At 63.8% G+C, this 112,324-nt stretch carries 111 protein-coding genes, 1 tRNA gene, 1 other RNA gene and 2 pseudogenes (2 of these 115 running past the window's edge); 52 read left to right on the forward strand and 63 right to left on the reverse strand.

Annotation, left to right across the window (positions count from 1 at the left end):
- Positions 1-1,128, forward strand: the 3' portion of a protein-coding gene (locus V1288_RS14010; protein WP_334357587.1) for a potassium/proton antiporter. 666 nt of this gene lie to the left of the window's left edge; 1,128 of the gene's 1,794 nt are visible here — the last part of the coding sequence; the start codon falls outside the window, past its left edge; the stop codon is at positions 1,126-1,128.
- 29 nt (positions 1,129-1,157) lie between these two features.
- On the opposite strand, the gene V1288_RS14015 is transcribed toward V1288_RS14010, so the two are convergent.
- Both V1288_RS14015 and V1288_RS14020 read right to left on the reverse strand, forming a co-directional pair.
- Entirely contained in the window at positions 1,158-1,445 is a 288-nt protein-coding gene (locus V1288_RS14015) for a DUF1330 domain-containing protein (protein WP_334357588.1), read from the reverse strand.
- Positions 1,446-1,447: 2 nt separating this feature from the next.
- Positions 1,448-1,672, reverse strand: a complete 225-nt coding sequence (locus V1288_RS14020) for a hypothetical protein (protein WP_334357589.1) — start codon at positions 1,670-1,672, stop codon at positions 1,448-1,450.
- A gap of 119 nt (positions 1,673-1,791) precedes the next feature.
- Between V1288_RS14020 and V1288_RS14025 the strand changes: the two genes are divergently transcribed.
- A complete protein-coding gene (locus V1288_RS14025) occupies positions 1,792-2,682 on the forward strand; it encodes a LysR family transcriptional regulator (protein ID WP_334357590.1) in 891 nt (296 codons plus the stop codon).
- A gap of 53 nt (positions 2,683-2,735) precedes the next feature.
- Here V1288_RS14025 and V1288_RS14030 read toward each other — a convergent pair whose 3' ends face one another.
- Together V1288_RS14030 and V1288_RS14035 are read right to left on the reverse strand one after the other, a co-directional pair.
- Positions 2,736-3,002, reverse strand: a complete 267-nt coding sequence (locus tag V1288_RS14030) for a sulfur globule protein precursor (RefSeq protein WP_334357591.1) — start codon at positions 3,000-3,002, stop codon at positions 2,736-2,738.
- A gap of 246 nt (positions 3,003-3,248) precedes the next feature.
- A complete protein-coding gene (locus tag V1288_RS14035; protein ID WP_334357592.1) occupies positions 3,249-3,476 on the reverse strand; it encodes a dodecin in 228 nt (75 codons plus the stop codon).
- Positions 3,477-4,587: 1,111 nt separating this feature from the next.
- Here V1288_RS14035 and V1288_RS14040 point away from each other — a divergent pair.
- The 3 genes from V1288_RS14040 to ilvD all read left to right on the forward strand — a co-directional run bounded on the left by V1288_RS14040 (position 4,588) and on the right by ilvD (position 8,799).
- Positions 4,588-5,517, forward strand: a complete 930-nt coding sequence (locus V1288_RS14040; RefSeq protein WP_334357593.1) for a glycine reductase — start codon at positions 4,588-4,590, stop codon at positions 5,515-5,517.
- 108 nt (positions 5,518-5,625) lie between these two features.
- On the forward strand, positions 5,626-6,819 hold the full coding sequence (locus tag V1288_RS14045; protein ID WP_334357594.1) for a CaiB/BaiF CoA transferase family protein: 1,194 nt from the start codon (positions 5,626-5,628) through the stop codon (positions 6,817-6,819).
- A 135-nt stretch (positions 6,820-6,954) separates the two neighbouring features.
- Positions 6,955-8,799 carry a dihydroxy-acid dehydratase gene (gene ilvD / locus V1288_RS14050; protein ID WP_334357595.1) on the forward strand — a complete coding sequence of 615 codons (1,845 nt, stop codon included), beginning with the start codon at positions 6,955-6,957 and terminating at the stop codon, positions 8,797-8,799.
- Between the two features lie 3 nt (positions 8,800-8,802).
- On the opposite strand, the gene modC is transcribed toward ilvD, so the two are convergent.
- The 6 genes from modC to V1288_RS14080 form a co-directional block, all read right to left on the reverse strand.
- Positions 8,803-9,462 (reverse strand): molybdenum ABC transporter ATP-binding protein, encoded by a 660-nt coding sequence (modC, locus tag V1288_RS14055; RefSeq protein WP_334357596.1) that lies wholly within the window; start codon positions 9,460-9,462, stop codon positions 8,803-8,805.
- A gap of 2 nt (positions 9,463-9,464) precedes the next feature.
- Positions 9,465-10,160, reverse strand: coding sequence for a molybdate ABC transporter permease subunit (gene modB / locus V1288_RS14060; protein ID WP_334357597.1), 696 nt, complete (start codon positions 10,158-10,160; stop codon positions 9,465-9,467).
- Entirely contained in the window at positions 10,160-10,945 is a 786-nt protein-coding gene (gene modA / locus V1288_RS14065) for a molybdate ABC transporter substrate-binding protein (RefSeq protein ID WP_334357598.1), read from the reverse strand. The genes modB and modA overlap by 1 nt, the downstream gene beginning before the upstream one ends.
- A gap of 225 nt (positions 10,946-11,170) precedes the next feature.
- Positions 11,171-11,692 (reverse strand): Spy/CpxP family protein refolding chaperone, encoded by a 522-nt coding sequence (locus tag V1288_RS14070; protein ID WP_334357599.1) that lies wholly within the window; start codon positions 11,690-11,692, stop codon positions 11,171-11,173.
- A 2-nt stretch (positions 11,693-11,694) separates the two neighbouring features.
- Positions 11,695-12,669 carry a penicillin-insensitive murein endopeptidase gene (gene mepA / locus V1288_RS14075; protein WP_334357600.1) on the reverse strand — a complete coding sequence of 325 codons (975 nt, stop codon included), beginning with the start codon at positions 12,667-12,669 and terminating at the stop codon, positions 11,695-11,697.
- 341 nt (positions 12,670-13,010) lie between these two features.
- A complete protein-coding gene (locus V1288_RS14080; RefSeq protein WP_334357601.1) occupies positions 13,011-13,814 on the reverse strand; it encodes a phytanoyl-CoA dioxygenase family protein in 804 nt (267 codons plus the stop codon).
- On the opposite strand from V1288_RS14080, the gene V1288_RS14085 reads away from it, so the two are divergent.
- Positions 13,813-14,082: a hypothetical protein gene (locus tag V1288_RS14085; RefSeq protein WP_334357602.1), complete on the forward strand. Its 270-nt coding sequence runs from the start codon at positions 13,813-13,815 to the stop codon at positions 14,080-14,082. The two genes, V1288_RS14080 and V1288_RS14085, sit on opposite strands and share 2 nt — an antisense overlap.
- Positions 14,083-14,085: 3 nt before the next feature.
- Here V1288_RS14085 and V1288_RS14090 read toward each other — a convergent pair whose 3' ends face one another.
- Positions 14,086-15,087 (reverse strand): Bug family tripartite tricarboxylate transporter substrate binding protein, encoded by a 1,002-nt coding sequence (locus tag V1288_RS14090; RefSeq protein ID WP_334357603.1) that lies wholly within the window; start codon positions 15,085-15,087, stop codon positions 14,086-14,088.
- Between the two features lie 123 nt (positions 15,088-15,210).
- On the opposite strand from V1288_RS14090, the gene V1288_RS14095 reads away from it, so the two are divergent.
- Positions 15,211-16,395, forward strand: a complete 1,185-nt coding sequence (locus V1288_RS14095) for an FAD-dependent monooxygenase (protein WP_334357604.1) — start codon at positions 15,211-15,213, stop codon at positions 16,393-16,395.
- A 317-nt stretch (positions 16,396-16,712) separates the two neighbouring features.
- Positions 16,713-18,926 carry a putative bifunctional diguanylate cyclase/phosphodiesterase gene (locus V1288_RS14100; protein ID WP_334357605.1) on the forward strand — a complete coding sequence of 738 codons (2,214 nt, stop codon included), beginning with the start codon at positions 16,713-16,715 and terminating at the stop codon, positions 18,924-18,926.
- A 55-nt stretch (positions 18,927-18,981) separates the two neighbouring features.
- Here the strand turns inward: V1288_RS14100 and V1288_RS14105 are convergent, their stop codons facing one another.
- Positions 18,982-20,154 carry an acyl-CoA dehydrogenase family protein gene (locus V1288_RS14105; protein ID WP_334357606.1) on the reverse strand — a complete coding sequence of 391 codons (1,173 nt, stop codon included), beginning with the start codon at positions 20,152-20,154 and terminating at the stop codon, positions 18,982-18,984.
- Positions 20,155-20,323: 169 nt separating this feature from the next.
- On the opposite strand from V1288_RS14105, the gene V1288_RS14110 reads away from it, so the two are divergent.
- A complete protein-coding gene (locus tag V1288_RS14110) occupies positions 20,324-21,238 on the forward strand; it encodes a lipase family protein (protein ID WP_334357607.1) in 915 nt (304 codons plus the stop codon).
- A gap of 27 nt (positions 21,239-21,265) precedes the next feature.
- On the opposite strand, the gene V1288_RS14115 is transcribed toward V1288_RS14110, so the two are convergent.
- A complete protein-coding gene (locus V1288_RS14115; RefSeq protein WP_334357608.1) occupies positions 21,266-22,501 on the reverse strand; it encodes an MFS transporter in 1,236 nt (411 codons plus the stop codon).
- A gap of 351 nt (positions 22,502-22,852) precedes the next feature.
- Positions 22,853-24,664: a translation elongation factor 4 gene (gene lepA / locus V1288_RS14120; RefSeq protein ID WP_334357609.1), complete on the reverse strand. Its 1,812-nt coding sequence runs from the start codon at positions 24,662-24,664 to the stop codon at positions 22,853-22,855.
- Between the two features lie 115 nt (positions 24,665-24,779).
- Here lepA and V1288_RS14125 point away from each other — a divergent pair, with 115 nt between their 5' ends.
- A complete protein-coding gene (locus tag V1288_RS14125) occupies positions 24,780-26,378 on the forward strand; it encodes a glycosyltransferase family 39 protein (protein ID WP_334357610.1) in 1,599 nt (532 codons plus the stop codon).
- A gap of 35 nt (positions 26,379-26,413) precedes the next feature.
- Positions 26,414-27,211 (forward strand): SDR family NAD(P)-dependent oxidoreductase, encoded by a 798-nt coding sequence (locus V1288_RS14130; RefSeq protein ID WP_334357611.1) that lies wholly within the window; start codon positions 26,414-26,416, stop codon positions 27,209-27,211.
- Between the two features lie 163 nt (positions 27,212-27,374).
- On the opposite strand, the gene V1288_RS14135 is transcribed toward V1288_RS14130, so the two are convergent.
- From V1288_RS14135 to V1288_RS14155, 5 genes are all read right to left on the reverse strand, one after another.
- Entirely contained in the window at positions 27,375-27,701 is a 327-nt protein-coding gene (locus tag V1288_RS14135; protein ID WP_334357612.1) for an HPr family phosphocarrier protein, read from the reverse strand.
- Complete coding sequence (locus V1288_RS14140; protein WP_024339151.1) at positions 27,698-28,099, reverse strand: PTS sugar transporter subunit IIA; 402 nt, start codon at positions 28,097-28,099, stop codon at positions 27,698-27,700. The genes V1288_RS14135 and V1288_RS14140 overlap by 4 nt, the downstream gene beginning before the upstream one ends.
- A gap of 132 nt (positions 28,100-28,231) precedes the next feature.
- Positions 28,232-28,753, reverse strand: a complete 522-nt coding sequence (locus V1288_RS14145; RefSeq protein ID WP_334357613.1) for an HPr kinase/phosphorylase — start codon at positions 28,751-28,753, stop codon at positions 28,232-28,234.
- Positions 28,750-30,567 (reverse strand): sensor histidine kinase, encoded by a 1,818-nt coding sequence (locus V1288_RS14150; RefSeq protein WP_334357614.1) that lies wholly within the window; start codon positions 30,565-30,567, stop codon positions 28,750-28,752. Before V1288_RS14150 ends, V1288_RS14145 begins: the two co-directional genes overlap by 4 nt.
- Positions 30,568-30,663: 96 nt before the next feature.
- Entirely contained in the window at positions 30,664-31,365 is a 702-nt protein-coding gene (locus V1288_RS14155) for a response regulator transcription factor (protein ID WP_027541437.1), read from the reverse strand.
- Between the two features lie 216 nt (positions 31,366-31,581).
- Between V1288_RS14155 and V1288_RS14160 the strand changes: the two genes are divergently transcribed.
- Positions 31,582-32,316 (forward strand): HugZ family pyridoxamine 5'-phosphate oxidase, encoded by a 735-nt coding sequence (locus tag V1288_RS14160; protein WP_334357615.1) that lies wholly within the window; start codon positions 31,582-31,584, stop codon positions 32,314-32,316.
- Between the two features lie 55 nt (positions 32,317-32,371).
- Here the strand turns inward: V1288_RS14160 and V1288_RS14165 are convergent, their stop codons facing one another.
- Positions 32,372-32,863 carry a hypothetical protein gene (locus V1288_RS14165; protein ID WP_334357616.1) on the reverse strand — a complete coding sequence of 164 codons (492 nt, stop codon included), beginning with the start codon at positions 32,861-32,863 and terminating at the stop codon, positions 32,372-32,374.
- 115 nt (positions 32,864-32,978) lie between these two features.
- Between V1288_RS14165 and V1288_RS14170 the strand changes: the two genes are divergently transcribed.
- The gene (locus tag V1288_RS14170) at positions 32,979-34,595 is read left to right on the forward strand and encodes a phosphoenolpyruvate carboxykinase (protein ID WP_334357617.1); all 1,617 of its coding nucleotides are present in this window, start codon (positions 32,979-32,981) and stop codon (positions 34,593-34,595) included.
- A 67-nt stretch (positions 34,596-34,662) separates the two neighbouring features.
- Here V1288_RS14170 and rocF read toward each other — a convergent pair whose 3' ends face one another.
- The 3 genes from rocF to V1288_RS14185 all read right to left on the reverse strand — a co-directional run bounded on the left by rocF (position 34,663) and on the right by V1288_RS14185 (position 39,288).
- The gene (gene rocF, locus V1288_RS14175; RefSeq protein ID WP_334357618.1) at positions 34,663-35,631 is read right to left on the reverse strand and encodes an arginase; all 969 of its coding nucleotides are present in this window, start codon (positions 35,629-35,631) and stop codon (positions 34,663-34,665) included.
- Positions 35,632-35,746: 115 nt separating this feature from the next.
- A complete protein-coding gene (locus V1288_RS14180; protein WP_334357619.1) occupies positions 35,747-36,565 on the reverse strand; it encodes an acyl-CoA thioesterase in 819 nt (272 codons plus the stop codon).
- A gap of 182 nt (positions 36,566-36,747) precedes the next feature.
- Positions 36,748-39,288 carry a glycogen/starch/alpha-glucan phosphorylase gene (locus tag V1288_RS14185; RefSeq protein ID WP_334361310.1) on the reverse strand — a complete coding sequence of 847 codons (2,541 nt, stop codon included), beginning with the start codon at positions 39,286-39,288 and terminating at the stop codon, positions 36,748-36,750.
- Positions 39,289-39,533: 245 nt separating this feature from the next.
- Between V1288_RS14185 and V1288_RS14190 the strand changes: the two genes are divergently transcribed.
- From V1288_RS14190 to V1288_RS14200, 3 genes are all read left to right on the forward strand, one after another.
- Positions 39,534-39,764, forward strand: a complete 231-nt coding sequence (locus V1288_RS14190; protein WP_334357620.1) for a hypothetical protein — start codon at positions 39,534-39,536, stop codon at positions 39,762-39,764.
- Between the two features lie 252 nt (positions 39,765-40,016).
- Positions 40,017-40,448 carry a hypothetical protein gene (locus V1288_RS14195; RefSeq protein ID WP_334357621.1) on the forward strand — a complete coding sequence of 144 codons (432 nt, stop codon included), beginning with the start codon at positions 40,017-40,019 and terminating at the stop codon, positions 40,446-40,448.
- 18 nt (positions 40,449-40,466) lie between these two features.
- Entirely contained in the window at positions 40,467-40,949 is a 483-nt protein-coding gene (locus tag V1288_RS14200; RefSeq protein WP_334357622.1) for a DUF5680 domain-containing protein, read from the forward strand.
- Positions 40,950-40,974: 25 nt separating this feature from the next.
- On the opposite strand, the gene V1288_RS14205 is transcribed toward V1288_RS14200, so the two are convergent.
- Positions 40,975-41,781 carry a DUF2865 domain-containing protein gene (locus V1288_RS14205; protein WP_334357623.1) on the reverse strand — a complete coding sequence of 269 codons (807 nt, stop codon included), beginning with the start codon at positions 41,779-41,781 and terminating at the stop codon, positions 40,975-40,977.
- A 138-nt stretch (positions 41,782-41,919) separates the two neighbouring features.
- On the reverse strand, positions 41,920-42,483 hold the full coding sequence (pyrE, locus tag V1288_RS14210; protein WP_334357624.1) for an orotate phosphoribosyltransferase: 564 nt from the start codon (positions 42,481-42,483) through the stop codon (positions 41,920-41,922).
- A 218-nt stretch (positions 42,484-42,701) separates the two neighbouring features.
- Between pyrE and V1288_RS14215 the strand changes: the two genes are divergently transcribed.
- Entirely contained in the window at positions 42,702-43,328 is a 627-nt protein-coding gene (locus tag V1288_RS14215) for a glutathione S-transferase family protein (protein WP_334357625.1), read from the forward strand.
- A 55-nt stretch (positions 43,329-43,383) separates the two neighbouring features.
- On the opposite strand, the gene polA is transcribed toward V1288_RS14215, so the two are convergent.
- Positions 43,384-46,434: a DNA polymerase I gene (gene polA, locus V1288_RS14220; RefSeq protein ID WP_334357626.1), complete on the reverse strand. Its 3,051-nt coding sequence runs from the start codon at positions 46,432-46,434 to the stop codon at positions 43,384-43,386.
- A 172-nt stretch (positions 46,435-46,606) separates the two neighbouring features.
- Positions 46,607-47,656, reverse strand: coding sequence for an acyltransferase family protein (locus V1288_RS14225; RefSeq protein ID WP_334357627.1), 1,050 nt, complete (start codon positions 47,654-47,656; stop codon positions 46,607-46,609).
- A 180-nt stretch (positions 47,657-47,836) separates the two neighbouring features.
- Here V1288_RS14225 and V1288_RS14230 point away from each other — a divergent pair, with 180 nt between their 5' ends.
- From V1288_RS14230 to V1288_RS14255, 6 genes are all read left to right on the forward strand, one after another.
- The gene (locus tag V1288_RS14230) at positions 47,837-49,156 is read left to right on the forward strand and encodes a UDP-glucose dehydrogenase family protein (RefSeq protein ID WP_334357628.1); all 1,320 of its coding nucleotides are present in this window, start codon (positions 47,837-47,839) and stop codon (positions 49,154-49,156) included.
- A gap of 129 nt (positions 49,157-49,285) precedes the next feature.
- Complete coding sequence (gene hrpB, locus V1288_RS14235) at positions 49,286-51,763, forward strand: ATP-dependent helicase HrpB (protein ID WP_334357629.1); 2,478 nt, start codon at positions 49,286-49,288, stop codon at positions 51,761-51,763.
- 223 nt (positions 51,764-51,986) lie between these two features.
- A complete protein-coding gene (locus V1288_RS14240; RefSeq protein ID WP_334357630.1) occupies positions 51,987-52,502 on the forward strand; it encodes a TIGR02281 family clan AA aspartic protease in 516 nt (171 codons plus the stop codon).
- 54 nt (positions 52,503-52,556) lie between these two features.
- The gene (locus V1288_RS14245; RefSeq protein WP_334357631.1) at positions 52,557-52,853 is read left to right on the forward strand and encodes a nucleotidyltransferase family protein; all 297 of its coding nucleotides are present in this window, start codon (positions 52,557-52,559) and stop codon (positions 52,851-52,853) included.
- Positions 52,843-53,190 (forward strand): HepT-like ribonuclease domain-containing protein, encoded by a 348-nt coding sequence (locus V1288_RS14250; RefSeq protein ID WP_334357632.1) that lies wholly within the window; start codon positions 52,843-52,845, stop codon positions 53,188-53,190. The genes V1288_RS14245 and V1288_RS14250 overlap by 11 nt, the downstream gene beginning before the upstream one ends.
- A gap of 139 nt (positions 53,191-53,329) precedes the next feature.
- On the forward strand, positions 53,330-54,829 hold the full coding sequence (locus V1288_RS14255) for a phosphomannomutase/phosphoglucomutase (RefSeq protein ID WP_334357633.1): 1,500 nt from the start codon (positions 53,330-53,332) through the stop codon (positions 54,827-54,829).
- A gap of 117 nt (positions 54,830-54,946) precedes the next feature.
- Here the strand turns inward: V1288_RS14255 and V1288_RS14260 are convergent, their stop codons facing one another.
- From V1288_RS14260 to V1288_RS14275, 4 genes are all read right to left on the reverse strand, one after another.
- The gene (locus V1288_RS14260; protein ID WP_334357634.1) at positions 54,947-55,447 is read right to left on the reverse strand and encodes an Lrp/AsnC family transcriptional regulator; all 501 of its coding nucleotides are present in this window, start codon (positions 55,445-55,447) and stop codon (positions 54,947-54,949) included.
- 68 nt (positions 55,448-55,515) lie between these two features.
- The gene (locus tag V1288_RS14265) at positions 55,516-56,478 is read right to left on the reverse strand and encodes a sugar kinase (protein ID WP_334357635.1); all 963 of its coding nucleotides are present in this window, start codon (positions 56,476-56,478) and stop codon (positions 55,516-55,518) included.
- Positions 56,479-56,558: 80 nt separating this feature from the next.
- Positions 56,559-57,509, reverse strand: a complete 951-nt coding sequence (nudC, locus tag V1288_RS14270; protein ID WP_334357636.1) for an NAD(+) diphosphatase — start codon at positions 57,507-57,509, stop codon at positions 56,559-56,561.
- A 4-nt stretch (positions 57,510-57,513) separates the two neighbouring features.
- A complete protein-coding gene (locus V1288_RS14275) occupies positions 57,514-57,939 on the reverse strand; it encodes an HIT domain-containing protein (protein ID WP_212422218.1) in 426 nt (141 codons plus the stop codon).
- A gap of 228 nt (positions 57,940-58,167) precedes the next feature.
- Between V1288_RS14275 and ffs the strand changes: the two genes are divergently transcribed.
- From ffs to V1288_RS14300, 5 genes are all read left to right on the forward strand, one after another.
- An RNA gene (ffs, locus tag V1288_RS14280) (signal recognition particle sRNA small type) lies at positions 58,168-58,264 on the forward strand.
- A 110-nt stretch (positions 58,265-58,374) separates the two neighbouring features.
- The gene (locus V1288_RS14285) at positions 58,375-60,210 is read left to right on the forward strand and encodes a DNA polymerase III subunit gamma/tau (RefSeq protein WP_334357637.1); all 1,836 of its coding nucleotides are present in this window, start codon (positions 58,375-58,377) and stop codon (positions 60,208-60,210) included.
- Positions 60,211-60,234: 24 nt separating this feature from the next.
- Positions 60,235-60,555: a YbaB/EbfC family nucleoid-associated protein gene (locus V1288_RS14290; protein WP_334357638.1), complete on the forward strand. Its 321-nt coding sequence runs from the start codon at positions 60,235-60,237 to the stop codon at positions 60,553-60,555.
- Between the two features lies 1 nt (position 60,556).
- Positions 60,557-61,162, forward strand: coding sequence for a recombination mediator RecR (gene recR, locus V1288_RS14295; protein ID WP_057852534.1), 606 nt, complete (start codon positions 60,557-60,559; stop codon positions 61,160-61,162).
- Between the two features lie 24 nt (positions 61,163-61,186).
- Positions 61,187-61,615 (forward strand): hypothetical protein, encoded by a 429-nt coding sequence (locus V1288_RS14300; RefSeq protein ID WP_334357639.1) that lies wholly within the window; start codon positions 61,187-61,189, stop codon positions 61,613-61,615.
- A 113-nt stretch (positions 61,616-61,728) separates the two neighbouring features.
- Here V1288_RS14300 and V1288_RS14305 read toward each other — a convergent pair whose 3' ends face one another.
- Complete coding sequence (locus V1288_RS14305) at positions 61,729-63,093, reverse strand: AmpG family muropeptide MFS transporter (protein ID WP_334357640.1); 1,365 nt, start codon at positions 63,091-63,093, stop codon at positions 61,729-61,731.
- Between the two features lie 92 nt (positions 63,094-63,185).
- Complete coding sequence (locus V1288_RS14310; RefSeq protein WP_334357641.1) at positions 63,186-64,394, reverse strand: DNA recombination protein RmuC; 1,209 nt, start codon at positions 64,392-64,394, stop codon at positions 63,186-63,188.
- 169 nt (positions 64,395-64,563) lie between these two features.
- On the opposite strand from V1288_RS14310, the gene def reads away from it, so the two are divergent.
- From def to truA, 3 genes are all read left to right on the forward strand, one after another.
- The gene (def, locus tag V1288_RS14315) at positions 64,564-65,091 is read left to right on the forward strand and encodes a peptide deformylase (RefSeq protein ID WP_334357642.1); all 528 of its coding nucleotides are present in this window, start codon (positions 64,564-64,566) and stop codon (positions 65,089-65,091) included.
- Between the two features lie 119 nt (positions 65,092-65,210).
- Entirely contained in the window at positions 65,211-66,143 is a 933-nt protein-coding gene (fmt, locus tag V1288_RS14320; protein ID WP_334357643.1) for a methionyl-tRNA formyltransferase, read from the forward strand.
- Positions 66,143-66,880: a tRNA pseudouridine(38-40) synthase TruA gene (gene truA / locus V1288_RS14325; protein ID WP_334357644.1), complete on the forward strand. Its 738-nt coding sequence runs from the start codon at positions 66,143-66,145 to the stop codon at positions 66,878-66,880. Before fmt ends, truA begins: the two co-directional genes overlap by 1 nt.
- A 156-nt stretch (positions 66,881-67,036) precedes the next feature.
- Here truA and dapE read toward each other — a convergent pair whose 3' ends face one another.
- The 11 genes from dapE to rpmH form a co-directional block, all read right to left on the reverse strand.
- Positions 67,037-68,203: a succinyl-diaminopimelate desuccinylase gene (gene dapE, locus V1288_RS14330; RefSeq protein WP_334357645.1), complete on the reverse strand. Its 1,167-nt coding sequence runs from the start codon at positions 68,201-68,203 to the stop codon at positions 67,037-67,039.
- Positions 68,196-68,813 carry a DUF805 domain-containing protein gene (locus V1288_RS14335; RefSeq protein ID WP_334357646.1) on the reverse strand — a complete coding sequence of 206 codons (618 nt, stop codon included), beginning with the start codon at positions 68,811-68,813 and terminating at the stop codon, positions 68,196-68,198. Before V1288_RS14335 ends, dapE begins: the two co-directional genes overlap by 8 nt.
- A 71-nt stretch (positions 68,814-68,884) precedes the next feature.
- The gene (gene dapD, locus V1288_RS14340) at positions 68,885-69,730 is read right to left on the reverse strand and encodes a 2,3,4,5-tetrahydropyridine-2,6-dicarboxylate N-succinyltransferase (protein ID WP_334357647.1); all 846 of its coding nucleotides are present in this window, start codon (positions 69,728-69,730) and stop codon (positions 68,885-68,887) included.
- A 203-nt stretch (positions 69,731-69,933) separates the two neighbouring features.
- A complete protein-coding gene (locus tag V1288_RS14345; protein ID WP_334357648.1) occupies positions 69,934-70,635 on the reverse strand; it encodes a pyrimidine 5'-nucleotidase in 702 nt (233 codons plus the stop codon).
- A 64-nt stretch (positions 70,636-70,699) separates the two neighbouring features.
- Positions 70,700-71,686, reverse strand: coding sequence for a DUF1036 domain-containing protein (locus V1288_RS14350; RefSeq protein WP_334357649.1), 987 nt, complete (start codon positions 71,684-71,686; stop codon positions 70,700-70,702).
- 95 nt (positions 71,687-71,781) lie between these two features.
- Positions 71,782-72,678, reverse strand: coding sequence for an acetylglutamate kinase (argB, locus tag V1288_RS14355; protein ID WP_334357650.1), 897 nt, complete (start codon positions 72,676-72,678; stop codon positions 71,782-71,784).
- Between the two features lie 177 nt (positions 72,679-72,855).
- Positions 72,856-73,227 carry a DUF423 domain-containing protein gene (locus V1288_RS14360; protein WP_334357651.1) on the reverse strand — a complete coding sequence of 124 codons (372 nt, stop codon included), beginning with the start codon at positions 73,225-73,227 and terminating at the stop codon, positions 72,856-72,858.
- Complete coding sequence (gene yihA, locus V1288_RS14365; protein WP_334357652.1) at positions 73,227-73,877, reverse strand: ribosome biogenesis GTP-binding protein YihA/YsxC; 651 nt, start codon at positions 73,875-73,877, stop codon at positions 73,227-73,229. The genes V1288_RS14360 and yihA overlap by 1 nt, the downstream gene beginning before the upstream one ends.
- Positions 73,878-74,012: 135 nt before the next feature.
- Positions 74,013-75,872, reverse strand: coding sequence for a membrane protein insertase YidC (gene yidC / locus V1288_RS14370; RefSeq protein ID WP_334357653.1), 1,860 nt, complete (start codon positions 75,870-75,872; stop codon positions 74,013-74,015).
- A 20-nt stretch (positions 75,873-75,892) separates the two neighbouring features.
- A complete protein-coding gene (gene rnpA, locus V1288_RS14375) occupies positions 75,893-76,237 on the reverse strand; it encodes a ribonuclease P protein component (protein WP_334357654.1) in 345 nt (114 codons plus the stop codon).
- Positions 76,238-76,262: 25 nt separating this feature from the next.
- Positions 76,263-76,397 carry a 50S ribosomal protein L34 gene (gene rpmH / locus V1288_RS14380; protein ID WP_008542748.1) on the reverse strand — a complete coding sequence of 45 codons (135 nt, stop codon included), beginning with the start codon at positions 76,395-76,397 and terminating at the stop codon, positions 76,263-76,265.
- A 419-nt stretch (positions 76,398-76,816) separates the two neighbouring features.
- On the opposite strand from rpmH, the gene V1288_RS14385 reads away from it, so the two are divergent.
- Together V1288_RS14385 and V1288_RS14390 are read left to right on the forward strand one after the other, a co-directional pair.
- The gene (locus V1288_RS14385) at positions 76,817-78,292 is read left to right on the forward strand and encodes a sensor histidine kinase (RefSeq protein ID WP_334357655.1); all 1,476 of its coding nucleotides are present in this window, start codon (positions 76,817-76,819) and stop codon (positions 78,290-78,292) included.
- Positions 78,293-78,479: 187 nt separating this feature from the next.
- Positions 78,480-78,556, forward strand: a tRNA-Arg gene (locus V1288_RS14390).
- Here V1288_RS14390 and V1288_RS14395 read toward each other — a convergent pair.
- The 9 genes and pseudogenes from V1288_RS14395 to V1288_RS14435 all read right to left on the reverse strand — a co-directional run bounded on the left by V1288_RS14395 (position 78,527) and on the right by V1288_RS14435 (position 86,892).
- On the reverse strand, positions 78,527-78,904 hold the full coding sequence (locus tag V1288_RS14395; protein ID WP_334357656.1) for a hypothetical protein: 378 nt from the start codon (positions 78,902-78,904) through the stop codon (positions 78,527-78,529). The two genes, V1288_RS14390 and V1288_RS14395, sit on opposite strands and share 30 nt — an antisense overlap.
- 506 nt (positions 78,905-79,410) lie before the next feature.
- Positions 79,411-79,695, reverse strand: a complete 285-nt coding sequence (locus V1288_RS14400) for a GYD domain-containing protein (protein WP_334357657.1) — start codon at positions 79,693-79,695, stop codon at positions 79,411-79,413.
- 136 nt (positions 79,696-79,831) lie between these two features.
- Entirely contained in the window at positions 79,832-80,455 is a 624-nt protein-coding gene (locus tag V1288_RS14405; protein ID WP_334357658.1) for a methyltransferase family protein, read from the reverse strand.
- A 558-nt stretch (positions 80,456-81,013) separates the two neighbouring features.
- Positions 81,014-81,253: a hypothetical protein gene (locus V1288_RS14410; protein ID WP_334357659.1), complete on the reverse strand. Its 240-nt coding sequence runs from the start codon at positions 81,251-81,253 to the stop codon at positions 81,014-81,016.
- Positions 81,254-82,020: 767 nt separating this feature from the next.
- Positions 82,021-82,314, reverse strand: a pseudogene (locus tag V1288_RS14415) (ArsR/SmtB family transcription factor); the annotation flags it as partial.
- Between the two features lie 155 nt (positions 82,315-82,469).
- Complete coding sequence (locus V1288_RS14420) at positions 82,470-83,399, reverse strand: hypothetical protein (protein WP_334357660.1); 930 nt, start codon at positions 83,397-83,399, stop codon at positions 82,470-82,472.
- A gap of 13 nt (positions 83,400-83,412) precedes the next feature.
- Entirely contained in the window at positions 83,413-84,741 is a 1,329-nt protein-coding gene (locus tag V1288_RS14425) for an HlyD family type I secretion periplasmic adaptor subunit (RefSeq protein WP_334357661.1), read from the reverse strand.
- Positions 84,738-86,471 (reverse strand): type I secretion system permease/ATPase, encoded by a 1,734-nt coding sequence (locus V1288_RS14430; RefSeq protein ID WP_334357662.1) that lies wholly within the window; start codon positions 86,469-86,471, stop codon positions 84,738-84,740. The genes V1288_RS14425 and V1288_RS14430 overlap by 4 nt, the downstream gene beginning before the upstream one ends.
- A gap of 130 nt (positions 86,472-86,601) precedes the next feature.
- A complete protein-coding gene (locus V1288_RS14435) occupies positions 86,602-86,892 on the reverse strand; it encodes a hypothetical protein (RefSeq protein ID WP_334357663.1) in 291 nt (96 codons plus the stop codon).
- Positions 86,893-87,084: 192 nt separating this feature from the next.
- On the opposite strand from V1288_RS14435, the gene V1288_RS14440 reads away from it, so the two are divergent.
- The 10 genes and pseudogenes from V1288_RS14440 to V1288_RS14485 all read left to right on the forward strand — a co-directional run bounded on the left by V1288_RS14440 (position 87,085) and on the right by V1288_RS14485 (position 98,113).
- The gene (locus V1288_RS14440; protein ID WP_334357664.1) at positions 87,085-88,329 is read left to right on the forward strand and encodes an NAD(P)/FAD-dependent oxidoreductase; all 1,245 of its coding nucleotides are present in this window, start codon (positions 87,085-87,087) and stop codon (positions 88,327-88,329) included.
- A gap of 160 nt (positions 88,330-88,489) precedes the next feature.
- Positions 88,490-88,918 carry a CBS domain-containing protein gene (locus V1288_RS14445; protein WP_334357665.1) on the forward strand — a complete coding sequence of 143 codons (429 nt, stop codon included), beginning with the start codon at positions 88,490-88,492 and terminating at the stop codon, positions 88,916-88,918.
- Positions 88,919-88,996: 78 nt separating this feature from the next.
- The gene (locus V1288_RS14450; protein ID WP_334357666.1) at positions 88,997-89,875 is read left to right on the forward strand and encodes an SDR family NAD(P)-dependent oxidoreductase; all 879 of its coding nucleotides are present in this window, start codon (positions 88,997-88,999) and stop codon (positions 89,873-89,875) included.
- A gap of 401 nt (positions 89,876-90,276) precedes the next feature.
- A pseudogene (locus V1288_RS14455) lies at positions 90,277-91,615 on the forward strand (erythromycin esterase family protein).
- A 36-nt stretch (positions 91,616-91,651) separates the two neighbouring features.
- Positions 91,652-92,395, forward strand: a complete 744-nt coding sequence (locus V1288_RS14460) for a phosphoribosyltransferase (RefSeq protein ID WP_334357667.1) — start codon at positions 91,652-91,654, stop codon at positions 92,393-92,395.
- 422 nt (positions 92,396-92,817) lie between these two features.
- On the forward strand, positions 92,818-93,735 hold the full coding sequence (locus V1288_RS14465) for an ABC transporter permease (RefSeq protein ID WP_334357668.1): 918 nt from the start codon (positions 92,818-92,820) through the stop codon (positions 93,733-93,735).
- Complete coding sequence (locus V1288_RS14470; protein WP_334357669.1) at positions 93,732-94,613, forward strand: ABC transporter permease; 882 nt, start codon at positions 93,732-93,734, stop codon at positions 94,611-94,613. The genes V1288_RS14465 and V1288_RS14470 overlap by 4 nt, the downstream gene beginning before the upstream one ends.
- Positions 94,610-95,590, forward strand: a complete 981-nt coding sequence (locus V1288_RS14475; RefSeq protein ID WP_334357670.1) for an ABC transporter ATP-binding protein — start codon at positions 94,610-94,612, stop codon at positions 95,588-95,590. The genes V1288_RS14470 and V1288_RS14475 overlap by 4 nt, the downstream gene beginning before the upstream one ends.
- Entirely contained in the window at positions 95,587-96,537 is a 951-nt protein-coding gene (locus V1288_RS14480) for an ABC transporter ATP-binding protein (RefSeq protein WP_334357671.1), read from the forward strand. Before V1288_RS14475 ends, V1288_RS14480 begins: the two co-directional genes overlap by 4 nt.
- A gap of 46 nt (positions 96,538-96,583) precedes the next feature.
- On the forward strand, positions 96,584-98,113 hold the full coding sequence (locus V1288_RS14485; RefSeq protein ID WP_334357672.1) for an ABC transporter substrate-binding protein: 1,530 nt from the start codon (positions 96,584-96,586) through the stop codon (positions 98,111-98,113).
- On the opposite strand, the gene V1288_RS14490 is transcribed toward V1288_RS14485, so the two are convergent.
- Positions 98,092-98,823 (reverse strand): winged helix-turn-helix domain-containing protein, encoded by a 732-nt coding sequence (locus V1288_RS14490; RefSeq protein WP_334357673.1) that lies wholly within the window; start codon positions 98,821-98,823, stop codon positions 98,092-98,094. The two genes, V1288_RS14485 and V1288_RS14490, sit on opposite strands and share 22 nt — an antisense overlap.
- Positions 98,824-99,081: 258 nt before the next feature.
- On the opposite strand from V1288_RS14490, the gene V1288_RS14495 reads away from it, so the two are divergent.
- Complete coding sequence (locus V1288_RS14495) at positions 99,082-99,255, forward strand: hypothetical protein (RefSeq protein WP_334357674.1); 174 nt, start codon at positions 99,082-99,084, stop codon at positions 99,253-99,255.
- A gap of 4 nt (positions 99,256-99,259) precedes the next feature.
- Here the strand turns inward: V1288_RS14495 and V1288_RS14500 are convergent, their stop codons facing one another.
- From V1288_RS14500 to V1288_RS14520, 5 genes are all read right to left on the reverse strand, one after another.
- Positions 99,260-100,735 carry an amidase gene (locus tag V1288_RS14500; RefSeq protein WP_334357675.1) on the reverse strand — a complete coding sequence of 492 codons (1,476 nt, stop codon included), beginning with the start codon at positions 100,733-100,735 and terminating at the stop codon, positions 99,260-99,262.
- 105 nt (positions 100,736-100,840) lie between these two features.
- Positions 100,841-101,119: a DUF1488 domain-containing protein gene (locus tag V1288_RS14505; protein WP_334357676.1), complete on the reverse strand. Its 279-nt coding sequence runs from the start codon at positions 101,117-101,119 to the stop codon at positions 100,841-100,843.
- A 49-nt stretch (positions 101,120-101,168) separates the two neighbouring features.
- Positions 101,169-101,351, reverse strand: a complete 183-nt coding sequence (locus tag V1288_RS14510; RefSeq protein ID WP_334357677.1) for a hypothetical protein — start codon at positions 101,349-101,351, stop codon at positions 101,169-101,171.
- Between the two features lie 81 nt (positions 101,352-101,432).
- Entirely contained in the window at positions 101,433-101,732 is a 300-nt protein-coding gene (locus tag V1288_RS14515; protein WP_334357678.1) for a hypothetical protein, read from the reverse strand.
- Positions 101,725-101,994, reverse strand: a complete 270-nt coding sequence (locus V1288_RS14520) for a hypothetical protein (protein WP_334357679.1) — start codon at positions 101,992-101,994, stop codon at positions 101,725-101,727. The genes V1288_RS14515 and V1288_RS14520 overlap by 8 nt, the downstream gene beginning before the upstream one ends.
- Positions 101,995-102,188: 194 nt before the next feature.
- Here V1288_RS14520 and V1288_RS14525 point away from each other — a divergent pair, with 194 nt between their 5' ends.
- Positions 102,189-102,995: a transglutaminase-like domain-containing protein gene (locus tag V1288_RS14525; protein WP_334357680.1), complete on the forward strand. Its 807-nt coding sequence runs from the start codon at positions 102,189-102,191 to the stop codon at positions 102,993-102,995.
- A gap of 64 nt (positions 102,996-103,059) precedes the next feature.
- Here V1288_RS14525 and V1288_RS14530 read toward each other — a convergent pair whose 3' ends face one another.
- The gene (locus V1288_RS14530; RefSeq protein ID WP_334357681.1) at positions 103,060-103,287 is read right to left on the reverse strand and encodes a hypothetical protein; all 228 of its coding nucleotides are present in this window, start codon (positions 103,285-103,287) and stop codon (positions 103,060-103,062) included.
- Between the two features lie 411 nt (positions 103,288-103,698).
- On the opposite strand from V1288_RS14530, the gene V1288_RS14535 reads away from it, so the two are divergent.
- Positions 103,699-103,833: a hypothetical protein gene (locus tag V1288_RS14535; protein WP_334357682.1), complete on the forward strand. Its 135-nt coding sequence runs from the start codon at positions 103,699-103,701 to the stop codon at positions 103,831-103,833.
- A gap of 175 nt (positions 103,834-104,008) precedes the next feature.
- On the opposite strand, the gene V1288_RS14540 is transcribed toward V1288_RS14535, so the two are convergent.
- Positions 104,009-104,980: a VOC family protein gene (locus V1288_RS14540; RefSeq protein WP_334357683.1), complete on the reverse strand. Its 972-nt coding sequence runs from the start codon at positions 104,978-104,980 to the stop codon at positions 104,009-104,011.
- 256 nt (positions 104,981-105,236) lie between these two features.
- Between V1288_RS14540 and V1288_RS14545 the strand changes: the two genes are divergently transcribed.
- Both V1288_RS14545 and V1288_RS14550 read left to right on the forward strand, forming a co-directional pair.
- Positions 105,237-105,803, forward strand: a complete 567-nt coding sequence (locus tag V1288_RS14545; RefSeq protein ID WP_334357684.1) for a thiamine pyrophosphate-binding protein — start codon at positions 105,237-105,239, stop codon at positions 105,801-105,803.
- On the forward strand, positions 105,800-106,402 hold the full coding sequence (locus tag V1288_RS14550) for a thiamine pyrophosphate-dependent enzyme (protein ID WP_334357685.1): 603 nt from the start codon (positions 105,800-105,802) through the stop codon (positions 106,400-106,402). The genes V1288_RS14545 and V1288_RS14550 overlap by 4 nt, the downstream gene beginning before the upstream one ends.
- Before the next feature lie 157 nt (positions 106,403-106,559).
- On the opposite strand, the gene V1288_RS14555 is transcribed toward V1288_RS14550, so the two are convergent.
- On the reverse strand, positions 106,560-107,483 hold the full coding sequence (locus V1288_RS14555) for a LysR family transcriptional regulator (protein WP_334357686.1): 924 nt from the start codon (positions 107,481-107,483) through the stop codon (positions 106,560-106,562).
- 59 nt (positions 107,484-107,542) lie between these two features.
- Between V1288_RS14555 and V1288_RS14560 the strand changes: the two genes are divergently transcribed.
- The 3 genes from V1288_RS14560 (at position 107,543) to V1288_RS14570 (ending at position 109,863) form a co-directional block, all read left to right on the forward strand.
- Positions 107,543-108,775 carry a rhodanese-like domain-containing protein gene (locus tag V1288_RS14560; RefSeq protein WP_334357687.1) on the forward strand — a complete coding sequence of 411 codons (1,233 nt, stop codon included), beginning with the start codon at positions 107,543-107,545 and terminating at the stop codon, positions 108,773-108,775.
- Between the two features lie 116 nt (positions 108,776-108,891).
- Positions 108,892-109,239 (forward strand): hypothetical protein, encoded by a 348-nt coding sequence (locus V1288_RS14565; RefSeq protein WP_334357688.1) that lies wholly within the window; start codon positions 108,892-108,894, stop codon positions 109,237-109,239.
- 15 nt (positions 109,240-109,254) lie between these two features.
- Positions 109,255-109,863 carry an AbiU2 domain-containing protein gene (locus V1288_RS14570; protein WP_334357689.1) on the forward strand — a complete coding sequence of 203 codons (609 nt, stop codon included), beginning with the start codon at positions 109,255-109,257 and terminating at the stop codon, positions 109,861-109,863.
- A 16-nt stretch (positions 109,864-109,879) separates the two neighbouring features.
- Here the strand turns inward: V1288_RS14570 and V1288_RS14575 are convergent, their stop codons facing one another.
- The gene (locus V1288_RS14575; RefSeq protein ID WP_334357690.1) at positions 109,880-110,599 is read right to left on the reverse strand and encodes a DNA-3-methyladenine glycosylase I; all 720 of its coding nucleotides are present in this window, start codon (positions 110,597-110,599) and stop codon (positions 109,880-109,882) included.
- 227 nt (positions 110,600-110,826) lie between these two features.
- Between V1288_RS14575 and V1288_RS14580 the strand changes: the two genes are divergently transcribed.
- Positions 110,827-112,324 carry the 5' portion of a DEAD/DEAH box helicase gene (locus V1288_RS14580; protein WP_334357691.1) on the forward strand. 374 nt of this gene lie beyond the right edge of the window, so the window shows 1,498 of its 1,872 coding nt (coding positions 1-1,498); its start codon is at positions 110,827-110,829; its stop codon lies off the right edge, out of view.

Genomic DNA, 112,324 nt, shown 5'->3' on the forward strand with positions numbered 1-112,324 from the left:
GGCCTGCATGCGCCCTTTGTCACGACCGCCGCGCTGGTGATCTTCGGCGTGTCGCAGATCTCGCACGCCTCGGGATTTCTCGCGGTCTATCTCGCCGGCATCATCGTCGGCAACCGGCCGACGCGCGCGCACAATTCGGTGGTGACGTTTCTCGACGCCGCGACCTGGCTGGCGCAGATCGTGATGTTCGTTCTGCTGGGCCTTCTGGCGTCACCGCAGCGCCTGCTGGACAGCGTGGGTCCCTCGGTGATCGTGGCGCTGGTGCTGATGCTGGTGGCGCGGCCGCTCGCGGTGCTCGTGTGCCTGGCGCCGTTCCGGTTCAACTGGCGGGAAAAGATTTTCATCGCCTGGACCGGCCTGCGCGGGGCGGTTGCGATTTTTCTCGCTTCGATCCCGATGCTGGTCGGACTGTCGAAGGCCTATCTCTATTTCGACGTCGCCTTTGTCGTGGTTGTCATCTCGCTGCTGCTGCAGGGCTGGACGCTGGCGCCGGCGGCACGGTGGCTGCACGTGGCGCTGCCGCGTGTCGACCGCGGTCCGCGGCGCGTCGAGCTGGACCTGCCGGGCCAGCTCGAGCAGCAACTGGTCGGCTATCCGGTACGGCCGAAGAGTCTCTACTTCCGCCGCGGCCTGCTCCCGTCCTGGTCGAAGCCGACGCTGGTGATCCGCGATGAGCGGATTCTCTCGCCCGTCGAGGCCGACCCGGTTGCGGCCGGCGATTACATCTATCTGCTGGCGCCGCCTGAAAAGGCCGAGGCGCTGGACCGCTTCTTCGTCGACATGGCGCCGAGCTCGGCGCCCGACCCGCATCTGCTCGGCGACTTCATGGTCTCAGGCGAGCACACGCTCGGCGAACTGGCCGAGATCTACGGCGTCACCGTCGGGGAAGAGCAGGCGAAGCTGACGCTGGCCGATTATTTCGACATTCATCTCGACCAGGCGCCCAAGGCAGGCACTGAGCTTGTGCTGGATCCCATCGTGCTGGTCGCGCGCAGCATCGGCGGCGGGCGGGTCAATGTGGTCGGCCTTCGGCTGCCCGAAGAGGAGGAGCAGGTAGTGCCCTTGACGCGCACGCAGCAGGCCAAGCGCAAGCTCGCGGAGATCTGGTCGTCGGTGGCGGGGGTCTAGTTGCCCGCTGCGCATCGCGCAGCCGACCGTCAGGCGCCTTCGACAATGATAAAATCGGCATCGGCATATTGCTGGCGGATCGCTCGCGCTTTCTGGTACTCTGCGCTCCGGTAGCAGACCATCGCCGTTTCGTAATCGGCGAACTCCACGACGACGTTGCGATCGCGCGCCTGGCCTTCCATCAGTTCGAATTGGCCGCCGCGCACGATGAATTTCGCCCCGAATTTCTCGAAGGCCGGCCGAGCCGCGGCGAGATAATCAGGGTATCGTTCGGGCTGCCGAACGCTGACGCGCACGATCCAGTAGGCTTTGGACATGATCAATCTCCGTGTTCAGGTTCAGGCGACGGCAGGCACGTCGGATGGTTCAGCCGCGCTGCCAAGGCGACGACTGCTGCGATCAACCGTGCAAACGCCGCCCGAACAGCCGCTGCCTGTGCGGCCCGCGCTTCCCGGATGAGCTTTTCTTTCATCGCGGAATAGTCGGCGGGCGACATCAGGCGGATTTCGGGGGCGCCGGCCTCGGACCGGCTCTTGACCTGCATCATCGGCTCCGTCGTTCGCGCTGCGCCGCCTTGAAACGCCGCGATGCGATGGCTTTACGACGCAAAGATAATCACATAAAATGAATTATAATGATAAATATGATCTCTATGAGAGATAGATGGACCTGTCCGATCTGAAGATATTCAGCGCCGTGGTTCGCGAAGGCAGCGTGACCAGGGCCGCGCAGCGGCTGTATCGCGTTCAATCCAATGTGACCACGCGCATCCGACAGCTCGAAGACGATATCGGCGTTGCACTCTTCATTCGCGAAGGAAAGCGCCTGCATCTGTCGCCGGCCGGACAGGTGTTGCTGGACTACGCGGATCGGCTCCTCGCGCTCGCCGAAGAGGCGCGCCATGCGGTGCAGGATCCACGGCCGCGCGGCACCTTCCGTCTGGGTGCAATGGAAAGCACCGCCGCCGTCCGCTTGCCCGGACCGCTGAACGAGTATCATCGGCTCTATCCGGACGTGGCCCTCGAACTTCGTACCGGGAATCCGCCGGCGCTTTCAACGGCGCTGCTGGCCCATGAACTCGATGCGGCGCTCGTGACCTTGCCGATTGCGGAAGCGCTGTTCGAGAAGGTGGCGGTGTTCGAGGAAGAACCCGTCATCGTTTCCGCCGCCGACACGCCGGCGATTGGCAAAGGCAAAAATCCGTACTTTCCGCGCACTATCATCGCGTTCGAGCATGGCTGCCCGCACCGCAAGCGATTGGAGGACTGGTATGCGCTTCGCGATCAAATGCCGAATCGAACGATAGAGCTGGGTTCCTATCACGCCATGCTCGGATGCGTCGTCGCCGGCATGGGCGTTGCGCTGCTGCCGAGAAGCGTGCTGACGACATTTCCGGAAAGCCGGAGGTTGAAGGTCCATCGGCTGCCGCCGGGTGAGAACCGCGCCGATACCTACCTGATCTGGCGCAAGGGAGCCGATTCGCCCAAGGTGCAGGCGCTGCGGGATTTGCTGACGAAGCAACGCGCGGGGCTGGAAAGGAAAGCGATACAGTGAGGGAAAGGCCCGAGCCGTTGGCCGGGGCCTTTCCATTCAAGTGCCGTGCGGCATCAATAGATGTCGGGAGCGCAAACGTTGACGGTGCGCGGACCGTAGGCGGTGAAGATCGTCTTGTAGCAGCTTCCGCCGACATAGAACGACGACCCAAAGTGGCGATGGCCCCAGTAACCATGTCCACCATGGCCGCCGAAATGCATGCCGCTGCCGCCATGCCCATGACCTCCGTGCCCATGACCGCCGCCGGCGGACGCAGGAGCAACCGCAGCCGCGGTCAGAGCGAAAGCCGCTACGGCAGCGAGGGAAATCTTGCGAAACATTTGTGTTCTCCATTCCAGGCGTGATTGCCTGACATGCTGATAAGACGTGTCCGATGCGGAGGAAGTTCGAGGGATTTTTATGAACCGGTGTTCAGGTGTGACTTACAGCACGTAGCAAGCGTTCGATGCCCTCACCCGAGTGATCAGGAAGCGCGATCCTGCGCAGGTCGTCGGTGCGATCTGTGCCGGCGTGCCCGCCACGGACCGCGACCCTTGAAAACTCGGCGCCTGGCGTTGTGCCAGGAATCACTCTTCCAGCGTAAATCCAACGCGCAGCGTGACCTGATAATGCCGAACGGACCCGTTTTCGATATGGCCTCTGGTTTGCACGACTTCGAACCACTTCATTTCGCGAATGGTTTTTGAGGCGCGGGTGATGGCGTTCTGCACGGCGTCCTCAATGCTTTTTTCGGAAGATCCGACGAGATCCAGGATCTTGTAAACGTGATCCTTCGTTCCAGTGGCAACTGGCATAGCTAACCTCCATTGCGGCGATGGGCTTACTTCCTTCTCCCAAGGTTTTAGTCCGATCGGGAGTGAGCTCTTGTTCTGAACGAGTTCTCGACCCCTTCAGTTCCAAGCCTTCTGGCGCGTAGGGCGGATTGGAGTGGAAGGCGTAATCCGCCGTTTGCGGCTCCAATGCCACATCCGCTGTGCTATCCTGCGACCGATGCCGAAATGATCGTAGTGAATACAATCGGCGCACAGGCTTAAAGCGGCGGATTACGCCTTGGGCTCCAATCCGCCCTACGAGTTGTGTGCTCAATTTGCCCGACCGGGCAAATCAGTGAGCGCTTCGGCCCACGGTCGCACGGTCTCGCTTCCAAAAACACCACCAAACCCGCTGCGCGCAAAATCGAATTTCGGCAGCCATTTCAACGTGATTTTGGTCGTCCAGATTGCGCAGCAAAAATATACCGCTTCTCATTCCCCCCAAATCAGCTCCATCTTCGCGCCATCCCGCCTCATCGAAGAGGGGCGTACGCGTCGTCACGATACGTGGAGTGCGGGTTGCGGTGGACGCGATGGCGTTGCGCGCGCGAGATGTTGCAGGGCGGCCTCAAGCTGGTCTTGGGGCTGTGAGCGATCGATCCGCGCAGGACGAGCGGCGTTGTTGCGTACGGCAAAAGCGTGTGGTTCTGGCACCCGTGGCTGGTGTCAAGCTGGCGGAGATTGATCGAAATCCAACCGGGTTCGATCGGTCGTCAATCCGGCAGCGACGGAGGCAAGAGGAATTCGTCTCCGGGAAGAGCGCGCCATAAGCCGTCAAACCATTGCGCAGGGAAGGCCGGATGCTCTCCGCTGGACCTGTATGCTCGTGTGCGCACTTCTTTGTGCACATTGCACACGAGACCGCGGGTGCAGCGCGCACCCGGTCTTCCCTGCGCCCTCGTTTTTTCGAGGGACACGAGCTGTCGCATCAACTCGGGGCGTGCGTCGCCTGCGAGCGTAGAGGTGCGTCTGGGCCTGTTGAGGCCGGTCCCCCGCCGGCCGCATTTCCGCTGTTGAGGAATAGGCGGACTATCATTAGCTTAGCCGAAGGTCATTCGATGACCTGACGGTGGAAACGCAAGGAGACACAACAATGTCCGGCCCCCTCGACGACCAACTCGGCTTTGTGCCCGATTACGATGCCGCGATCCCCTATATGCAGCGGACCCGCGATTATTACGCCGCGATCGGATACACGACGCCCTACCGCTGGGCGCACTATGTCGATGCGCCGTTCCAGGCGCTGAAAAAGCCGCTGGCCAAGTCGCGCGTGACCATCATCACGACAGCCGCGAAGTATGACCCTACCAAGGGCGATCAGGGTCCCGGAGCGGCCTACAACGGCAGCGCCAAGTTCTATCAGGTCTATGACGGCGACACGTCTAAGCAGCACGATTTGCGGATCTCGCATATCGGCTACGACCGCAAGCACACCACAGCGACCGACAGTGGTACCTGGTTTCCGCTGCCGCAGCTTCTGAAGGCCGCCGCCGCGGGGCGGATCGGCGAGGTCGCGCCGCGCTTCTTCGGTGCGCCGACCAATCGCAGCCACCGCGTGACCATCGATGTCGATGCGCCTGACATCCTCGCCCGTTGCCTCGCCGACAAGGTCGATGTTGCCGTGATCGTTCCGAACTGCCCGGTCTGCCACCAGACCTCGGCCCTGGTGGCGCGTCACCTCGAGGCCAACGGCATCGCGACCGTCGTGATGGGCTGCGCCAAGGACATCGTCGAGCACGCGGCCGTGCCGCGCTTCCTGTTCTCGGATTTCCCGCTCGGCAATTCCGCCGGCAAGCCCCATGATGTGGACTCGCAGGCGCTGACGCTCGAACTGGCGCTGCGGCTTCTGGAGTCCGCACCCGGTGCGCGTACCACGATGCAGTCACCGCTGCGCTGGAGCGAGGATGCCGCCTGGAAGCTCGACTACAACAACATCGCGCAGATGAGTCCGGAAGAACTGGCGCGACGCCGGGCCGAGTTCGACAAGCAGAAAGAGATCGCGCGCGGCAACCGGGCGGCGTGATTTTGTCATTGCGAGCGAAGCGAAGCAATCCATCTCGCCACGAGAAGAAAGAATGGATTGCTTCGTCGCTTTCGCTCCTCGCAATGACGCCCGCAGGAGGAAACTGATTTGACCCGACCGTTCGAAGGCGTGAAGATTCTCGACTTCACGCAGGTGCTGGCTGGCCCCTATGCGAGCTACCAGCTCGCGCTGCTTGGCGCCGACGTCATCAAGGTGGAGCGGCGCGAAGGCGAAGACATGCGGCGTACGCCGCTGAGCCGCGAATGGGCGGAGCGCGGCCTCGCGCCGGGCTGGCAGGCCATCAACGGCAACAAGCGCAGCCTGACCCTCGATCTCTCGAGGCCCGAGGCGATCAAAATCGTCAAGCAGCTCGCAGCGCAAGCCGACGTGGTGATGGAGAATTTCCGGCCCGGCGTGATGGACAAGCTCGGCATCGGCTATGCCGCGCTCTCGGAGATCAATCCGCGGCTGATCTATTGCGCCATTTCAGGTTTCGGCCAGACCGGGCCGGAGCGGCTGGGCGCCGGCTATGACGGCAAGATCCAGGCGCTGTCGGGCATCATGTCGATCACCGGCCACGCCGAGACCGGGCCGACGCGCGCGGGCTTTGCGGTCTGCGACGTGTTGTCGGGCTCGACCGCAGCCTTCGGCGTGTCGAGCGCGCTGTTCCAGCGCACCCATACCGGCAAGGGTCAGTTGGTCGACGTCTCCATGCTGGAGGCGACGCTGGCATTCCTGTCGGGGCAGGTCGCGGACTACTCGGTCGCCGGCCATCGCCAGCAGCTCTCCGGCAATCAGGCGGTGAGCCGCCGGCCCACCGCCAATCTGTTCAAGGCCGGTGACGGCTATTTGCTGCTCGCCGTGAACAGCGAGAAGCAATACCGCGCGCTGATGACCGCGCTCGGCCGCGCCGAAGCGCTGGAGGACCCGCGCTTCGCCGACTGGTTCGCCCGGCAGGAAAACGAGCCGGCACTGCGCGCCATCATTGAGGAGGCGCTATCGAAAAAGGACCCGCGCGAGTGGGAAAAGATCCTGGAAGCCGCGGGCGCGCCCTGCGCCAGCATCTGGAAGGTCGAGGAAGTCATCGACCATCCGCAGATCGCCGCGCGCGGCGCCATTCAGGAGATCGATACGCCCTATGGACGCCTGCGCTTCGCCGGCAGCGGCTTTCAGCTCGCCCATGGCGGCGGCAGGCTGGATCGGATGGCGCCCGCGCTCAGCGCCCATACCGACGAGGTGCTGGCCTCGCTCGGCTATGACGCGAACGCGATCGCGGAACTGCGCGCGCGCGAGGTCGTCTAGCGGTAGCCGGGGCAGGGGCATCTGCACCCTGTCCCGTTTTGGGTGGGCCCGCGCATGGCGACCCTGCGCCAAGGCGCTTTAATCGGCAGGGCTCACCGTCTAAAAGACGCCTTTCCCGATCCAAAAGGACAGACCATGCCCGCCTACCGTTCCCGAACCACGACCCACGGCCGCAACATGGCGGGCGCCCGCGGCCTCTGGCGTGCCACCGGCATGAAGAACGAGGACTTTGGCAAGCCGATCATTGCCGTGGTCAATTCGTTCACCCAGTTCGTGCCCGGCCACGTGCATCTGAAGGATCTCGGCCAGCTCGTCGCGCGCGAGATCGAGAAGGCGGGTGGCGTCGCGAAAGAGTTCAATACCATCGCTGTCGACGACGGCATCGCCATGGGCCATGACGGCATGCTCTACAGCCTGCCGTCGCGCGAAATCATTGCCGACAGCGTCGAATACATGGTCAACGCGCATTGCGCCGACGCCATGGTGTGCATCTCGAACTGCGACAAGATCACGCCCGGCATGCTGATGGCGGCGCTGCGGATCAACATCCCGACCGTGTTCGTCTCGGGCGGTCCGATGGAATCAGGCAAGGTCAATCTCAAGGGCAAGCTCCGCGCGGTCGACTTGATCGACGCCATGGTCGCCGCCGCCGACAGCAATGTCAGCGACGCCGATGTCGAAGTGATCGAGCGCTCGGCCTGCCCGACCTGCGGCTCGTGCTCGGGCATGTTCACCGCCAATTCCATGAATTGCCTCACCGAGGCGCTGGGCTTGGCGCTGCCGGGCAACGGCTCGGTACTGGCCACGCATGCCGACCGCAAGGGCCTGTTCGTCGAGGCCGGGCACCTGATCGTCGATCTGGCGCGGCGCTATTACGAGCAGGACGACGAAACCGCGCTGCCGCGGAAGATCGCGAACTTCAAGGCGTTCGAGAACGCGATGACGCTCGACATCGCGATGGGCGGCTCGACCAACACCGTGCTGCATCTCTTGGCGGCGGCCTATGAAGGGCAGGTGCCGTTTACGATGCAGGATATCGACCGCCTGTCGCGGCGGGTGCCGGTGCTCTGCAAGGTGGCGCCGTCGGTGGCGGACGTGCATCTGGAAGACGTCCATCGCGCCGGCGGCGTGATGGCGATCCTCGGCGAGCTCGACCGCGCCGGCCTGCTCAACCGCGGCCTGCCGATGGTTCACAGCAAGACGCTGGAGGACGCGCTTGGCCGCTGGGACATCGTGCGCACCAAGAGCGAGAGCGTCCGCAAATTCTTCACCGCGGCCCCGGGCAATGTGCCCACGCAAGTCGCCTTCAGCCAGGAGCGCCGGTTCGAAGAGCTCGATACCGACCGCGCCACCGGCTGCATCCGCGACGCCGAGCACGCGTTCTCGAAAGACGGCGGCCTCGCCGTGCTCTCGGGTAATCTCGCGCTGGACGGTTGCATCGTGAAGACCGCCGGCGTCGATGAGAGCATCCTGAAGTTCGAAGGACCGGCGCGGATTTTTGAAAGCCAGGACGCCGCGGTCGAAGGTATTTTGGGCGGCAAGATCAAGCCCGGCGACGTCGTCGTGGTCCGCTACGAGGGCCCGCGCGGCGGCCCCGGCATGCAGGAGATGCTGTACCCGACCAGCTATCTGAAATCGAAGGGGCTCGGAAAGGTCTGCGCGCTGATTACCGACGGACGCTTCTCCGGCGGCTCCTCCGGCCTGTCGATCGGCCATATCTCGCCGGAAGCCGCCGAAGGCGGCCTGATCGGCCTCGTGGAAGATGGCGATCGCATCAAGATCGACATTCCCTCGCGGTCGATCAGCCTCGTGGTCGATGAGGCTACCCTCGCCAAGCGGCGCGAAGCCATGCTGGCCCGCGGCTCGGAGGCGTGGAAGCCGGCCAAGAAGCGCAGCCGCAACGTGTCGATGGCGCTGAAGGCCTATGCGGCGCTGACGACCAGCGCCGCCCGCGGCGCGGTGCGGATCGTTCCGGAATGAGCGCTACGTCAGCACCTTGACGCCGCCGAGCGCGGTCACCCGGCCGCGCTTGAGCATGACGATCTGCGTCGCGAGCTGACGCAGCTCCGCGGCATCGTGGCTGACATAGACCATCGGTATGCCCTCGTCGCGCAGCCGCACCAGATAGGGCAGGATCTCCTCCTTGCGGCCCTCGTCGAGCGAACCCAGCGGCTCGTCCATCAGCAGCAGTCGCGGCTTTGACAACAGCGCGCGGCCCAGCGCGACGCGCTGGCGCTCGCCGCCGGAGAGTTGGCCGGGCCGGCGGTCGAGCAGGTGGCCGATGTCGAGCAGGTCGGTGATGCGCTTGTGCTGGGAAGAATCCACAGCAAGGCGGTTCATGCGCCGGCCGTAATCGAGGTTTTGCCGCACGTCGAGATGCGGAAACAGCCGCGCATCCTGAAAGACGTAGCCGACCCTGCGCCGATGCGGCGGCACATGGACGTCCGCCGTCGTGTCGTCCAACGTTTCGCCGTCGAGCGCGATGATGCCGCGGTCGGGCCGCAACAGCCCGGCGATCATGTTGATCAGCGAGGTCTTGCCAGCGCCGGATGCGCCGAACAGCCCGGTGACGCGGCCCTGGCTTTCGAACGAGGCTTCCAGCGAGAATTCGCCAAGCTGTTTGGTGACGTCGACGCGCAGCATGCTCAGTTCCCGTGCAGTCGTTTGGTGGCGCGCCGCGCAAACCATTCGGAGGCGATCAGGGCCCCCATTGCGATCACGGTGGAAACGATAACCAGCCGCCCGGCCGCGCTGTCGCCGTCGGGCGTCTGGATTAGCGAATAAATCGCAGACGAAATGGTCTGGGTCTCGCCGGGAATGTTGGAGACAAAGGTGATGGTAGCGCCGAATTCGCCGATCGCCTTGGCAAAGCCGAGCACCATGCCGGCCAGCACGCCCGGCAGCGCCAGCGGCAGAGTCACGGTGGCGAACACCTGCCATGGCGCGGCGCCGAGGGTGCTTGACGCCTGTTCCAGCCGGCGGTCGATCGCCTCGATCGATAGCCGGATCGGCCGCACCAGGAGCGGAAACGACATGATGCCGCAGGCGAGCGCTGCTCCCGTCCAGCGAAACGCGAACACGATGCCGAGGTTGTCGGCGAGCCACGCACCGACCAGACCCCGGCGGCCGAAAGTCAGCAGCAGCAGATAACCGGTGACGACTGGCGGCAGCACCAGCGGCAGATGAACCAGCGCATCGAGGATGGATTTGCCCCAGAATTCACGCCGCGCCAGCAGCCATGCCAGCGCGATGCCGAACGGCGTCGCCACCAGTGTTGCAACAATGGCCACCCGCAACGAGAGCAGGATGGCGGTCCATTCGGCCGGCGATATCTCGAACATCAGGTCGAAGGGCTGACGAGAAACTTGAAGCCGTATTTTTCGAGGATGCTCTTCGCCGCGGTCGAACGCAGGAAAGCGAGATAGTTCGACGCTTCCGGCTTTGCGGTGGTCGTCGCCGCCACGGGATAAACGATCGCCGGATGGGAATCGGCCGGGAATGCGCCGACGACCTTGACGCCGGGCTCAACCTTGGCGTCGGTGGCGTAGACGATGCCAAGCGCCGCTTCACCGCGCGCCACAAGCGTCAGGGCAGCACGGACGTTATCCGCCATGGCGAATTTCGGCTCGGCCGCCTGCCATGAACCGAGCTTCTCCAGCGCGGCCTTGGCATATTTGCCGACCGGCACCGATTTCACGTCGCCGGTTGCGATCTTGCCGTCACCGGCAAGCTTGGCGAGGTCAAAGCCGGCGCCGATGTTCACATTGTCGATCCTGGAATCCTTCGGCGCGATCAGCACGATGCTGTTGCCGAGCAGGTTGATCCGGCTCGATTCATTGATCGTCCTTTTCGACATCGCATAATCCATCCAGTCGGTGTCGGCGGAGATGAACACGTCGGCCGGCGCGCCCTGTTCGAGTTGCTTGGCGAGTCCCGAACTCGGGCCATAGCTGACGACGACCTTCACGCCCGTCTTCGCCGTATAGGCGGTGTCGATCTCGTCGAGCGCGCTCTTCATCGAGGCAGCGGCAAAGACGGTTAGGGTTTTGTCCTGCGCGGCCGCCGGCGAGTAGAGCGCTCCGGTCAGAACGAGAAGGGCAGTGAAGATACCGGTGCTGCGATACATGAGGCGCTCCATGCATGCTTGCCAGCCGCAGATAGTGGGCACAAGACAGGCGTTGGTTGGGGTCGATTGGGCGATCGTCGGAAGCGCCGTTCCGGAAATCCCATGATGACTTGCGGTCGATCGGGATATCGCCAGCCCCAACATAGTCAGGATGACGGCCGAGGTAAAGGTGGCTCGAGGTCCGACCTCACCGCGTGAGGCCGGACCGGCCTGCCTGCCGATCCGTTAGTTGTGATGATGACGCGTGTGACCGCCGCCGTAACCGCGCAATTCCGCATACTTCGTCATCTGCGCTTGCGTTAAAATACTGCCGGCTGACAGGTGATACTTCAAATGGGCTTCGCGCAGCATCCCCTGCGTCGCGGCCACGGCTGCGGTCGACGCCTTCAGGCTTTCCGGCGTGATGGTTCGGCTTGCAAATTGCCTGTCCAACTCGGCTTCCTGCTCGATCAGCTTCGAGCCCAGTGGCATAGCCTCGTCTTTCATCGCATCGAACAGGCGCTGCATGCCGGCGCGTTGGTCGGCCGTAAGGTCGAGCTTGTCGGCGAGTTCGAGGACGTGTGACGGCCCTGGATAGCCGTTCAACTCGGCGGCGAGCGCCAGGCCCATGCCACGGCCGGCGTTGAGGTCCGCGATCTGCTGATCGGACAGCGCCTTGATCGAACGCCCCTGCATCCCGGCATACGGGGTTTGTGCGTGCACGCTGGTCACGAAAGCAATCGAAGCAATCAGGGGCCAAATCTTCATCGTCATTCTCCTGCGGATTTGATTTGCGGTTGGGCCTTTGCGTCAGGTGCGTTCAATACCGCCTTGCAGGCCGGCGGCAGCTCAGCCATGGTCATCGGCGGCTTCGGCTTCGGCGGTACTTTCGGCGGCTTGGGGTGCAGCACCGCATCGCTGAACCAGTAGGCGAGATCGCTCGTGCTGCAGCCTTCACCTTCGTTTGGGTCGGGCTGGCTCTCGCATTCGCCGGCGCCGGGCGGGCATTTGATGCGGATATGGAAGTGGTAGTCGTGACCGTACATCGGCCGCACCTTGTGGAGCCAGTAGCGGTCGCCTTTGGCCTCACGGCAGAGCGCCTTCTTGATCGCGGCATTGACGAAGATGCGCTGCACGCTGGGCTCCAGCGCGGCGGCGCGGATCACCGCGAGATGAGTCGGCGTCCAGGCGTGCGGATCAATGTCGAGCCGGTCGCTGCGCACCATCATCACAGCCGACATCTCTTCACGCTCGTTGCGCGACAATCGACGGCCCGGCATCGGCGTCAGCCAGATGTCGGCGTCGAGCCCAACCTGATGGCTGGCATGTCCAGTGAACATCGGCCCGCCGCGCGGCTGTGACATGTCGCCGATCAGTATGCCGTGCCAGCCCGCATCCTTGCGCGCCTTCGCGGCAAGCCGCTTGACCAGCGCGACCAGGTCGGGATGTCCCCAGTAACGGTTGCGCGACAGCCGCATCACCTGCCAATTGTCGCCGTTGATCGGTAGTCCTTCCGCGCCCGCGATGCAGCCATGGGCATAGAAGCCGTGCACGCGCGTCGGCATCGCCGCCGGCAGCACCTTGCGGCCGAACAACTCCTTGGCGGCGAGCTTGGGATCGTTGGCGTTGGCGAGCGCCGGCAGCGGTGTTGGATGGACCGTGCCCTTGTCCTGCGCCCATGCGCTCGCGGCACTGGCGGCGGTCATCAAGGTCAGGAGTGGGATCAGAATCAGGCGAGGGTTCATCGGATCACTCAAATTCGCGCAAACCTAGCATGGAATCGGCAACGGGAGACAACCGCGGCACGCAATTGCCCCGCACCGCCGCAGCCCGCCCCGAGTTAAGATTAACCCGGATTCGCCGCGCCCGGCCGTACTTTACAAGGCGCATCGCCAAACGACATCATGCGACAATTGCAAGTAATGACATTTGTAGCAGGGCGTAATTATGAAGTTTGCGTGGGGCAAAGGGCTGGTCGCCGCGCTGGTCCAGCGCAACGGCCCGCGCAACATGCGCATCGAGATCAACTAGAGCGGGGACCCGCCTTCGTTGGTGACCCCGCTCCAGCTTCATTCCCGGGTTCCTGTTATCGGCGCGCTTGCAAGGCCTGGCGGATGGATCGCTCAACCGGCGAATAATCGCCGTTCGCTCGCTCAAGCCTGAACGGCTCAGACGGGTGCAGCGGAGGCTGCGCCATGAACCGTGGCGCGGATCCCCGGTGCATTTGCGCGGCGTGAACGAGGAAGGGATGGCACAGGTAGACTGTGCCGGCATCGCCGGTCGCCTGTAGCTCGGGCCGGCCGCTCCCCATCTCGTCCAGCCTCAAATGCGACATGCCGGCCTCGCCGGCCGGTTCGAGAAGGCGCGCCATGTCCAGATGCGAGCCCGGCCTTATTCGGGTGGGCGCGTCGGCTTCCCTCACGTCCGAGAACAGGAACAGCATCAGCAGCGCGCGTCCGCGCGACGTTACATTGACCCGCCATGCGGAGTAATCGCTGCTGTCGATGGGATCGTTTTCGCCGGGGAAGCTGAGATCGACATGCCAGCCGGCGTCGCCGGGATCGTGCGGGCTCGGAAACCGTACCGGGAAGGTGCCGAGGTCGGCTCGCGGCCACCACCGTCCCTTTCCGACGAGTTGGTCGAAGGCGGCATGAAGCAGCGGGCTGTTGACGGCTTTCCTGAAGGGTTCGTCATTGTAATAGCCGAGACGGATCACCGGCCGCGTCCATGTTGCGGGGTCGTCGGGATCGCAGGGCAGATCGCGCCACAGGATGGCGCGACCCTGCTCGGCAAGCTCGCGCGGAAAGGCGCGATCGATCCGGACGAAGCCGTCTTGAATAAATTGCTCGATCTGCGCGTTGCTGAGCACGCGCGGTTTGCTGGTCGGCATGAAATCCTCTTATCGCTGGGCAAACGGCCATGGCCTGCGCGAAGCAGGAGCGGCCGGACTGTTTCTGTCGGAGGCTTCCGCCCGCCTGAGCGGGCAACGCGGTCAGCGCGCGAGAAAGAAGACAGAAGCGATATGGGAGGTACGGATCATCATGGCACGCACGATTCTATCACGTGCACGCCAGCGTTCAACCGGCACGCGGCGGCGCTATATTGCGCTGGTCCGGCGCAGCGGCCCGCGTCGGATCGAGGTCAAAATTGAATGGTGAGTGCTACTGCAGCTCGATATTGGCCGACTTGATCACCGCGGCCCATCGGTCGACTTCCTCGCGCATGTATTTGGACGCCTTGTCGACCGGGCCGCCGAAAATTGCCGCGGATAGTTTCTTGAGCTGATCCTGCACCTCAGGCTGGCGCAATGCCTCGTTCACATCGGCATTGATCTTGCCGATGATGTTTTTCGGAGTCTTGGGCGGCGCCACGATGCCGTACCAGGCGACCGCTTCAAAACCCAGCAGCGTTTCGGCCATCGTCGGTACATCCGGCAACGCCGCCAGACGCTCGGACGAGGCCACCGCAAGCAGTTTCAGCTTACCCGCCTGAACCAGCGCCAGCGAGACGCCGAGATTGTCGAACATGACATCGACGTCGCCGGCGACGAGACCCTGCAGCGCAGGCGCCGAGCCGCGATACGGAATGTGCCGCAGCTTTACCTTTGCCATCAGTTGAAACAGCTCCGAGCTCAAATGCGAGGTCGTGCCGTTGCCCTGCGTGGCGCAGATGGTTTTGTCGGAATTGCCCTTCAGGTATTCGATCAACTCGGCCACGCTGGATGCCTTGATGTTGTTCGGATTGACGATCAGCGCATTTGGCACCTGGGCCATGACGATAATCGGCTCGAATTTCGTCGGATCGTAGCCGAGCTTGGGGTACAGATTGTGATTGATCACAAGTGGCGGCGGCGCTGACGAGAGCAGGGTGTAGCCGTCGGGCGCCGAATGGTAGACTTGTTCGGCGCCGATGTTTCCGGCCGCCCCCGTGCGGTTCTCGATGACCACCGGCTGGCTCCATTTGCGTGACAGCCAGTCGGCGACAATTCGTGGAATCGCGTCGGCCGTTCCTCCCGCAGGAAATGGAACGACGATTTTTACGGGACGGTCCGGGTAATCCCCGGCCAGCGCCGGCGTGTGGCCATGCGCGGTGAGGGCCAGAAGCAGCGTCAGCACCGCCAATTTGCGGCAGACGGGAAGCAGAGCTGGCGTAATGCCGTGCATTCCAAACTCCTCCCGCTGCCACATTCCGTCCAGCCTAAGCTGTCGGCGCCGCCACTTGGTGTTTGCAGCAAGGGAGGATAGCTTGAACGCGCAAGCTTCCGAAGCATTTTTTTGCGTGGGACGATGACGCAGCCGCAGCTCACTGTCGTGATCATTGGAGGCGGAATCGGCGGACTGTTCGCCGCGAACGCGCTGATTGCCCACGGCCTCCATGTTTCCGTCTATGAGCAGGCGTCCGCGCTCGGCGAGGTCGGAGCCGGGGTATTCCTGACGCCGAACAGCGTGCGGCAATTGCAGCGGGTGGGCCTCGGACATCAGGTGGAACGACGGGGCGCCAGGGTCGGCCACGGTTCTCACTATTTCCGTCACGACGGCGCGCCGATAGCTCCGGTCCAGGTGACGGATTCGGCCGGCTGGAACGCCACCTTCGGCATGCACCGCGCCGACCTCGTCGAGATTCTGGCGAGTGCATTGCCATCAGGCGTGGTGCGCACCGGACATCGCGGCATAGGCTTTGAGCAGGCCGGCGAGGTGGCGCGCGTGTCATTCGCCAATGGCGCAGTGGCCGAAGGCGACGTCGTCATTGCCGCCGACGGGATCCACTCCGAACTCCGGCCCTATGTCGCGCCGCCGTCGCGGCCGGTCTTTCACGGGTCCGTCGCCTATCGTGGCGTGCTGCCGCATGCGCGCATTCCGCACTGGCCGATCGATTGCTGGCAGATGTGGCTCGGCAAGGGAAAGCATTTCCTCACCTTCCCGGTGCGGGCGGGCGAACTCATCAACTATGTCGGCTTCGTTCCGGCCGATGCGGAAATGAAGGAATCCTGGTCGGCACCGGGAGATCCCGACGTGCTTCGCCGGGAGTTCGAGGGCTGGGATCCGCGCATCGGTGCCTTGTTGGGTCAGGTGAAAGAAACCTTCCGCTGGGCGCTGTATGACCGTGAGCCGCTGCCCACCTGGACGCGCGGACGCCTGACGCTGCTCGGCGATGCCGCGCACCCGATGCTTCCGCATCTCGGCCAGGGCGCCAACCAGTCGATCGAGGACGGCATGGCGCTGGCGACCATTCTGGCGCTGATGTCACGCGCCAGCGCACCTGCCGCGCTGCTTGCCTATGAGCGGCTGCGACGCGAGCGCGTGGCGGCGGTTCAGCGCGGTGCGCGCGAGAACGGCATGCGCTACGACTCGGCATATGCCGATCTCGGCGTCCGCGATGCCGAGATCTCAGCGCATGCGGCGTTCCGCAGACGGCTTTACGATCATGACGTCGTACCCGAAGCGCAAGCCGTAGCGGCAGCTCTGGGTTGAACGACAGTTGCATGACGGTCAGCTTAACCGTCCGATAACCCTGTCGATCATTGGCGTACATTCAAATGCTCGCGCGGCGTTTCGCGCATTCCTTGTGCATCCAGGGCGGGCGTCGCCTGCCTGCCGTACAGGCGTGGCGATTTTGCCCTGTGAATTTGCGATTTTCGTCAAAAGCGATACACGCAAAGCGTGCGCTCGCTTTTCCGACAGGCAGTGAACGTGCCTGTGCGTGCGCCCTTTCTGCAGCAAGGGATACCTTTTTTTCAGATACTTATCTGCAAACATCGCCCGCAGTAATGCGCGGGGTAGGCGTAGCGATGTCGACGAAGAAGCGAAGAACATCAGGGAAGCCCAAGCGGGCGGCGATCGTCCGCTTTCGCGGTCGGCCGGTAAAATCCGGACCCAGGCCTCCCGCCAAACGCCGGCGCAGCCCGCCCACTGCGGCCGGCGAGATCGCACGCAAGCGCGCCGAGGTCGACGCTGCGCTTGCGGAGGCGCGCAAATCGCATGAGCGCTTGCGGGAGGCGATCGACATCCTGCCGCAGGGCGTCGTGTTTCTCGATGCCGAAGGCCGCTACATTCTCTGGAACAAGAAATATGCCGAGATGTACAGCCGCAGCTCGGACCTGTTCAGGCCGGGCGTGCGGCTGGAGGATACGATCCGCGTCGGCGTCGCGCGCGGCGACTACCCGGAATCAATCGGCCGCGAGGAAGAATGGATCGCCGCGCGGCTCAAGAAGATGTACCAGCAGCCGGGCGCGCGGCATGAGCAGACGCTGGCCGACGGCCGCGTTATCCTGATCGATGAACGCCTGACCGAGGATGGCGGGATCATCGGCCTGCGCGTCGATATCACCGAACTGAAGCAGCGCGAGGCTTCGTTCCGGCTACTGTTCGACAGCAATCCGGTTCCGATGATCGTCTGTGCGTTGGGTGACGAACGGATTCTCGCCGTCAACGACGCTGCGATCCGGCACTACGGTTACAGCCGCGGCGAATTCGAGAAGCTGACGATCCGCAGCCTGCAGGCCTTCGACGCCGAACTGCCATGGACCGGCGACGAGCGCGCGGCGCGCACCTGGAAGCACGTCAGGGCCGACGGCACGCTGATCGATCTGGCGATCTATTCGCGCCAGCTCGTTTACGGCGATCGGCCTGCGGCCCTGCTGGCGCTGATGGACACCACCGAACGCAAGCGCGCCGAGGCGCGGCTGACGTTCATGGCCCAGCACGACGGCCTGACCGGACTGCCGAACCGCAATCTGCTGCGTCAGCAGATGGACGACATCCTGCTGCGTACACGCCGCAGCGCCGAGCAGGTGGCGGTGCTCGTGCTCGGCCTCGATCATTTCAAGGCGATCAACGATACGCTCGGCCATGGCATCGGCGACAAGCTGCTGCGCAGTATCGGCAAGCGATTGCGATCGATCCTGCGCGATGACGATGCGCTGGCCCGGCTCAACTCCGACGAATACGCAATCGTCCAGAGCGGGGTGACGCGCCCTGAGGATGCGGCGTTCCTGGCGAGGCGCCTGCTCGACGCCATCGGCGATCCCTATCTTCTGGACGGGCACTCCGTCGTGATCGGCGCCAGCATCGGCATTGCGATGTCGCCCGGCGACGGCGACGAATCCGAGAAGCTGTTGAAGAACGCCGATCTCGCATTGTCGCGCGCCAAGAATGATGCTCGCGGCACGTTCTCGTTCTTCGAGTTTGGAATGGACGCGCGCGCCCAGACCCGGCGCAAGATCGAAACCGACTTGCGCGAGGCCGTCCAGGGCGATGCGCTGCGGCCCTATTACCAGCCGCTGGTCGATCTTTCGAGCGGGCGCATCACCGGCTTCGAGGCGCTGGTGCGTTGGCCGCATCCCGAGCGCGGCATGATCTCGCCGGCGGAATTCATCCCGGTTGCGGAGGAAACCGGACTGATCAACGCCATCGGCGGCCTGATGCTGCGCCGCGCCTGCACGGATGCGGCGCAATGGCCCGACGACGTTCGCGTCGCGGTTAATCTGTCACCGCTGCAGTTCCGCCTCGGCAATCTGCTGTCGCTGGTCGTGGATACGCTGCAGCAGTCCGGCCTGCCGGCGAAGCGCCTGGAACTCGAGATCACCGAGACGCTGCTGCTGGAAAAGAGTAGCGAGGTGCTGGCGACCCTGCATGCGCTGCGCGCGCTTGGCGTGCGCATCTCGATGGACGATTTCGGTACCGGCTATTCCAGCCTGAGCTACCTGCGCAGCTTTCCATTCGACAAGATCAAGATCGACCAGTCCTTTGTGCGGGACCTCGCTGCCAATCACGACGCGCAGGCGATCGTGCGTTCGATCATCAGCCTCGGCAAGGGCTTGGGCGTCACCATCACGGCCGAAGGCGTCGAGACCGAGGCCGAAGTGAGCTGCCTGCGCAACGAGGGCTGCCACGAGGGGCAGGGTTTCCTGTTCAGCCGCGCGCGGCCCAACGCGGAGATCGTGAGCCTGTTGAAAACGCAGGGCAACTGGAGCGCGCCGGCAGGCGCGGCGCTGGTGGCTTGAGGATCGTCATCCCGGAATGACGCTTCCGAACGCCGCACGAGCTGGGACGGCCGCTTCACCGCATCGTCGGCGGCGTATCGAGATTGCCCGACAGGATCGCCTTGCCGGCATCTTCATAGTGAGCGTCGCGGCCCTGGATCTGCTGTGCGATCGCGTGCATGTCGCGAAAGCGGCGCTCGAACTTGTTGGCGTTGAACACGGCGGTCGCGCCGGCCATGTGATAGGCGGTGTCGACCACGGCCGCCGACTGGTGGATGGTCCAGGTGGTGGCGATGCGAAGCGCGATGCGATGCGCCTCCGTGGTGGCCTCGCCGCGCAACAGATCCTGCCAGACTTCGGCTGCGGTCGCGTAGAGATAGGCGCGCGCGGCGCGCAGGCTTGCCTCGGTGCGGCCGATCTGTCCCTGCACGGCATTGTTGTCGCGCATCGCCTTCAGCGCCTGCGGCGTCTTGGCGCGGGCAAGGTCGATTGCCGCATCGAGCGTGGCGCGGGCGACGCCGAGCGAGGTTGCCGCAAAGCCCATGCCGAACACCATGTTGGTGGAAAGCTTGTACAGCGGCCCGTTTTCGCGCCGGGCCTGGGGCTCGTCGCGAAGCGCGGCAAATTTCTCGGATATGAAGAGGTCGTCGACCGAATAGGAATCGGTGCCGGTGCCGCGCAGCCCGATCACGTCCCAGACGTCGTACATGGTCGCGCTGCTCACCGGAAACAGGATGGTCCGGATCTCCGGCGAACCATCCGGCTTGCGCCGCGGCGTGCCATCGGCCTCGACGACGCGGACATGGGCGCCCAGCCAGCTCGCCTGCCGCGAGCCGGAGGCAAAATCCCAGCGCGCGCTGACCTTGTAGCCGCCCGGAACTGCCTGCACTTCATGATTGATCGCGCCCCAGGCCAGGATGCCGGGCGCGACATTGAAGATCTCGTTGGCGGCATCGGGATCAAGATAGGCTGCGGTCATGGCGCAGACGCTGCACTGGCCGAGGCACCACGCGGTCGAGGCGTCTGCCTTGGCGACTTCCTCCTGCATCTGCATGAACGCTTCCAGCGAAGCCTCGATGCCGCCAAAACTCTTCGGCAGCAGTGCGCGGTAGAGCCCGTTCTCGATCAAAGCCTGTGTCACCGCTGATGTCAGCCGCCGCGTCCGCTCGATCTCGTCGGCGTCGCGCATGATCAGGGGAGCAAGCGCGCGTGCACGCTCGACGAGGTCGAGGCCGGGATGCCTGTTCATGCGCTTCCTCGCATTCGTGAATTTTCTGCAGCGCAATCGTGATGGTGGCCCATCCGCCGCCGCCGATCAAGGCGCCGCGCCGTCAATCGCGCAGGAAATAGTTGTTGCAACCATAGGTGCGCTGGGCTGCGCAATGAGTTATCCTCAGGGCACGGCAGGGGAGATGCGAATGAAGGATATCAGCCTTTTTGAGCCTGATGACCTCAAGAATATCCCGACCTTTCGGGCGGCCTATTCGGATCGCACGGCGTTACTGATGGCCAAGCTGGCTTTTCGCGCCTACAACGATTTTGACGGCAGCGAGGCGGCGTTCAAGACGTTCAAAACGGATTTGTGCGCGCTGGGATTTATCGAATGCAGCGGCCTGGTCGACACCGATGTCGGCACGGCAGGCTATATCGTCGAAGCCAGCGATATCATCGTCGTCGTATTCCGCGGAACCCAGGACGAGTTGGACTGGAGGACGAATGTGAACGCGCGGCTCGTTGCCCTGCAGGGCGGCACGCGTGTTCATACAGGTTTTTTCCAGGCGTACTGGCCTGTCCGCGACGCCATGTTTGAATTCATCAGGCGGGCCATCGCAGCGAAGCCGCGTCCGATCTATGTCACGGGGCATTCGCTCGGAGGCGCCCTTGCGCTGATGGCTACGGCAGAACTGGCCAATGACGACGATGCGACGGTGCGCGATTGTGTTGCGGCGTGCTACACTTTTGGCTGTCCGCGCGCTGGCGACGCCTCCTTCGACATGTACGTCAAGGCTCCGCTGTACCGGATCACCAACGGCGTCGACCTCGTGCCGGCGATCCCTCCGGCCATCCTTGGCTATCGTCATGTCGGCGACATCAGGTATTTCGGGAAGTCTGGCGTCGCCCCCGTGCGCCGGTCGCCGAACTGGCTGCAGAAGATCTGGCGCACGATCTGGGGTCTGGTTGCGCTGGTCAGAACCGGAAAATTCCAGAACATCGCCGACCACAGCATGACGGTCTATGTCGGAAAGCTGGACGCCTGGGCAAAGGACAATCTCAAGCAGACGCAAGACAGGCGCGCCGTGACGGCCGACCCGGCGATCGCATCGAAGGCATAGGCAGCGGCTGTCGGCTTCGCCGTGGGCCTACGCCGTCGCCCGACCCAGATCGAGCGACGGTTGTGACGGCCGTCTGGCCGACGGGAAGCTCAGCGCCACGGCGACCGCAGCCATGCCGATCGCAAAGGAGCCGACATAGAGCCAGCGATAGCCGTGGAACGTGTCGAATACCCATCCGCCGGCCAACGGCCCCAGCGCCATGCCGAGGCTGGCGAAGGCGGAGACGGCGCCGAACATGCTGCCCATGATGCGCACGCCGAAATATTCACGCACCAGCACGGCGTAGAGCGGCATCACGCCGCCATAGGCGAGGCCGAACACCACCGACAGGGCGTAGAACTCGCCGAGCTGACCGACCGCGAGAAAGGTGGCGATCGACAGGGCCTGCACGAAGAGGCCGCCGACCAGAACGTGCTTGGCGCCGAAGCGATCGGCCAGCACGCCGAGCAGCAGCCGGCCGCCGAGCCCGGAAAATCCGGCAAGGCTGTAGACCGTGACGGCGGTCAAAGGCGCGATGCCGCAGATCATGGCGTAGCTCACCAAGTGGAAGATCGGCCCGGAATGCGCCGCACAGCAGGCGAAATGCGCACCTGCCAGGACGATGAATTGCGGCGTCCGCAGCGCTTGCGCGACGGTCCATTGCCCATCAGGCGCATCGGTTCCGTTCGCGGCCGCAGGTGTTGAGGGCGCTGGCGGCTGTCGCACCAGCAGAGAGGCCGGAATCAACAGCGACAATGCGACGATGCCGATCGCCAGCATCGCCGTGCGCCAGTCATAGGTCGTGATCAGCCAGCTTGCGAACGGGGCGACCGTCAGCGGCGAAACGCCCATGCCGGCCGACACCAGCGCAACCGCTAGGCTGCGGTGGTGTTCGATCCAGGCGCTCGCTGCCGCAACCATCGGCGCGTAGAAACTGCCGGCCGAAATCCCAATCAGGACGCCGAACGATAACTGGAACTGCCACAGGCTGGTGGCCTGGCTCGCCCCGATCAGTCCGGCGCCGAGCAGCAGTGTACCCAACAGCACCACGATCCGGGTGCCAAACCGGTCGGACAGCGCGCCCCAGAAGAACGCCGCCAGCCCCATCGCGAGAAAGTCGATCGTGGCCGCCGCCGAGACGCCGCTGCGCGACCAGCCCATCGCCTCCGAAATCGGCTGCAGGAACACGGCCAGCGACAACATCGAGCCGAACGCCACGCAGGTCATCAGCCCGCCTACAGCGACCACGACCCAGCCGTAGGAAGATCCGGAGGACTTGCTCATGCGTTTCCCCGCGCGTGTGCTGTTGGTTGTATGCGCGGGATGATGGTGGCCTATTCGCCGCCAGCGCGCAATGTTGTCGAAAGCAACTCTCTCATTCCGAGATCATAGTGCTTTGCATTGGCCTTTGCGATTACGGCGGGCCGACTTGCCGATCGGAGTGGCGCGTCCAAATATGTGTCGGCGTCAATGCAGATGTGTAGGGTGGCGAAGCGACGTGTCCGCCGAAGCTCGAAGAGCGAAGGCCGAAGCGTGCCCACCATCGAGGTCACACCTGTGTGGATGGTTGGCATGGCGCTAAGCGCCGTTGCCCACCCTACAAATTCAAGCCTTGAGCGTGTCGTGAAGCGCGCGTCAGCTATCCACCTTCAGCGCCGCGATAAACGCCTCCTGCGGGATGTCGACCTTGCCGAACTGCCGCATTTTCTTCTTGCCTTCCTTCTGCTTCTCCAGAAGTTTTCGTTTGCGCGTGATGTCGCCGCCGTAGCATTTCGCGGTGACGTCCTTGCGCAGCGCGCGTACGGTCTCGCGGGCGATCACCTTGCCGCCGATCGCGGCCTGGATCGGGATCTGGAACATGTGCGGCGGAATCAGTTCCTTCATCTTCTCGACCATGGCGCGGCCGCGGCCTTCGGCGCGGGTGCGATGCACCAGCATCGACAGCGCATCCACCGGCTCGGCGTTGACGAGGATCTGCATCTTGACGAGATCGGCGATCTTGTAGTCGGTCAGGTGATAGTCGAACGAAGCGTAGCCCTTGGAGACCGACTTCAGCCGGTCGTAGAAATCGAACACGACTTCGTTGAGCGGCAGATCGTATTTCACCATCGCGCGGGAGCCGACATAGGTCAGTTCCTTCTGCGCGCCGCGCCGGTCCTGGCAGAGCTTCAAGACGCTGCCGAGATATTCATCGGGCGTGAGGATCGTCGCTTCGATCCACGGCTCCTCGATATCGGCGATCTTCACCACGTCGGGCATGTCGACGGGATTGTGGATCTCGATTTCCTGGCCGTCGGTCAGGTGCATCTTGTAGATCACGCTCGGTGCGGTCGCGATCAGGTTGAGGTCGAATTCACGCGACAGCCGTTCCTGGATGATCTCCAGGTGCAACAGGCCGAGGAAGCCGCAGCGGAAGCCGAAGCCGAGCGCTGCGGAAGTTTCCATCTCGTAGGAGAAGCTCGCGTCGTTGAGCCGCAGCTTGCCCATCGCCGCGCGCAGCGTCTCGAAATCGTTGGCGTCGACCGGGAACAGGCCGCAGAACACGACAGGGATCGCCGGCTTGAAGCCCGGCAGCATCTCGGTGACCGGCTTCTTGTCGTCGGTGATGGTGTCGCCCACGCGGGTGTCGGCGACTTCCTTGATCGCCGCGGTGATGAATCCGATCTCGCCGGGGCCGAGTTCGTCGACCTGCTCCATCTTCGGCGTGAAGAAGCCGACGCGTTCGACATCATAGGCTGCATTGGTGCCCATCATGCGGATGCGGCTACCCTTCTTCATCGTGCCATCGACCACGCGGATCAGCACGACGACGCCGAGATAGACGTCGTACCAGCTATCGACCAATAGCGCCTTCAGCGTCGCGTCCCGGTCGCCCTTCGGCGGCGGCAGGCGGGTGACGATCGCTTCCAGCACGTCGGGAACGCCCAGGCCCGTCTTGGCCGAGATCATCACGGCATCCGATGCATCGATGCCGATCACGTCCTCGATCTGCTGCCTTATCTTCTCGGGCTCGGCCGCGGGCAGGTCGACCTTGTTGAGGACCGGCACGATCTCGTGATTGTTGTCGAGTGCCTGATAGACGTTGGCGAGCGTCTGCGCTTCGACGCCCTGGCTGGCGTCGACCACCAATAGCGACCCTTCGCAGGCCGCCAGCGACCGTGAGACTTCGTAGGCGAAGTCGACATGGCCGGGCGTATCCATCAGGTTGAAGATGTAATCCTTGCCGTCCTTGGCGCGGTAGTTCAACCGCACCGTCTGCGCCTTGATGGTGATGCCGCGTTCGCGCTCGATATCCATGGAATCGAGCACCTGCTCCTTGCCCGCCATTTCGCGATCGGTGAGGCCACCCGTCATCTGGATCAGGCGGTCGGCCAGCGTCGATTTGCCATGGTCGATATGGGCGACGATGGAGAAGTTGCGGATGTTGGAAATGGGAGCGGTGGTCATGGGGCGCGGGATAGCATTCACATCCCCGTGCGGCAACCATCTTGCTGTATTTCAAGGGGGTTTCTTCACGCCAAGCTGATTCCACTCTGGCCCAAAACACGCTACGGAATTGGCCATGTCGACTGCATCCATTTTGCCCACGGCCGCGCGCGGCAAGCGTTTTCGCTCCATTCGGCGGCTGGCGGCGTGGCTGGCCTCATGCGCCGGTGATCCCAGAACCGGCCTGTTGCTGGTGACCGGCTTTGCCGCGGTCCATGCCGTGCTGTGGACGCTGATTCTGGTCAATCTGAAGACCGGGCAGGACGTTCATATGGACGTCGCGGAAGCTTACGCCTGGGGACAGAAGTTCCTGCTTGGCTATGGCAAGCACCCGCCGCTGTCCGGATGGGTCGCCGGCGTCTGGTTCATGTTCTTTCCGGTCACGGACTGGGCAACCTATGCGCTGGCGATGGCGACGCTGGCTTGCGGCCTCGTGATCTGCTGGCTGGTGGCGCTGCGCGTGGTCGATCGCCGGCGCGCGTTCTTCGTCGTGGTGATGCTCGCGCTCTATCCGATCTTCAACTTCAAGGGCTTCAAGTACAACCCGGACCTGCTGCAGCTCGTCACGCTGCCGCTCGTCGTGCTGGCCTATCTCGATGCGTTCGAGAAGCGCAGCAGCAAATCCGGGGTGTGGCTTGGGCTCGCCGGTGCGCTGGCGTTGATGACCAAATACTGGGTGCTGACCATGATCGGCGCCGTCGGCCTTGCCGCATTGATCCATCCCGCCCGCCTGCAGTTCCTCCGTTCGCCGGCGCCATGGGTCGCGATTGCCACGCTGGTGGTGGCGATGCTGCCGCATCTGATGTGGCTGAAGCAGGTCGACTTCGTCCCGCTTACCTATGCGGGCGATACGTATTCGCTCACTGACCGTGCGATGATCGACGATCTCGCGCTGGGTTATGTCTTGCATAATCTCGCATTGCTGGCCGTGCCGGTGGTGCTCGGCGCGATCGCGCTTGTCTGGCGGCCGTTCCGCCTGACGCCGTTTCCGGCCTTGGCGCGCGGCGCCAATTCCGGCGTGAACATGTCGCAGGCGCTGAATGTCTGGATCATCCAGGCGGTGGTGGCGATCGGGCCGCCGCTCGGCGCCTTGGTATTCCACGTCTACATCAAGACCGACTGGGGCATCCCGCTGTTCTTCCTGACGCCGCTCGCACTGATCGCGATCCCGGCGTTGCGGGTCCGGAAAGTCGCGCTGTTGAACCTGACGGTGACCTGGCTGGTGATCTCGCTCATCGTGCTGGCGGCATCGCCCAAGATCGTCGCCTATGAACTGAGCGAAAAGCGCACCGCAGGTGCGACCTACCGGGCGCGGTCCGAACTCGCCCGCGGACTGACGGAAGCCTGGCACACGCGGTTTTATTCGCGCTGGCCGGTGGTCGCGGCCTATATGGATACCGGCCAGCCCATGACCTTCTATAGCCCCGATCATCCGGCGCCGCTGACGCCGAACGAGCCATGGTCGTCGGGCCTGACTTCGCTCGAGGAGGCGAAGCGATCGGGCTTCATCGGCATCTGTGAACCCGGCCACTGGAAATTCGAAGAATGCGAGGCGTGGATGAAAACCCATGCCGCCGATGCCGAGCGCATGGTGATGACCACGCGGCGGTTCTTTTTAGGTATGCCCGGCCCCGCGACGGCCTGGAACATCTTCATCGTGCCGCCGGCCAAATAAAAGCGGCTAACCAAGAAAATCGAAGGGGGTAACGCATGGATCTCGACCTGACGGACAAGACGGCGCTCGTCACCGGTTCGACACGCGGCATCGGGCTCGCTACCGCCATTGGGCTAGCGCAAATGGGCGCGGCGGTGATCATCAATGGGCGCGACAAGGCGGCGGTCGGCGAGGCCGTGGCAAAAGTTCAAGCGGCCGCGCCATTGGCCGAGGTGCATGCCGCAGTGTTCGATCTCGGCCATGCGGCGGGCTGCGCCGCGCTGGTGAAGCAATTCCCTGACGTCGACATCCTCGTCAACAATCTCGGCATCTATGAGCCGAAAGGCTTCTTCGAGATCGAGGATGCCGATTGGACCAGGATGTTCGAGGTCAACGTCATGAGCGGGGTGCGGCTAACCCGACATTATTTGAAGCGGATGCTCGACAACAAGGACTGGGGTCGCGTCGTGTTCGTCTCCAGCGAATCCGGCGTCTACATCCCGAAGGAGATGGTGCACTACGGCTTCTCCAAGTCGGCGCAGCTCGTCATCGCGCGCGGCGCGGCCGAGACCACCAAGGCCACCAACGTGACGGTCAATTCGGTGATGCCCGGTCCGACCTGGGTCGAGATGGCGCCGGTTCGTCTCGCCGCGCGCGCCGAGGCGGCTGGAACCAGCGTCGACGATCTGGTCCAGCGCACCTTCACCGAACGCCGGCCGGCGTCGCTGCTGCAGCGCTACGCCCAGCCGGAAGAGGTCGCCAACCTGATCTGCTACGTCTGCTCAAAGGCCTCCAGCGCCACCAACGGCGCCGCACTCCGTGTCGACGGCGGAATTGTCACTAATCCGTTTTGATAGGTTTGGGATGGCTCTGGTTTACCTCTCGCCGCTTGCGGGGAGAGATCGGATCACTCTTGTGATCCGGGTGCTACAGGTCCATCAACTCGCACCAGCTTCGCGGCGAGAGCCCTCATCCCCAACCCTCTCTCCGCGAGAGCGGGCGAGGGGCCGATAGAACTCACACGCCTTCTTCGTTGAACTTGTCGGCGACCAGCGCGGCGATTGCATCCACCGCTTGCTGGGCCTCGGGGCCGATCGCGGAGACCACGACCGAGGTTCCTGGTCCCGCCGCCAGCATCATCAACCCCATGATAGAAGTTCCGCCGACGGTTTCACTGCCGCGCGTCACCCAGACTTCGGCATTGAAGCGTTCGACCATCTGGACGAATTTGGCCGATGCCCGCGCGTGCAGGCCGCGCTTATTGATAATGAGAAGTTCCCGCGAAATAGCGCCCGCAGGCACGTTCGGCCCGAGTTCCTTGTCGGGCGCGGCGTCGTCGCTCATTTGCCGGCGAGCACGCGGCTGGCGATGGTGACGTATTTGCGGCCGGCCTCCTGGGCCATGGCGATGGCATCGGGAAGCGAGCGCTCTTCGCGCACCTTGGCAAGCTTGACCAGCATGGGAAGATTGATGCCTGCGAGCACTTCCACCTTGGGGCGGCTCATGCAGGAAATCGCGAGGTTGGAAGGCGTGCCGCCGAACATGTCGGTGAGGATGGCGACACCATCGCCGCTGTCGACGCGATTCACCGCTTCGATGATATCGCTTCGACACAGATCGGAGTCGTCTTCGGCTCCAATCGTGATGGCTTCAATTTGTTTTTGCGGACCCATGACATGTTCGAGCGCCGCCTTGAACTCGTCGGCAAGGCGCCCATGGGTCACAAGCACTAGACCAATCATCGGAAACTCCTCGCGGGTGCTTTTTGGTGCACCGCACGAACGCGCCACTTTGACCATCCAGAGGCCCCGCGCAAGAGGGCATCTTGGCTATTGTTCCGGTATTTGGCGGTAAACAGTGAGGCCTGTGCCGGTTTAATCGGTGGCGATATTGGGGCTTATATGGTTACCAATCCCCTTCGAACAATCATCCAAAGGTTGGACAGAACCTGAACTTGCGGTTGTCGTCAGGGCGGCTGCAATCAACGGGAGGGGGTCGTAGCCGATTCCGATGGGGATTCGCGGTAATAAAATACCGTTTATGCGGATAGAGAGTGCTTCTGGCGGCGGCAGCCGCTCCGCATCGCTGGCCGCGAGATCGGCCACAAGGCCGACGATGGCCTCGCTTGCGAAGTCGCAGCGACGGATGCCGAGGCCCCGGATCTCGATCAGGCCGGCCAGTTCCGGCACCGGGCGGACCCACAATTCTCCGGCGACTGTGTCGAGATGGACACGGTCATCGCCGACCAAAACGGCCGGCGGAAGCTGTCCGGCGCGTCCGGCGAGAATCAGGTCAAAGGCCAGCCGCGACTTTCCGGCGCCTGACGGCCCACGGATCAGCACCGCGCGATCACCCACCAGCACGGCGGAGGCGTGCACGCTGGCAACCGGCGTCATGGCGCAGGCAGCCGGACCACGAAGCGCGCGCCGGCCACCGTTGCCCTGCCGTCGGCATCGGCCGGCCCATGGCGATTTTCCGCCCAGATCCGTCCGGTATGCGCTTCGATGATCTGCTTGGAGATCGACAGGCCAAGGCCCGAGTTCTGGCCAAAGCCCTGATGCGGCCGGTCGGTGTAGAACCGCTCGAAGATGCGTTCCAGTGCATCCTCGCCGATGCCCGGCCCGTCATCATCGACGACGATTTCGATTTCCGAGCGCACGCGGCGGCAGGTGACGCGCACCTTGCCACCGGGCGTGGAGAACGATTGCGCGTTGGACAACAGGTTGGAGATCACCTGCCCGAGCCGGGAATCGTGACCCGGCACCGAGAACGTATCGGTGGCGCCGCGACCCTCGAAGCGCGCCTCGACTGCGACGTCGTGGCCGAGCCGGGTTTCGTTGGCGACCGAGGTCAGCGTCGTCAGCAGCCGGCGCAGATCGACCGGCGCCATGTCCTGGCGCTGCAATTCGGCGTCGAGGCGGCTGGCGTCGGAAATATCCGAGATCAGCCGGTCGAGCCGCTTGACGTCGTGCTCGATCACCTCGAGCAGCCGCGCGCGGCTGGTATCGTTGCGCGCCAGCGGCAGCGTTTCTACCGCCGACCGCAGCGAGGTCAGCGGGTTCTTCAATTCATGGGCGACGTCGGCGGCGAACATCTCGATCGCCTCGATGCGGCTATAGAGCGCATTCGTCATGTCGCGCAGCGCGCCGGACAGATGGCCGATCTCGTCGCGGCGGCGGGTGAAATCGGGAATCTCGACGCGGGTCTGAATGCGCCGGCGGACGCGCTCGGCGCCGTCGGCCAGCCGCCGCACCGGACCCGCGATGGTGCTCGCGAGCAAGAGCGACAGCACGATCATGACCGCGGAGGCGACGCCGCCGACCTTGAGGATCGCCAGCCGCTCAGCGGTCACCATCTGGTCGATGTCGTCGCCCTGCGTCGACAGCATCAGCGCGCCATGCACGGCGCGGAACCGCTGCACGGGGACTGCGACCGAGACGATCACCTCGCCGCGGTCGTTGACCCGCACCATGCTGCTTTTCACGCCATCGAGCGCCTGGACGATTTCCTGGTAGCCCTTGCCGTTTTCCGGACCCAGCTCGCGATAGAGCGGCAGGTCGCCGCGATTGAGCCAAGTGCGGATCGAGATCGTGGCGCGCTCGACGAAGCCCGGCTTCTCCGTCGAGGGCGGCGGCAGTTCGAAGCGCAAGACGTCGCCGCGGCCGTAGAGACTCCGGCTGTCGAGGATCATGCCGCCGTCGCCGCCATAGATGCGCGCGCGGGTCTTGGTCGGCGAGATCAGCCGCCGCAGCACCGGTGCGACGCGCTCCGGATTGATCGGAAAATCCAGCCCGGAGGCTTCGTCCGGCGCGCCGTAGCTTTCGCCGGGCTTCAGATCGAGCAGACGGTCCGGGTCAATGGTGATGGTGTTGGTTTCGACAGTGGCGGAGGCGGCGATCGCGCCGGCGATGATTTCGGCCTGCACCAGAAGGCTCTGCGCGCGCGCGTCGATCAGGCCGGCGCGGAACTGCGACAGATAGAGAATACTCGCCACCAGCGCGACGAGCCCCGCCAGATTGAGCGAGACGATCCGGCGCGTGAGGCTGGAGAAGGAGAGCGCGAAGAAAAATTGCCCGGCCCGGCGCAACCAGCCGAGCGGCCGCCGCCAGCCCTTCTCGCCCGGGTTAACGTCGGCAACGCGATCCCGCTCGAGGAGCTCCAAAGCATCCTCGTGGTTCAGGCTTGGATCGGGCTGCGTTCGATCTAGCAATGGCCGAGCTGCCGGTTGTGATGCGCCGCTTTGTAATTCTACGCTACGCCGAACGGGCGGATGTGTCAGTCGGCACTTCCGCCCGGAGAACGCAGATCAGGCTTCCTTAAAGCGATAGCCGACGCCGTACAGCGTCTCGATCATCTCGAAATCGTCGTCGACCACCTTGAACTTCTTGCGCAGCCGCTTGATGTGGCTGTCGATGGTGCGGTCGTCGACATAGACCTGATCGTCATAGGCCGCGTCCATCAGCGCATTGCGGCTTTTCACCACACCGGGCCGCGTCGCCAGCGCCTGCAGGATCAGGAATTCCGTCACCGTCAGCGTCACCGGCTCGTTCTTCCAGGTGCAGGTGTGACGTTCCGGATCCATCCGCAGGAGGCCGCGGTCGAGGGCGCGCGCATCCGGCTCCTTCGGCACGGCGGTCGGATCCTTGGGCTGGCCGCGGCGGAGCACGGCCTTGACGCGCTCGACCAGCAGGCGCTGCGAGAACGGCTTGCGGATGAAGTCGTCCGCGCCCATTTTCAGGCCGAACAATTCGTCAATCTCTTCATCCTTGGAGGTCAAGAAGATCACCGGCAGGTCGGACTTCTGCCGCAGCCGGCGTAGCGTTTCCATGCCGTCCATGCGCGGCATCTTGATGTCGAGGATCGCGAGGTCCGGCGGCGAAGTGCGGAAGCCGTCGAGCGCCGAGGCACCATCCGTGTAGGTCATGATGCGATAGCCTTCGGCTTCGAGTGCGATCGACACGGAAGTGAGAATGTTGCGGTCATCATCGACCAGGGCGATTGTGGGCATGAGCCTGCTTTCGAATAAGAGAGTGGCTTAAACGGCGGGCAATCCAGCCAGACGCCGCATAAATGGGCTTTGTACACGGTCAACGAGCAATGCAAGCTGGGCTGAAGTGTGACCGAGTTCCGCAAAACGTTCCTGCGCGGATGCGCTGTCCCCCGTATAGCACCCTGTCTGGTGGAGAAAACCCCCTTTTTGCAATAAGATGACCGGGACGGAACCATGCAGCCGACCGCAGATTTTGATGCTTCCAAACTTGCCCGTTCGCTGCTCCGGCGTAGCCGACAGGGCGCGCTTGCCACCCTTATGCCTGAAAGCGGCGACCCCTTTTGCTCTTTGGTTAACGTCGCCAGCCACGCCGACGCATCGCCGATCCTACTGATTTCGAGGCTCGCGCTGCATACGAAAAATATTCTCGGCGACAGCCGCGTATCGCTGATGCTGGATGAGCGTGCCACCGGCGATCCACTGGAGGGCGCACGAATCATGCTGGCGGGCCGGGCCGAGGAGGCCACAGGGGAGACTGCGAAAATCCTGCGCCGGCGCTACCTCAACGCCCATCCATCTGCAGAAGCGTTCGTGGATTTCAAGGATTTCTCGTTCTTTCGGATCGCCCCGTCGGGCCTGCATCTGGTCGCCGGTTTTGGCCGCATCATCGACCTCAAGCCTGAGAGGTTTCTGACCGAGATCGGCGATGCCGCCGATCTGCTGGAAGCCGAACAGGGCGCTGTCGAGCATATGAACGAGGATCACCGCGCGGCAATGAATCTCTACGCGACCAAGCTGCTGGGTGCCGACACCGCCGATTGGCGCTGCACCGGCTGCGATCCCGACGGCATGGACATGCAGGCCGACACCGCGACGCTGCGGCTCGATTTCCCGGAACGCGTCACCAGCGCCGTGGCATTGCGCAAGATGCTGGTGCGGTTGGCGGGCGATGCACGGGCCAAGGGCTAACAAGGGTTACCGCCGAGGTTGGCGCAGAAGAGCGATGTCGACGCCAGCGTCAAAGTTAAAGACCTTGGCCGCGCTGGAGAATATGCGGAAGGTGCGCTGCGCCGGCGCAGGCAGTGCTGACCGATGTAGCGCAGGCAATCGTCCCACCACCAGCACCGCCGCACGCAGCCTTGCGACTGGTGCCTGCATCGATTTGCCAGCCGTGCTGAGCATTCCAAAACAACCGTCGGAGTTCGATGACAGCCTGCTCGCCGCAAGCGAAGGCCATGCTAGCGCATCTCAACGAGGCCTCCTCGCCCCCGCAATGTTTATCCCCACCCTGGGGAGCGTTTGCATTGATCGGAAAAGGCGCCGCCCGTTGAATTATTCTGAGAATTATTTTGATTGTGCGTCGCAGCAATTCTGTCCGAGCCGGCAGCGACGGATGGTCGCGCAACCACGACGTCAAACCGACGAAAAGCGCTGCAGCAAGCGATTGATACAGATCAACCGCCCTCGCTTGAATAAACCAAATCGAGCGGATCGGCTTGGCAAGCACGGCGTTCATCAGTATTAGGTCGCCGGACCGAGGCCGGAAGGCTATAATCAGGGGTCACCGCGACAGAGCGCGTCAAGCGACATGCGCGCGATTCGAGTAACGCGGGTTCGAGGAGGATTTCTTCGTGCAAGAGACGGGTCTACGCAACGGTGCCTTCGGCGCCGACAAATTCGGCTTAAAAAATCTCAAGACGGTGCATTGGAATCTCGGTGCGCCGCAACTGTATCAGTACTCGCTCTCCGCGGGTGAAGCTGTGCTGTCGGCCGATGGCGCATTGTGCGCGGATACTGGTGAGTTTACCGGGCGCAGCCCCAAGGACAAGTTCACGGTTCGCGATGCGACCACCGACAAGAACATGTGGTGGGCCGGCAACCAGTCGATCACGTCGGACCAGTTCGCCGCGCTCTATGCCGACTTCCTCAAGCACGCTGAAGGCATGACATTGTTCGCGCAGGACCTTTACGGCGGTGCGGATCCGAGCTTCCAGATCAAGACCCGCGTCTTCACCGAACTCGCCTGGCACTCGCTGTTCATCCGCACGCTGCTGATCCGTCCCGAAGCCTCAGTGCTGCGCGATTTCGTGCCCGAACTCACCATTATCGACCTGCCGAGCTTCCGCGCCGATCCCAAACGCCACGGCGTGCGGTCGGAGAACGTCGTCGCGATCGATTTCGCCCGCAAGATCGTCCTGATCGGCGGGTCTTATTATGCAGGCGAGATGAAGAAGTCGGTCTTCACCACGCTGAACTATTACCTGCCCGCCAAGGGCGTGCTGCCGATGCACTGCTCGGCCAATGTCGGGCCCAAGGGCGACGCTGCGATCTTCTTCGGCCTGTCCGGCACCGGCAAGACCACGCTCTCGGCCGATCCGAACCGCACGCTGATCGGCGACGATGAGCATGGCTGGGGCAATGACGGCGTCTTCAACTTCGAGGGTGGCTGCTACGCCAAGTGCATCAAGCTGTCGAAGGAAGCCGAGCCGCAGATCTACGCTGCGAGCAAGCGCTTCGGCGCGGTGCTTGAGAATTGCGTGCTCGACAAAGACACCCGCGAGGTCGATTTCGACGATGGCTCCAAGACCGAGAACACGCGTTCGGCCTATCCGCTCGACTTCATCCCGAACGCATCGCGCACCGGCCGTGCCGGCCAGCCGAAGAACGTCGTGATGCTGGCAGCCGACGCCTTCGGCGTCTTGCCGCCGATTGCAAAGCTGTCGCCGGCGCAGGCGATGTATCACTTCCTGTCCGGCTATACTGCCAAGGTCGCCGGCACCGAGCGCGGCCTCGGCAATGAGCCGCAGCCGGAATTCTCCACTTGCTTCGGCTCGCCATTCCTGCCGCTCGACCCTTCGGTCTACGGCAACATGCTGCGTGAACTGATCGCCAAGCACAATGTCGATTGCTGGCTGGTCAACACCGGCTGGACCGGCGGCAAGTACGGCACCGGCAGCCGGATGCCGATCAAGGTGACGCGCGCACTCCTCACCGCCGCGCTCGACGGCAGCCTGCGCAACGTCCAATTCCGCACCGACAAGTATTTCGGCTTCGCGGTGCCGACGGCGCTGCCGGGCGTGCCGAGCGAGATCCTCGATCCCGTCAACACCTGGAAGGACAAGGCCGAGTTCGACAAGACCGCCCGTAGCCTGGTCGGCATGTTCCAGAAGAACTTTGCCAAGTTCGAAGCCCAGGTCGACGCCGAAGTCCGCGCCGCCGCGCCGGATCTGAAGCTCGCGGCGGAGTAGCGGCAAACAACAGCGAATACGTTGAAAAGGGTGGCTCCATGAGCCGCCCTTTTTTGTGGATGCGCAGTCAGCCGTTACCCGGCAACACCGCGTTGCTCGGCGTGCGGCGATCGGTGATCTGCAGTCCGAACAGGCTGCCGATCAACTCGACCGCGGCGCGCGCGGTGCGGCCGCGTTCGTCGAGAAACGGGTTGAGCTCGACGATATCGACCGAGCGCACCAGATCGGAATCGTGCAGCAACTCCATGATCAGATGCGCCTCGCGATAGGTCGCACCGCCCGGCACCGTGGTGCCGACGCCGGGCGCGACGGCGGGATCAAGAAAGTCGACATCGAAGCTGACATGCAGCACGCCATTCCGCGCCCGCACGCGCTCGATGATCTTTCGAATCAATACGCCGACGCCGAACTCGTCAATGATGCGCATGTCGGCGATCGCGACGCGGCGCTCGAACACCAGCTTCTTCTCCAGCGGATCGATCGAGCGGATGCCGAACAGGTCGAGCTGATCGGGGCCGATCGAGGCGCGTGGCTCGCCGCCGAGCAGTCCGTCGAGGCCGGGTTCGCCGCACAGGAAGGCCGCCGACATACCGTGCATGTTGCCGGTCTCCGTCGTCTGCGGCGTGTTGTAGTCGGCATGGGCGTCGACCCACAGAACGAACAGCGGCCGGCCCTGCTCCTGCCAGTAGCGCGCGACGCCGTTCACCGATCCCATCGACAGCGAATGATCGCCGCCCATGAAGATCGGAACGGCGCCGGAACTCGCCAGCGAATAGGAACGCTCGCTGAGGGCGCGGATCCAGCCCTTGATCGTGTCGTAATATTTGGCGTTCGCCGGCGGCGGGCCCTCGTCGGGAGCAACGCCAGGTTTGACCATGTTGCCGTGGTCCTCGACGGCAAAGCCGAGCCGATCGAGGATGCGGCCGATGCCCGCGGTGCGCAGCGCGTCCGGTCCCATCAAGGTGCCGAGCTGCGAGGCTCCGATCTCGATGGGGACGCCGAGCAGGGCGATGCGGGGAGCGTTGGCGTCGGACATCGGCCGGAGCCTCCGAAGAATAGTGGGGTGGGCAAAGCGTAGCGTGCCCACCGAACAGGATACCGTCGGATAGATGGTGGGCACGACGCTCCGCGCCTTTGCCCACCCTACACTGTCACGCCTTGAAATAGGCGATCTGCGTCGTCGTCGCTAGCAGCCGTCCCGACGGCGACCACAATTCGCCGTTCTGATCGCCATAGCTCCTGTGGAAGATCTTGGCATCAGCTACCGCCAACACCCGCGTGATGTCCTCGGCTGCGAGCTCGTCCGAGGAGGTATGAAAGTAGGTCGTTAGCGAGACCGTGCCGAACGGGATCAGTTCCCGCCGCGCCAGAAACACCCGGCCGAAGAAGGCGTCCGACATCGACATCAGCGACAGCATGTCGATCTTGCGCGGCGCGTGATCGCCGATCCACTGCTTGGAATATGCATCGAGCGGCGGCGACGCCGGGGAGCCGTAGAAACCCGGCTCGCCCTCGACGAAGCGGAAATCATACTGGTGCGTCCACGTCATCGGCGTGTCCGGAAACGCGCGCGCCTGCTCGAATGGCGCAGCACCGGGAAAAGCCGCCTGCTGGTGCGACCAGGATGGGCGGCGCTCGGCGAACACGGCGGTTGCCAGCGTCGCGACCTCGCCGCCGCCCTGCGCCATCTCCACGCACCAATGCTGGCTCGATCGATTGGCCTTGACCAGCCGAACGTCGAGATCGAAGGCGCCCTCGGCGATCGGCGCGCAGAAATTCACGGTCAGTGACAGCGGATCGCCCGCGCGCTGCGGATGGTCGGTCAGCGCACGCAGGATGGTCGCGGCCGTGCAGCCGCCGAACGGGCCGACAAATGCCCAGTAGTCCGGGCTGGTCTTGCCCTGCCAGCAGCTATCGCCAGCGGTGACCTGGGTGGCGTCGTCGAAAAGATGCGGGGCTTTTGTGAGCATGGGACCTTCCGTCATTGCGAGCGCAAGCGAAGCAATCCAGCGGCGACAAAGCAAGTGTGGATTGCTTCGTCGCTTGCGCTCCTCGCAATGACGCCGTCGCTATCACGGCCATTTCGCCGAGTTCAATGACGCCGGAGGTAATGCGCGCTCCGTCAAGCCCAGCCATGACCACTGTTGGCGTCTTATCGCGTCGCCTCGCGCTGGGTGCCCGCTTCCGGCACCGGCGCGGCCGCGCGCACCGGCACGTGCCAGATCTCTTCGGCATATTCCCGGATAGTGCGGTCGGAGGAGAACCACGGCATCCGCGCCACGTTGAGGATCGAGGCGCGGGTCCAGGCCGGTACCACCTGCCAGCGGGCGTCGATGCCGCGCTGGGCCGCGTAGTAGGAATCGAAATCGGCCGAGACCATGTAGTGGTCGAGATAGCGCAGCGCGTGGCCCATGGCGGCAAAGCGGGCGGGATCGTCGGGCGAGAACGCGCCGCTCTCGATCGCGGTAATCGCCCGTGCCAGCCGCGGCGACCGGCTGATCACGTCAGTCGCATCCAGGCCCTGCTTGCGGCGGACCATGACGTCGCCGGCCTCCATGCCGAAGATCGCGATGTTCTCGGCGCCGACATGGTCGCGGATTTCGATATTGGCGCCGTCAAGCGTGCCGATGGTCAAAGCGCCGTTGAGCGCCAGCTTCATGTTGCCGGTGCCGGAGGCTTCCATGCCGGCGGTCGAGATCTGCTCGGAAAGATCGGCGGCCGGAATGATCACCTCGGCGAGGCTGACATTGTAGTCGGCGAGGAATACGACTTTCAGTCTTCCGGCGATATCGGGGTCGTTGTTGACGATCTCGGCGACGTCGTTGATCAGCTTGATGATCAGCTTGGCGTAGCGATAGCTCGCCGCCGCCTTGCCGGCAAAGATCTTGACCCGCGGCACCCAGTCGCGCTGCGGCTCGTCCTTGATCGCCTGATACAGCGCGACGGTCTCCACGACGTTGAGCAGTTGCCGCTTGTATTCGTGGATGCGCTTGATCTGGATATCGAACAGCGCCGACGGATCGATCTTGATGCTGAGCCGCTCGTTGATCAGGCGCGCCAGCGTCAGCTTGTTGTGATGCTTGACCTCGCGAAAACGCTGCTGGAACGCGTTGTCGCTGGCGCGGGCCTCAAGGCGCTCGAACAGGGAGAAGTCGTCGAGCACGGCCTCGCCGCAGACCTCGCGCAGCAGGCCGGTCAGCTTCGGGTTGGCGAGCATCAGCCAGCGGCGGAAGGTGATGCCGTTGGTCTTGTTGGTGATGCGGCCGGGATAGAGATGGTTGAGATCGTGGAACACGGTCTCCTTCATCAGGTCGGAGTGCATCGCCGAGACGCCGTTGATGCGGTGCGAGCCGACGAAAGCGAGTTGTCCCATCCGCACCCGCCGGCCGCTCTTCTCGTCGATCAGCGACACCGAGGCGCGGAAATCGATATCGCCGGGACAACGCTGATCGGCCATCGCCAGATGCGCGGTGTTGATGCGGTAGATGATTTCGAGATGCCGCGGCAGCAGCCGCTCGAACAGTTCGACCGGCCAGGTCTCCAGCGCTTCCGGCAGCAGCGTATGGTTGGTGTAGGACAGCGTCGCCACCGTGATCTTCCACGCCTCGTCCCAGCGGAAATTGTGCAGGTCGACCAGAATGCGCATCAGCTCGGTGACGGCGAGGCTCGGATGGGTGTCGTTGAGCTGCACCGCGACCTTGGAGGGGAGGTTGCGCAACTGCCCGTCGGAGGCGAGGTGGCGCTTGACCAGGTCCTGCAGCGAGGCCGAGACGAAGAAATATTCCTGCCGCAATCGGAGTTCACGCCCCGCGGAGCTCTCGTCATTCGGATAGAGGAATTTGCAGATCGATTCTGCGCGCGCCTCCTCGGCGACCGCGCCGAGGTAATCGCCGGTGTTGAAGACGTCGAGCCGCAGCGGGTCGGGCGAGCGCGCCGACCATAGCCGCAGCGCGTTGACGTGCTGGCCGCGCCAGCCGACGATCGGCGTGTCGTAGGCGACGGCCTGTACGGTTTCCGCCGGACGCCACGTCGCGCGGTCGCGCCCGCGGTCGTCGACATGGTCGACAAAGCCGCCGAAATGGATGTGGTAGACCACTTCAGCCCGCTGGAATTCCCAGGGGTTGCCGAAACTCAGCCATTCGTCCGGGTATTCCTGCTGCCAGCCTTGCGCGATGATCTGGCGGAACAGGCCGAAATCATAGCGGATGCCGTAGCCGATGGCGGGAATGGCCAGCGTCGCCATGCTCTCCATGAAGCACGCCGCGAGCCGCCCCAAGCCGCCATTGCCGAGCGCCGCATCCGGCTCGCATTTGCGCAGGTCGTCGAGCCCGACGCCGAGATCGCCGAGCGCCGCCTCGAACACCGGCAGCAGTCCCATATTGTTCAGCGCGTCGGTGAACAGGCGGCCAATCAGGAATTCGAGCGAGAGGTAATAGACCCGCTTGCTGCCGGCGTCATAACTCTCCTTTTCGGCCGTCAGCCAGCGGTGCACGATGCGGTCGCGCAGCGCCAGCGCCGCGGCCTTGTACCAGTCGCGCCGTGTCGCCATGCCGGCGTCCTTGCCGATCGCAAGCCGGAGCTTGGCGAGGATTGCGCCCTTGATTTCGGTCAGCGCCAGCTCGTCGATCGGCTGATCCAGCGTCGGATAGTTTGCCGGATAGTTTCCTGGGATTTGTTCCTGCAATACGTCGATTCCTGCGGTTGAGACTCACGACGAAGATACGCGCCTTGTCCGGTAATCGAAACGCCGGAGAATGCCGGAGTATGTTGTGCACTGCGCTGACTTGATTTTATGCAAGGACCGGGCCGATTTCGCGGCACCGGCGACCGGCTTTTTGTGATATAATTGGGCGCGAAAGCCGAGGCATCGCTGGGGTTTAGTAACCGAATGCCAGTGCGCGCGACGAAAACGCGTGCCGCCAGAACGGGAGGCTTGCCATGAGATTGACGATCGAGATCGCTGCCGCCGCGTTGTTTGTGATCTGCATCAGTGCGACCAGCGCAGCTTTTGCCGCCGGCAAGGCCGGCAAGAGCGCCGATGGCCTGAGCTGTTCCTTCAGCGTCGCGCAAGGCGCTTCGCCCGCGGCGCGCTGCGCTGCGATCAAGCGGCAGTGCGGCGGAAAGTTCTACGCCAATTACTGCGGCGACAAGCTGCTGTCGGCGATGTGAGGGATCGAGGTCCTGACGGTTCATGCCGTGGTGCCGTCCCAGCCTTCGCCGTCCTCGGCAAACCCGAAGTAGCAGAGATAAAGTTTTTTGCAGCAGCTTGAAGTGCAGGGCGGACGATTTTTCGTCGAGAGGAAATATTTGTCGCGCCATCAGAACAAATTAAGAACAATTTAGCAAGTGTTTGATATATCATTGTGATTCGGCGCACCGCCGATACAACATTTATGGTCTATCCGAGTTTGCGAGGACTACATGTCCACCATCGCCTTCGATCAGTTCGCTCTCACCCGCATCGCCGATTTCGCGCGCTCGCTGTCGCGCCTGCACCAGGCCTCGCACCGCCAGCTCGTCGACGACGACGCGATCGACCGCGAGTTCAATGCGGTCTGCATGTCGGTGTGGGGCTACACCACCGACGATTTCAGCGACGAGCTGTTTTCGGTCGAGGACCACGCCTTTCTTGACGCGCTGGATGAAGCGCAGGCGCGAATCTTCGCCGCCCAGGCGGGCTACGACCTCGTCGACGACCAGGGCATGCTGACCGACTGGTGGGGCTATTGCTGGATGATCCTGGCCGAGAAGCGCGGCCTGCTGACGCCGGAAAACCGTGCCGCGGCGCGTGCGGCGATCGAGGAAAAATATCTGTCGGCGCCGAACGTGATCGGCGTCATCGTCGGACGGTGAATTTCACAGGGCTGGGTCATGAAACAGACGTCGCTTGCGCGTCTTGCCGAATTTCTGGTCGAAGCCAAACGCCGGACCTATGCCGGTCTTGATGACGACGCGACGGTTGCGGCGCCGCTTCTTCCCGGCGCAAAGCAACTTGAATATCGCGCCGGCGATCTGAGCTACCGCGACATCTATTTCGGAATGAGCTTCTTCGTCGGACAGGAAACGGTGCAGGCGGGCCAACACGTGATCTGGTCGATGAGCTATGCGGGCGGCGTCTCGTCCGAAGTCACCGATCGCGAAGAAGTTCGCGCGATCTACGCCTTGCTGCGCCAGGCGCTATTGGCTGTTCGAGACGACCGCCCGTTTCGCGGCCCTTCGCAATTCGATGATGGTAGTTTTCGTTACCTCAACGCATCGCAAGGAGAACTCGCCGAATTCTACGGTGAGGAACGGATCACGCGCGCCGGCATGGAGGTATACAACTTGCGTTATCAAGGTGGCACCGTCCGGTAGCGGCATAGCCGGGCTACAAGACCGCCTAATTCACTTCGGCCCGCTTTGCCGGCTTCGGCGCTACCGTCTTCGGTATGGAGGCGGTCGGCAGTTCGACGTCGCGTTTGACCTCGGGAAGCGGCGTGCTGGCCGCGACCATCTCGGCACTGACCGGCGCCACCTTCATTTCGCCGAGCCGGGCGCGGACATCCGCCGTGAGGCCGGGATAGGCGGCGACGGGGGTGAATTCCGCCGTCTGATCGGCCCCTATGCGAACGCCGGTATAAGCCACCAGGCCGTCGGTGGTGGCGACGACATCGCCGGAGCGCAGCGAGGTATCGAGCGTGAGATCGACCGGCGCCAGCCCGGACGGGCTCCTGCCGTTGCAGGTGCAGTCGGCGCGCAGCGCCTTGCGATAGGCATAGGCGTTTTCGCTGTCGGCATAACGCTCGCCATTACCAGCGGCAGCGCTGTCGATGTGGCTGCCGTAAAACACCTTGGTGACGCTCGCCGGGCAGAACGCCTGGCAGGTCTGAACTGGCGTGGCATTGCCGCGCATGGTCAGCGGAAAATATTTGCCGTCGCAGCTTCGCACGCAGAAGGCAGGTCCGGAGCTCGCGACGCGCGGCGCGGGCGCGGGATGGGCCGGTTGATTGGTGCCGAACGGATCGGCGAAGAAGTTCGCTTGCGCGGGGGCTTGCCGCGCCTGTTTCTGGATGCCGCCGAACAGGAAATCGAACAGACCCTCGGCGGAGACGCTGCCGGGCGCGAGTACAAGCGAGCCCGCAAGCATGACGGCGGTCACAAGTGTCGCGCGGCGCCGCACGCGCGAAAAAGCCAACTCTGTACGCAACGCCAACTCCACCCAACGCAACAAACGCGCTGAAGCGCTATCAGCTTCAGTTCGGGTAACCTTAACGGCGGATGGTAAATGAGCTTTTACCAGAGGCGGGAAGGCGGAAAAGAAATGCGGTGCAGAGGATGCGCGCCCTCACCCCTTCAAAAATTCACTGGCCTTGTACAGCGAACGAAACTCCAGGCCGGCTTCCGCGAACGTTTCGGTCGCGCCTTCCTCGCGGTCGACCATGGTCAACACCAGCACGATCTCGCCGCCGGCGTCGCGCACGGCTTCAACGGCCTTCAGTGCCGAGCCGCCGGTCGTGGTGACGTCCTCGACGATGACGATGCGCTTGCCCTGCAAGGTCTCGCCCTTGGCGAGCCCCTCCACCGCGAGGCGGGCGCCGTGCTCCTTCGGCTTCTTGCGCACGAAGAAGGCCGCGATCGGGTGCCCCTTGATCCAGGAGAGCTGCGCGATCGCGCCGGCCAGTGGCACTGCGCCCATCTCCAGCCCGCCGACGAAATCGAGGTTGTCGTCCTTCAGCGCCTCATAGGTCAGCTCGGCCAGCAGCGCTGCGCCTTCGGGGTCAAGCATGGTCGGCTTGAGGTTGAAGTAGAAGTCGCTCTTGCGGCCCGAGGCCAGCGTGATCTCGCCGCGCCCGAACGAACGCTTGCGGATGATCTCGGCGAGACGGGCGCGGGAGGCGGATTTGGACAAGGCGGTTTTCCTAAGGGGCGTTTCAGGCGGGGCGCAATCTATCGGCGCTTTCCTGGACATTCCAGCGCCGATCTCGTGCCGTCAACAGGGCACGGTGTCCCGCGGGCGGCCCGGTGAACGCAGGGACGGCATTCGGAAAGGCCCGTTGTAAGGCCCTTTGGTTCCGCGCTACGGGAAGTCAAAGCTTCGGCGAAGCTGCTCTTTGGGGGAAACCGTAGATGACGATCGAACTGCACACCTGGAACACGCCGAACGGCCGCAAGATCTCGGTTGCGCTGGAGGAAATGGGACTGCCCTACAAGGTGGTTCCGGTGAACATCACTAAGGGCGAGCAGATGGCGCCCGATTTCCTCAAGATCAGCCCGAACAACAAGATTCCCGCGATCGTCGATCCCGACGGCCCCGGCGGCAAGCCGGTCGGCATCTTCGAGTCCGGCGCGATCCTGCTCTATCTCGGCGAGAAGACCGGCAAGTTCCTGCCGAAGCCGCTGGCCGAACGCATCCCGGTTTATGAATGGCTGATGTGGCAGATGGGCGGCTTCGGCCCGATGCCGGGCCAGGTGCACCATTTCATCGCGCTGGAGAACGAAACCGACCGCGCCTACGGCCTGAAGCGCTACATGGCCGAGACCCGCCGTCTCTACGGCGTGCTGGACCGCCGGCTGAAAGGCCGCGAATTCGTCGCCGACGCCCTGTCGGTCGCCGACTTCGCCATCCTCGGCTGGGCCTGGCGCCACCCGCGCCACAAGGTGGAGCTGAAGGATTTTCCCAACGTCGAGCGCTGGTACAACGCGCTGATGGCCCGCCCGGCCACCAAGCGCGGCATGGAAGCGAAGCTGGATTGATACTCTCGGTCCGGACCCACTGCTGTCGTCGCCCGGCCGGGCGATGACAGCGTGGCTAATGCGCCTCGTCCCAATTGTTCGCGGCCCGCGCATCGACTTGCAGCGGCAGCGAGAGTACCACCGCGGGGAATGGCGCGTCCTGCATGACGTGCTGCACCACCGGCAGCGTCGCCGCCACTTCCTCGTCGGGCACCTCGAAGATCAGTTCGTCATGAACTTGCAAGAGCATCTGTGCCGAGAGCTTCTTTTCCACCAGCGCGTCTTCCATGCGGATCATGGCACGGCGGATGATGTCGGCGGCGGTGCCTTGCAGACGCGCATTGATCGACGCGCGCTCGTTGAAGGAGCGGACCGAGGCGTTGGAGGCCTTGATGTCCGGGTAGTACATTTTCCGCCCGAACAGCGTCGTGACGTAGCCGTTGGTGCGGCAGAAATCCCGCGTCTCGTCCATATAGGCTCGGATGCCGGGAAAGCGCTCGAAATATTTCTTGATGTAGGCGGATGCTTCCTCGCGCGCGATGCCGAGCTGGTTCGCCAGCCCGAACGCCGAGATGCCGTAGATGATGCCGAAATTGATCGCTTTCGCCCGACGCCGTACCTCGCCCGGCATGTCTTTGATCGGCACGCCGAACATTTCGGATGCCGTCATGGCGTGAATGTCGAGCCCGTCGCGGAACGCCTGCTTCAGCACCGGGATGTCGGCGATCTCGGCCAGCAGCCGCAGTTCGATTTGCGAGTAATCCGCCGACACCAGCTTGTGACCGGGTGTCGCGATGAAGGCACGACGGATCTTGCGGCCGTCCTCGGTACGCACAGGAATGTTCTGCAGGTTCGGCTCGTTCGACGACAGTCGCCCCGTGGTGGTGGCGGCCAGCGCGTAGGTGGTGTGCACGCGGTGGGTCTGCGGATGGACATATTCCGGCAGCGCGTCGGTGTAGGTCGATTTCAGTTTCGACACCTGCCGCCATTCCAGAATCTTCTTCGGAAATTCGTGGCCCTGTTCGGCGAGCTCATCGAGGATCTGCGCCGAGGTCGACCATGCCCCGGTCTTGGTCTTGGTGCCGCCGGGTATTCCCATCTTGCCGAATAGGATATCGCCGATCTGCTTGGGGCTGCCGACATTGATCGGCTCGCCCGCGATCTCCTGCAGCTCGGCTTCGACGCGCGCCGCGGTTTGGGCGAACTCGCCCGACAGCCGCGACAGCACCTGCCGATCGATCGAAATGCCGCGCCGTTCCATCCGCGCCAGCACGCTGACCAGCGGCCGCTCAAGGGTCTCGTAGACCGTGGTCATGTGCTCTGCGGCGAGCCGCGGCTTCAGCACGCGATGCAGCCTCAAGATCACATCGGCGCTTTCGGCCGAATAGGCAGTCGCCTTGTCGATCGCGACCTGGTCGAAGGTCAGCTTGTTCTTGCCGTTGCCGATGAGCTCGCTTTCGCTGATCACGGCATGGCCGAACCAGCGTTCGGCCAGCGAGGCCAGCGCATGCGAATTGCGCCCGGCGTCGAGCGCATACGACATCAACTGCGCATCGTCGATATTGCGCAGGGTGATGTCATGTTGCGCCAGCATCACCGCGCTGAACTTGATGTCGAAGCCGATCTTGAGAATGCCTGATGATTCCAACAGCGGCTGCAGCGCAGCCAGCGCCTCGGCGGCTGTGATCTGGTCCGGCGCGAGACCGGCGTCGAACAGGCCCGCGCCGCCGCCGGACTGCTTGTGGGTGAGGGGAACGTAGCAGGCGTCATTCGGCGCCAGCGCCAGCGCGATGCCGCAAATGTCGGCCTGCATCGGATCGTCCGAACTCGCCTTGGCGTCGATCGCAAACGTGCCCGCGTCATAGGCGCGCGCGACCCAGGCCTTGAGTTCGTCGAGATTGCGGATGGTCTGGTACTTGCTGCGGTCGACAGGCAGTTTTCGCGCGGCTTCGGCGCGGGCGGCGGCAAGTGAGATCGGTGCTCCCTTGGGGCTCGCCGCCTTGTCCTGCTTGTCGGCGCCTTTGGCCGGCGCGGTGCCAGGTTTGCCTGCGGGTGGGCTGTCGAACAGCGTCGCACCTTCATAGCCTTCCGGCTTCTTGCCCGAGGGCGGAGGCGCGAAAACACTGGCGCCGCTCTTGTTGCCGGCATCCGGCTCGATATCGGCGGGATCGATCTGCGAATATTCGGCGACACGGCGGGTGAGGGTGGAGAACTCCATCGCCTTGAGGAAGGCGATCAGCTTGCGCGCGTCCGGCTCGTGCACCGCGAGGTCGTCGAGCGGCACTTCGAGGTCGACCTTGTCGTCGAGCAGCACCAGTTGCCGCGAGATCCGCGCCTTCTCGGCGTTCTCGATCAGGGCTTCGCGCCGCTTCGGCTGCTTGATCTCGCCGGCGCGGAACAGCAGTTGTTCCAGATCGCCATACTCGATGATCAATTGCGCGGCGGTCTTGACGCCGATGCCGGGCACGCCGGGCACATTGTCGGTGGAATCGCCGGCCAGCGCCTGCACCTCGACCACCTTCTCCGGCGGCACACCGAATTTCTCGATCACTTCGGGAATGCCGATGCGGCGGTCCTTCATGGTGTCGTACATCGTGACGCAATCGGTCACGAGCTGCATCAGATCCTTGTCTGACGACACAATGGTGGCGGTAGCCCCGCGCTCGCAGGCGATGCGGACATAGGTCGCGATCAGATCGTCGGCCTCGAAGCCGACCTGTTCCAGGCAGGGCAGGTCGAACGCGCGCACCGCCTCGCGGATCAGCGCGAATTGCGGGATCAGATCGTCCGGCGCCGCTGTTCGGTGCGCCTTGTAATCGGGATAGAGCTTGTTGCGGAACGTGATCTCCGATTTGTCGAACACGACCGCCAGATGTGTCGGTCGGTTATCCTCGGGCATCTCGCGCAACAGCTTCCACAGCATGTTGCAGAACCCGAGCACGGCATTGACCTGCAGCCCGTCGGATCTGCGGTTCAGGGGCGGCAGCGCGTGATAAGCGCGGAAAATGTAGCCGGAACCGTCCACCAGGAAGACGTGGTCGCCCTTGCCAGGACTTTTGGCTGGCGCCTTGGCAGGGGTTTTGGCGGGGACGGGTTTCGCTGCGGTTTTGGGGGCTGATTTCGGCATGGCCGAAATTTAGAGATTTTTGCGCGGATTGACAGCCTCGGGAGGTGGATCGACCACAGATTCTCTGTCATGGCCGGGCTTGACCCGGCCATCCACCTTCTTGTGAAGAAAGGGACGGATGCCCGGATGACGGATGCCCGGATCAAGTCCGGGCATGACGAATTGCCGTAACCTACTCCGCCGGCTGCAACACAGGTGCGGCCTTTTTCGGTGCGATCCAGAAGGCGGCGGGGCGCTCGAACAGGAAGTCGGCGCGCAACGCCAGCGCCAGCCGCCAGATCACCACTGCGCCCGCGACGCCGGCAACGGTGACAATCAGCGAGATCGCGCCGATATCGGCGATCAGGCCGGTCTTCAGCAAGAGCGTCCGGATCACCGCCATCGGCAGGAAGAAGGCGAGATAGATGACGATGGAGTGCTCGCCGCAATAACGCAGGAAGTTCAGCCACTGCATGCGCGCCAGCAGCGTGCCCATCACGATGATGGCGCCGGCGCCGGCGAACCCGAGCGCCAGCGAGATGAGCGGCCAATGGCTGAAGTCCGCGATCACCAGGCCGCCATTGACGAGCGCCCACAGCGCCAGTCCGGCCAGTGCCAGTGCGGGCTTCTCCCGCGAGCGATCCGACAACGCGAATACGTAGGAGGCAAACAGATAGCCGGAATAGAAATAGACGAAGCGCGCGCAGAATTCGTCGATCACGGTCCAGTCGGTCTTGACATGCGCCATCTCCAGCGCGGCGGCCGCAAACCAGATCGCCAGCGAAGGGACGCCGCATGACAATTTTGTGACGACGAAGAATACCGGCAGCAGATAAATGAACCACAACGTGCCGAACGGCTCGATGAAGGATTCCAGATACATAAATCCGACATGAGACCAGCCGCTCTCGGCAGCGAAGCCCGGCGCTTTGAAGCCGAACTGGATCGTCATCCACAGCAGGTAGAAATAGGCGAAATGCACGACCTTGCGGTCGAGATAGGTGCGCCAGTCGCGGTCGATCACGACAGCGAGAAAAAGGCCTGAAATCAGGAAGAAATCCGGCATCCGGAACGGCTGCGCGAACATGACGAACGCATGCATGAAACCGGTCTCGCCGGCCACCTTTTCCACACCGAGCACCGAATGCATCATCACCACCATGACGATGCAGATGCCCTTGGCATAATCCACCCAGTCGATGCGGGTGGAACGTTCGCTGACGGCTGTGCCGTTTAAAGTCATCGGTGTCCCTTTTCGGCGCGAGGCGGGCACATCTTCGGCCCGATCCGTTGCTTTCTCCTTTATCCATACAAATGACATGCCGGCTTTCTGCGCTTTTTCCGGTTTCCCCTTTGCTGAAAAATGCTCTAAGACGCCCGCGAATTCGGGATTGGCGTTAACCATCAAATACGGATTGTTTTCATGCGAATCGCCATGATTGGCACGGGCTATGTGGGACTGGTATCCGGCGCCTGCTTTGCGGATTTCGGCCACCAGGTTACCTGCGTGGACAAGGATGCCGGCAAGATCGAAGCTCTGCGCAGAGGCGAAATCCCGATTTTCGAACCCGGCCTCGATGCCCTGGTGGCGTCCAACGTCAAGGCCAGGCGGCTCGATTTCACCACCGACCTGACCGCGCCGGTCGCGGAAGCCGATGCCGTGTTCATCGCGGTCGGCACCCCGTCGCGGCGCGGCGACGGCCATGCCGACCTGACTTACGTCTACAGCGCCGCGCGCGAGATCGCCGCGGCACTATCCGGCTTCACGGTGGTGGTGACAAAATCGACCGTGCCGGTCGGCACCGGTGACGAGGTTGAGCGCTTGATTCGTGAGGCCAATCCCTCGGCCGACGTGGTGGTCGCGTCCAATCCGGAATTTTTGCGCGAGGGCGCTGCGATCCGCGACTTCAAATTTCCCGACCGCATCGTGGTCGGTACCGATGACGGGCGCGGGCGCAAGGTGCTCGGTGACGTCTACCGGCCGCTGTCGCTCAACCAGGCGCCGCTGATGTTCACGGCGCGGCGTACCGCGGAATTGATCAAATACGCGGCGAACGCGTTCCTCGCCACCAAGATCACCTTCATCAACGAAATCGCCGACCTGTCGGAAAAGGTCGGCGCCGACGTCCAGCAGGTCGCCCGCGGCATCGGACTCGACAACCGCATCGGCGCGAAATTCCTGCACGCCGGCCCGGGCTTCGGCGGCTCGTGCTTTCCGAAGGATACCCGCGCGCTGGTCAAGATCGCGCAGGACCATGATGTGCAGTTGCGGATCGTCGAGGCCGTGCTCGGCGTCAACGACATCAGGAAGCGGGCGATGGCGCGCAAGGTTTCCAATGCCGCCGGCGGCAATCTGCGTGGCAAGACCGTGGCCGTGCTCGGTCTCACCTTCAAGCCCGACACCGACGACATGCGCGAGGCGCCGTCGATCCCGCTGGTCACCGGCCTGCTCGACATGGGCGCGAAAGTGCGCGCGCACGATCCGGTCGGCATGGAGCAGGCGAAGAAGGAACTGCCCGAGATCGAATATTGCGCCGATCCTTACGAATGCGCGCGCGGCGCCGATGCGCTGGTGATTGTCACCGAGTGGGTTCAGTTCCGGGCACTCGATCTGGCCCGCCTCAGGGCCGAAATGGCGCAGCCGGTCGTGGTGGACTTGCGCAACATCTACCAGCCCGAGGATATGGCCGCGCACGGGTTTACGTATGAGAGTGTGGGGCGCGCGCCTGAACCGCAGGTGTGACGCGCCGACGTGCGATCAGGAATTCCGTCATGGCCGGGCTTGTCCCGGCCATCCACGTCTTGTTTTCTACGATGAAGAAAGACGTGGATGCCCGGGTCAGGCCCGGGCATGACGAGTTGGTGAGACACTTTGCCCCGCAGCTTCGATACGCCCCTCCCGATCGACGTGGTACTCGACGAACTCGCCGCCACGCTGACGGGTCACAACGTCGCGGTGCTGGTGGCCCCTCCCGGCGCCGGCAAGACCACGCGGGTGCCGCTGGCGCTGCTCGGCGCGCCGTGGCTGAAGGGCAAGAAGATCATCATGCTGGAGCCGCGGCGGATCGCGGCGCGGGCCAGCGCCGAGCGGATGGCGCGGACGCTGGGCGAGCGTGCCGGCGAGACCGTCGGCTATCGCGTCCGTTTCGGCTCAAAAATATCGCGCGCGACGCGGATCGAAGTCGTCACCGAGGGAATTTTCACGCGGCAGATTCTCGATGATCCGGAGTTGAACGGCGTCGCCGCCGTGCTGTTCGACGAATTTCACGAGCGCTCGCTCGACGCCGATCTGGGGCTCGCACTGGCGCGCGACGCGCAAACGGGATTGCGCGAGGATCTGCGTATTCTCGTGATGTCGGCGACGCTCGACGGCGCGCGGGTCGGCAAGCTGCTCGGCGATGCACCGGTGGTGGCGAGCGAAGGCCGCGCCTTTCCGGTCGAGACGCGTTATATCGGCCGCAAGGTGGATGCGCCCATTGAGCGGCAGATGGCGGATGCGATCGCTGTCGCGCTGCGCGCCGATCCCGGCTCGGTGCTGGCGTTCCTGCCGGGCGCCGCCGAAATCCGCCGCACGCAGAATTTTCTCAGCGAGCGGGTTCATGATGCGACCGTCGAGATCGTGCCGCTGTTCGGCGCGCTCGACGCCGCCGTGCAGGACCGCGCCATCGCGCCGGCGCCGAAGGGAAGCCGCAAGGTGGTGCTGGCGACCCCGATTGCCGAGACATCTCTGACGATAGAAGGCGTACGTATCGTTGTCGATTCCGGTCTGGCACGCGTGCCGCGCTACGAGCCAGACATTGGCCTGACCCGGCTGGAGACGGTGCGCGCCTCGCGCGCCGCGATCGATCAGCGCCGCGGCCGCGCCGGCCGCACCGAGCCCGGCGTGTGCTATCGGCTGTGGGACGAGCCGCAGACCGCTTCGCTGGCGGCCTATACTCAGCCTGAAATTCTTTCCGCCGATCTTTCCTCGCTGGTGCTCGATCTCGCGCAATGGGGCGTCCGCGACCCGGCGACGCTGGCGTTTCTCGATCCCCCACCGGCGCCCGCGCTGAAGGAAGCCAACAGCCTGCTCAACGAACTCGGCGCGCTCGATTTGGATGGCCGGATCACGGCGGAGGGCAAGAGCCTGCGTGCGCTGGCGCTGCCGCCGCGGCTGGCGCGCATGATCGTGGATTCGCATCGGCTCGGCACAGGCGAGGAGGCGGCCGAAATCGCCGCGATCCTGACCGAGCGCGGCCTCGGCGGCGACAGCGTCGATCTCGATCACCGGCTCGACCAGTTCCGTCGCGACCGTTCGCCCCGCGCCGGTAGCGCCCGCAGCCTCGCGCAGCGCTGGGCGCAGCAGGTGGCCGCGACGGAAGGGCCGGCTGGCAAGGACGCCTCGCCGTCCACCGGGATCATGCTGGCGCTGGCCTTCCCTGAACGCGTCGCGCGCAACCGCGGCAATGGCAGCTTCGTGCTCGCCAATGGACGAGGCGCTGCCGTCGATCAGACCTCGTCGCTGGCGCGCGTGCCCTATATCGCGGTCGGCGAACTGACCGGCACCGCGGCCCAGGGACGCATTTTGCTGGCGGCGCCGATCGCACAGGCCGATATCGAATCGCATTTCGTTGATCATATCGAGAATAGCGAAGAGATTTCATTCGATCGCAATGCGCTGGCGCTGCGTGCCCGCCGCAAGCGGACGCTGCATGCGATCACGCTGTCGGAAGCGCCGATGGCGCTGTCGCCCTCGGCAGAGACCGCGCGCATCTTCGCCGCGGGCCTGATTGCCGCCGGGCTCGACAAGCTGCCGTGGTCGAAATCCCTGAAGCAATGGCGCGACCGCGTCACCTTCCTGCGCAAGGCGGAAGGCGATAGCTGGCCTGATTTGTCGGACACGGCGCTCGCTGCCGACTGCGAGAACTGGCTGGCGCCGGCGCTCTACGACAAGACCTCGCTGAAGGAGCTTTCGCCCGGCGACCTCTCCGACGCGCTGATGGCGCTGTTGCCGTGGGAGTTGCGCGCTCGGCTGGAGCGCGAAGCGCCGACGCATTTCGAAGCGCCGACCGGCACCATGCTGGCGATCGACTACGAAGCCGAGCAGGGCCCGACCATTGCCGTGCGCCTGCAGGAATTGTTCGGGCTGAACACCCATCCCTCGATCGCCAGGGGCGCGGTGCCGCTGGTGCTGGAATTGCTGTCGCCGGCGCAACGCCCGGTGCAGGTGACGCGCGATTTGCCGGGCTTCTGGCGCGGCAGCTATGCGGCCGTGCGCTCCGACTTGCGCGGCCGCTACCCCCGCCACTCCTGGCCGGAAGACCCGGCTACCGCGCTGCCGACGCGGCGCGTCAAGCCGCGCGGGACGTGAAGCTTCAAAGCTGTCGTTGCCGGGCTTGACCCGGCAATCCATCCCTGCCGAACAAAGTTTTCGCGAAGATGATCGATATGCGGGTCAAGCCCGCGTATGACAACCGCGCGTTAACGCTTCACTCATCCTTTTCGTCAAAATGGCGGCCTCGGCCGCCTCTGGTAAGTCGCGGCTTGGCCCCTGGCGTGGTGTTATCGGCGGTCTGGCAATCGAGTGTGGCGTAATGCGTAACCTGATGATCCTCGCCGCCATCCTGGTCGGCGCCGGAACCTATATGGCGCAGATGGCGGACAAGATGTCGGCGGCGCCCGCCTCCGCCAGCACGTCGCCGAACAAAGCTTCCGGCCAAACGGTCGCGCAAGCCTCTGGCCGCAGCCTCGACATCCCTCGCGACGCCCGCGGCCATTTCCAGACCGACGGCCGTATCGACGGTCAGCGCGTCAATTTCATGATCGACACCGGCGCCTCGCTGGTGGCGCTGAATGAAAAGTCGGCGGCGCGGTTTGGCCTGCGTCCCTCGCGCAGCGATTACAACGCCACCGTGACTACCGCCAACGGCACCATCAAGGCCGCGCGCACGCGGCTTGCCATGATCGAACTCGGCGGCCTCATCGTGCGCGACGTCGACGCCCTGGTGCTGCCCGACGAGGCACTGTCGGAGAACCTGCTCGGCCTGTCGTTCCTGTCGAAGCTGAAGCGTTTCGAATATGCCAACGGTAGGCTGGTGCTGGAACAGTAGGGCTCCCGCCCGTTGCCTCTCCCGGTTTGCCTGGCGGCATGCTATATTTTCCAGATGAACAGTTCCGAAGCCCTGGAGACCCTGCGACGCTCCGAACACGCCCTGCGCGGGCGCGGTGTGAAGCATGCCGCCTTGTTCGGGTCAGTGGCACGCGGCGAAAATCGTTCCGACAGCGATATCGACATCATGATCGAACTCGATCCGGAGGCTCGGATTACGGTCTTCGACTACGTGGATATCAAGGAATACATCGCGCAGCTTTTTGACAGGCCCGTGGACGTTGTGAACCGCGAAGGGCTCAAACCTTATGTCCGTCCGGCGGCAATGGCCGACGCCATCTATGCCTTCTGACCCCACGAACCGTGCGCTCCGCGATATCCTCCACCACATCGATTTGGCGGAGAACTTCGTCGAAGGTCTGGATCGCGAAACATTTAAGGCGGATTTGCAGGCTTTCTATGCAGTTACTCGTTGCCTGGAGATCATATCTGAAGCTTCGCGGCGCCTACCAAATGAGCCAAAGGCGCGCCACTCCGCGATTTCTTGGAAGCAAATGGCAGACGCTGGAAATGTCTATCGTCACGATTACGAGGACGTTGCGGCCCAACTGGTTTGGGAGACCGTGCAGCAATCCCTGCCGCCGTTGAAGGTTGTGATCGAAGCAGAAATTCGGCGATCGCGCGCCTAAGTCCCGGTGGTGTCGTTTGCCTGCAACTGCCAAATTCGCCGCAATTAATCGTCACAAGCCGCCGGTCCCGCCTTCCGCTGCGCCCCAGCATTCGCTAAGGCTGCGGTGTTCCCTCGCATTTTATTGATAAGGCCTCCCCATGTTCCCGAAGCCCAAATCCATGCTCGTTCCGAATACCTATGCCTATGAATCCGGGCCGATGGTGAAGGCAACCGGCTTTCGCGAATACGACGCGCGCTGGCTGTTCGAAAAGGAAATCAACCTGATGGGCATTCAGGCGCTGGGCATGGGGCTCGGCGCACTGATCAAGGAACTCGGCGTCAAACAAGAAATCGTTACCGGTCACGATTTTCGCGGCTATTCGGCCTCGATCAAATACGCGCTGATTTCCGGCCTGATGGCGGCGGGATGCAAGGTGCATGACATCGGGCTTGCGGTGACGCCGATGGCCTATTTCGCGCAGTTCGATCTGGACGTGCCCTGCGTCGCCATGGTGACGGCGTCGCATAACGACAATGGCTGGACCGGCGTCAAGATGGGCGTTAACCGCCCGCTCACCTTCGGTCCCGACGAGATGACGCGGCTGAAGGAAATCGTGCTCAACGCCGAGTTCGACAACAAGGCTGGCGGTTCCTATCATTTTCACGAGAATTTCCCGGCGCGCTACATCGCCGATCTTACGAAGCGGCCGAAGCTCAAGCGCAAGCTGAAGGTCGTCGTCGCCTGCGGCAATGGTACGGCCGGCGCCTTTGCGCCGCCGGTGATGGAGGCGATCGGCTGCGAAGTGATTCCGCTCGACACCGAACTCGATCATACGTTCCCGAAATACAATCCGAACCCCGAAGACATGGAGATGCTGCACGCGATCCGCGACGCGGTGCTCAAGCACAAGGCCGATGTGGGCCTGGGCTTCGACGGTGACGGCGACCGCTGCGGCGTGGTCGACAACACCGGTGAGGAAATTTTCGCCGACAAGGTCGGCGTGATGCTGGCGCGCGACATGTCGGCGATCCACAAGGACGCGCAGTTCGTGGTCGACGTGAAATCCACCGGACTGTTCGTGACTGACCCGGTGCTGCAGAAGCAGGGTGCGAAGACGGCGTACTGGAAGACCGGCCATTCCTACATGAAGCGCCGCACCAACGAGATGGGCGCGCTGGCGGGCTTCGAGAAATCCGGTCACTTCTTCTTCAACAAGCCGTTCGGCCGCGGCTATGACGATGGCCTCGTCTCGGCAATTGCGATCTGCGAGATGCTCGACCGCGCGTCTGGCAAGTCGATGGCGGACCTGAAAGACGCGATTCCGAAAACCTGGTCGTCGCCGACGATGTCGCCGCATTGCGCCGACGAGGCGAAATACGGCGTCGCCGATGCCGTGGTGAAGCATTTCGAAGCGCTGCAGAAAAACGGCGACAAGGTCGCGGGCCAAAAAATCCGCGATCTCGTCACCGTCAACGGCGTGCGCGTGACCGTCGAGGACGGAAGCTGGGGCCTGGTGCGGGCCTCATCCAACAAGCCGGAACTGGTAGTGGTGGTCGAAAGCCCGGTTTCCGAACAGCGCATGCGCGACATGTTCGAGGCGATGGATTCGGTGCTGCGGACGCATCCGGAGGTCGGCGCGTACAATCAGAAGATTTGAATTCAGAGCTGTCATTGCCGGGCTTGACCCGGCAATCCATCCGCTTCGAAAAGTTCTTGTGAAGATCGATGGGCACGCGGGTCAAGCCCGCGTGTGACGAGCTTAAGTCGACCGCTCCTACGCCGCCGGCACCGGCAGCGCGGTCACCGACTTGATCTTCTCCATCGCAAAGCGCGAGGTGACGTTCTTCAGCGGCACCGCGCTGATCAGCTTCTTGTAGAACACGTCATAGCTCGCCATGTCGGCGACCACGACGCGCAGCATGTAGTCGACGTCGCCGGCCATCCGGTAAAACTCCATCACCTCGGGCATGGCGCTGACGGCGCTGGCGAAGGCTTTCAGCCAGGCCTCGGAATGGTCCGCGCTCTCAACAGACACGAACACCGAAATGCCCAGCCCGATCTTGTTCTGGTCGACCAGCGCTACCCGGCGCAGGATCACGCCGTCGGCCTCCAGCCGCTGGATCCGCTTCCAGCACGGCGTCGACGACAACCCGACCCGGTCCCCGATCTCGGCGACCGACAGGGAGGCGTCCTCCTGCAGCACGGTCAGGATCTTGCGATCGATGGCGTCTAAGCGACGGTTGGCTTCAGGTAGCTGAATGGCTAGGTCGGTCATGAGAAAAATGTTCCATACGAGAGGTTTGTTATCCTCATATATAGAAAATTCTTCTATAGCAAGCCCTGCTATTGGCCGCTCGACGCCCGGTCTGCAACCTGGCCGTGGTTCAAAAACTCTTCAACTTCAGCACGTTGCGGGGCGGCGAAGGCGCCGCCGAACCGGGTGCATTTCAGTGCCGCGGCGGCGGAGGCGAATCGAAGCGCCTGTCGCAATTCCTGCTTTTCGGTAATGGCCAGCGCGAACGCGCCATGGAACACGTCGCCGGCGCCCAAGGTGTCCACCGTGTGGACCGGGAAGGCCGGCGTTTCCTGGATCTCCCCGTTCTCGTCGAGCCAGATCGTGCCCCTCGGGCCCCGGGTTCCCGCCAGAAACGACGGGGTCAGTTTGGCAATTTTCTTCAGCGCCTGGGCGTCGTCGGTGACGTCAGCGGTTTCCTGCAGTGGTTCGCTCGAGAACACCAGGTGCGTGGAGGCATTCAACAGGCCCTCGCGCAGCGACATTGCGCGATCGACGTCGACGATGACGGGAATGCCGCGCCGGACCGCCTCGGCGCAAAGCTCCGTGCAGAATTCGGCGCAGCGGCTCTCGGTAAGAATGGCGGCGCAATCGTCCAGCAGCGTATCGAAATCAGGCAATTTCACATGCCACAATTTCGGATCGCGGAACGTTACGATCGTGCGCTCGCCGGAAGGGTCGATCATAACCGCCGATATCGGCGTCACCAGCCCCGGCATGTGAATGAGGTGTTTTGTTTCGATGCCCTCATGCGCCATCTGCTCGAAGATGAAACGACTGGATGTTTCCTTGGAATCACCCATCGGCCCACAGATCGAGGCGCGGCCGCCGAGCCTCACGATGCCAATCGCGCCATTCAACGCGTTGCCGCCGCAGATTTCGTCGAAGCCTGTCGCATTCTCCTTGGAGCCACGCCCGGGGACAGCGGGGGTATTGAAGGTAAGGTCGCGCACCGGCATGCCGATGCAGAGAATTCGCGGCGGGACTTTGGGCGCTTTGTCCTGAAAGTTCATTTGGGAATCCGTCATGTCGGTTCCGCCTTCAGCCGGAACCAGGGTCCCGAGTTAATCGCTTGGTTCATGGACGGTTCCCGCTATGCGCCCGTGTTGCTTTCCCCATGCACCCAGCGTCCGATCAGATGATGCGCGATGGCGAACGGATGCGCTGCAAATAAGCCGTCAGGATGTTCACGCCGGTGCATCAGGGCGACCTCGGCGCGATCGAACCAGCGCGCGTCCTCGAGCTCGGTGCGGTCCACCACGATATCCTCGTTGAGTGCGCGTGCGGCGCATCCGATCATCAGCGATGACGGATACGGCCATGGCTGCGTCATGTAATAGCTCACGTCGGTGCAGCGAATGCCGGATTCCTCGAAAATCTCGCGGCGGACCGCGTCTTCGATCGTCTCCGCCGCTTCGACGAAGCCGGCCAGACACGACCACATCCCCGGCAAGAACTGCTTCTGCCGGCCGAGCAGGCATTTGTCGCCTGACGCGACCAGCATGATCACGACCGGATCGGTGCGCGGAAAATGCTCGGCCTTGCAACTCGGGCACTCGCGCTTCCAGCCGCCCTCCTTCATCGTGGTACGGGTGCCGCAATTGGCGCAGAAGCCGTGACGCTGGTGCCAGGTCACCATCGATTTGGCCATGGCGATGGCGGAGAGCTGTTCCGGCGGCACCGTGCCCTGCATGGCCATGCCGCGCAGCTCGGTCACGGCGACGTCGTCGCGCGTGATCAGCTTCTCCACGGCTGTGGCCGAAATGCCCATGCCGAAAACCGGCGCGCCGTCGCGCAGGCCCAAAAAGATCGTGCCGGGATTGGCGCCGAGTTTCACGGCCTCTTCGACGCCGAGCAGCACGCGCGGCCCATCCGCCTCCTGCCTCACCAGAAGCGAGTCGCGGTAGATCACATAGGCGCCGGCGTTGCGCTGGCTCTCCAGCGCGAACAGTTTTTCGTCATTGCTGCGCAGATGCGCGGCGCGATCCAGAATATGGGTAACGAAAGCGGGCTTCCCCAGCGGATATTTGTCGAATGCGGACATCGGTTCAACCTAACCAGATCTTGCGGCGAAGCGCGTTGATGAAATTCTGTACTTCCTCGGCGTCATGCGCCAGCGGCGGCATCACGCCCCAGACCGGGCGCGGCCAGGCCGCATCGCTGGTGCGCCGCGCGATGACGTGGACGTGCAACTGCGGCACCAGATTACCCAGCGCGGCGACATTGAGCTTGTCGCATTTGGTGATCTCTTTCAGCGCGCGCGAGACCCGTGAGATTTCGGTCATCAACTGCGCCTGCGCGACCTCGTCGAGGTCGATGATTTCCACCGCACCCTCCCGGCGCGGCACCAGCAGCAGCCACGGGTAGTGCGCATCCTTGATGACCAGCACCTTGCACAGCGGCAGGTCACCGATGTCGATCGTGTCCTTTTTGAGCTGGGAATGCAGCGACCAGGCGGAGGCGTCAGAGGGCATTAGGGTTCTATGATCCTTGAAGTAGGATTGCAGAGGGCGGCCACTGCAACAACACCCGTCATGCCCGGGCTTGTCCCGGGCATCCACGTCTTTTTTGCGCTCAATTGGAAGAAGCAAGACGTGGATGGCCGGGTCAAGCCCGGCCATGACGAAACAGGGTAGTTCCGGCGCATGGCACCCACTCAACCCCGCTTGCTTTCCGGGCCTTTTGGCCCCAAATAAGGACCGGGAGATTGGCGGTGGACGAGCCACTCGCCAACCGGGTCAGGTCCGGAAGGAAGCAGCCCTAACGAGGTCCGGATCGGGTCGCTCGTCAGTCTCCTACCTGTTTTTCGAGCGAATCGCGCAAGGAAGGCGGAAAGGTCCGCGCCTTGCGCCTGATTTCGTTCCTTTCCGCAAGCCGGCCCCGAGAGACAATCAATTGCGGATCGACCGATGAGTGATGCTGGCGCTCCCCCCGACAAGTCAGACGGCGCCGGCCAGGGCGGTTTTGCTCTCGGCCAGGGCGAGGCTGCCAAGCCCTACCGGGTGCTGGCACGCAAATACCGCCCCTCCAGCTTCGACGACCTGATCGGCCAGGAGGCCATGGTCCGCACCGTTTCGAACGCGTTCGAAACGGGCCGGATTCCGCAGGCCTGGATCCTGACCGGCGTCCGCGGCGTCGGCAAAACCACCACGGCGCGGATTCTCGCCCGCGCACTGAACTACGAAAAGCCTGATGGCTCGGTGAAGGGACCGACCATCCACATGCCCGACCTCGGCGTGCACTGCCAGGCGATCATGGAAAGCCGGCACATGGACGTGCTGGAAATGGACGCCGCGTCCCATACCGGCGTCGACGACGTCCGCCAGATCAATGACAGCGTCCGCTACGCGCCGGCCAGCGCCCGCTACAAAGTCTACATCATCGACGAAGTCCACATGCTGTCGACGGCGGCCTTCAACGCCTTCCTGAAGACGCTGGAGGAGCCGCCAGAGCACGCCAAATTCGTGTTCGCCACCACCGAAATCCGCAAAGTCCCGGTCACCGTGCTGTCGCGCTGCCAGCGTTTTGATCTCCGCCGCGTCGAGGCCGATGTGTTGATGAACCATCTCAGCAACATCGCCGCAAAGGAAGGTGTTGAAGTCGAGCCCGAGGCGCTCGGCATCATCGCCCGCGCCGCGGAAGGCTCGGTGCGCGATTCGCTGTCTTTGTTCGATCAGGCGATCGCGCATGCAGCGGGCCTTGTCCGTGCCGACGCCGTCCGGCAGATGCTGGGGCTCGCCGACCGCACCCGGGTAATCGACCTGTTCGAGCACCTGGCGCGCGGCGATATCGCCAGCGCCTTTGGCGAATTCCGCAGCCAATACGACGTCGGCGCCGATCCGGTCGTGGTGCTGTCTGATCTCGCCGAATTCGTCAATTTCGTCACCCGGGTGAAATTCGTTCCCGCCACTGCTGACAATGTCGCGTTCGGCGAGACCGAGCGTGTCCGCGCCCGCGAATTCGCCGCAAAATTGTCGATGCGGGTGCTGTCGCGGATGTGGCAGATGCTGCTCAAGGGCATCGCCGAGGTGCAGACCGCGACCCGCCCGGCGGCGGCCGCCGAAATGGTGCTGGTCCGCATCGCCTATGTCGCTGATTTGCCGACGCCGGATGAGGCGATCCGGATGCTCGACCAGAACGGCGGCGGAGCGCAAATGGCCTCCGGGGGCGCGGCGCCGTCACGGGCTGCGCCCACCGCGCCGGTATCTTCAATGCCTGCCGCGTCGCCGATGCGGACGCCTGCATCGCCCCGCTCCGGCGCGGAAGCGTCCGCGCGGCCGCAAATGGCGGCGCCGTCAGCCCAAACCGAGTCCGCGGCCGTCTTGCGGATCACCACTTTTCCGCAACTGGTCGCCCTCGCCGGCGAGAAACGCGATATCCTGACCAAGACGGCGCTGGAATCCGATATGCGCCTCGTCCGGTTCGAGGACGGCCGGCTGGAAGTGGCGCTGGAGCGCAATGCGGCGCGGGGGTTGGTCAACGACCTCTCCCGCAAGCTGGAATTGTGGACCGGGCGGCGCTGGACTGTGATCGTCTCCAACGAGGCCGGCCAGCCGACGCTGCGCTCGCAGAATGAGCAGGCGAGGAACGAGCACGCGCGCGCCGCGGAGGCCGATCCGCGCGTGCAGGAGGTGCTGGCGCGATTTCCCGGCGCCAAGGTGGTCGAGGTGCGCCGGCTTGCCGCCGAGCCGCCGGAATCCAATATTAACGGTGAAGAGTTGAACGAGACGTCCGACGACGACTGATCGGACTCTCGAGAGGACGAACGAATGGCTGATTTTCTCGGCATGATGAAGCAGGCAGCAGAACTGCAATCCAAGATGCAGGCAATGCAGGAAGAGCTCGGCAATCTCGAGGTCGAGGGCATCTCCGGCGGTGGGCTGGTCGCCGTGCGCATGACTGCGAAGATGGAAGTGAAGGGCGTCAGGATCGATCCGTCGTTGATGAAGGCCGAAGAGCGTGAAGTGCTCGAGGATCTGCTGGTGACCGCGCACAACGAAGCGCGGCGCAAGGCGGAAACCGCGGCGATGGAAAAGATGCAGGCACTGACCGGCGGGCTTGGGCTGCCGCCCGGTCTTGGTCTGACCTGAAATGGCCGCCAGCGTTGCCGGCCCTGAAATCGAACGCCTGATCCAGCTCCTGGCGCGCCTGCCGGGCCTAGGGCCGCGCTCGGCGCGGCGCGCGGCGCTGCACCTGATCAAGAAGCGCGAGGCGCTGATGACGCCGCTCGCCGGCGCCCTGCAGGTCGCGATCGACAAGATTCAAGTCTGCAAGACCTGCGGCAATATCGACACGCAAAATCCCTGCACGGTGTGCACCGACCCGCGGCGCGATCCCTCGACCATCGTCGTAGTCGCCGACGTCGCCGATCTCTGGGCGCTGGAACGGGCGAATGCGACCAACGGCCGCTATCACGTGCTCGGCGCCACATTGTCGCCGCTCGACGGCGTCGGTCCGCAGGATCTGACCATCGATGCGCTGGTGGCGCGCGCGCACGAGTCACAAGTCGGCGAGATCGTTCTGGCGCTGAACGCAACGGTTGATGGCCAGACCACCGCCCATTACATCACCGATCTCCTGCAGGACGCCAACGTCAAGGTGACCCGGCTCGCGCACGGCGTGCCTGTCGGCGGCGAGCTTGATTATCTCGACGAAGGTACGCTATCGGCTGCCATGCGGCAGCGAACGCTGTTCTAACCCACATCAACGGAACTGATCGACATGACGAAACGACGATTCGGCAAACGCTCCCGCTTTGCGGTCATCATCATGGCCGCGGCTCTGGCTGCGCCTTCCGCATGGGCGCAACAGGCCGAGCCGGCGCCGAAGCCCGGCAAGCTGATCAATGCCGGCGATGTCCTGTCCGGTGAACTCAACGCCATGAAGGGCGGCAAGAAGAGCAAGCGCGCCGCGACCTACCAGATCACCAGCGAACCGCGCCGGCTGCCGCCGCCGAGCGGGCTCTGCAACCTCGAAACGGGCCCTGAGACGTTCCAGCTCGTCACCAGCAGCGACGCCCAGGCCGCGCAACTGAAGAATTTCATCGGCAAGGAAATTTCCGTGAAAGTCGACGAAGTTGCCTGCGCGCAGGACGCCGGGCAGATCAGCGAAGCCGTCGTCACCAAATGGAGCGTGGTGACCAAGCACTGAATAGCGAACCTCGTAGCGCATCGTAGCTCGGATGGAGCGCAGCGCAATCCGGGGGTGCTTTAGCCGCCATCGCACCGGCCCCGGATTGCGCTTCGCTCCATCCGGCTACAAGACTAAACCTTCACCGGCCCCAATTCGTCAAAATGCCCACGGCGCTGCAGCCAGGCCAGCAGGATCAGGCTCGGCACCGCGACCAAGACGCAGATCGCAAAAAACATCGGCCATCCCACAGCCTTCGCCACATAGCCTGCGCCGGACGACAAATACGTCCGCCCCACCGCGGCCAGCGCCGTGAGCAGCGCATATTGGGTCGCAGTGTGCAGCGGATTGCGGCACAGCGCCGAAAGATAGGCGACGAAGATCACGGTGCCGATGGCGCTGGTGAAGTTCTCCGCCGTGATCGCGAACGCCAGCGCCCATTGGTTGACGCCAACCAACGCGAGCCACGAGAACGACAGATTGGCGATCGCCTGCAGCACGCCGCCGATCCACAGGCTCGCGGCCAGCGAATAGCGTCGCGCCACGAAACCGCCCGCGAAGCCGCCGATCAGGGTGGCGGCGAGCCCCACGCCCTTGACGATGGCGGCATAATCATTGCGCGTGAAGCCGAGATCGATCACGAACGGCGCGGTCATGGTGCCGGAGAACGCGTCGGTGAATTTGAACAGCACGACGAAGGCGAGCGCCGCGAGAGCGTCCTTGCGGACGAGGAACTCCGAGAACGCCCCGACCGCGGCGCGAAGTACCCGCGCAAAGGCACTCTCCGTGCGCGTCGCGGCTTCGGCGCGCGCGGATTGCTCGGGCTCGGTCGCGACGAGGGCCGTGATCGTGCCGATCAGCACCAGCGCGGCCATCACCACATAGCCCCACATCCAGGCCGCGCTGCGCGTAATACCGGTGCCCTCGAAGCCCGTGACAATGAACAGCGCGCCCGCCGTCGAGACCAGCATTCCGATGCGATAGGCCGCGACATACGACGCCATGCCGGCGGCCTGCTCGCTCTCCGGCAGGCTCTCGACGCGAAATGCATCGACCACGATGTCCTGCGTCGACGACATGGTCGCGACCAGCAATGCCCCGAGTGCGACGAACAGCGGCGAGCGCGCAGGATCAGTCAGCGCCAGCAGCAGGATCGCGCCGATCAGAAGCATCTGCGAAAACACCAGCCAGCCGCGCCGTCGCCCAAACGCGCGCGTGAAGAGCGGCACGTGCAGTGCGTCGACCAGCGGCGCCCACAGGAACTTCAGCGTGTAGGGTGTGCCGACCATTGCGAACAGCCCGATGGTGACAAGATCGACGCCGGACTCACGCATCCAGACCAGTAGCGTCGATCCCGACAGCGCCAGCGGCAGCCCTGAGGAGAACCCGAGCAGCAGCACGATCAGCACCCGTGGCTGCAGATAGACAGCGAGGCCCTCGCGCCAGGAGGGAACGGGAGCTTTCTGAGGTGAAACCGAGACGGACTCTGGTGCGGTCATGGGGGGGTGTTAGCAGAGATTCGGCCACAAAAAAGACTGTCATCGCCCTGGCGACGACGGTTTGATATGTGGCTGTAGCCGCGCAATAACCCCTACTCCCCCGCCTGCAGCTTGCGCGGCGCGGGGAACAGCTCGGCTGTTCCCCCCTTGATCACGCGCGGGGCTTCCACCGGCGCATCCGTCTTGCTGAAATCGAGCTCCTCGATCCGCCCGGCGCGTTTTTCGATCTTGTCGGCGGAGATCAAAATCTGTCGCACATCCTCGTTGACGTCGCCAAAGTGCTTCTGCAGCTTGATCACGCGCTCGCGCAGGCGGCAGAGGTCGTCGCCGAGATTGAGCACTTCGGTGCGGATCTGGTCGGCGGCATCGCGCATCCGCGCGTCTTTCAGGATCTGCTGCATCACCTGGATCGCCAGCATCAGGAGCGAGGGCGACACCAGCACGACGCGGGCGCGATAGGCCTTCTGGATCACGTCGTCGAAACCGTCGTGGATCTCGGCATAGACCGATTCCGACGGTACGAACATCAGCGCGGTGTCCTGCGTCTCGCCGGTGATCAGGTACTTTTCCGCGATGTCGCTGACATGCTTCATCACGTCGTTGCGCAAGCGCTGGCTGGCGAATTTCCGCTCCTCGTCGCTGCGCGCATCGTGCAGCGCGGTCATCGCTTCCAGCGGAAATTTCGCGTCGATGCAGAGTGGCCGCTGGTCGGGCAGGAACACGACACAGTCCGGCCGTTTGCCAGACGAGAGCGTGTACTGGAACTCGTAGGAGCCCTGCGGCATGCCGTCCTGCACGATCGCTTCCATCCGCGCCTGGCCGAAGGCGCCGCGCGACTGCTTGTTGGCGAGCACGTCGCGCAGCGTCGTGACCTGCGACGTCAGGTCGGTGAGGTTCTTGTGCGCATTGTCGATGATGCCGAGCCGCTCGTGCAGCACGCGCAGACTGTCCATGGTGTGGCGCGTGGTCGCCTCCATCGACTGGCCGACCCGGTGCGTCACCGAATCCAGCCGCTCGTTGACCGCGCGCGCCATCTCGGCCTGGCGGCCGGCCAGCGACTGCGCCATCGCATCGACCCGCCCGGTGGACTCGCTCTGCGCCCGCAGCATCTGGCTTAAGCGCTCCTCCAACTCGTCGGCGCGGATCGCCTGGGCCATCGCCAGTTCCGCGCCGCGGCGGCCGGACCGGGTGATGACGATGACGATCGCCAGCAAGAGCACCAAAGCGAGCGCGCCGAAACCTGCCAGCGCCTCGCCAACGTGAATCGGCTGGTCGCCGACCATGAAGAGAATTTCGTTCATGGGGCTTTGTAGCCGATTCGCCGGCTTTCGCGAACGAAGAGGGAACATTTATGGTAAATGGCGGGTTAATTTTCGTGGTTAACGCCGTCTTAAAAATCATGGTTAAGGCCCGGTTAAGGAGTTCCTCCGCGCATTGACCGCGACAAGTCGGCGGCTTAAATCGCGCGCTATGGCCATCAGAGAAATCATCATCCTGCCGGACAAGCAGTTGCGGCTCGTCTCCAAACCTGTCGAGAAAGTGACGACGGAGATCCGCAAGCTTGCCGACGACATGTTCGAGACCATGTACGACGCCCCCGGTATCGGGCTGGCGGCGATCCAGGTCGCGCAGCCGCTGCGGCTGATCACCATGGACCTGGCCAAGAAGGACGAGAACGGCGAAACCAAGCCTAAGCCGCGGGTGTTCATCAACCCGGAAATCATCTCCTCGTCGGAGGAATTGTCGGTCTACGAGGAAGGCTGTCTCTCGATCCCCGAATATTACGAGGAGGTCGAGCGCCCGGCGCAGGTCCGCATCCGCTTCACCGATCTCGACGGCAAGTTGCACGAGGAAGATGCCGACGGCCTGTTCGCCACCTGCATCCAGCACGAGATCGACCACCTCAACGGCGTGCTGTTCGTCGACTATCTGTCCAAGCTGAAGCGCGACCGGGTTTTGAAGAAGTTTACCAAGGCCGCCAAGCGCGCGGCGGAGTAAGGCCGCCACCCTCTCAGCCGTCATGCCCACGTCTATCTTGCTGCAAAAGACGCGGATGGCCGGGACAAGCCCGGCCATGACGGAGTAAAATCGAACCCCCTCGGGATACTTCGAGCCTCATGCCACTCCGCTTGATCTTCATGGGCACGCCCGATTTCGCGGTGCCGACGCTGCTGGAACTCGTGGCGCACGGCCATGAGATTGTGGCCGTCTACACCCGTGCGCCAAAACCGGCCGGGCGCGGCATGAAGCTGCAGCCGACCCCGGTCGAGCAGGAGGCGGGGCGGCTGGACATTCCCGTGCTGACGCCAAGCACATTGAAGACCCCCGAAGCGCTCGAGGAGTTTCGCGCCCACCATGCCGATGCTGCCGTCGTCGTTGCCTACGGCATGATCCTGCCGCAGGCCATTCTGGACGCGCCGCCGCTCGGCTGCTTCAACCTGCACGCCTCGCTGCTGCCGCGCTGGCGTGGTGCCGCCCCGATCAACCGCGCCATCATGGCCGGCGACGCCGAGAGCGGCGTAATGGTGATGAAGATGGATGTCGGCCTCGATACCGGCGACGTCGCGATGGCCGAGCGGCTGGCGATCACGGACACCATGACGGCCGCGGATTTGCACGACGCGCTTGCACTGCTCGGCGCCGACCTGATGGTGCGCGCGATGGGTGGGCTGGAGCGCGGCGGGCTGCAGCTCAGCAAGCAAAGCGAAGACGGCGTCACCTACGCCGCCAAGATCGAAAAGACGGAGGCGCGGATCGACTGGAAGCGGCCGGCGCGGGAAGTGCTACGGCACATTCACGGCCTGTCGCCGTTTCCCGGCGCCTGGTGCGAGATCGCAACCGAGGGCGAGCCGGCGCGCATCAAGGTCCTGCGCTGCGAACCGGCAAAAGGCTCCGGCGTGCCGGGCGAGGTGCTCGACGACAGCCTGACGGTTGCCTGCGGCGACGGCGCGATCCGGATTCTGGAATTGCAGCGCGCCGGCAAGGCCCCGATGAAAGCCGCGGACTTTTTGCGCGGCACGCCGCTCAAGCCGCCGGCGCGGCTCGACTGATGCCCCGCTACAAACTCATCATCGAATATGACGGCACGCCGTTCTCCGGCTGGCAGATCCAGGACAACGCACCGACCGTGCAGGGCGCGATGGAAGCCGCAGTGAAGGCGATTTGCGGCGAGCCCGCGCGCGTGCATGGTTCGGGCCGCACCGATGCCGGCGTGCATGCGCTGGGGCAGGTGGCGCATTGCGATATCGCAAAGCCGTTCCCGCCGGGCCGCCTGCGTGACGGGCTGAACGCGCATTTGCGTCCGCACCCGATCGGCGTGCTGTCGGCGGAAATCGTCGCCGATGATTTCGAAGCGCGCTTCTCCGCCAAGAGACGCCACTACCGCTACCGCATCACCAACCATCGCGCCAACCTCGCGCTCGACATCGGCCGAAGCTGGCGGGTGCCGCGGCATCTCGACACCGACGCGATGCACATCGCCGCGCAACGGCTGCTGGGCAAGCACGATTTCACGACCTTTCGCGACACCGAATGTCAGGCGAAATCGCCGGAGAAGACCCTCGACCAACTCGACGTCATCAGGGAGGGCGATGCGGTGTCGATCCTCACTTCCGCGCGCTCGTTCCTGCACAGCCAGGTGCGCTCGATGGTCGGCTCCCTGGTGTGGGTCGGCGAAGGCCGCTGGACCGCCGACGACCTCGCCGCCGCGCTAGCCGCCCGCAACCGCGCCGCCTGCGGCCCGGTCGCGCCGCCGGACGGATTGTATCTGGTGCGGGTGGAGTATTAGGCGGCGGCTTCCCTTTACCTCGCCCCGCTTGCGGGGAGAGGTCGGATCGCTCTTGCGATCCGGGTGAGGGGGTACAGGTCCCTCGACGAATCCTGCCGGCCGAGAGAGCCCCTCACCCCGACCCTCTCCCCGCAAGAGCAGGGCGAGGGAGAAGAGCTACCCAAAATACCTATTCAACACCCCGCGATAAATCCGCGTCAGCTTCTCCAGATCGGACACCGGCGTGCGCTCGTCGATCTGGTGCATGGTCTGGCCGACCAGGCCGAATTCGATCACCGGGCAATAGCTCGAGATGAAGCGCGCGTCGGAGGTGCCGCCGCTTGTCGAAAGCTCCGGCTTGCGGCCGGTGACTTCCTCGATCGCGGCGACCGCGAGATCGGTGAAGGCGCCTGGTTTTGTGACGAACACGTTGGAGTTGGAATATTCCCACACGATGCGGGCGCGGATGCGGTTGCCGCACGCTTTCGCCAGCCGTTCCTCGACCAGCGCGCGCAGCGTCTCCTGCGTGTGGTTGTCGTTGAAGCGGATGTTGAACTTGGCGCGCGCCTGACCGGGGATCACATTGCTCGCCGTGTTGCCGACGTCGACGGAGGTGAATTCGAGGTTGGAAGCCTGGAATTGCGCGCTGCCGTGATCGAGCGGCTCGTCGGAGAGCGCCACGATCAGCCGCGAAATATCCGGCACCGGGTTGGCTGCACGGTGCGGATAGGCGACGTGGCCCTGCACGCCGTCGACATAGAGCGTGCCGGATTGCGAGCCGCGGCGGCCGATCTTGATGCAGTCGCCGAGGACCTCGACATTGCTGGGCTCACCGAGCACGCAATGATCGAATTTCTCGCCGCGCTCGGCGCACCACTTCAGAAGCTTGATGGTGCCGTTGACCGAAATGTCCTCTTCGTCGCCGGTGATCAAAAACGAAATCGAGCCACCGCCGTTTTTTTGCGGCTTGCCGCCATTGTCGGCGAGATATTGCAGCACGGCGGCGACGCTGCAGGCGATGCCGCCTTTCATGTCGACCGCGCCGCGGCCATAGAGGAAACCGTCCTTCACCTCGCCCGAGAACGCCCCGAGCGTCCAGGCCGCCTCGTCACCGGGCGGCACCACGTCGGTATGACCGGCAAAGGTGATGTGCGGCGCTTCAGTCCCAATGCGGGCGTAGAGGTTATCGATATCTGATGTGCCGGGTTCGCCGAAGGTGACGCGATGCACCTCGAAGCCGGCGTCCTTCAGCAACCGTTCGAGGACACCGAGCGCGCCGGCATCGGCAGGGGTAACAGACGGGCAGCGGACCAGGTCGCGGGTAATGGAAACGGCGTCATTCATAGCCCGGCTTAACACGCCAAACCGGCGGCGGGCCAGCCTTGTGCGGCACCATTTCGATCTCGCTCTGCTGGTCCCACGGCGGCCGCGTATCGAGTGGCGGTTTCGGCGCCAGCGGGTCAGGCCCGAACCGGTTGGTCTTTCGCGAGCCCTTCAGGCAATACATTTCGATGAAGCCCCACAGGCAGAGCACGGCCGCGACGATGGCGAGCGGCAGGTCGACGTAGGAATCGGGGAGCCGATCTGCAAACTGATTGTGGAGGCCGGGGACCGCGAAGAACGGCACCATCCACCAGCCGCTCTTATCGCGGTCATGCAGCCTCTTGAAGGCAGTCGCGAAATAGACCCACATCAGCAGCGACGTGCCGAACAGCTTGACCAAGAGCCGGGGTAGGTCGGCCAATGTCAGGGACCGATACGCGTCGGGATCCACCAGCCTGAAGAGGTCCCTGGCGCCGAAATGGAAGGATGCGGGACCGCCGAACAGGCTGTGGATCGCAACGATCACCAGCCCCACGGACATCATCAAGCCCAACACGACCAGCCCCGCGAGCCACAACTTGGCGCGGTTGATGCGGCCGTCAAAGCGGAACAGGTACCAGGTCCAGTCCATGCGCAACGCTCCGGACGGCGGCAAAGCCCGCGGTCCGGTACGTTAGTCGCGCGGGAAAGTCCCCGGTTCGATTAATCCCGCAGCAGCTCGTTGATGCTGGTCTTGGCGCGGGTGCGCTCGTCGACGCGCTTGACGATCACGGCGCAGGCGGTCGACGGGCCGGGCTGGCCGTTCTTCAAGGGCTTGCCGGGCAGCGCGCCGGGAACCACGACCGAATATTCCGGAACTTCGCCGATGAATGTCTCGCCGGTCTCGCGGTCGACGATCTTGGTGGAGGCGCCGAGGAACACGCCCATCGCCAGCACCGCGCCCTTGCGCACGATTACGCCTTCGGCGACTTCCGAGCGCGCACCGATGAAGCAGTCGTCCTCGACGATCACAGGCTCGGCCTGCAGTGGCTCCAGCACGCCGCCGATGCCGACGCCGCCGGAAATATGCACGCGCTTGCCGATCTGCGCGCAGCTTCCCACGGTGGACCAGGTGTCGATCATGGTTGCTTCATCGACATAGGCGCCGAGATTAACGAAGGACGGCATCAGCACGACGTTGCGGGCGATGAAGGCCGATCGGCGCACGATCGCGCCCGGCACGGCGCGAAAACCCGCATCACGAAAACGATTCTCGCCCCAGCCCTCGAACTTCGAGGGCACCTTGTCCCACCACGAGGCCTTGCCGGGGCCGCCGGGAATCGCGCTCATGTCGTTGAGGCGGAACGACAGCAGCACCGCCTTCTTCAGCCACTGATTGACCTTCCACTTGCCGCTGGCCTCGCGCTCGGCAACCCGCGCCTCGCCCTTGTCGAGCAGTTCGAGCGCGCTATCGACAGCCTCGCGAACCTCGCCCTTGGTCGACGTCGAAATGCCGTCGCGGGCATCGAAGGCGGAGTTGACGGCGGATTCGAGCGCGGACAGGGACATCGGGATTTCCTTAGGCTTTCGGGCGAAGTTGACGGGCTTTTTCGGGATTTGGGAGGTGAGAGTCAAGCTTCCGCTGTCGTCCCTGCGCACGCAGGGACCCATAACCACAGGTGTGGATTGTTGGACGGGATGCCTGCGGGCGTGCCCTTTTCGAGACGCCGCGGCGTATGGGTCCCGGCTTTTCGCAGGGACGACGAAGATGGTTATCCGCGGACGCTCAACTTCTGCAAAAATCCCGTCAGATCATCCGTCACGTGATCCACGTAAGCCGCATCGCGGCCTTCCAGCTCCCAGTCCTCGCGCACCACTTCCTGGGCGCCGTCGGGCACCACCAGCACCGTGGTCATGCCGAGTTGGTGCGGCACCACGAGGTTGCGGGCGAGATCCTCGAACATCGCCGACCTCAGGGGATCCACGCCGTGGACGCGCAGGAATTTGTCGTAGGTCTGCGGCGCCGGCTTCGGTTCCAGTTCGGCGGCGATGATGTCGAACACCGCCTCGAAATGTTCTGTTATGCCAAGCCGTGCCAGCACCGCGCCGGCATGGTCGGTCGAGCCGTTGGTCAGGATCAGCTTGCGGCCGGGAAGTTTTGCGATCGCCGCCCCCATCGCCGGGTTCGGCTCCAGCGGCGAATGATCGATCTTGTGTACGTAGGCCAGATAATCGTCGGCGTGCACGCCATGCTCGGTCATCATGCCGCGCATGCTGGTGCCGTAGCGGCGATAATAATCCTTCTGGATCACGCGGGCTTCTTCCGCGGAGATTTTCAAGTAAGCGCTGATGAACTCGCCGATCCGCGCGTCGACCTGCTGCCACAGATTGACGTGGTGCGGGTAGAGCGTGTTGTCAAGATCGAACACCCAGGTGTCGATGTGGCTGAAGGCGCGGGGAGAATTGGTTTTCATTTGCTGTCTCAACCCGTCGTCCCTGCGTTCGCGTTCGCAGGGACGACAATGGAACTATGACTCATCACGGCATCGCAAATCGCAGCGTCTTGCCGCCGCTTGACATATCGACCGGCGCAAAGCCGATCGGCGCAAGGCCGCGCGTGCCGCAATCGCCCTGCTCCGATACCTCGAACTTGCTCTCGCGCGTGCAGAGCTCTTTCGGGCCGCCCCAGTTCAACGGCCTGTCCCTATATTTTACGGCGCGGTTTTCGCTGTCGACGGCTTCGGCAAAGCTGTAGACCTGTTTGGGCTGGCCGGTCACGTCGGGATGCAGGCACTTGCCGGGATCGATGCGGTACCAGCCCCGGCTGGTCACCGACTTGCCGTCGTCGGTGGCGACCGCCGCCATGATCTTGTGCGGCGTGTCGTTGCACCATGTCAGTCCGGTCGAGGACGGCTTTTGCACGGCCTCGATCATGGTGGTGAAGAAATTTTGCGACTGCACGACATCAGCGGCGAGCCCGCGGCTCTTCAGGAACGCGCTCAATGCTCCTTGCGTCTTCGGCCCGTCGACGCCGTCGATTGGAGCGGCGTCATAGCCCGCGATCACCAGCAGCCGCTGGATGCCGGCCAGCCGCGCCTGCTCATCGTCATATTCGGAGTCCTCGGCGAGATAGGCGACGAGATTGCCGTCGTCGGTCCGCGTCGGCGTGATCTGGGTGAAGGGCGCAGGCGTCTGGTTGCCGCGGCATTGGCGGGCGGCGGCGATGACGAAATTCTCCGGCGCGATGCACAGCGTGTCGCTGCCGTTCTGCGGGATCGGCGAAGCGCCGTAGACGCCGAGCGCGCGCGCATTCAACAGGATGCGGTCGGCGGTCAGCGCGCCCTGCAGCACGACGCGGCAGGCGGCCGGATCGATCCGGAACCAACCCCGCGTCGCCGTCGCCGACTTGTCGTCGATGCCGATCGCGGCCTCGACCACATAGCTCATGCGGTTGCAGAGTTTGAGGTCGGCAAGCGCGGGCAGGGAGGAGACGAACAGCGAGATCGCCGCGGCCGGCAGGGACATCAGACAACGCGTTAGCGTCGAACGCGGCTGCCGCGATGCTCCCACCTCGTCAAGCCCGACCATGACGGCCTTTGTCCGCGTCGCCGCTTTATGCATCACTTGTGGATCAGCGTGCCGGTGCCCTGATTGGTGAACAATTCCAGCAGCACCGCGTGCCGCATCTTGCCGTCGATGATGACGACGCCCTGCACGCCCTGTTCCAGCGCGTAGATGCAGGTCTCGACCTTCGGGATCATGCCGCCGGAAATCGTGCCGTCGGCGATCAGTTTTCGCGCATCCTTCACCGACAGTTCCGGTATCAGCTTTTTCGACTTGTCGAGCACGCCGGGAACGTCGGTCAGCAGCAACAGCCGCTTCGCCTTCAGTGCGCCGGCCACGGCACCGGCAAAGGTGTCGGCGTTGATGTTGAGCGTCTGGCCGTCATGCGAGGTCGCGAGCGGTGCCAGCACCGGGATCAGCTCGTAGCCGATCAATTGATTCAACAGCGTCAGATCGACCTTGTCGGGGTCGCCGACGAAGCCGAGATCGACGGCCTTTTCGATGTTCGAATCCGGGTCGACCATGGTGCGCGACGTCTTCGACGCCTTCACCATGTTGCCGTCCTTGCCGGAGAGGCCGACGGCCTTGCCGCCGGCTTCGTTGATATAGCCGACCAGTTGCTTGTTGACGGAGCCCGCCAGCACCATCTCGACGATCTCGATGGTGGCGGCATCGGTGATACGAAGCCCTGCGGCGAATTCAGACTGGATGCCGAGCCGCTTGAGCATGGTCGCGATCTGCGGTCCGCCGCCATGCACGACTACCGGATTGATCGCGGTCTGTTCCAAAAGCACGATGTCGCGCGCAAAGGCTTTTGCGGTTTCCTCGGCGCCCATGGCATGGCCGCCATATTTGATGACGATGGTTTCCTCGTCATATTGCTGCATGTGCGGCAGCGCTTCCGACAGGATGCGGGCCTGATCGAGCGGGCTGATATTTTGCGCTGAGGTCATGAAGCGGGTCTCGCCATTCCGGATGTCGGGCCGGGTTCTATCCGATTGGAGGGCAGGGCGCAAAGTGGGGGATTTGCGGAGTTTGCAGCCCGGATGAAGCGAAGCGAAATCCGGGCCGTCCCGTCAATTGATGCGGCTTTCCCGGATTTCGCTTTGCTCCTTCCGGGCTACAGAATTTTACCGCCGCTTCGGCCAGGCCGCAGCTACCGCCAGCGCCAGCCAGCTCGCGATCAACAATGTCCCGCCGGTCGGCGCGGCAAAAGGAAACAGCCCATGTCCGGCATAGTGGCGCAGCGTCAGGTCGCCGGCGAACAGGGATGCCCCGATGACGAGGCCGAAGGCGGCCGCAATGCCAATGTGGCCACGGACAATCCCGCGCTCGGCCAATGCGATAGCGCCGAGCACAGCGCTGGCATGAAATAGCAGCATCGACGACGCCGACGCCAGCCGCGATGCGTCCGCGCCGTGGGCGGAGGCGGCCGCCAGCATGACGCCGTCGGCGCCCATGATGCCAGCGAGCACGATCAGGATGCGGCCCGTGCGGCTCATCAGGCGCGCTCGTGCAACAGGCGCACCATCGCGGCACGCAGTTCCGGCATCCCGGCGCCAGAGCGCGACGACGTCACCAGCACGTCCGGAAACGCCGCCGGGTGCTTGGCAAGCGCGGCCGTGGTTTGTTCGATGTTCTTCTCCAGTTCGGCCGTCTTCACCTGGTCCGCCTTGGTCAGCACCACCTGATAGCTCACGGCAGATTTATCCAGCGTCTTGAGCACGTCCTGGTCGACATCCTTGACGCCGTGGCGCGCGTCGATCAGGACGTAGACCCGTGCCAGCGTGGCGCGTCCCTGCAGGAATTGGTGGATTAGCTTGGTCCAGGACGCGACCTGGGTCTTCGGCGCTGAGGCGTAGCCGTAGCCGGGCATGTCGACCAGCCGAAGGCCTGCGCTGTCGGGGCCGTCGAAGAAGATCAGTTCCTGGGTGCGGCCCGGCGTATGCGAGGTGCGCGCCAGCGCGTTGCGGCCGGTGAGCGCATTGATCAGGCTCGATTTGCCGACATTGGAGCGTCCGGCAAACGCCACTTCCATGCCGGCCATCGGCGGCAGCGTTTCGATCGAGGGCGAGGCCCAGACGAACTTCCAGTCGCCGGCGAAGAGTTTTCGGCCCTCTTCGATCAGCTTCGCATCAGTCTCGGCGGTCATGCGAAGGTTCTTTCCAGGCCGTCATTGTAGGGCAACGCGGCGCTTGCTCATCCGTCATTCCGGGATGGTGCGTCAGCACCAGACCTTAGATGCGCAATTGCGCATCGGGGAATCTCGAGGTTTCGGATGACGGCATCACGTCTTCTCTACAGCCTTCTTCGAGACGAACGTCGCCCTGAGATTGTCGAACAGCTCCACTTTCACGCCGTTCTTGCGCATGATGTAGCTCTGCTGCACGACCGAGAGCAGGTTGTTCCAGGCCCAGTAGATCACCAGCCCCGCCGGGAAGCCCGCCAGCATGAAGGTGAAGATCAGCGGCATCCAGTCGAAGATCATCTTCTGGGTCGGATCCGGCGGCGTCGGGTTCAGCTTCATCTGGAACCACATCGTGATGCCCATGATGATCGGCCAGACGCCGAGCGCGAGGTAGGCGCCGAGCACCGGCACATGCGTCGGGTCGAACGGCAGCAGCCCGAACAGGTTGAAGATCGTGGTCGGGTCGGGCGCCGAGAGATCCTTGATCCAGCCGTAGAACGGCGCGTGGCGCATTTCGATGGTGACGAACAGCACCTTGTAGAGCGAGAAGAACACCGGAATCTGCAGGGCTACCGGAAGACAGCCGGCGATCGGATTGATCTTCTCCTTGCGGTAGATCTCCATCATCTCCTGTTGCTGCTTCTGACGGTCGTCCGGATAACGCTCCTTCAGCGCGGCGAGTTGCGGCTGTACCGACTTCATCTTCGCCATCGAGGCGTAGGACTTATTGGCGAGCGGGAAGAACAGCAGCTTCACCAGCACCGTCACCAGCAGAATCGAGACGCCGAAATTGCCGACTAGGTGATAGAAATAGTCGAGCGCCAAGAACATCGGCTTGGTGATGAAGTAGAACCAGCCCCAGTCGATCAACAGGTCGAAATGGTTCAGCCCGAGTTGCTTGTTGTAGCCGCCATGGCCGGCCAGCGGGAAGTTGATGCCGACGACGCTGGCTTCCTTGGCCCCCGCAAACAGCCGCGCATTGGCGCTGCCGGTGCCGCCAATCGCGATGGTCTGCGGATCCTGCAGATAGTCGGTCTGGTAGTGGTGCTTGGTGCCGACCTGATTAGAGGAGAATCGCGCCTGCAGCTTCGCGGTGGTATCCGGCAACAGTGCAGACGCCCAGTATTTGTCCGTGATGCCGAGCCAGCCATTGGTGACGTTGAAAGCGACCGATTTGGCTTCGTCGATTTTCTTGTAGCCGTATTCCTGCAGGCCCTGGTCGCCGAGATAGCCGATCAGGCCCTCATGCAGGATGTAGTAGCCCGAGACCTCAGGCGTGCCGTGGCGCGAGATCAGCGCGAACGGATAGAGGGTTACCGGCGCGGCGCCGACATTGGTGACGTCGTCCTTGATCGTGAAGAGATAGCGGTCGTCTACCGCAATGGTGCGGCGGAAGGTAAGGCCTTCGCCATTGTCATATTTCAGTGTCACCGGATTGCTCGGCGACAGTGCGCCGGAGCCCTCCTGCTGCCACATCGTGTTCTGGTCAGGGATGCGCGCGGTCGAGCCGGACGCCGGCACCCAGCCGAATTCCGCGTAATAGGGATGAGCGGTGCCCGAAGGCGAGAACAGCATGATCGCGGGCGAGGTGGGATCGACGGTATCGCGGAATTTCTCCAGCGACAGGTCGTCGATGCGCGCGCCCTTCAGCGAGATGCTGCCGGAAATCCGCGGCGTCTCGATCTTGATGCGGGGTGAGGCCGCGATCGCGGCGTCGCGGCTGACGACGGGCGCAGCCCCGCCCGGCTGGCCGGCTGGCGCGGTGGCGGATGGCGCCGAGCCTGGTTGCGGGGTGGTGGATCCCGGCGTCGCCTGCGGCGCCGGCTTGTTGATCTCGGCCTGGGTCTGGCTTTGCGCGCGCTGCCGCTCCATCTGCGGCATGTTGTAGAAATACTGCCAGGCGATCAGCACAAGGCCGGACAGAATGACGGCGAGGATGGTGTTGCGATTGTCGGTCATCGTTTTTGAGGTCTCGCCATTCAATTCGGAAATTTGGTCGGCTGCCGGTCGAGGCGATGCAGCGCCGAGCGGAGATCGTCGAGCATGGTTGCGAAGTCGCGGGTGAGCGCGGCCCGGCGGCCTACCAGGACATAATCATGGTGGGCTCGCATGGATATGACGTCCAGCCGCTTCACGAGTTCGCGAAGCCGGCGCCGGATGCGATTGCGCTCGGTGGCGGTACCGTTCTTTTTTGTAACGGTGAAACCGATCCGGATCGGGCCGCCATCGTCGCGGGCGCGGCCCTGCACCACGAAGGCAGCGCTGTTGGCCCGCGTGCCATTGGCAACGGCGAGAAAGTCCGCCCGCTGCCTCAGCCGATCCATGAATGAAATCTCCGGAAGATCCGGCTCAGGCGCTCAGACGCTTGCGGCCGCGCGCACGGCGGGCGGCGAGAACCTTGCGACCGCCGGCGGTGGCGAGACGGGCGCGGAAGCCGTGACGGCGCTTGCGCACCAGTTTGCTGGGTTGATAAGTCCGCTTCACGGGTAGTTCTCCGCTGACCGGGCAATTTGCCTGTTGGATTGAGGTGCGTCCGATGATGCGGGCCGGCCCGAAAAAGGGCCACTTACGGCCCAAACGAGCCGCCCCCGGTGGAACCGGGCCATCGCGGACAGTTGGCGCGGCTTATACGGGAGCGACCTGTTTTCGTCAATGTCAGGGGTTGCCGCATCGGCCGTTCTTTGAAACGTCGCAATTGGGGCGAATATATCTGTTTTCGCGGGGTTTTCAGGGGCAAGACGGCGGCGCGCCCGGACCACCGGAACGTCCGGACATTAGCGATCGGTAATTTGACCGCTGGGTGGCCCAAACGCATCTTTGGAATCACGGTACCACCAGCATGGCGGGCCGGGGTGGCTTGGGTCCGGCAGGCTCCAAACGCAGAGATATCAAGGCAGCTATTCGTGTCAGCGACCGACGACCAGCCGATCTCTCAAGCCCCACGGTGCACGGGCCCGCGTCGGCTCGGCCTGTCCGGCAAGCTTTTGCTGCTGACCATACCGCTCGTGATGATCGCGCTCTTGATGATCTACGTGCCTTCGATCGCGAATTTCTGGACCAACCGGCTGAACGACCGCCTCGCGGCGGCCAACACCGCCGCCCTGGTGCTGGATGCCGCGCCGCTCGGCATGGTGCCGGATTCGTTGGCCCGGCAGATCCTGACCAGCGTGGGTGCGCGGGCGGTGGCCATCAAGATGGGGCAGCAGCGCCGGCTGCTTGCCAGTGCCGACCTGCCGGCGGCGATCGACCGCGATATCGACCTGCGGACCCTGACGGTGTGGTCCGCGATCGTCGAATCCTTTGAGACCATGCTGGACACCGGCAACCAGACCATTCGCGTGGTCGGGCCCGCGCCCGGTGGCGCACAATTCATCGAGGTGGTGGTCGATGAGAAGCCGTTGCGGCAGGCGATGTACCGCTTTTCCAGCAATCTGCTGCTGGTCTCGCTCGGGATCGCGATGCTCGCCGCGGGGCTGGTCTATCTGGCGCTGCATTATCTGTTCGTCCGCCCGATGCGGCGGCTGACGGCCAATCTCGTCGGCTTCCACGAAAACCCGGAAAGTGCGGCGCGCATCATCGTGCCGAGCCATCGCGGCGACGAGATCGGGGTTGCCGAGCGCGAATTGTCCGACATGCAGCGCGACCTCGTCTCGATGCTGTCGCAGAAGAGCCGGCTCGCCGCGCTCGGTCTCGCGGTGTCGAAGATCAACCACGATCTGCGCAATCTTCTCGCGTCCTCGCAACTGCTGTCGGACCAGCTCGCCAGCGTGCCGGATCCGCGGGTGCAGCGCTTTGCGCCGAAACTGATGCGCTCGCTGGAGCGCGCCATCGATTTCTGCCAGTCGACCCTCTCTTACGGCCGCGCCCAGGAAGCCGAGCCCGACCGTCGCATGATCCAGCTCGAACCCGTGGTGACCGAGGTGCGCGAATCCGCCGGCCTCGCCGCCGACGCCTCGATCACCTGGATCAGTGCGATCGAGCGCGGGCTGTCGATCGACGCCGATCCCGACCAGTTGTTTCGCGTGCTGCTCAACCTCGTGCGCAACGCGGCGCAAGCGCTGGAAAGCGCCAAGGGGGATGCCGCGACCTTGCAGATCCGCATCACCGGCCGCCGCGAAGGCTCGGTCGCCATCATCGAGGTGTCCGACACCGGCCCGGGCGTGCCGGCAAAGGCGCGCGAGCATCTGTTCGAGGCGTTCCAGACCTCCGGCCGGCTCGGCGGCAGCGGGCTGGGCCTTGCGATCGCCGCCGAACTGGTGCGCGCTCATGGCGGCGCCATCCACCTGGTCGAAGGCACCATCGGCGCCACCTTCCGGATCTCGATCCCGGATCGGCCGGTGGAACTGCAAAGCGTCCGCAACGAGCGGGCGCGGGCGTAAGGCGCGGCCTTGACTGCGTTTTGCGGTGGTTTGCGGCCAGTTTACCATCGGAAATGGATGGGCTGATCCCGTCAGGCGGACCTTGCAAAGCGGGGCCGGAGCGGGTAGCTAAAGCGCTCTTTCGCGACCGTCCGGACCTTATTCGGACGCATCCGGGTCTCTTAAAGCCCAAATGCCAAGCGAAAACGCGCCCGTAGCTCAGCTGGATAGAGCACCAGACTACGAATCTGGGGGTCAGGAGTTCGAATCTCTTCGGGCGCGCCATTTCGATACAAAACTGGGCACTCCAAAATCTTTTGTTTTGCGCTTGAGGCAGCGATCAGCGCGCGCAGCAATGCGCTTCTCGACCCCGTGATGCGAACCTCTTTCGTGTCCACTCGACGCGCTGGGCGCAGCTTGCGCGAAGTGAATGCGCAGACGGATCGGCGCCGCAGCCGCCGGACGAAGGCGGGCCGCGGCGTCGGATTTGCCGTTCGCAACCACGATCATCATCAGGAAAGACAGCGCAAGGCCGGCGTGATTGTCGCTCCGAACTGAAATATCGAAAACAACCCCATGCAAAGTAGCGGGTGATCGCCTGCATGGCTGCTTTGAGCGATCCCGCGAAAACATTTTGACACGTCGAGCAAATCAGCGGCACTGCTCCACCCTCGCGCAATTTGTAAAGCGCCCATGGCCCCGCCCAACAACGGGCTCACGGCCTCATCATGATCAGACTGCGAACCCTGCGGCATGCCGGCGACAATCGCCGGGGAGAGGAGGACTCCCGTTCGCTCGCGACCCACCCTTTTGGCACATGACGTCGATCCCCCGGATTGATCGAGAGGGCCGCTATCGAAGGGCACCCGGACCACCTGCGAAATCGGAAAGAACGCCGCCCACGAGGCGTAGCGAAAAATCGCAGGGCATCCCGGATTATGCGGCCGGAGCGCGCAGCCGGCCGCGCGGCGTTCGCATCGGATTGGTCGCCAGAGCGGCCCACCAATATACATCGCGCAGCAACGGGCACGTGTTGTCGCATCCCAATATCGCTTTGGGGCCGCCCGAGCACACGCTCGAATGCGTTGTTGCTGAAGGCGCCTTCGAATGTGCAGCCGGGCGTCGCAGCCACCCGGCCCTTAGCTCGCCGCGTCCTTGATGGCAGTCTCGAAGCTCTTTGCGTCGAAGGCCGGCATGCTTTGGATCCGCCCGAGGCCCTGGGCCGCGTACCAGACGGAGAATGCGAGCATCGCCTCCTGATTCGGGGCATCGACGATGTCGACGAAATCGTAGTAGCCCTGCGTATAATGGATCGACTCGATCTTGATGCCCAGCTTGTCGAGCTTTGCCTTGGCCTTGCCGGTCCGCTCAGATTGCTTGCTTGCCCACTCCGGGCTCAGGTTGCCAAGCAGTACGTATTTCATGGCCACCTCCATATTTGATCATGCGCGAAGAACCATACAATTATACGCCCTCCGGCGGCCCGCGCCCATGCCGTTCCGCGTAGCGGGAACCGCGAGGTAGGGAACTCGCCGGCCCCGATATCTTGGCCGGCAAGCCCTACACCCAGCGCCGTACCCGCGCGCGGTAGCGGCGATAGACGTCCCCGAACTTGCGCTCGAGATAGGCTTCCTCGCGGGTGATCACGCCGTAGCGGATGACAAGCGCGAAGGGCACCAGCGTCATCAGCAGCCAGAGGCTATCAAAGGCAACAGCCAGGCCGATGAGCCCCAGCACCATGCCTAGATAGATGGGGTTGCGCGTGAAGCGGTAGGGGCCCGTCTCCACGATGGTCGTGGTCGGCAGATTGGTAGGCACGTTCGAGCCGGCCCGGGTCATGGTCAAGATCGCCCACGCGACCAGTGCCAGCGCAAGGGCAAAGACTATCGTGCCGAGCCGGCCTGCAGAAACCACGGACGGCAAGAACGGCCAGGGCATGAGCCAGTTGAGCGCGAGCCCGGCAAGCACCGCGAGCGCCCATGCGATCGGCGGCCGGACAACCACATTCGCGGTATCTGCCGTGTCAGCCATGGCGGGACCAGTGAACCTGCGCTCCTTTTGATGTGGCCAGCCGAATCCCGTTTGCAAGCATCGCGCAAAATCGCAGGCAATCCCGGCGCGCCGTCCCTCGATCCCGGGATCAAGACCGACCAGCAGCGAACGGAACGATTCGGCGTTTGCCAACTTGAATCGCGGCTGTGGTGTGGGCCGCACCTTCGCCACCTGCGGCGGTAGTCCAAAGATGAAGTCCGCGCTTGCGCATCAAGCCGGATCGATCAAGGGAGGAATACGATGAGTTGGAATTGGGGCGAGCTGCTTGGGCTGAGCTTCGCTGTGTTGCTGTTCAGCGCTGCTATGATTGCCAACGTTAGTGAAAGCCCTATGCCCGAACTGCGTGGGGCTTGGGTGGCCAAGGTCTTGCGATAGGCAGGCCTGGCCTCTCGGCTACGGTCTAAAGGGCCGCGCTTGCGCCGCGCTCGCAATCCAAACGTCTACTGCCGAAGCCTGATTCTGACCCGCTCGTGCAAACCAACGCCACGGCGAGGTCGTCTACGATGGCAGCCGGACCTGTAGGCTTCGGCTGCGCTACCTCGCGATTTTTCGCGATTTTCTCCTCCCACCGTTGCGGGGCGACGGTGGGAGGATTTCCACCCGGCACGGTCGCCGGTGATGAATCCGAACTTATGGAGTAAGGGGCCGCCAACTGCCGAAGGCAGGGGCGCGCCCCTCAACCCATCGCTATCAATCGCAGATGCGCCTGCGGACCACGACGTCCTCGCCAAAGCGATTGGTCCGATGGGTGATGACGACCCGGCAGTTCTGGTAGCCGTAGCCGCGGTAATACTCGTCGTGATGGCGATACCGGTCCGGGCCGACGTAGACGCCGTTCGGACCAACGCCAAACTCAACGGCGTTTGCCGCCGTCGTTGCTCCCGCTGTCAGCGTTACCAACGCGGCGAGTGCCAAGATACTTCGCCTCATAGGTACCTCCTCTCGGATAGTGACAGAGTGCAATATTAACGGTCCGTGCGCCGCCCCGTTCCGACTCTTAGCGTGCATACGGCGTAGCCCGCCGTGCATCGCAGCAAATAGCTGCGGCGCTCACGGCCGAGCAGTGTCCCTCTGCATCGGCTGTGGCGCGCCACTCGTGAATGTCGCGGACTCCTTGCGTCCGATCCAGGACGGTGTGTGGCCGAGGCGATGCGTCGTCGTCGCCTCGGCCAGCCGGGCTGACGCAGTCGTTAGCGCTCGCTCGCAAACAGCTTGGCGTAGCGCTGCAGGTAGAGCGGCCAACCCTGATCGCCGGCCACGCCGTCGCGGACGCCTTGCCAGCCATCCCCGTGGCGGTCGAGATTGCGGTGCTCGATCTCGACCCGCGTGCGTTGCGGGGTTTCGGCGATGAAGCGTACTTCCCACTCGCTGGTTTTCAGCGGGTCGTCCTCGATCTGCCACCGCGGGCTGATGTCCCAGCTCAGCAATACCCGGCTGGGCGGCTCGTAGGCCAGCACCCGCGCCCAACGGCACACGCTGCCGTCAATCCCGCGGTCGTAGAGAAAGCCGCCGGCCTTCGGCTCGAACACGGTTTCGGCGATCCCGACCTTGAGCAGGTTGTGCTCGGCGGGTTTGAAGCTGCCGAAGTCCTCCGTGAAGACCTTGAATGCGCGCGCGATCGGAGCCTCGACCACGATCGACATGCGCACGGATGTGTCTGCTGCCTGGATACTCATCGGATCTCCCTCCTTCGGTTGCTCGACGACCGTCTTGTAGGCCGCAAGCGTCTTGGTCCAGAAGCGGTCGAGTTCGGCCCGAAGCGCTGCCAGTCCATCGGGGTCGACCTCGTAGATGCGCTGCTTGCCGGCTCGTCTGTCGACGACCAGACCGGCGTCCTTGAGCACCTTCAGATGCTGCGAGACCGCCGGCCGGCTGACGGGCAGCGCGCGGGCGAGCTCGCCGACCGCGCTGGGGTGCCCGATCAGCCGCTCAAAGATCGCCCGCCGGGTCGGATCACCCAGCGCCGTCCAGCCGTTCGTTGTGTAAGCCATCACTTACGCGTAAGTATAGACTTACGCGTTTCGCGGAGTCAACCCGGTCCGGTAGGCTGTTTTGAAGGGTGCTTCTTCACAGCGCCGCGGCAAAGTCGATCGGCCATCGCTTTGCTTCGTATATCGCGACAAGCGCGAGGAGCACGCCAGCGGCTTCAGAAATGATGCACGCCCAGCGCCGAGAAGGCGCCTTCATGCGGCTCGTGGCCGTCCATCGTCGGCTGGCCGAGAAAGCCGAGTTGCAGCGGGATCGGGTGCAGGAGCGACGTCGGGATCGCACCCGCGGTGTCGAGCAGCGGGACGTCATGCTGGGTGGCGCCGGAGAGATCCGTGGCGCCGGATGTCGGTCCGGAAAGGTCCGTCGCCAGCGGCGCAAGCAGGCCTGTGGCGGGTGCGTCATGCAGCAGGCCGCTCACCGCGCCGGTAAGACCATCGACGAGGTGACCAACTGTGTCTGTTGCTGTCGACGTCAGTTGCCCGACCGTGGCGCTCAGGCTCGCGACCGTGCCCGACACCGTTGTGAGCGCGGTGTCGACGATGCCGGTGACGGTATCGACGAGACTGTGAACGGATGAGCTGAGGTCGAAAGAGGATGACGCGATGCTGCCGGTTTGCAGGGTGGTGCTCCCGCTTGCCGATGGCGCGTGATCGGTAGATGCGCTGAAGCCCGACAGCGCAGGAGGCGATGTGAATGAAGCACTCGTGGCTAGCACTTCGCCTGCCGGCCTGTGGTCGAGGGTCGCGTCCGCATCCTGCGACGGAGTCGCTGCCGTTGTGTCGGCGTGGACCGTCGGCGAAAGGTCGGCGGTCGGTGTTCCGATCGTGCCGGCATGCTGGTCCTGATGGTTCGGCTCCGGATCGGCCGGCGTCAGCGCTGCCGGGGCGATCTCTGCCGGAAGCGCGTGCACGGCAGCCGATTCCGCCGCGCGTGCGTCCCCCTCGTGCTCCAGGCGGTGCAGCACGGTGTCGGCATCGTTGAGAAGGCCGAGCAACATGGTGGCGAAGGCCACCGACTCGGTTGCCGCTATATGACGGCTGCGTTCGGCTTCGTCGGAGCGGCGGGCGTTCTTTTCGGATTCGGCCATGGCCATCTCCTCCTCAGCGCTCGCGGAAGGCGCGGGTGATCTCGTCGCGCAGCGGACCGAGCAGATATTCGAACAGGGTGCGCGGACGCGTCGGCACGATCACCTCGGCCGGCATGCCGGCCTGCAGATCGATGCGCGACTTCTCGACGTCGTTCGGATCGAGCGCGACCTCGACGGCGTAATAGCCCTGTCCGGACTTGTCGTCGGTGAGGCGGTCGGCGGACACCGTGTGCACGGTGCCGTAGAGCCGGGGGCGCTCGATATAGTTGACGCCGATGAGCTGCACCTCGGCGCGGTGGCCGACGGCGACGTCGTTGATGTCGGACAGTTTCAGCTTCGCAGCCGCGATCAGCGGATTGTCCGTCGGCACGATGTCCATCAGCCGGGCACCGGGCTGGATCACGCCGCCCTCGGTGAAGACGTCGAGGCCGACCACGGAGCCGGTCGCAGGTGCAGTAATGCGCGTGCGGGCCATCACGTCGGTGGCGGCGTCGATCTTGGGCGCGAGTTCCGCGAGCTTGTTTTCAGTGGCACGCAACTGGTCGGTGATCTCGCTCATGCGCGCACGTTCCACGCGGGCAATCTCGAGATCGTTCTGCGCGATCTGCTGCTGCATGCCGGCGATGCTGGCCTGCTGCGCCCCGATATCGGCCTGCAGTTTGGCGTCTTCCCGCTGCAAAGCGAGGATGCGGGTCTTCGGCGTATAGCCTTGCGCAAACAGATGTTGCGCGCCGTTCATCTCGTCCGTCAGCAATTCGCGCTGCTTCTCGGTGCCGGCAAGCTGCGCCTGCGTGCCCGTGATCTGCGACTCAAGTTCCTTGATCTTGCCGCGCAGCACCGCCGTCTCGGCCGCGAATTGGTGCTTTCGCGCCGCCATCATCGCCGCCTCGTTGTCCATGGCCTGGCGTACGGCCGATAGCTCGCTGCGCGCCCGGAGACCTTCGTCGAAGTCCGGTGCATCGCTTTTGTCGCGTTCCGCCATCAGCCGCGCGCGGGCGGCCAGCGCGGCGTCGCGGTCGGCGGTGAGAACGTCGAGCTTGGCGCGCGGGTCGCTGTCGTCGAGCCGGATCAGGAGCTGGCCTTTTTCGACGCGCGCGCCATCGCGCACCGCGAGCTGGCGCACGACGCCGCCATAAGGGTGCTGCACGCTCTGCCGGCGGCCTTCGACCTGGAGGTTGCCGCTGGCGATGGCCGCGCCGGAGATCGGCGCGAGCGTTCCCCACATCGTCATTGCGGCCGCGAACGCCGCGACCACGCCGCCGCCGATCAGCGCCGGCCGGGCGGGGCGGGCGTAGCGCGCGCGGTCGCGCATCGGGGTGAAGCCATCGTCGATCGCGGTCATGATGCGCGCCCCGCGGCGGCCTGCTGCAGGGCGTGATAGACCTCGCCCGGCGGCCCGAGCATGTCGAGCACGCCGCCCCGCAGCACCATCATGACATCGACGATGTCGAGAATGGTGGTGCGATGGGTGATCACGATGACGGTGGCGCCCTCGCTCTTGGCCTGCAGCAGCGCGATCTTGAGCGCCTCTTCGCCAGGCGCGTCGAGGTTGGCATTGGGCTCGTCGAGCACGAGCAGCGGCGGCCGGCCGAGCAGCGCGCGCGCCAGCGCCAGCCGCTGGCGCTGGCCGCCGGACAGGCCGACGCCGCCGGGACCCAGCCGCGTGTCGTATTGCTTCGGCAGGTCGAGCACCATCTCGTGAATGCCGGCGCGCTTGGCGGCGTCGATGATCTCCTCCGTCGAGGCGTCACCGAAGCGCGCGATGTTCTCGCGCACGGTGCCGGCGAACAGTCCGACGTCCTGCGGCAAATAGCCGACATGGCGGCCGAATTCGAGCGGATCCCAATGGCTGTAATCGAGCCCGCCGAACCGCAACCGTCCGTCGGCCGGCGCGATGGCGCCGACCAGCAGCCGCGCCAGCGTGCTTTTGCCGGAGCCGCTCGGGCCGACGATGCCGAGCGCCTGGCCGCCGCCGAGCTCGAACGTCAGGTCCTTGATGACGGGCTCCTTGCGCGCCGGCAGCAGGCAGCGCAGCTCGCGCACCTCGATGGTGTTGCGCGCCCGCGGCACGATGGTGTGCGGCGGCGTCAGGTCGATGTCGCCGAGCAGCTCGCGCACTTCCGCATAGGCCTCGCGCGCGCCGATGAACTGCTTCCAGGTGCCGACGGCCTGTTCCACCGGCACCAGCGCCCGCCCCATCACGATACTGGCGGCGAAAATGGTGGCCGGCGTTATGGCATGGTCGATGGCAAGCCAGGCGCCGGTGCCGAGCATCAGCGATTGCAGCAGCAGCCGGAAGAAACGGATCGAGGAGGTCATCACCGCGTTCTTGTCGCTGGCCTCGGCCTGCTGCACCAGCATCGATGAGCGCTGGCTCTGCCAGTTGCGCTCCACCGCCGGCTGCATGCCCATCGCGCGGATGACGTCGGCGTGGCGCAGGATATTTTCGGTGAACACGTAGGACTGGTTGCCGGCGGCCTCCGCTTGCTTCATCGGGTCGCGGGTCATCACCTCGTTGAGGCCGGCGAGGCCAAGCAGCAGGATGGCGCCGATGGTCGCGACGATGCCGAGCAGCGGGTGGATGAAGAACAGCAGCAGGAGGTAGATCGGTATCCATGGCAGGTCGAACGCGAAATAGAGGCCTGGACCGGTCACGAAGGTGCGAAACTGGTCGAGGTTGCGCAATTGCTGCGCGCCGCGCGAGGCGCCGCGCTGCGCCGAGCGCACCACCAGCGCCTCGAACACGCGCGCCGACAATTCCATGTCGAGGCGGATGCCGCAGCGAATCAGGATGCAGGAGCGCACCGCGTCGAGCGCCGCCATGGTGAGCAGCGCAATCGCGAGGATCAAAGTGAGAAGGACGAGCGTGGAAACGTTTTCGTTGAGCAGGACACGGTTGTAGACCTGCATCAGATAGAGCGGCGAACTCAGATAGAGCAAGTTGATGGCGCTGGAGAACAGCCCGGCCCAGAGGAAGTGCGGCCACAGCGCGATCAGCGCCTGGCGAACGTCATCGATCCGGCGCCCGGAGGCGACAGAATCATCAAGAGCGGTCAGCGTGCCCGTAGGCATTCGGCGATCACCTTGGGGCGTGGTTGATAATGCGCTGCGCGATCTATTCGTGCAGTGCAGGCGGCCATGACGTGACGTGGGATGCGCTCCCCACGTCACGCATTCTTGAAATGATTTGACTCAACTAAGGTTAGGCGAGCCCGTGGAGCAGGCCGCCGACATCGAGATGGCCGACATCCGCGCTGGCACCGATCAGGGTCGGTGCGGAAACCGAGGTGTCGATACCGTCGAGCCCGGCGGAGAGGTCGATGCTCGGGCTGGTTTCAATCACCGCGCCGAGATCGAGCGTGTGCGACAGGTCCGCCGTGCCGCTGGCGCTGGCAGAGGTGCTGCCGCTAGCGCTGGCGTCGCCAAGGACGCCGGTGGCGGTTCCGAGCAGGCCATCGACGGTACCAAGCAGGTTTCCGAGTAGTGCAGCCATATAGTCAACTCCTATGAAGGTTGGCTGGAATGCGACGAACGTCGCGCTGCACAAAGCCACGGCAGCCGGAAAGGTTGCGGACTCACATGCGGCGTTTTGGTGATGATTTGTTGGGAGCGGAACTTTCCGGTGTTGCCGGTCGAGCGCGGGCCGACCATGATGTGAAGTTCCGGGAAGGTGTTTGGAAGCTCGATGTCGGAAGAAAATGCGGATGTCGCGGTGCTCGGTGCGGGCATCGTCGGCGTATCAACTGCCTATGCCGCGCGAGAGCGCGGGATGTCGGTCGTTCTTATCGATCGGCGCGAGCCGGGCAGCGAGACCTCGTATGGCAATGCCGGCATCATCAGCAGCGGCTCGATAGCGCCGCTCAACAATCCGTCGCTGTGGAAGGCGCTGCCGAAATACCTGACCAATCGCCACGCCGCCTTGCGCTGGAATCCTCGCTGGGCGGTTCAGAACGCAGGCTGGGTCGCGCGGTTCCTGGCCGATTCGGCTGCGTCGCGTTTCAGGCCGCGCGCGGCCGCGCTGCATGGGTTGATCGGCGCATCGGCAAAACTGCACCGGGAATGGATCGTGAAGGCGGAAGCCGGGCACCGCATTCGCGAGACCGGCTGGCTGAAAGCATGGCGCGGCGAAGCGGTTGCAGCGGCGAAACAGGAGCAGGCCTTGCTCGCCGAATATGGTATCGCCAGTGAGCGGCTCGACCGCCAGGCCATCTCCGCGCTCGAGCCTGATATCGTGCCCGTTTACAAAGTAGGCCTGCTGCACACACAGACCGCCTCGGTCGATTCGCCTGGCGCGGTGGTCAGGGCCTATGCGCGGATGTTCGCGGCTGCCGGCGGCGATATCAGGCAGGCGGACGTCAACGCGATTGTGCCGGACGGCGATCGCTGGCGCGTGGTGCTGGCCGATGGCGAGATTTTTGCGCGCCATGTCGTGGTCGCGCTGGGACCGTGGTCCGCTGACATGTTGCGGCCGCTCGGCTATCGCGTGCCGCTTGCCTTCGAACGCGGCTACCATCGTGAATTCAAGCCGAACCCGGCACGCCCGTTGCGGCGTCCGATCTATGACATTGACGGCGGATTCATCATGACGCCGATGGAGCAGGGCATCCGCGTCACCTCGGGCGTCGAACTGACCGGCCGCGATGCGCCTTCCTCGTTCGCCCAGCTCGATCAGGTCGTTCCGCTCGCGCGCGGGGTGGCCGAATTCGGCGATGCCGTCGGCGAAACCTGGCGAGGCTCGCGCCCGACGCTGCCCGACAGCCTGCCGATGATCGGTCCGGCGCCTCGGCATGCCGGCCTGTGGCTTGCTTTCGGTAACCAGCACATCGGCTTCACGACCGGTCCCGCGACCGGCGCCGCCATCGCCGCCATGATCGGCGGCGCGCCGCCGCCTTTCGACGTCACACCGTTCGCGCCGGATCGCTACATCTGACCCGACCAGGGTGGAACACTCTTCGACTCGGTGTCGAAGACGCGTTGCCGCGCCCGACGGCGTCTTCAGTGGTTCCCCGAAGGTCCCCGAAACAACCCCAAACTGCCGGCGTTATCTTGCAGGTTCATCTTGCAGGCTCGTTAGCATCAGGAGACCAGCCATGCAGGTCCAGGAAATCATGACGCCAACGATACGCATCGCGGATCCCAATATGACCATTCGTGACGCCGCAAAGTGCATGAGGGCCGACAACGTTGGCGCCCTGCCGGTCGGCGAAAACGATCGTTTGATCGGTATGGTCACCGACCGGGATATCGTGGTGCGAGCGGTCGCCGAAGCGCGCTCGCCTGGCAATACGACGGTTCGAGAGGTGATGTCCGAAGGCATCTGCTACTGCTTCGGCGATGATGATGCCGAAGCCGCCGCGCAAATCATGGCCACCCATCAAGTGCGGCGCCTGCCTGTTCTCAACCGAAACAAGCGGCTCGTCGGGGTCATCGCGCTGGCCGACCTCGGCCGCTCGGAGGACGAAGCGGCGCAGGGCGCGCTGAAGGACATCTCGCAGCCGACTGCGAAGGAGCGCCGATAAACCCGCACTCGCAACTGTGGAACACCGCTTGCGCGACGGAGTTCAAGGCTCGGGTCAACGCAAGCGGAGACAGCAACGATGGCTGGTAGGCTGGAAAGCAAGATAGCAATCGTGACGGGGGCGGGGACCGGTATTGGCGAAGCCATCGCACACAAATTCGCGAGAGAAGGCGCGAAAGTCGTGGCCGCCGGGTTGCCCGAGGATCCCGTGGATGACGTCGTCCGGGCGATCCGGGGGCGTGGCGGCGTGGCCGAATCCTTTCTCGGCGATCTGGCGGATGAAGTAGACGCCCAGGCCTGCGTCGCTCTGGCGGCGGATGTATTTGGCAAGATCGACATTCTCATTAACAACGCCGGTGTGTTTCCTGAAATCGCCGAATGCCAGGATCATTCCGTCGAGATGTTCGATTATGTTATCCGGAACAACATCCGTTCCGCGTTCCTGATGACCAAGTTCGCGCTGCCGCATCTTCGACGTTCGCGCGGTGTCGTGATCTCGACCGGTTCGGAAGCCGGCGAGATCGGCGAGCCGATGGCGGCGCCCTATGGCGGCTCCAAGGGCTTTCTCCACGCCTTCATGCGCGGCGTCGCCTACGAGCAGGGCAAGTACGGCGTGCGTGCGCTTTGCGTGTGCCCGGGCCCGATCGACACGGCCTGGACGCACAAGGAGACGGGACCAATGGATGCGCAAATGGAAAAGCAGACCGTTGCCGGCACCGTACTCGGCCGGCGCGGCACGCCCGAGGAGATGGCCAATGTATTCGCCTTCGCCGCCTCGGATGAAGCGAGTTTCCTGACGGGAGCCCTGATGTTCGCCGACGGCGGAACTACGATTGCAAAAGGCGGCCCGGGAGAAATGGCAAAAAGCTTTGTCAGAGAGCAGCCAAAGCCGACGCTCGACCTCAGGCACTCGCATGACGGCATGAAAGGCAAACCTGCCGGGAATCGCATGCACTAGAGGACTGCATACGACGTCTTCCGCCCCGGGGTTCCGACCTCTGTTCGTTCCGGACAGCCATTTTTTGAATTTCTTCGGAACGTAACCGCACCTTGCGAGTTATCGAGGTAAGGAGCAGGTAACCTTCAATCAATAAGAAGGTGAATGCTCCGAAAGCCCCGTCATCCCGCTAAAATGCGGATGGCGGGGTTTCTCTTTTTGAGGCTCGGTTTCGTCGTGCTGATGAAACACGGCATCTGCCGGCATCGGTTCCGGCCAATCTCTGGAACGCTCAACGGAAGTCCGGGTTGTTTCGGTGCAGCAGGCAGGCCGGACCGGCAGCGCCTGCCGCAGGGTCGAGCGGCGCCGGATGCGCGATTTTCTCTGCGATCGGCAATCTCGAGCCATTGGAGATCCGAGCCATGGCCGGCTTGACGCCCAGCGAACGAGCCCGTGAACAAAGCCAGGCATCGCTCACCGAGATATTGCGCCGTCATGGCGAAAGCCTGCCGGCGCCCGAGTGCGCCGGTGAATTCGGCACCCTGTTCGCCCGTTTCGGTGACGCCCGGATCGTGCTGCTCGGGGAAGCGACCCATGGCAGCTCGGAGTTCTATCGAGCGCGCGCCGCCATTACCCGCGAACTGGTACAGCATCACGGATTCTCCATTATCGCCGTCGAGGCGGATTGGCCGGACGCGGCGCGCATCGATCGCCATGTGCGCCATCACAAGCGCGCGAGCGGGAAAGGCGCGGCATTTGCGCGTTTTCCGACCTGGATGTGGCGCAATGCCGAAGTGGGGGAATTCGTCGACTGGCTGCGGGCCCACAACGGCAATCTGCCGCCGGAGCGGCGCGTCTCGTTCCACGGGCTCGACGTCTACAGCCTCGGCGCTTCCATTACCGCGGTGCTTGAATATCTCGACCGCGTCGACCCGGTCGCGGCCAGTGCAGCGCGCCGCCGCTACGGCTGCCTGACGCCGTGGCAGGACGAGCCGGCCGCTTATGGCCGCGCCGTCCTGTATGGCCACCGCGATACTTGCGAGGACGAGGCGGTGGCGCAACTCACCGAGCTCTTGCGCCGTCGCCTGGCCTATAGTGCGGCGGACGGCGATGACTTCTTCGACGCGGTCCAGAACGCCCGGATCGTTCGCGCAGCCGAGCATTACTACCGCATCATGTATCACGGCTTGCGGGAATCCTGGAATTTGCGCGACCGGCACATGTTCGACACCTTGCAGGCGCTGCTTCAGCGCGACGCCGGTGCGAAGGCGGTCGTCTGGGCCCACAATTCTCACATTGGCAATGCCGCCGCTACGGCCATGGGTTGGCAGGGTGAGTTCAACATCGGCGAACTTTGCCGCACCGCCTATGGGGATGCCGCGGTCCTGATCGGCTTTGGCACCGATCGCGGCACGGTCGCCGCGGCGAGTGATTGGGACGCGCGGATGCAGGTCAAGACCGTGCTTCCGGCGCGCCCTGACAGCTACGAATATGCCTTCCGGAAAACGGGATTGGCTCGCACGCTCACCGACTGGCGCGCCCTGGCCCGTCGCGAACTCGTCGAGGCGCTGTCAACCGATGCTGGAGCGGGCGATCGGCGTCATTTACCGGCCGGAAAGCGAGCTCACCAGCCACTATTTCCAGGCGGTCCTTGCCGAGCAGTTCGATGCCTATGTGTGGTTCGAGAAGACGCGCGCGGTGACGCCGCTGCCCGCCCGGCATGAGCAAGGCCTGCCGGAAACGTATCCATTCGGGCTTTAGACATAACAGTCTGTCGCTCGCAAAGGAGCGCCCAAGATGATTGGACAGGACAGCTTCAGCGATCGACGCGAGGCCGGACGCCAGCTCGCAGCGGCGCTCGCGCACTTCCGTGACGCCAATCCGTTGATTCTCGCGCTGCCGCGCGGTGGCGTTCCCGTCGCGTTCGAGGTCGCAAAGTCGCTCGCCGCGCCGCTCGACCTCCTGCTGGTGCGCAAGATCGGCGCGCCCGGGCATGAGGAGCTCGGTATCGGTGCCGTGGTGGACGGCCGGAACCCGCAACTTGTGCTCAATTGGGAGGTCGTCGACATGGTCGCTCCGCCGCCGGGCTACATCGCCGCGGAACAGAAGCGGCAACTCGCCGAAATCGAACGTCGTCGACTTCTCTATCGCGGCGAGCAGCCGGCCGCCGATACCAGCGGGCGCACCGTTATCGTGGTCGACGATGGCATCGCTACCGGCGGAACGGTGAAGGCGGCGCTGCGAGGCGTGCGACAAAGCCGGCCGGGGCGCCTCGTTCTCGCCGTGCCGGTCGCTCCGCGGGACAGTCTCGATGAAGTCGCGACGGAATGTGACGAGGTCGTGTGTCTCCTGAGCCCCGATCCGTTCTACGCCGTCGGTGCGTACTACGCCGACTTTGCCCAGACGACCGACGAAGAGGTGATCCGGCTGCTCAAGGAAGCGCAGCAGATGAGCCATTCAAAGCTCGACGCAAATCGACCAAAATCGGCAGGGCCCTCGGCTCGAGGCGGCAGCAAACCGCTTGCCGGCCAACGGCGTTGAATGCGCTTCATTTTTTGATTGCGAAAAGCCTCACCCGGATCAGGTGCCGGAGCTACTCTGCTGGCATGCACATTGCATCTGCTTCGATGCATTCGTTTCAAATGCGGCGGCACGAGTGCACGATCATGCCGCCTTCGCTCAACGTCCAGCTTCGAATCGATCTTTGCCGAAGCCAACATTCCGGATCCCCCGCACGGTGCACGAAATTTCGTCGCCTCCCTTGCATGGAGCAATAGTTTGATGACACCGTTGCGCTTGCTTCGGGGATGGCGGCCGGCCAGTGATCGCGCGTTCCGGGTCGCTAGAGCGTTTTCCAGCGAAGTGGAGACCGGTTCGCGTCAAGAAAACGCGTCAAATCAAAAATCTAGAGCCCCGTTCCGATTCTATCGGAACGGAACAGGCTCTAGTGGAGCCTTTGTTATATGTTGCGTCTGATTGCCCGGCGTCTTGTCATCGGTGTGCTGGTTGCGCTCACCGTGATGACGCTCGCGTTCCTGCTGACGCGGCTGTCGGGCGACCTTGCGGTTTCAATCGCGGGCCCGTCGGCAACGCAGGCCGACGTCGAAATCGTGCGCAAGGCCTACGGCCTCGATCGTCCGCTTTATGTCCAGTTCTTCGCCTGGACCGGCCGAGCCATGGTCGGCGATTTCGGCCAGAGCTATTTCTTCAAGGACAGCGTGGCGAACCTGATCCAGAAGCGCCTGCCGATCACGGTCACGCTCGGCCTCGTCGGCCTGAGCCTTGCGTTGGTCATCTCGATTCCACTCGGCATCCTCGCGGCGCTGCGCGAAAATACCTGGGTCGACCGCAGCGTCACCCTGTTCACGATGGTGGGGCAGGCGGTGCCGAGCTTCTGGCTCGCCTTGATCCTGATGATCGTGCTCGGCCTGCAGCTCGGCATCCTGCCGATCTCGGGTACCGGCACCTGGCAGCATTTCGTGATGCCGGGGATCGTGCTCGCCTTTACGGCGATCCCGGCGCTGACGCGGCTGACGCGCTCGGGAATGATCGAGGCGATGGCCTCTGACTACATCCGCACCGCGCGCGCAAAAGGCCTGTCGCGGGCGCGCATCATCTTCAAGCATGCGCTGCGCAATGCCGCGATCCCTGTCGTGTCGATTGCCGCGGTCCAGCTCGGCTTCATGCTGGGCGGCTCGATCGTCATCGAGACGGTGTTTGCGCTGCATGGCGTCGGCTATCTCGGCTGGGAGAGCATCGCCAAGAATGATTTTCCCGTCGTGCAGGCAGTAGTGCTGGTGCTTGCCGTGTTCTATATCGGCCTCACGCTGCTGGCCGACATTCTCAATGCACTGCTCGATCCGAGGTTGCGCACGGGATGAGCGAGCCGATTTCCATTCAGGCGCCGCAGCCTTCGAGCACAGGTAGCTCGCGCATCGGCACCGCCGGCTTTGCGATCGGGATCGCCATCGTCGGGCTCATCGTCGCAGCCGCGGTGGTCGGCAACGCGCTGGTGCCGCAGGACCCGTTCATTCAGGATCTCGGCAACCGTCTCAAGCCGCCGTTCTGGATGGAGGGCAGCCAGGCGGGGCACCTGCTCGGCACCGACCAGCTCGGGCGGGACTATCTGGCGCGGCTGGTCTATGGCGCGCGCATTTCACTGCTGATCGGCGTCATGACCGTGATCACATCGGGCCTGATCGGCATCACGCTTGGCGTGCTCGGCGGCTTCTTCGGCGGCCGCGTCGATGATGTCGTGCTGTTCGCCATCACGACGCGATTGTCGATCCCCGTCGTGCTGGTCGCGCTGGCGGTGGTCGGGCTGATGGGCTCGGGCCTCGGGCTCGTGGTCGCGACGCTGGGGCTCCTGTTGTGGGATCGGTTTGCCGTTGTCGCGCGCGCGACCACCATGCAGGTCCGCAACCACGACTATGTCAGCGCCGCCTGGTGCGCCGGCGCTTCGATGCCGCATATCCTGATCAAGGAGATTTTGCCGAACATCGCGAGCCATCTTGCCGTGGTGGCCACGCTGGAGATGGCGCTGGCGATCCTGCTCGAAGCCGCTCTGTCGTTCCTTGGCCTCGGCGTGCCGCCGCCGCTGCCGTCCTGGGGACTGATGATCGCCGAGGGCAAGGACTACATGTTCTTTTCGCCCTGGGTGATCATGATCCCGGGAGTCGCGCTGGCCGTTCTGGTGCTCGGCATCAATCTGGTCGGCGACGGACTACGCAATCTGCTCGGCGCGGAGCGGCTGCGATGAGCGCGCTGCTGGAGGTCGAAGAACTGCAGGTGACGTTCGGCGGCCGCACCGCGGCGGTCCGCGGCGCCTCGTTCCGGGTCGAGAAGGGCGAGACCCATTGCCTGGTCGGCGAATCCGGCTGCGGCAAGTCGGTGACGGCGCTCGCGGTGATGAGCCTGCTCGCGCGCGGCGGCCACCGTTCGGCGAAACATATGAGCTTTGCCGGCACCAACTTGCTGTCGCTGTCGGACCGCGAGATGGCGCGGCTGCGCGGCAATCGCATGGCGATGATCTTCCAGGAGCCGATGACCAGCCTCAACCCGGCGTTTACGATCGGCTCGCAGATGGCGGAGGTGCTGACGCGCCACAAGGGCGGCTCACGCGCCGTAGCGCTTGACCGCGCCGCCGAACTGATGGGCCGCGTCGGCATCACGGCGCCTGGCATGCGGCTCGGCCAGTTCCCGCACCAGCTCTCGGGCGGCTTGCGCCAGCGCGTGATGATCGCGATGGCTCTGATGTGCGATCCTGAACTACTGATCGCCGACGAGCCGACCACCGCGCTCGACGTCACCGTGCAGGCGCAGATCCTGCGGCTGCTCGCCAACCTCAAGCGCGAGTTCGGCCTGTCCATTCTTTTGATCACCCACGACCTCGGCATCGTCGCGCGCGTCGCCGACCATGTGTCGGTCATGTATGCCGGCGAGGTGGTGGAGCGCGCGCCGACTGCGGAACTGTTCCGCGCGCCGCAGCACCCCTACACGCGCGGCCTGCTGTCTTGCGTGCCGGTGCCGGGCCGGGTGCAGCGCGACCGGCCGCTCGGCTCGATTCCCGGCGTGGTGCCGGCGATCGGGGCGGGCTTCGTCGGCTGCGCCTTTCGCTCGCGCTGCGCCCACGCCGATGAGACCTGCACGGGCGCGATTCCGCGGCGGCCGGCGGGCGATGCGCACGATTATCTTTGCCGGCTCGAGCCGGACTGGGCGGAGCTGCAACCCGCATGACCGCCGCGATCGAGGTTGAGAATCTGCGGTGTGAATTCCGCGTCCACACCGGGTTGCTGTCGGCGGAAAAGCGCGTGGTCGCGGTCGATGACGTCACCTTCAGCGTGCCGGCCGGCAGCGTGCTCGGCGTCGTCGGCGAGTCCGGTTGCGGCAAATCCACGCTGGCGCGCATGATCCTCGGGTTGCTCAAGCCGACGGCGGGGACCGTGCTGGTCGACGGCAAGCGCCTGTTCGACCTCGACCGCAAGGCGCGCGCCCGGCTGATCCAGCCGGTGTTCCAGGATCCGTTCGCCTCGCTCAATCCGCGCCGGCGCATCAAGGACATCGTGGCGCTGCCGCTGGCCGCCCAGGGCACGTTCTCGCGCGGTGAGATCGAGCGCCGGGTTGGCAGTATTCTCGAGCGCGTCGGCCTGTCGGCCGCGATGGGCGAGCGCATGCCGGCACAACTCTCCGGCGGGCAGCGCCAGCGCGCGGCGATTGCCCGCGCGCTGGTGCTCGAACCGCGGATCGTGATCTGCGACGAGCCGACCAGTGCGCTCGACGTCTCGGTGCAGGCGCAGATCCTCAATCTGCTGGCCGATCTGCGCCGCGACCTCGGGCTGACCTACCTCTTCATCAGCCACAATCTCGCCGTCGTCGAGCACGTGGCGAGCGAGGTCGCGGTGATGTATCTCGGCCGGATCGTCGAACGCAACGATACCGACGCGTTGTTTCGCAAGCCCCGGCATCCCTATACGCAGGCGTTGCTGGAAAGCGTGCTGACGCCGGAGCCGGGCAAGGGTGTGCCGGACATCGGTCTCGGCGACGCCATGCCGGATCCGGCCAATATTCCGCCGGGCTGCCGGTTCAACCCGCGCTGCCGTATCGCGGTGGAACGATGCCGCCATGAGGCACCAGCGCGCATGGTCCGGCCGCCCCAGGGAGTGGTAGAATGTCATCTGGCATAAGGCGTGTTTCACGCCACTTCACAAAACACCAATAACGGAGCGCGATATGCGTATGCAAAACAAACTCGGTGCGGCCATTCTGGCGGTAGCTCTGCTCGGCGCCGGTGCGGCGCCCGCAACGGCCCAGAAATCCGCCGACACGCTGCGCATCGTGATGCGCGACGCGCTGCCCAACGTCGATCCCTACTACAACAATCTGCGCACCGGCGTGGTGATGCACCATCAAGGCTGGGACGCGCTGGTCTACCGCAATCCGGATACGTTCAAGCTCGAGCCGCTGCTGGCGACCGAGTGGAAGCTGCCGGATCCGACCACCATCGAGTTCACGCTGCGGCCTGGCGTCAAATTCCACGACGGAAGCGCGTTTACCGCCGATGACGTCGTCTACACGATCAACCTCGTCGCCGATCCGGCGAGCCGCGTCTCGACGCCGTCGAACTACAACTGGATCGACAAGGCCGAGAAGACCGGCGACCTTTCGGTGCGCGTCAAGTTGAAGCGGCCGAATCCGGCGGCGCTGGAATATTTCGCGCTGGTGCTGCCGATCTATCCCAAGGCCTATCGCGAGAAGGTCGGTGCGGAAGGTTACGCCAAGGCGCCGGTCGGCGCCGGTCCCTACAAGATCACCAAGGTAGAGCCCGGCGTTTCCATCGATTTCGAGCGGTTCGAGGAGTACTGGGCCGGCAGCCCGAAGGGCAAGCCGGCGATCAAGAAGATGAGCGTGCGTTTCGTGCCGGATGCCGGCACCGAGACGACGGAATTGCTCGCCGGCCGCGCCGACTGGATCTGGAACATGAATCCGGACCAGCTCGAACCCGTCAACCGGATGCCGCATCTGCAGGCCGTGCGCAAGGAATCGATGCGGATCGGCTTTCTCTCGCTCGACGCCAGCGGCCGCACCGGCGCCGACAATCCCCTGACCAAGCTCAAGGTGCGTCAGGCGATCTGGCATGCGATCGATCGCAAGGCGATCGCCGACAAGCTCGTCACCGGCGGCAGCCGCGTTCCTGCAGCACCGTGTTTCCCGTCGCAGTTCGGCTGCGATGCCGAAGCGGCAGTCGCCTACAGTTACGATCCGGCAAAAGCGAAGCAGCTTCTCACTGAAGCCGGTTATCCCGATGGCTTCGATGTCGAGCTTGCAAGCTACGTGCTGCCGCAATGGGGCTCGTCGGTTCAGAACTACCTGCATGCGGTCGGCATCCGCGCCAAGCTCAACCAGCTCCAGACCGCGGCTCTGATCCAGCGCGCCAAGGCCGGCGAATTGCGGATGTATCTCGGAAGCTGGGGCAGCTATTCGATCAACGACGTCTCGGCGATCCTGCCCAATTACTTCGACGGCGGCGCCGACGACTATGCGCGCGATCCCGACGTGCAGAAATGGCTGCTGCAGGGCGGATCATCCATTAACCCGGAAGTGCGCAAGGAGGCCTATTCGGCGGCGATCAAGAAGATCACCGAGCAGGCCTACTGGGCGCCGCTGCACACCTATGTGACGACCTACGGCCACTCCAAGCAACTCGACTTCACGCCATACCCGGATGAGCTGCCGCGCTTCTATCTGGCGAAGTGGAAATGAGCCAGTTGTTGCTCGAGGCCGTTCAATGGTTGTTGGCATGAACGCTGGGCTTCCGCCCGGCGTCCGAGGACGCGGATGTTCTCGATCTTCGCCAGCCCATCGGCGAGACGGCCGCTGACGTCCGTCGCCATCTGGGCGGCGAGCGGGTCGTTGGCCGAATTCGTCATCGGCATCACGGCGATGGTTGCGGGCCCGCGCGCAAAGATCACGCCGGAGCGCAACATCGACACGGCGATTGCCGTACTCAGGATGGCAAGCCCCGTCATGGACGCGAATGCGACGCTGCGACGGCTGAAATCGAGCCGGCGTTTTGCGGGTTCGCTGCTCGCATCAGTGGCCGCCGCCGTATCCGGTTCGGCGGGCACAGGCTGGCCAGTCGGGACTACCGCCGGCGCGGCCGGCACGGCGACTTCGGTCACCTCAGCCTGAAACAGATAGCCGCGCCCGGAGATGACCCGGACCACCTGGCGCTTGTCGTCGCCGAGCGCGGTGCGGATTTCGCGGATGCACTGAAACAGGCTGTCCTCGCTGACATGGACGTTCGGCCAGACGGTTTCCATCAATTGCTGCTTGCTTAAGACGCGGCCGGCATTGCCGGCGAGCAGCCGCAGTATCTCCAGCGTCTTCGGCCGGAGCCTGATCGTCCCGCCATCAGGCCGGCGCAACTCGGCGCGCTCGGAATCGAGCTCGAAGCCAGAAAAGCGCAGCACCCGTCCCCTCCCACCGGCAACTGTCCCCATCTAGTCCCCGGATGGCCCGCAAAAATGTGCCCAAACGCACAGGCGCGCCGAATATCAGAAAAATTTCAGAATGTCTCAACAGCCGCTTCAGGACGCCGCTGCCCCGCCAATGCCATGTGTGAAGAGCTTCACAATCGGACCAGAATATTCATGCTAAAATTAATTTGCCCCGCCCACGACACGGCCTTTGAAGCAGCCGATCAGCCCGCAGAGCAAGGATTGAACAGCATGGACGACGCCCTGAACCTCGCCCGGGTCAAGGCCGAGCTGTCCTATCTCAATCGCCTGGAGGAACGGCGCGAGACCAATGTGGCGAGCTTGAAGCGCCTGAAGGAAGCCCGCGACGCGCTCCTTGGCAGGGGAAGTGAAGGCGCGGAGATATCATCCTCACGAAGACTCTAGCCGTTCACCCCTTCGTCACGTGCACGCCGGGCCTTTGCCCCGCATTCCACTTGCCGCCGATCGCGCGCTCGATCTGCGCCGCCAGTTGCAACAGCAATCCGTCATTGGCCTGCCTGGCAATCGCCTGGATGCCGAGCGGCAGGCCGTGCTCGTGGGTGGCGAGCGGCAGCGAGATCGCGGGAATGCCGCAGAGATTGGCGAGCGGCGTGAACGCAAAATTGCGCCAGAGATTGCCGAACCAGTCGAGCACGTCAGGATTGTCGCTGATCGTCAGATACTCCTTGGTGCCGACCTTCGGCGTCGGCAGCGCCGTAATCGGCGTCAGGATGATGTCCCAATCCTCGAAGAACGCGCCGAAAGCGCGCGAGGTCGTGTTGAACACCGCCTGCATCCGTGCCCGTTCGGCATAGCTCGTGTGCCGGCCATGCTCCCAGATCCGGATGTTGATCGGTTCGATCAGATCGGCGGGCGGCTGCTCCAGCCCGCGCGCCGCCAGCATGTTGCCGATGACGACGGCAAAATTGCTGATGTAGCAGGTGGTCTGCGCCGCAAACGCTTCGCGATAGTCCAACTCCGGCAAGGCGTAGTCGACGTGATGGCCGAGGCTTTCGAGGAAGCGTCCGACCTTCTGCAGCTCGGCGGCGATATGCGGCGTGGCGCGGTACTCGCCCCACTGGTACGACAGCGCGATTTTCAGCCGCGCCGGATCGCGCGCGATCATCCGTGTATAGGGCTCGGGCGGACTCCAGAATGGCATGAATTCGCCTGGCGCCGGTCCCCGGCAGGCATCGACGAAAGCCGCGGTGTCGCGCACCGTGCGCGACTGGCAGCCTTGAATCGACACCAGCCCGCTGAGGTCGGACAAAAGCGGCGACAGCGAGAACACGCCGCGCGAGACCTTCAGTCCGATATTGCCGTTGACGCCGGCAGGAATGCGGATCGAGCCGCCGCCGTCGGTTGCATGCGCGATCGGCACCGCGCCGGCCGCAACCATCGCGGCGCTGCCGGCGGACGAACCGCAGGTGGTGTAATCGATATTCCAGGGATTGCGCGTGACATAGACGGCGGGATTGTCCGCCGAGCTGCAGACCCCGAATTCGGGAGTGGTGGTGCGCCCGATCGGATTGAGCCCGGCCGCGCGCATCTTCCTGGTCATGAACGTGTCGGCGGTGGCGCGATTGCCGCGCATGTAGAGCGAGCCCATTTCCTGCAAGCGGCCCTTCATTGTCGGGCCGAGGTCTTTCATCAGGAATGGAAGTCCGGCAAACGGTCCATCGAGATTGGTGCCGTCGGTGCCGGGGTCGGCGACCGCATCCTCGAAGATTTCGACGACGCCGGAAAGCGCGGGATCGACCTTGGCGATGCCGGCGGCCGCCTGCGCGGCCAGCTCCGCGGCCGTCAGTTCGCCCTTCGCGACGCGCGCAGCCAGCGCAACGCCGTCGTGGTCAGCCCACTCGTCCCAGCCCATAGGCAAGTTCATGCAATCCGTCCCCTCGGAAAATAGCTCGGACCTTAGAACATGATCGGGGAAGGGGTGGAACTTTTTTTCACCAGTCCGCAGACCGGTTCATCGCGGCCTCCGTGTTCAGGAACGGAAATCGATACTGCGCACGATGATGCCGGGGGGAGAGCCTTCGAACTCCCGCGCCTGGAATTTGCGGTATGCGCAGGCCTCGATCCGGTCCCGCAACCGCGCGAACTGTTCCTCGCGCTGGTTTTCCGGCGTCCGCGGCACGTGTTCCAATTCATCCATCGCCGAAGCGCTGACGGCGCAGGGCACTTCCCTCGCGCCATCCATCATGGAGAACAACAGGACCATCCGGTCGTCGTCATAGCCTCGGATGTTGCCGCGCGCGAACGTCATCAGACTTCCTCCCGAACGGAACGATCTTCCTGTCGATTTCTTTCTCCGGCTAGCCCTTCTTTTTCGTTACCGGCGGCGGATTGATTTCTGCGATCCTGCGCAGGCAGTCCGCTTCGGAAGAATGCGGGCCCGAGACGAAGGTTCCGCTGACCTTGGTCGAATACCAGCCGGACTCCACCCCGAGACGAAGCGATTCTTCCGTCATGACGTGACGTGGCGAGAGATTTTGCATCGTGTGCTTTCGGTTTGCGCCGTTCGATTCTGGTCGGGACGGCTGGATGGAGGAAGCTGTTGCGGCTGAACATTGATTTGTTCAGGTCCCTTCCCCGGAGAGCCGGGCGAGGTCCGTAAGCACCGCGGCCACGAGGTCGCGGTGATGCGTGTCGGTCGGCGCGAGACCGGCCGAATACAGATTGAGCACGTAACGCGCCTTGGCCACCGCCTCGGGCCACGTCGTGGCCGGCACGGCGAGGATCTCGATTTCGACAACGCCCTGCTTGTCACGCAGCAGTTTTGCGTTGGCCTCGACGTCGGCAATCACGCGACGGATATCGGTGGCCTTCTGCGCCGCCATGCCGCGATGCTTGTCGAGCTCGATCGGGGTCTCAGTCACGCCGCGCGCTCGCGTCGATGCATTGCGCGTCGGACAGATCAACCGAACTGATCGAGATCATTTCCATCGCGGAGCGTTGCGGCGGCGCGCCGGGCACCATGATCATGGTGGCGACCCGCCGAAAGCACGGGAACGAAAGGCCTTCGATCATCTCCTCGTCGGTGATGATTTCGTAAGCTCCCGGTGCAAGCTGCCGGTCGATTCCCTTGATGCGGAACGGATGCCTGAAATGAACCGTTTCCCGTCGTGTGCGCGTGGTCATGCCGGCAGCCCGGTGGATCTGCGTACGAAGTCATGATGCTTTTCGGACATCATCGCAGCGTGCGCGCTTTTGTGGCAATTAGCTATCGTTTTCTCCGCTACCGGCTGCATTTGGTCGAATAAGGCGGCCAGCGTCTTGTATTCGCTGGTTTCGTAGCCACTTCGAGCAGTCAGCAGAGGGAGAAGGCCTTTCGAATGAAGATTCGCGTCGGATTCGAAATGCTCTACGATTTCCCGCAGCCGACGCCGATGATCATGGTGCTGGGCACCCACTTCACCCGTGCGTCCGACGTCATCGTGCCGGATTTCCTCACCACCGACCCGGCGGTCGAAATCACGCCGTATCGCGACATGTTCGGCAATTGGTGCAGCCGCATGGTGGCGCCTGCCGGCCGCGTACGTCTTGCCGCCGATGGCGTCGTTCGCGACAGCGGCCAGCCCGATCCAGTGTTTGCCTCAGCGATTCAGCATGCGGTCGAGGATCTGCCCGCGGATACTCTGGTCTATCTGCTCGGCAGCCGCTATTGCGAGACCGAGCGGCTTTCGGAAATAGCCTGGCAATTGTTCGAGAAAACGCCGCCGGGCTGGGCGCGGGTCCAGGCGATCTGCGATTTCGTGCATCGCCACATCGCCTTCGGATACGAGCACGCCCGCGCCAGCAAGACGGCGTGGGAGGCTTACCAGGAGGGCAAGGGCGTCTGCCGCGACTATGCCCATCTCGCCGTCGCGTTCTGCCGCTGCATGAACATTCCCGCGCGCTATTGCACCGGCTATCTCAGCGATATCGGCACGCCGAAACCTTGGGCCGCAGGCGATTTCGCCGGCTGGTTCGAAGCCTATATCGGCGGGCACTGGCGCACCTTCGATCCGCGCAACAACGTGCCGAGGATCGGTCGCATCCTGATTGCGCAGGGCCGCGACGCCGCCGACGTGCCGATCACCCAGACCTTCGGACCCAACACGTTGGTCAGCTTCAAGGTCTGGACCGACGAGGTTGCGTGACGACGGATGATTCCGCGTCAAACTCTTCGTTTCCGCCCTGATGACGACGCGATAGCCCGGCTTGCTAGCTCAGCAAGGTGCGGACCTTCATGGCGGAATCATAGATCTCGATCTGAAGATACGGATAAGCCGACTTCAGCTTTCGGCCGGCGGCTTCAGCCGCGTCGGCGGTGTCAAACTCCGACTTGAAATGGCCGTCGACAACCGTCGCGAACCCTTCGGTAGGTGGCCTGTCGGCTCGTGTTGCTTTCTTCGGCTCTGGTTCGTCAATTGAGAGGAGAGGCTTTTTCATCGTTATTCCTTCCGCGTCACCGCGACTATCTTTTTGATCTGGTTCAGAGGCCGGTCTGAATTGACCGCGTGATATGATGAAGATGGAAGGTGCTGCTTCCGATCTTGCCGGAGACCAGCTCACTGGACATCGTCAGATCCGGACGTCCATCACCTGCGGCCCATTGCGGTCAAGGATGGGTGATGAGTGCAGCAGACGCTCTTTGCGTCCCGATGTCGAGGGAAATCCCGAAGCGGCCTGGTGTGAGGTATCGCTATCCAGGACAAGTTGGCGATCTTCCTGTGCCGCTTTTTGCGCTCGCTATCCCCGGGACGTAAGCCTAGTTTGGTCTTCACCGCGTTTCCTGCGGCGTCTATCGGTGACTGAGGGTATGCAATTCCGACCTAACCATCAAAACCCAGGGAGATCGACATGGCCAAGGGCGAGCAAAGAAGCAATCGGGAGACCAAGAAACCCAAGAAAGAGAAGATCAAGGTGATTGCCGCAGCGCCGAGCCAGAAGGGTGCGGGCTGGCAGCCGACGTTGGGTTCTGGCAAAAAGAAGTAGTGACGGATGCCCCTTGGTCGGGGCTGACCCTCATTTCCGAACCCTCCGCCGCAAACTCAGCCTGTCGGGGGCGTGCTGGCCAGTTGCCGTCCCAGCTCATCGGCAAAGGAACCCATCCTCTCGGCTGGTCGGACCTTGGTTTGCGGCGCGGGCCAATCGACTATGCCTGCCAGCATCAGACCTTGATCAGCCGCAGCTTCGTGCCCCAGGGATCGGCGGTCTCGATACCGTTCTCGATCGCCACAGCCGGCGCGCCCGCCTGCCGCAGGCGCAGCGTTTGGGCCTCGAGAATTTGCTGCGCCTCGATCTCCAGCGAAAACCAGGCGAGCCCGGTGGCTGTTTCGTCCCGCGGGCCAGCGCCTGCGCTCTGCCAGACATTGAGGCCGAGGTGATGATGATAGCGTCCCGAGGAGAGGAACGCGGCGCCGCTGCGCTTGCGGGTCGGATCGAAGCCAAGGGTAGCGCTATAGAAACGGTCCGCCTGTTCGAGACCGCCGACGCGCAGATGCATGTGGCCGATGCGAAGATCATCGGGCGCCTTGGCATAGTTGGTCGTGCGCGTATCCGTCAGCGCCAGCAGGCCGTCGATGTCGAGCTGGTCGGTGGCCATCGCGACCGAGCCGCCGTCCCATTTCCAGGTTTCGGGCGCGCGGTCGGCATAGACCTCGATGCCGTTGCCTTCGGGGTCGTCGAGATAGACGGATTCGCTGACGAGGTGGTCGGCGAAACCGGAGAGCGGGATCCTGTTTTTCGCCGCGTGCACCAGCCAGCGCGCGAGGTCCTTGCGCGTCGGCATCAGGAACGCGGTGTGATAGAGCCCCGCCGCGTTCCGCGCCTCGCGCGCGGCGCTTTCTCGCCGTTCGAGGTCGAGCAGCGGCACGCCGCCCGAGCCGAGGCGGACGCTGGTCGCCGTGCGCGCCATGACGGTAAGGCCGATCGCGTCGCGATAATAGTTGGCGACCAGATCGAGGTCGCGCACGCGCAGCGTCACCATGCCGATCCGCATCGGCGTCCGGTTGGCAAAGGTCGGCCCGCCGCCTGCCGCGCCTTCCGCCCCTTCGGCCTGCGCCGCGGCGACGGCCGCCGCGCCCAGCGAGGAGGCGCCGGCAAGATGCAGCAGCGTGCGGCGGGTCAGGTCTATGGTCATGAAACTCCTCCAGCGATCGGTACAGCGAAGCAAATCTTGCGCCGGATTCCAAGCCGCAGTATTGCCGCTCCCATCGTCGTTCCCCGGTGCGCAATTGCGCACCGGGGAACGACGGTTGGAGCGAGCGAAGCCGCATCCCACCCCAGTCTTTCAATTTTGCGATACAAGCCATGTCCACATTCAAATTCCTTGTCTCCCTGCCGCGATCTATCCTGCAGGCAAATCAACCCTGATGTCGCAGAGGAAACTGAGCCCGATGGCGGAAGCAGCAAAATCACGTAGCGAGGCGCAGGCGCCCCTTCCGACGTGGCCGGACGAGATCTACCGCGTACTCAAGGACGCCGGCATTCGCCAGGTCGCGATGGTGCCGGACGCCGGCCACAGCCGCCTGATCCGCGCCTTCGAGGCCGATCCCGAAACCCGCGTCGTGACACTGACGACGGAAGAGGAAGGCGTGGCGATGCTGGCGGGCGCATGGCTCGGCGGCGAGCGCGGCGTTCTTCTGTTGCAGTCGAGCGGCGTCGGCAACTGCATCAACATGCTGTCGCTGCCTGTCATCTGCCACATGCCGCTGTTGATGATCGTCACCATGCGCGGCGATTGGGGGGAGTTCAATCCGTGGCAGATCCCGATGGGGCAGGGCACGCGCCCCTCGCTCGAGGCCATGGGCGTGATCGTGAACAAGGTGGACGACCCTGATCTCGTCGCCTCCGCCGTGCAGGGTGCGGCGCACCTCGCCTTCAACACCTGGAAGCCGGTGGCGGTCTTGATCGGCCAGCGCGTGCTCGGCGCCAAGAATTTCAAGGAGCTTGCCCGCAAATGACTTCCAACCCGAACGCGCTTCTGCATCGCCGCGACGTCGTCAACGAACTGTTGCGCGATCGCGCCGGTCTCCTCGTCATCGCCGGCCTCGGCGCGCCGAACTGGGATGTCTCCGCCGCCGGCGATCATCCGAACAACTTTCCGCTTTGGGGCGCGATGGGCGGTGCCTCGATGATCGGGCTTGGGCTGGCGCTGGCGCAGCCCAAGCGCAAGGTAATGGTTGTCACCGGCGATGGCGAAATGCTGATGAATATCGGCTCGCTCGCATCAGTCGCGGTGGAGGCGCCGAAGAACCTGACGATTGCCGTGCTCGACAATGAACGCTTCGGCGAGACCGGCATGCAGAAGACGCCGACCGCCTCCGGCGTCGACCTTGCCGCCATCGCGGCCGCCTGCGGCATCCGCACCTCGCGCATCGTCCGCACGATGGCGGAAGTCACCGAACTCCGCGATCTCGCGCATGAGGGGCGAGGAACCGCCTTCGCGCAGATCAAGATCAACCCCGAGGCGCTGGTCTTCGTAATGCCGCCGGCAGATGGCGTCATCCTGACGACGCGCTTCCGGCAATCGGTGCTGGGCGACGCGGCGCTGTTTAATTGAGGAGTGGCAAAACTTGCTCGTCATGCCTTGTGCCGGGTATCCACGTCTTTGGTGGGACCTCGGACCTCGCGGAGGCAAGACGTGGATGGCCGGGACATCTGCGCGAAGACGCGCTTCGCGCTTTAGCCCGGCCATGACGAAAGAGAAAGCCCAGGCGCTACGCCGTCATGTTGATCTTCCACAGCCCTTCCCGGGAGAGCTGCTGAATCTCCGACACGATCAGCGTCGCAATCGTCGTCGTTGCGATCGACGGCGGATGGGCGATCGGCGAAGCGAGAATCAGTTCGCGCGACACCGAGGGGCTGACGGCGGCCATCTCCAGGCGTTTCGCCGCTACCTCGGCGCGGATCGCGGACGGCGGCAGCAGCGTGTAGCCGAGCCCTTCCTCCATCAGGCTGATCTGCGCGCGATAGGAATCCACCTCGATCATGGCGTCGAGCTTCAATTTCTCGCGCGCCAGCGCCTTCTCCAGCAGTGCCCGCAGGCCATGCGAGATGCTCGGCAGGATCAGCTTCTGTTTCACCAGCCATTTGAGATCGACCTGCTTCCGCTTGCTCAGGCCCGATCCTGGCGGCCCGACGGCCACGATATCCTCACGGCCGATGGACTGGACTTGAAGATGCAGGTCGACCGCGGGACCGTAGATGATCGCGAGATCCATTTCGCCGCGGTGCAGCCACTCGACCAGATGCCCGCCATAGCTTTCCACGATGCGCAGCGAGACGTCGGGAAATTCGCCGATGACGCGGCGGGCGAACCGTCCGGACAGCACCGCGCTCACCGTCGGCACCAGCCCGAGGATGACACGGCCCGACGGATTGCCGTTTGCCGATTTGAGGTCATCGCTGACCTGTTCGATCTGGCGGATCAGCCCGGTGGTGCGGTCGAGCAGCATCCGGCCGGCGCTGGTCAAGAGCATGCCGCGGCCGTTGCGGATGAACAGCTCGACGCGAAGCTCGTGCTCAAGCAGCTTGATGTGCCTGCTGAGCGCGGGCTGGGCGGCGCGCAGCCGGTCCGCCGCCTTGCTCAGGCTGCCGAGTTCCGCTACGGCCCGGAAAGTCCGCAATTGTTTGAGATCCATCGGGTGCCCAAGGTGCCCATTCCGGAAGCCATCATATGCCGTTTTCAGATTCCCCGTCCATGACGGGTGCCTCCGTCACTCCCCAGCAAGTCCGAACCGCGCTGCTGCTGCGCCAGGAAATCGCGCTGCTCGATGTCAGGCACGAGGCGGTGTTCGCCACCGGCCATCCCCTGTTCGCCGCCAACATGGCCGCGGGCCGGATCGCGCTGGAAGCGGAAGCGCGGATGCCGCGCAAGGACGTGCCGATCGTTCTCTATGACGGCGGCGAAGGTCTGGTAGCGCAAGCCGCGGACTGCCTGAAAACCCTGGGCTACACCAATGTCCGTCAGCTCGATGGCGGGCTGCAGCGCTGGAAACAGGCGGGTTACGAGCTGTTCCAGGACGTCAATTCCTATGCCAAGGCATTTGGCGAACTGGTGGAGCATCGCCGCCACACGCCATCGCTTGCCGCCGAGGAAGTCAGCGCCCTGATCGCGAGCGGAGCCAACATTCAAATCCTCGATGTCCGCCGCTTCGACGAATACGCGACCATGAACATCCCGGGCTCGATCAGCGTGCCCGGCGCGGAACTGGTGCTGCGCGCCGGCCGCGCGGCGCCGGATCCGGAAACAACCATCATCGTCAATTGCGCCGGCCGCACCCGCTCGATCATCGGCACCCAGTCGCTGATCAATGCCGGCGTCACCAACAAGGTGCGGGCGCTGCGCAACGGGACGATCGGCTGGACTTTGGCCAAGCAGAATCTCGAGCATGGCGCCAACCGGCGCGGCGAGATCGGCGCCATCGATGGCGGTGAGGCGAATGCGCGCGACGTCGCCTATCGCGCCGGCGTCCGTCACATTGGCCTTGCGGAAGTGGCGGCACTGCAGTCGCAGGCTGATCGCACGCTGTACCGCTTCGACGTTCGCTCGGAGGAGGAATACACGGCCGGCCATCTCGCGGGCTTTCGCCATTACGCGGGCGGGCAACTGGTGCAGGAGGTCGACATGGCCGCGCCCGTGCGCGGCGCGCGCATCGTGCTGACGGACAACAGAAGCGTCCGCGCCGACATGACCGCGTCCTGGCTCGCGCAGATGGGCTGGGAGACTTACGTGCTGGAAGGCGGCTATGACGGCCCGCTGCAAGTCGGGCCGCCGCGCGTCATTCCAAAGCCCGATCCATCACACCGCTACCGCCGCCCCTATGAGGGCACCGATATCAGGGAAAGCGCGATGCAGGCCTATCTCGACTGGGAATACGGCCTCGTCGAGCAGCTCCGTCGCGACGCCACCCATGGATTTTTCGTGATTTGATGGTGGGAGCGAAAACATCTCGTTGACCCAGCTAAAGCTGGAGCTGATGGAGCCTGATGAACTTGTGCTTTGCTTGCGGCGTCGCCATATGCCGTTCCATCGACTAGGAGGCGACAATGGCACTTAAAGGTCTTGCGGTGGTCACCGCAGAGCATTCCGAAGAAGGCGTCCTTTTGGAGTTTTGGCAAGACAGCGAGCGGAAGATCGCCATAATACAACGCGTCGCGCTAGATGACACGTTCGATAAGCTGCTGCCGTTCGGCTCGCCCCAGCGTCGACTTACCGTGCTGCAGTGGAACCACGTGGTGCAGGAGAACCTCACAGCGTTTGAACGCATAATCGAAGCGAAGTATCTGCGCGAACCAAGCGGCCGCATTGAGGTGGATCTTGCGGAAATCCAGCGCAGCGGAGAGAGGTTTACTGGCGAAGCGCTGCGCGTTGCGGGCGTCGGGCAGAACCGCTGACAGCAATCGGTCTAGATGATGACGGGCGCGCAAGCCGCAGGAACGCGATCACCTCTTCCCATTAAAAACCGTGTTGACCGGGCAGTTCAGCTTGTCCTACGAGCCAGAATCTTTTTTGATATCTGGTTTTACTTTGAAGCCAAACAAACGCGTTCGGCCATACTCGAAACCATGTGCGAGTATAGCGAATTCTTTCGTTTCATGCCGCACGCCAATCAGGTTGCTTTTGTTGTCACAATTGCTGCGCTCTTTGATAAGCGTGCCGATACGATTAGCCTTCCCCATTTAGCTCGAGAGATGACGCGAAACGGTCAACTGTCAGGGGTCGACTTGATCGAAGTTAATCGCCTCCTCATGAACGCGAAGTCTTTAGAATCGAAAGTCACCATCCTGCGACACAAGGCTTTTGCGCACAGAAGCGCCCATACATCTTTTGATGACGTATTCAGAGAAGCGAGCGTTACAGCGGATCAAATGCGTGAGTTGACTGTGATAGCGTTAAGGGTTGCGAACAAATTGGCAGAGGCGTGCGGGGTGAGTGTTGGGTTCTTCAACGAATTGCCACGGGAAGACGCTGCGCGAATGATGTTAGCATTGCAGGAATCGCAACGTGACAAGCCCTGAGTGAACGAACCGGACTTCAATCATCGCCGCCCAGCATGCTCTCGAGCGTCTCCGCAGCGTAGTTCTCTCCGATCGACATCGCGCAGATCCGCGAGAGCTGCACGTAGGAAAGCCCCGTCTCCTCGGCCCATGCATTGAACTGCGCCTGCACCTTGGCGAGGTCGCGCTTGGAGGTGACGGTCTCGGCAATGTCGAGCCCGGCCTCACGCAGGCACAGCACCACGTCGCTTGACGTGACAAACCCGTCCCAGCCGAGGAAGCGCAGCATCATCTGCCCGGTGTTGCCGCCGAGCCGGCTGCCGCGCTTGGCCAGCAATTCCAGCAGCCCGGCCTCGTCGGACGAGGGCCAGTTCGCGAGGAACTTGCCGAAACTGCCGTGCTCCTTGGCCACGTCCCGGACGAAGCTTGCATTGGCCCGCACCGACATGATCTTGGCGCCGTTGCGGACGATGCGTGTGTCCTTCAGCAAATCGTCCCAGAATTCATCCGGCTTCAGCGACAGCGGCCCCGGCTTGAAGCCGAGAAACGCCTTCTCGAAATCAGCCCATTTGCTCTCGATCACGCTCCAGGCAAAGCCCGCGCAAAACACCCGCTTGGTCATTTCCGCCAGAATCCGGTCGTCGCCGAGCTTGGCGAGCGCCTTCGGGTCGGTCCTGGCCGGCAGCAGCTTGGCGAGCGCCTTGGGACCGCCCTTGCGCTTTTCGGCGCGGGCGCGAATGGTCTTGAACGCGGTCACGGCGTACAGCTCCCTGAAATGCCCTGAAACCATAATGTAGAAGTGATCGGCTGATCTGCAAAGAATGGATGGCGCAGCGGCTGGTTTTCGCCTAAAGCATCCCCACCTCATTGAAACCCGTCAGGCCGTGCCGCTGCGCGTCGATAATTGCGCAAGCTTCGAGCCATTTCGGTTCGGGGCGATATTCAACATTTCAGGCTATAGAGCCAACCAGGATCTGACATCTCGTGACATTCTTGACCGCAAGCCCGCCGCTCGCCCGAGCTTTGGCGGAACGCAACTTCGATCGGCTGACACAAGTCCAGACGGCGGTGCTGGCGGACGCGGCCGCGGGCCGTGACCTCCTGGTTTCGGCGCAGACCGGTTCGGGCAAGACCGTCGCCTATGGCCTGGCGGTTGCGAAAAACCTGCTGGATGGCGGCGAGCGGTTCGAACGGGCTGCCGCTCCCTTGGCCTTGATCGTCGCGCCGACCCGCGAGCTTGCCCTTCAGGTCCACCGCGAACTTGCCTGGCTCTATCAGCATGCGGACGCGCGCGTGGTTTCCTGCGTCGGCGGCATGGACCCGCGCCGCGAGCAGCGCGAGCTGGCCCAAGGCGCGCATATCGTGGTCGGCACGCCGGGGCGGCTCTGCGATCATTTGCGACGCGGCCGTCTCGACGTCTCGGAATTGAAGGCGATCGTGCTCGACGAGGCCGACGAGATGCTCGATCTCGGTTTTCGCGAGGACATGGAATTCATCCTGCAGGCCACGCCGGAGGACCGCCGCACGCTCCTGTTCTCGGCGACCCTGCCGCCCGGTATTGTCGGGCTGGCGAGGGAATATCAGCAAGACGCCTTCCGCGTCGAAGTCGCGGGTGACGAGGGCGGACACGCCGACATCGAATACCGCGCGATCCGGATCGCGAGCGGCGATGTCGAGCACGCCGTAGTCAATATCTTGCGCTTCTTCGAATCGCCGGGCACGCTGGTGTTCTGCAACACGCGCGACGCGGTCCGGCATCTGCAGGCAACGCTCCTGGAGCGCGGCTTTTCCGTGGTGGCGCTGTCGGGCGAATTGACCCAGAACGAGCGGACGCTGGCGCTGCAGGCGCTGCGCGACGGCCGCGCCCGGGTCTGCGTTGCGACCGACGTTGCCGCGCGCGGCATCGACCTGCCGAACCTCGATCTCGTCATCCATGCAGATCTGCCCAACGATCCGGAAGTCATGCAGCACCGCTCGGGACGCACCGGACGCGCGGGCCGCAAGGGCGTCAGTATCTTGCTGGTGCCGCCACCACGGCGGCGGCGCGCGGATATGTTGCTCAAACTCGCCGGCATCGATGCGGCCTGGGGTTTGGCGCCGCAGCCGGATGAAATCCGCAAGCTCGACCAGGAACGCATGCTGCGGGACGATGTGTTCGCGGCGGAGACGACACCGGAAGACATGGCGCTCGCACAGGCGCTGCTCGCCGAGCGATCGGCGGAGGAGATCGCCGCCGCGCTGGCGCGGCTCTATCGCGCGCGGTTACCGTCGCCTGAGGACATCGTCGATCCCGGCGAGGAACGCGTCAAGTCGCGTGCCGAACGTGCGCGGGAGCGGACCGATCGCGAGACCGGACGGGGACCGAAGCCTGCAAAATCCCCGGCGCGCCACCGCATGGCGGAAGACAGCGTGTGGTTTTCCGCCGCGATCGGTCGCAAGAAGAATGCGGAAGCGCGCTGGCTGCTGCCGATGCTGTGCCGCC

The organism is Bradyrhizobium sp. AZCC 2176, assembly GCF_036924645.1.
Lineage (GTDB): Bacteria > Pseudomonadota > Alphaproteobacteria > Rhizobiales > Xanthobacteraceae > Bradyrhizobium.

Coding starts and splice junctions, on each gene's coding strand:
- V1288_RS14530 (WP_334357681.1), bottom strand. CDS start 103,287: ATGAAAAAGCCTCTCCTCTCAATTGACGAACCAGAGCCGAAGAAAGCA.
- V1288_RS14035 (WP_334357592.1), bottom strand. CDS start 3,476: ATGCCAGTTGCCACTGGAACGAAGGATCACGTTTACAAGATCCTGGAT.
- rocF (WP_334357618.1), bottom strand. CDS start 35,631: ATGTCCGACGCCAACGCTCCCCGCATCGCCCTGCTCGGCGTCCCCATC.
- V1288_RS14040 (WP_334357593.1), top strand. CDS start 4,588: ATGTCCGGCCCCCTCGACGACCAACTCGGCTTTGTGCCCGATTACGAT.
- modB (WP_334357597.1), bottom strand. CDS start 10,160: ATGTTCGAGATATCGCCGGCCGAATGGACCGCCATCCTGCTCTCGTTG.
- V1288_RS14420 (WP_334357660.1), bottom strand. CDS start 83,399: ATGGCCGAATCCGAAAAGAACGCCCGCCGCTCCGACGAAGCCGAACGC.
- V1288_RS14480 (WP_334357671.1), top strand. CDS start 95,587: ATGACCGCCGCGATCGAGGTTGAGAATCTGCGGTGTGAATTCCGCGTC.
- V1288_RS14305 (WP_334357640.1), bottom strand. CDS start 63,093: ATGACCGCACCAGAGTCCGTCTCGGTTTCACCTCAGAAAGCTCCCGTT.
- V1288_RS14240 (WP_334357630.1), top strand. CDS start 51,987: ATGCGTAACCTGATGATCCTCGCCGCCATCCTGGTCGGCGCCGGAACC.
- V1288_RS14265 (WP_334357635.1), bottom strand. CDS start 56,478: ATGAACTTTCAGGACAAAGCGCCCAAAGTCCCGCCGCGAATTCTCTGC.
- V1288_RS14095 (WP_334357604.1), top strand. CDS start 15,211: ATGACGCAGCCGCAGCTCACTGTCGTGATCATTGGAGGCGGAATCGGC.
- V1288_RS14290 (WP_334357638.1), top strand. CDS start 60,235: ATGGCTGATTTTCTCGGCATGATGAAGCAGGCAGCAGAACTGCAATCC.
- V1288_RS14500 (WP_334357675.1), bottom strand. CDS start 100,735: ATGAACTTGCCTATGGGCTGGGACGAGTGGGCTGACCACGACGGCGTT.
- V1288_RS14030 (WP_334357591.1), bottom strand. CDS start 3,002: ATGTTTCGCAAGATTTCCCTCGCTGCCGTAGCGGCTTTCGCTCTGACC.
- V1288_RS14435 (WP_334357663.1), bottom strand. CDS start 86,892: ATGGCTGCACTACTCGGAAACCTGCTTGGTACCGTCGATGGCCTGCTC.
- V1288_RS14165 (WP_334357616.1), bottom strand. CDS start 32,863: ATGAACGCCGTGCTTGCCAAGCCGATCCGCTCGATTTGGTTTATTCAA.
- V1288_RS14275 (WP_212422218.1), bottom strand. CDS start 57,939: ATGCCCTCTGACGCCTCCGCCTGGTCGCTGCATTCCCAGCTCAAAAAG.
- V1288_RS14440 (WP_334357664.1), top strand. CDS start 87,085: ATGTCGGAAGAAAATGCGGATGTCGCGGTGCTCGGTGCGGGCATCGTC.
- V1288_RS14105 (WP_334357606.1), bottom strand. CDS start 20,154: ATGAACAGGCATCCCGGCCTCGACCTCGTCGAGCGTGCACGCGCGCTT.
- yihA (WP_334357652.1), bottom strand. CDS start 73,877: ATGACCGCCGAGACTGATGCGAAGCTGATCGAAGAGGGCCGAAAACTC.
- modC (WP_334357596.1), bottom strand. CDS start 9,462: ATGCTGCGCGTCGACGTCACCAAACAGCTTGGCGAATTCTCGCTGGAA.
- dapD (WP_334357647.1), bottom strand. CDS start 69,730: ATGTCCCTGTCCGCGCTCGAATCCGCCGTCAACTCCGCCTTCGATGCC.
- V1288_RS14510 (WP_334357677.1), bottom strand. CDS start 101,351: ATGCAAAATCTCTCGCCACGTCACGTCATGACGGAAGAATCGCTTCGT.
- V1288_RS14460 (WP_334357667.1), top strand. CDS start 91,652: ATGATTGGACAGGACAGCTTCAGCGATCGACGCGAGGCCGGACGCCAG.
- mepA (WP_334357600.1), bottom strand. CDS start 12,669: ATGAACCCTCGCCTGATTCTGATCCCACTCCTGACCTTGATGACCGCC.
- V1288_RS14115 (WP_334357608.1), bottom strand. CDS start 22,501: ATGAGCAAGTCCTCCGGATCTTCCTACGGCTGGGTCGTGGTCGCTGTA.
- V1288_RS14565 (WP_334357688.1), top strand. CDS start 108,892: ATGGCACTTAAAGGTCTTGCGGTGGTCACCGCAGAGCATTCCGAAGAA.
- V1288_RS14395 (WP_334357656.1), bottom strand. CDS start 78,904: ATGTTTTCGCGGGATCGCTCAAAGCAGCCATGCAGGCGATCACCCGCT.
- V1288_RS14155 (WP_027541437.1), bottom strand. CDS start 31,365: ATGCCCACAATCGCCCTGGTCGATGATGACCGCAACATTCTCACTTCC.
- V1288_RS14345 (WP_334357648.1), bottom strand. CDS start 70,635: ATGAAAACCAATTCTCCCCGCGCCTTCAGCCACATCGACACCTGGGTG.
- V1288_RS14470 (WP_334357669.1), top strand. CDS start 93,732: ATGAGCGAGCCGATTTCCATTCAGGCGCCGCAGCCTTCGAGCACAGGT.
- V1288_RS14015 (WP_334357588.1), bottom strand. CDS start 1,445: ATGTCCAAAGCCTACTGGATCGTGCGCGTCAGCGTTCGGCAGCCCGAA.
- V1288_RS14300 (WP_334357639.1), top strand. CDS start 61,187: ATGACGAAACGACGATTCGGCAAACGCTCCCGCTTTGCGGTCATCATC.
- V1288_RS14100 (WP_334357605.1), top strand. CDS start 16,713: ATGTCGACGAAGAAGCGAAGAACATCAGGGAAGCCCAAGCGGGCGGCG.
- V1288_RS14450 (WP_334357666.1), top strand. CDS start 88,997: ATGGCTGGTAGGCTGGAAAGCAAGATAGCAATCGTGACGGGGGCGGGG.
- V1288_RS14230 (WP_334357628.1), top strand. CDS start 47,837: ATGCGAATCGCCATGATTGGCACGGGCTATGTGGGACTGGTATCCGGC.
- def (WP_334357642.1), top strand. CDS start 64,564: ATGGCCATCAGAGAAATCATCATCCTGCCGGACAAGCAGTTGCGGCTC.
- V1288_RS14085 (WP_334357602.1), top strand. CDS start 13,813: ATGAAATCCTCTTATCGCTGGGCAAACGGCCATGGCCTGCGCGAAGCA.
- V1288_RS14260 (WP_334357634.1), bottom strand. CDS start 55,447: ATGACCGACCTAGCCATTCAGCTACCTGAAGCCAACCGTCGCTTAGAC.
- V1288_RS14020 (WP_334357589.1), bottom strand. CDS start 1,672: ATGCAGGTCAAGAGCCGGTCCGAGGCCGGCGCCCCCGAAATCCGCCTG.
- V1288_RS14570 (WP_334357689.1), top strand. CDS start 109,255: ATGATGACGGGCGCGCAAGCCGCAGGAACGCGATCACCTCTTCCCATT.
- V1288_RS14285 (WP_334357637.1), top strand. CDS start 58,375: ATGAGTGATGCTGGCGCTCCCCCCGACAAGTCAGACGGCGCCGGCCAG.
- V1288_RS14525 (WP_334357680.1), top strand. CDS start 102,189: ATGAAGATTCGCGTCGGATTCGAAATGCTCTACGATTTCCCGCAGCCG.
- V1288_RS14475 (WP_334357670.1), top strand. CDS start 94,610: ATGAGCGCGCTGCTGGAGGTCGAAGAACTGCAGGTGACGTTCGGCGGC.
- V1288_RS14215 (WP_334357625.1), top strand. CDS start 42,702: ATGACGATCGAACTGCACACCTGGAACACGCCGAACGGCCGCAAGATC.
- V1288_RS14495 (WP_334357674.1), top strand. CDS start 99,082: ATGGACGACGCCCTGAACCTCGCCCGGGTCAAGGCCGAGCTGTCCTAT.
- V1288_RS14540 (WP_334357683.1), bottom strand. CDS start 104,980: ATGACCATAGACCTGACCCGCCGCACGCTGCTGCATCTTGCCGGCGCC.
- V1288_RS14430 (WP_334357662.1), bottom strand. CDS start 86,471: ATGCCTACGGGCACGCTGACCGCTCTTGATGATTCTGTCGCCTCCGGG.
- V1288_RS14195 (WP_334357621.1), top strand. CDS start 40,017: ATGTCCACCATCGCCTTCGATCAGTTCGCTCTCACCCGCATCGCCGAT.
- recR (WP_057852534.1), top strand. CDS start 60,557: ATGGCCGCCAGCGTTGCCGGCCCTGAAATCGAACGCCTGATCCAGCTC.
- V1288_RS14200 (WP_334357622.1), top strand. CDS start 40,467: ATGAAACAGACGTCGCTTGCGCGTCTTGCCGAATTTCTGGTCGAAGCC.
- V1288_RS14310 (WP_334357641.1), bottom strand. CDS start 64,394: ATGAACGAAATTCTCTTCATGGTCGGCGACCAGCCGATTCACGTTGGC.
- V1288_RS14550 (WP_334357685.1), top strand. CDS start 105,800: ATGACTTCCAACCCGAACGCGCTTCTGCATCGCCGCGACGTCGTCAAC.
- V1288_RS14245 (WP_334357631.1), top strand. CDS start 52,557: ATGAACAGTTCCGAAGCCCTGGAGACCCTGCGACGCTCCGAACACGCC.
- V1288_RS14190 (WP_334357620.1), top strand. CDS start 39,534: ATGAGATTGACGATCGAGATCGCTGCCGCCGCGTTGTTTGTGATCTGC.
- V1288_RS14485 (WP_334357672.1), top strand. CDS start 96,584: ATGCGTATGCAAAACAAACTCGGTGCGGCCATTCTGGCGGTAGCTCTG.
- V1288_RS14255 (WP_334357633.1), top strand. CDS start 53,330: ATGTTCCCGAAGCCCAAATCCATGCTCGTTCCGAATACCTATGCCTAT.
- V1288_RS14350 (WP_334357649.1), bottom strand. CDS start 71,686: ATGTCCCTGCCGGCCGCGGCGATCTCGCTGTTCGTCTCCTCCCTGCCC.
- V1288_RS14090 (WP_334357603.1), bottom strand. CDS start 15,087: ATGCACGGCATTACGCCAGCTCTGCTTCCCGTCTGCCGCAAATTGGCG.
- V1288_RS14555 (WP_334357686.1), bottom strand. CDS start 107,483: ATGGATCTCAAACAATTGCGGACTTTCCGGGCCGTAGCGGAACTCGGC.
- argB (WP_334357650.1), bottom strand. CDS start 72,678: ATGACCTCAGCGCAAAATATCAGCCCGCTCGATCAGGCCCGCATCCTG.
- V1288_RS14250 (WP_334357632.1), top strand. CDS start 52,843: ATGCCTTCTGACCCCACGAACCGTGCGCTCCGCGATATCCTCCACCAC.
- yidC (WP_334357653.1), bottom strand. CDS start 75,872: ATGACCGACAATCGCAACACCATCCTCGCCGTCATTCTGTCCGGCCTT.
- truA (WP_334357644.1), top strand. CDS start 66,143: ATGCCCCGCTACAAACTCATCATCGAATATGACGGCACGCCGTTCTCC.
- V1288_RS14160 (WP_334357615.1), top strand. CDS start 31,582: ATGCAGCCGACCGCAGATTTTGATGCTTCCAAACTTGCCCGTTCGCTG.
- V1288_RS14225 (WP_334357627.1), bottom strand. CDS start 47,656: ATGACTTTAAACGGCACAGCCGTCAGCGAACGTTCCACCCGCATCGAC.
- V1288_RS14145 (WP_334357613.1), bottom strand. CDS start 28,753: ATGACGCCGGTTGCCAGCGTGCACGCCTCCGCCGTGCTGGTGGGTGAT.
- rnpA (WP_334357654.1), bottom strand. CDS start 76,237: ATGGATCGGCTGAGGCAGCGGGCGGACTTTCTCGCCGTTGCCAATGGC.
- V1288_RS14465 (WP_334357668.1), top strand. CDS start 92,818: ATGTTGCGTCTGATTGCCCGGCGTCTTGTCATCGGTGTGCTGGTTGCG.
- V1288_RS14080 (WP_334357601.1), bottom strand. CDS start 13,814: ATGCCGACCAGCAAACCGCGCGTGCTCAGCAACGCGCAGATCGAGCAA.
- fmt (WP_334357643.1), top strand. CDS start 65,211: ATGCCACTCCGCTTGATCTTCATGGGCACGCCCGATTTCGCGGTGCCG.
- nudC (WP_334357636.1), bottom strand. CDS start 57,509: ATGTCCGCATTCGACAAATATCCGCTGGGGAAGCCCGCTTTCGTTACC.
- V1288_RS14560 (WP_334357687.1), top strand. CDS start 107,543: ATGACGGGTGCCTCCGTCACTCCCCAGCAAGTCCGAACCGCGCTGCTG.
- V1288_RS14360 (WP_334357651.1), bottom strand. CDS start 73,227: ATGAGCCGCACGGGCCGCATCCTGATCGTGCTCGCTGGCATCATGGGC.
- V1288_RS14130 (WP_334357611.1), top strand. CDS start 26,414: ATGGATCTCGACCTGACGGACAAGACGGCGCTCGTCACCGGTTCGACA.
- V1288_RS14135 (WP_334357612.1), bottom strand. CDS start 27,701: ATGAGCGACGACGCCGCGCCCGACAAGGAACTCGGGCCGAACGTGCCT.
- V1288_RS14335 (WP_334357646.1), bottom strand. CDS start 68,813: ATGGACTGGACCTGGTACCTGTTCCGCTTTGACGGCCGCATCAACCGC.
- dapE (WP_334357645.1), bottom strand. CDS start 68,203: ATGAATGACGCCGTTTCCATTACCCGCGACCTGGTCCGCTGCCCGTCT.
- V1288_RS14545 (WP_334357684.1), top strand. CDS start 105,237: ATGGCGGAAGCAGCAAAATCACGTAGCGAGGCGCAGGCGCCCCTTCCG.
- V1288_RS14535 (WP_334357682.1), top strand. CDS start 103,699: ATGGCCAAGGGCGAGCAAAGAAGCAATCGGGAGACCAAGAAACCCAAG.
- V1288_RS14445 (WP_334357665.1), top strand. CDS start 88,490: ATGCAGGTCCAGGAAATCATGACGCCAACGATACGCATCGCGGATCCC.
- V1288_RS14110 (WP_334357607.1), top strand. CDS start 20,324: ATGAAGGATATCAGCCTTTTTGAGCCTGATGACCTCAAGAATATCCCG.
- V1288_RS14410 (WP_334357659.1), bottom strand. CDS start 81,253: ATGAGGCGAAGTATCTTGGCACTCGCCGCGTTGGTAACGCTGACAGCG.
- V1288_RS14025 (WP_334357590.1), top strand. CDS start 1,792: ATGGACCTGTCCGATCTGAAGATATTCAGCGCCGTGGTTCGCGAAGGC.
- V1288_RS14180 (WP_334357619.1), bottom strand. CDS start 36,565: ATGCTCACAAAAGCCCCGCATCTTTTCGACGACGCCACCCAGGTCACC.
- V1288_RS14400 (WP_334357657.1), bottom strand. CDS start 79,695: ATGAAATACGTACTGCTTGGCAACCTGAGCCCGGAGTGGGCAAGCAAG.
- modA (WP_334357598.1), bottom strand. CDS start 10,945: ATGTATCGCAGCACCGGTATCTTCACTGCCCTTCTCGTTCTGACCGGA.
- V1288_RS14505 (WP_334357676.1), bottom strand. CDS start 101,119: ATGACGTTCGCGCGCGGCAACATCCGAGGCTATGACGACGACCGGATG.
- V1288_RS14520 (WP_334357679.1), bottom strand. CDS start 101,994: ATGACCACGCGCACACGACGGGAAACGGTTCATTTCAGGCATCCGTTC.
- polA (WP_334357626.1), bottom strand. CDS start 46,434: ATGCCGAAATCAGCCCCCAAAACCGCAGCGAAACCCGTCCCCGCCAAA.
- V1288_RS14425 (WP_334357661.1), bottom strand. CDS start 84,741: ATGACCGCGATCGACGATGGCTTCACCCCGATGCGCGACCGCGCGCGC.
- V1288_RS14070 (WP_334357599.1), bottom strand. CDS start 11,692: ATGAAGATTTGGCCCCTGATTGCTTCGATTGCTTTCGTGACCAGCGTG.
- lepA (WP_334357609.1), bottom strand. CDS start 24,664: ATGACCACCGCTCCCATTTCCAACATCCGCAACTTCTCCATCGTCGCC.
- V1288_RS14125 (WP_334357610.1), top strand. CDS start 24,780: ATGTCGACTGCATCCATTTTGCCCACGGCCGCGCGCGGCAAGCGTTTT.
- V1288_RS14140 (WP_024339151.1), bottom strand. CDS start 28,099: ATGATTGGTCTAGTGCTTGTGACCCATGGGCGCCTTGCCGACGAGTTC.
- ilvD (WP_334357595.1), top strand. CDS start 6,955: ATGCCCGCCTACCGTTCCCGAACCACGACCCACGGCCGCAACATGGCG.